At 61.3% G+C, this 114,467-nt stretch carries 103 protein-coding genes and 4 tRNA genes (1 of these 107 cut by a window edge); 69 read left to right on the top strand and 38 right to left on the bottom strand.

What is annotated here, in order from left to right; genetic code table 11:
* The first annotated feature begins 158 nt into the window (after window positions 1-158).
* From uppS to lpxB, 11 genes are all read left to right on the top strand, one after another.
* On the top strand, window positions 159-830 hold the full coding sequence (gene uppS, locus IEV88_RS05725; RefSeq protein WP_373291178.1) for a polyprenyl diphosphate synthase: 672 nt from the start codon (window positions 159-161) through the stop codon (window positions 828-830).
* On the top strand, window positions 814-1,671 hold the full coding sequence (locus IEV88_RS05720; protein WP_188160290.1) for a phosphatidate cytidylyltransferase: 858 nt from the start codon (window positions 814-816) through the stop codon (window positions 1,669-1,671). The genes uppS and IEV88_RS05720 overlap by 17 nt, the downstream gene beginning before the upstream one ends.
* Window positions 1,672-1,761: 90 nt before the next feature.
* The gene (gene dxr, locus IEV88_RS05715; protein WP_188160560.1) at window positions 1,762-2,961 is read left to right on the top strand and encodes a 1-deoxy-D-xylulose-5-phosphate reductoisomerase; all 1,200 of its coding nucleotides are present in this window, start codon (window positions 1,762-1,764) and stop codon (window positions 2,959-2,961) included.
* Window positions 2,962-2,992: 31 nt separating this feature from the next.
* Window positions 2,993-4,276: an RIP metalloprotease RseP gene (rseP, locus tag IEV88_RS05710; protein ID WP_188160289.1), complete on the top strand. Its 1,284-nt coding sequence runs from the start codon at window positions 2,993-2,995 to the stop codon at window positions 4,274-4,276.
* A 76-nt stretch (window positions 4,277-4,352) separates the two neighbouring features.
* Window positions 4,353-6,884 carry an outer membrane protein assembly factor BamA gene (gene bamA / locus IEV88_RS05705; RefSeq protein WP_229731413.1) on the top strand — a complete coding sequence of 844 codons (2,532 nt, stop codon included), beginning with the start codon at window positions 4,353-4,355 and terminating at the stop codon, window positions 6,882-6,884.
* A 64-nt stretch (window positions 6,885-6,948) separates the two neighbouring features.
* Window positions 6,949-7,578, top strand: coding sequence for an OmpH/Skp family outer membrane protein (locus IEV88_RS05700; RefSeq protein ID WP_188160288.1), 630 nt, complete (start codon window positions 6,949-6,951; stop codon window positions 7,576-7,578).
* Window positions 7,579-7,735: 157 nt separating this feature from the next.
* Entirely contained in the window at window positions 7,736-8,812 is a 1,077-nt protein-coding gene (lpxD, locus tag IEV88_RS05695) for a UDP-3-O-(3-hydroxymyristoyl)glucosamine N-acyltransferase (RefSeq protein WP_188160287.1), read from the top strand.
* Window positions 8,813-8,820: 8 nt separating this feature from the next.
* Window positions 8,821-9,291: a 3-hydroxyacyl-ACP dehydratase FabZ gene (gene fabZ / locus IEV88_RS05690; protein ID WP_188160286.1), complete on the top strand. Its 471-nt coding sequence runs from the start codon at window positions 8,821-8,823 to the stop codon at window positions 9,289-9,291.
* 54 nt (window positions 9,292-9,345) lie between these two features.
* Window positions 9,346-10,134 carry an acyl-ACP--UDP-N-acetylglucosamine O-acyltransferase gene (gene lpxA, locus IEV88_RS05685; RefSeq protein WP_188160285.1) on the top strand — a complete coding sequence of 263 codons (789 nt, stop codon included), beginning with the start codon at window positions 9,346-9,348 and terminating at the stop codon, window positions 10,132-10,134.
* 3 nt (window positions 10,135-10,137) lie between these two features.
* Window positions 10,138-11,007 (top strand): LpxI family protein, encoded by an 870-nt coding sequence (locus IEV88_RS05680; protein ID WP_188160284.1) that lies wholly within the window; start codon window positions 10,138-10,140, stop codon window positions 11,005-11,007.
* Window positions 10,985-12,187, top strand: a complete 1,203-nt coding sequence (gene lpxB / locus IEV88_RS05675) for a lipid-A-disaccharide synthase (RefSeq protein ID WP_188160283.1) — start codon at window positions 10,985-10,987, stop codon at window positions 12,185-12,187. The genes IEV88_RS05680 and lpxB overlap by 23 nt, the downstream gene beginning before the upstream one ends.
* Window positions 12,188-12,285: 98 nt before the next feature.
* Here the strand turns inward: lpxB and gltA are convergent, their stop codons facing one another.
* Together gltA and gltX are read right to left on the bottom strand one after the other, a co-directional pair.
* Window positions 12,286-13,590 carry a citrate synthase gene (gene gltA / locus IEV88_RS05670; RefSeq protein WP_188160282.1) on the bottom strand — a complete coding sequence of 435 codons (1,305 nt, stop codon included), beginning with the start codon at window positions 13,588-13,590 and terminating at the stop codon, window positions 12,286-12,288.
* 113 nt (window positions 13,591-13,703) lie between these two features.
* Entirely contained in the window at window positions 13,704-15,107 is a 1,404-nt protein-coding gene (gltX, locus tag IEV88_RS05665; RefSeq protein WP_188160281.1) for a glutamate--tRNA ligase, read from the bottom strand.
* Window positions 15,108-15,194: 87 nt separating this feature from the next.
* On the opposite strand from gltX, the gene IEV88_RS05660 reads away from it, so the two are divergent.
* Window positions 15,195-17,408 (top strand): ComEC/Rec2 family competence protein, encoded by a 2,214-nt coding sequence (locus IEV88_RS05660; RefSeq protein WP_188160280.1) that lies wholly within the window; start codon window positions 15,195-15,197, stop codon window positions 17,406-17,408.
* 20 nt (window positions 17,409-17,428) lie between these two features.
* Here IEV88_RS05660 and lexA read toward each other — a convergent pair whose 3' ends face one another.
* On the bottom strand, window positions 17,429-18,175 hold the full coding sequence (gene lexA, locus IEV88_RS05655; RefSeq protein WP_188160279.1) for a transcriptional repressor LexA: 747 nt from the start codon (window positions 18,173-18,175) through the stop codon (window positions 17,429-17,431).
* 213 nt (window positions 18,176-18,388) lie between these two features.
* Window positions 18,389-19,519, bottom strand: a complete 1,131-nt coding sequence (locus IEV88_RS05650; protein WP_188160278.1) for a helix-turn-helix domain-containing protein — start codon at window positions 19,517-19,519, stop codon at window positions 18,389-18,391.
* A gap of 183 nt (window positions 19,520-19,702) precedes the next feature.
* Between IEV88_RS05650 and IEV88_RS05645 the strand changes: the two genes are divergently transcribed.
* The 3 genes from IEV88_RS05645 to IEV88_RS05635 all read left to right on the top strand — a co-directional run bounded on the left by IEV88_RS05645 (window position 19,703) and on the right by IEV88_RS05635 (window position 22,141).
* Window positions 19,703-20,422 carry a hypothetical protein gene (locus IEV88_RS05645; RefSeq protein WP_188160277.1) on the top strand — a complete coding sequence of 240 codons (720 nt, stop codon included), beginning with the start codon at window positions 19,703-19,705 and terminating at the stop codon, window positions 20,420-20,422.
* On the top strand, window positions 20,419-21,099 hold the full coding sequence (locus tag IEV88_RS05640; RefSeq protein ID WP_188160276.1) for a hypothetical protein: 681 nt from the start codon (window positions 20,419-20,421) through the stop codon (window positions 21,097-21,099). Before IEV88_RS05645 ends, IEV88_RS05640 begins: the two co-directional genes overlap by 4 nt.
* Window positions 21,100-21,340: 241 nt before the next feature.
* Window positions 21,341-22,141, top strand: coding sequence for a sulfotransferase family 2 domain-containing protein (locus tag IEV88_RS05635; RefSeq protein ID WP_188160275.1), 801 nt, complete (start codon window positions 21,341-21,343; stop codon window positions 22,139-22,141).
* 447 nt (window positions 22,142-22,588) lie between these two features.
* On the opposite strand, the gene trpC is transcribed toward IEV88_RS05635, so the two are convergent.
* From trpC to IEV88_RS05620, 3 genes are read right to left on the bottom strand one after another with little or no spacing between them, the layout of a single operon-like run.
* Window positions 22,589-23,380, bottom strand: a complete 792-nt coding sequence (gene trpC, locus IEV88_RS05630; protein WP_188160274.1) for an indole-3-glycerol phosphate synthase TrpC — start codon at window positions 23,378-23,380, stop codon at window positions 22,589-22,591.
* Complete coding sequence (trpD, locus tag IEV88_RS05625) at window positions 23,377-24,399, bottom strand: anthranilate phosphoribosyltransferase (protein ID WP_188160273.1); 1,023 nt, start codon at window positions 24,397-24,399, stop codon at window positions 23,377-23,379. Before trpD ends, trpC begins: the two co-directional genes overlap by 4 nt.
* A gap of 11 nt (window positions 24,400-24,410) precedes the next feature.
* Window positions 24,411-25,001, bottom strand: a complete 591-nt coding sequence (locus IEV88_RS05620; protein WP_188160272.1) for an anthranilate synthase component II — start codon at window positions 24,999-25,001, stop codon at window positions 24,411-24,413.
* Between the two features lie 140 nt (window positions 25,002-25,141).
* Here IEV88_RS05620 and IEV88_RS05615 point away from each other — a divergent pair, with 140 nt between their 5' ends.
* A complete protein-coding gene (locus tag IEV88_RS05615; RefSeq protein ID WP_188160271.1) occupies window positions 25,142-26,152 on the top strand; it encodes a divergent polysaccharide deacetylase family protein in 1,011 nt (336 codons plus the stop codon).
* 99 nt (window positions 26,153-26,251) lie between these two features.
* Here IEV88_RS05615 and IEV88_RS05610 read toward each other — a convergent pair whose 3' ends face one another.
* From IEV88_RS05610 to IEV88_RS05600, 3 genes are all read right to left on the bottom strand, one after another.
* Window positions 26,252-27,361, bottom strand: coding sequence for a histidine kinase dimerization/phosphoacceptor domain -containing protein (locus IEV88_RS05610; protein WP_188160270.1), 1,110 nt, complete (start codon window positions 27,359-27,361; stop codon window positions 26,252-26,254).
* Window positions 27,362-27,435: 74 nt separating this feature from the next.
* Window positions 27,436-28,950, bottom strand: coding sequence for an anthranilate synthase component I (gene trpE / locus IEV88_RS05605; protein ID WP_188160269.1), 1,515 nt, complete (start codon window positions 28,948-28,950; stop codon window positions 27,436-27,438).
* 3 nt (window positions 28,951-28,953) lie between these two features.
* Window positions 28,954-30,846 carry a peptidylprolyl isomerase gene (locus tag IEV88_RS05600; protein ID WP_188160268.1) on the bottom strand — a complete coding sequence of 631 codons (1,893 nt, stop codon included), beginning with the start codon at window positions 30,844-30,846 and terminating at the stop codon, window positions 28,954-28,956.
* Window positions 30,847-30,991: 145 nt separating this feature from the next.
* Here IEV88_RS05600 and tpiA point away from each other — a divergent pair, with 145 nt between their 5' ends.
* The 5 genes from tpiA to IEV88_RS05575 all read left to right on the top strand — a co-directional run bounded on the left by tpiA (window position 30,992) and on the right by IEV88_RS05575 (window position 35,450).
* Entirely contained in the window at window positions 30,992-31,714 is a 723-nt protein-coding gene (tpiA, locus tag IEV88_RS05595; RefSeq protein WP_188160267.1) for a triose-phosphate isomerase, read from the top strand.
* A gap of 24 nt (window positions 31,715-31,738) precedes the next feature.
* Window positions 31,739-32,683, top strand: a complete 945-nt coding sequence (locus IEV88_RS05590) for an alpha/beta fold hydrolase (RefSeq protein WP_188160266.1) — start codon at window positions 31,739-31,741, stop codon at window positions 32,681-32,683.
* An 86-nt stretch (window positions 32,684-32,769) separates the two neighbouring features.
* The gene (gene secG / locus IEV88_RS05585) at window positions 32,770-33,273 is read left to right on the top strand and encodes a preprotein translocase subunit SecG (protein ID WP_206711358.1); all 504 of its coding nucleotides are present in this window, start codon (window positions 32,770-32,772) and stop codon (window positions 33,271-33,273) included.
* Between the two features lie 125 nt (window positions 33,274-33,398).
* A complete protein-coding gene (gene pyrG, locus IEV88_RS05580; protein ID WP_188160265.1) occupies window positions 33,399-35,033 on the top strand; it encodes a CTP synthase in 1,635 nt (544 codons plus the stop codon).
* A 3-nt stretch (window positions 35,034-35,036) separates the two neighbouring features.
* Window positions 35,037-35,450 carry a cupin domain-containing protein gene (locus IEV88_RS05575; protein ID WP_188160264.1) on the top strand — a complete coding sequence of 138 codons (414 nt, stop codon included), beginning with the start codon at window positions 35,037-35,039 and terminating at the stop codon, window positions 35,448-35,450.
* Window positions 35,451-35,453: 3 nt separating this feature from the next.
* Here IEV88_RS05575 and IEV88_RS05570 read toward each other — a convergent pair whose 3' ends face one another.
* Window positions 35,454-35,924 (bottom strand): hypothetical protein, encoded by a 471-nt coding sequence (locus IEV88_RS05570; RefSeq protein ID WP_188160263.1) that lies wholly within the window; start codon window positions 35,922-35,924, stop codon window positions 35,454-35,456.
* Between the two features lie 222 nt (window positions 35,925-36,146).
* Between IEV88_RS05570 and rpmF the strand changes: the two genes are divergently transcribed.
* From rpmF to lpdA, 15 genes are all read left to right on the top strand, one after another.
* On the top strand, window positions 36,147-36,329 hold the full coding sequence (gene rpmF, locus IEV88_RS05565; RefSeq protein WP_188160262.1) for a 50S ribosomal protein L32: 183 nt from the start codon (window positions 36,147-36,149) through the stop codon (window positions 36,327-36,329).
* A 212-nt stretch (window positions 36,330-36,541) separates the two neighbouring features.
* Window positions 36,542-37,306: a hypothetical protein gene (locus tag IEV88_RS05560; RefSeq protein WP_188160261.1), complete on the top strand. Its 765-nt coding sequence runs from the start codon at window positions 36,542-36,544 to the stop codon at window positions 37,304-37,306.
* 148 nt (window positions 37,307-37,454) lie between these two features.
* A complete protein-coding gene (gene eno, locus IEV88_RS05555) occupies window positions 37,455-38,732 on the top strand; it encodes a phosphopyruvate hydratase (protein WP_188160260.1) in 1,278 nt (425 codons plus the stop codon).
* The gene (locus tag IEV88_RS05550) at window positions 38,732-39,208 is read left to right on the top strand and encodes a GNAT family N-acetyltransferase (protein WP_188160259.1); all 477 of its coding nucleotides are present in this window, start codon (window positions 38,732-38,734) and stop codon (window positions 39,206-39,208) included. Before eno ends, IEV88_RS05550 begins: the two co-directional genes overlap by 1 nt.
* A 52-nt stretch (window positions 39,209-39,260) precedes the next feature.
* On the top strand, window positions 39,261-39,605 hold the full coding sequence (locus IEV88_RS05545; protein WP_188160258.1) for an FtsB family cell division protein: 345 nt from the start codon (window positions 39,261-39,263) through the stop codon (window positions 39,603-39,605).
* Window positions 39,606-39,740: 135 nt separating this feature from the next.
* Window positions 39,741-40,739, top strand: coding sequence for a pyruvate dehydrogenase (acetyl-transferring) E1 component subunit alpha (gene pdhA / locus IEV88_RS05540; protein ID WP_188160257.1), 999 nt, complete (start codon window positions 39,741-39,743; stop codon window positions 40,737-40,739).
* A gap of 222 nt (window positions 40,740-40,961) precedes the next feature.
* Complete coding sequence (locus IEV88_RS05535) at window positions 40,962-42,422, top strand: MFS transporter (protein WP_206711357.1); 1,461 nt, start codon at window positions 40,962-40,964, stop codon at window positions 42,420-42,422.
* A 175-nt stretch (window positions 42,423-42,597) separates the two neighbouring features.
* Complete coding sequence (locus IEV88_RS05530; RefSeq protein WP_188160255.1) at window positions 42,598-43,596, top strand: sensor histidine kinase; 999 nt, start codon at window positions 42,598-42,600, stop codon at window positions 43,594-43,596.
* Window positions 43,596-43,955, top strand: coding sequence for a response regulator (locus IEV88_RS05525; protein ID WP_188160254.1), 360 nt, complete (start codon window positions 43,596-43,598; stop codon window positions 43,953-43,955). Before IEV88_RS05530 ends, IEV88_RS05525 begins: the two co-directional genes overlap by 1 nt.
* 109 nt (window positions 43,956-44,064) lie before the next feature.
* Entirely contained in the window at window positions 44,065-44,868 is an 804-nt protein-coding gene (locus tag IEV88_RS05520; protein WP_188160253.1) for an SDR family oxidoreductase, read from the top strand.
* Window positions 44,868-45,713, top strand: coding sequence for an SDR family oxidoreductase (locus IEV88_RS05515; protein ID WP_188160252.1), 846 nt, complete (start codon window positions 44,868-44,870; stop codon window positions 45,711-45,713). The genes IEV88_RS05520 and IEV88_RS05515 overlap by 1 nt, the downstream gene beginning before the upstream one ends.
* 100 nt (window positions 45,714-45,813) lie before the next feature.
* Window positions 45,814-46,194 (top strand): hypothetical protein, encoded by a 381-nt coding sequence (locus IEV88_RS05510; RefSeq protein WP_188160251.1) that lies wholly within the window; start codon window positions 45,814-45,816, stop codon window positions 46,192-46,194.
* A 195-nt stretch (window positions 46,195-46,389) separates the two neighbouring features.
* Window positions 46,390-47,826 (top strand): pyruvate dehydrogenase complex E1 component subunit beta, encoded by a 1,437-nt coding sequence (locus IEV88_RS05505; protein WP_188160250.1) that lies wholly within the window; start codon window positions 46,390-46,392, stop codon window positions 47,824-47,826.
* Window positions 47,827-47,879: 53 nt separating this feature from the next.
* Window positions 47,880-49,277 carry a pyruvate dehydrogenase complex dihydrolipoamide acetyltransferase gene (locus IEV88_RS05500; RefSeq protein WP_188160249.1) on the top strand — a complete coding sequence of 466 codons (1,398 nt, stop codon included), beginning with the start codon at window positions 47,880-47,882 and terminating at the stop codon, window positions 49,275-49,277.
* Between the two features lie 77 nt (window positions 49,278-49,354).
* The gene (lpdA, locus tag IEV88_RS05495) at window positions 49,355-50,773 is read left to right on the top strand and encodes a dihydrolipoyl dehydrogenase (RefSeq protein WP_188160248.1); all 1,419 of its coding nucleotides are present in this window, start codon (window positions 49,355-49,357) and stop codon (window positions 50,771-50,773) included.
* A gap of 10 nt (window positions 50,774-50,783) precedes the next feature.
* Here lpdA and IEV88_RS05490 read toward each other — a convergent pair whose 3' ends face one another.
* Complete coding sequence (locus IEV88_RS05490; RefSeq protein ID WP_188160247.1) at window positions 50,784-51,395, bottom strand: class I SAM-dependent methyltransferase; 612 nt, start codon at window positions 51,393-51,395, stop codon at window positions 50,784-50,786.
* Window positions 51,396-51,489: 94 nt separating this feature from the next.
* On the opposite strand from IEV88_RS05490, the gene IEV88_RS05485 reads away from it, so the two are divergent.
* From IEV88_RS05485 to IEV88_RS05475, 3 genes are all read left to right on the top strand, one after another.
* On the top strand, window positions 51,490-51,789 hold the full coding sequence (locus IEV88_RS05485) for a hypothetical protein (RefSeq protein WP_188160246.1): 300 nt from the start codon (window positions 51,490-51,492) through the stop codon (window positions 51,787-51,789).
* A 150-nt stretch (window positions 51,790-51,939) separates the two neighbouring features.
* Entirely contained in the window at window positions 51,940-52,905 is a 966-nt protein-coding gene (lipA, locus tag IEV88_RS05480; RefSeq protein WP_188160245.1) for a lipoyl synthase, read from the top strand.
* Window positions 52,906-52,915: 10 nt separating this feature from the next.
* Window positions 52,916-53,386, top strand: a complete 471-nt coding sequence (locus tag IEV88_RS05475) for a type II toxin-antitoxin system RatA family toxin (RefSeq protein WP_188160244.1) — start codon at window positions 52,916-52,918, stop codon at window positions 53,384-53,386.
* On the opposite strand, the gene IEV88_RS05470 is transcribed toward IEV88_RS05475, so the two are convergent.
* Window positions 53,351-53,851, bottom strand: coding sequence for a CinA family protein (locus tag IEV88_RS05470; protein ID WP_188160243.1), 501 nt, complete (start codon window positions 53,849-53,851; stop codon window positions 53,351-53,353). The genes IEV88_RS05475 and IEV88_RS05470 overlap by 36 nt on opposite strands.
* Window positions 53,851-55,020 carry a bifunctional 2-C-methyl-D-erythritol 4-phosphate cytidylyltransferase/2-C-methyl-D-erythritol 2,4-cyclodiphosphate synthase gene (locus tag IEV88_RS05465; protein WP_188160242.1) on the bottom strand — a complete coding sequence of 390 codons (1,170 nt, stop codon included), beginning with the start codon at window positions 55,018-55,020 and terminating at the stop codon, window positions 53,851-53,853. The genes IEV88_RS05470 and IEV88_RS05465 overlap by 1 nt, the downstream gene beginning before the upstream one ends.
* Window positions 55,021-55,091: 71 nt before the next feature.
* Between IEV88_RS05465 and dusB the strand changes: the two genes are divergently transcribed.
* The 7 genes from dusB to hflX all read left to right on the top strand — a co-directional run bounded on the left by dusB (window position 55,092) and on the right by hflX (window position 64,537).
* On the top strand, window positions 55,092-56,129 hold the full coding sequence (gene dusB, locus IEV88_RS05460; protein ID WP_188160241.1) for a tRNA dihydrouridine synthase DusB: 1,038 nt from the start codon (window positions 55,092-55,094) through the stop codon (window positions 56,127-56,129).
* 121 nt (window positions 56,130-56,250) lie between these two features.
* The gene (locus IEV88_RS05455) at window positions 56,251-58,560 is read left to right on the top strand and encodes a sensor histidine kinase NtrY-like (protein WP_188160240.1); all 2,310 of its coding nucleotides are present in this window, start codon (window positions 56,251-56,253) and stop codon (window positions 58,558-58,560) included.
* The gene (ntrX, locus tag IEV88_RS05450) at window positions 58,560-59,954 is read left to right on the top strand and encodes a nitrogen assimilation response regulator NtrX (protein WP_188160239.1); all 1,395 of its coding nucleotides are present in this window, start codon (window positions 58,560-58,562) and stop codon (window positions 59,952-59,954) included. The genes IEV88_RS05455 and ntrX overlap by 1 nt, the downstream gene beginning before the upstream one ends.
* Window positions 59,955-60,000: 46 nt before the next feature.
* Window positions 60,001-61,374, top strand: a complete 1,374-nt coding sequence (gene trkA, locus IEV88_RS05445; protein WP_188160238.1) for a Trk system potassium transporter TrkA — start codon at window positions 60,001-60,003, stop codon at window positions 61,372-61,374.
* A 3-nt stretch (window positions 61,375-61,377) separates the two neighbouring features.
* On the top strand, window positions 61,378-62,790 hold the full coding sequence (locus IEV88_RS05440; protein WP_188160237.1) for a potassium transporter TrkG: 1,413 nt from the start codon (window positions 61,378-61,380) through the stop codon (window positions 62,788-62,790).
* A 109-nt stretch (window positions 62,791-62,899) separates the two neighbouring features.
* Window positions 62,900-63,145 (top strand): RNA chaperone Hfq, encoded by a 246-nt coding sequence (hfq, locus tag IEV88_RS05435; protein ID WP_155138788.1) that lies wholly within the window; start codon window positions 62,900-62,902, stop codon window positions 63,143-63,145.
* Between the two features lie 12 nt (window positions 63,146-63,157).
* Window positions 63,158-64,537, top strand: coding sequence for a GTPase HflX (gene hflX, locus IEV88_RS05430; protein ID WP_188160236.1), 1,380 nt, complete (start codon window positions 63,158-63,160; stop codon window positions 64,535-64,537).
* Window positions 64,538-64,539: 2 nt separating this feature from the next.
* Here hflX and mazG read toward each other — a convergent pair whose 3' ends face one another.
* The 3 genes from mazG to proB all read right to left on the bottom strand — a co-directional run bounded on the left by mazG (window position 64,540) and on the right by proB (window position 67,858).
* On the bottom strand, window positions 64,540-65,361 hold the full coding sequence (mazG, locus tag IEV88_RS05425) for a nucleoside triphosphate pyrophosphohydrolase (RefSeq protein WP_188160235.1): 822 nt from the start codon (window positions 65,359-65,361) through the stop codon (window positions 64,540-64,542).
* Window positions 65,362-65,426: 65 nt separating this feature from the next.
* Window positions 65,427-66,707, bottom strand: coding sequence for a glutamate-5-semialdehyde dehydrogenase (locus IEV88_RS05420; protein ID WP_229731412.1), 1,281 nt, complete (start codon window positions 66,705-66,707; stop codon window positions 65,427-65,429).
* 14 nt (window positions 66,708-66,721) lie between these two features.
* Window positions 66,722-67,858: a glutamate 5-kinase gene (gene proB / locus IEV88_RS05415; RefSeq protein ID WP_188160234.1), complete on the bottom strand. Its 1,137-nt coding sequence runs from the start codon at window positions 67,856-67,858 to the stop codon at window positions 66,722-66,724.
* Window positions 67,859-68,196: 338 nt separating this feature from the next.
* Here proB and IEV88_RS05410 point away from each other — a divergent pair, with 338 nt between their 5' ends.
* From IEV88_RS05410 to leuD, 5 genes are read left to right on the top strand one after another with little or no spacing between them, the layout of a single operon-like run.
* Window positions 68,197-69,774: a 2-isopropylmalate synthase gene (locus IEV88_RS05410; protein WP_188160233.1), complete on the top strand. Its 1,578-nt coding sequence runs from the start codon at window positions 68,197-68,199 to the stop codon at window positions 69,772-69,774.
* 34 nt (window positions 69,775-69,808) lie between these two features.
* On the top strand, window positions 69,809-70,735 hold the full coding sequence (locus IEV88_RS05405; RefSeq protein WP_188160232.1) for a branched-chain amino acid transaminase: 927 nt from the start codon (window positions 69,809-69,811) through the stop codon (window positions 70,733-70,735).
* A gap of 17 nt (window positions 70,736-70,752) precedes the next feature.
* Window positions 70,753-71,799, top strand: a complete 1,047-nt coding sequence (gene leuB / locus IEV88_RS05400; protein ID WP_188160231.1) for a 3-isopropylmalate dehydrogenase — start codon at window positions 70,753-70,755, stop codon at window positions 71,797-71,799.
* Window positions 71,796-73,220 carry a 3-isopropylmalate dehydratase large subunit gene (leuC, locus tag IEV88_RS05395; RefSeq protein WP_188160230.1) on the top strand — a complete coding sequence of 475 codons (1,425 nt, stop codon included), beginning with the start codon at window positions 71,796-71,798 and terminating at the stop codon, window positions 73,218-73,220. The genes leuB and leuC overlap by 4 nt, the downstream gene beginning before the upstream one ends.
* Window positions 73,220-73,822 carry a 3-isopropylmalate dehydratase small subunit gene (gene leuD, locus IEV88_RS05390; RefSeq protein ID WP_188160229.1) on the top strand — a complete coding sequence of 201 codons (603 nt, stop codon included), beginning with the start codon at window positions 73,220-73,222 and terminating at the stop codon, window positions 73,820-73,822. The genes leuC and leuD overlap by 1 nt, the downstream gene beginning before the upstream one ends.
* Window positions 73,823-73,838: 16 nt before the next feature.
* Here leuD and IEV88_RS05385 read toward each other — a convergent pair whose 3' ends face one another.
* Entirely contained in the window at window positions 73,839-75,431 is a 1,593-nt protein-coding gene (locus tag IEV88_RS05385) for an alkaline phosphatase family protein (RefSeq protein WP_188160228.1), read from the bottom strand.
* A gap of 119 nt (window positions 75,432-75,550) precedes the next feature.
* On the opposite strand from IEV88_RS05385, the gene IEV88_RS05380 reads away from it, so the two are divergent.
* Window positions 75,551-77,698: an outer membrane protein assembly factor BamB family protein gene (locus IEV88_RS05380; protein WP_188160227.1), complete on the top strand. Its 2,148-nt coding sequence runs from the start codon at window positions 75,551-75,553 to the stop codon at window positions 77,696-77,698.
* A 116-nt stretch (window positions 77,699-77,814) separates the two neighbouring features.
* Here the strand turns inward: IEV88_RS05380 and IEV88_RS05375 are convergent, their stop codons facing one another.
* The 6 genes from IEV88_RS05375 to IEV88_RS05350 are packed head-to-tail and all read right to left on the bottom strand — an operon-like array spanning window position 77,815 to window position 83,489.
* Window positions 77,815-78,690: an MBL fold metallo-hydrolase gene (locus tag IEV88_RS05375; RefSeq protein WP_188160226.1), complete on the bottom strand. Its 876-nt coding sequence runs from the start codon at window positions 78,688-78,690 to the stop codon at window positions 77,815-77,817.
* The gene (locus IEV88_RS05370; RefSeq protein ID WP_188160225.1) at window positions 78,687-79,475 is read right to left on the bottom strand and encodes a TatD family hydrolase; all 789 of its coding nucleotides are present in this window, start codon (window positions 79,473-79,475) and stop codon (window positions 78,687-78,689) included. Before IEV88_RS05370 ends, IEV88_RS05375 begins: the two co-directional genes overlap by 4 nt.
* A 3-nt stretch (window positions 79,476-79,478) precedes the next feature.
* Window positions 79,479-80,516 carry a DNA polymerase III subunit delta' gene (locus tag IEV88_RS05365; protein WP_188160224.1) on the bottom strand — a complete coding sequence of 346 codons (1,038 nt, stop codon included), beginning with the start codon at window positions 80,514-80,516 and terminating at the stop codon, window positions 79,479-79,481.
* 9 nt (window positions 80,517-80,525) lie between these two features.
* The gene (tmk, locus tag IEV88_RS05360) at window positions 80,526-81,197 is read right to left on the bottom strand and encodes a dTMP kinase (RefSeq protein WP_188160556.1); all 672 of its coding nucleotides are present in this window, start codon (window positions 81,195-81,197) and stop codon (window positions 80,526-80,528) included.
* On the bottom strand, window positions 81,194-82,405 hold the full coding sequence (locus IEV88_RS05355; protein WP_188160223.1) for a D-alanyl-D-alanine carboxypeptidase family protein: 1,212 nt from the start codon (window positions 82,403-82,405) through the stop codon (window positions 81,194-81,196). The genes tmk and IEV88_RS05355 overlap by 4 nt, the downstream gene beginning before the upstream one ends.
* 55 nt (window positions 82,406-82,460) lie before the next feature.
* The gene (locus IEV88_RS05350; RefSeq protein WP_188160222.1) at window positions 82,461-83,489 is read right to left on the bottom strand and encodes a septal ring lytic transglycosylase RlpA family protein; all 1,029 of its coding nucleotides are present in this window, start codon (window positions 83,487-83,489) and stop codon (window positions 82,461-82,463) included.
* 223 nt (window positions 83,490-83,712) lie between these two features.
* Here IEV88_RS05350 and IEV88_RS05345 point away from each other — a divergent pair.
* Together IEV88_RS05345 and IEV88_RS05340 are read left to right on the top strand one after the other, a co-directional pair.
* A tRNA-Ser gene (locus tag IEV88_RS05345) sits at window positions 83,713-83,802 on the top strand.
* 80 nt (window positions 83,803-83,882) lie between these two features.
* Complete coding sequence (locus IEV88_RS05340) at window positions 83,883-84,494, top strand: DUF6445 family protein (protein ID WP_188160221.1); 612 nt, start codon at window positions 83,883-83,885, stop codon at window positions 84,492-84,494.
* Between the two features lie 107 nt (window positions 84,495-84,601).
* On the opposite strand, the gene IEV88_RS05335 is transcribed toward IEV88_RS05340, so the two are convergent.
* Both IEV88_RS05335 and IEV88_RS05330 read right to left on the bottom strand, forming a co-directional pair.
* The gene (locus IEV88_RS05335) at window positions 84,602-85,528 is read right to left on the bottom strand and encodes a hypothetical protein (protein WP_188160220.1); all 927 of its coding nucleotides are present in this window, start codon (window positions 85,526-85,528) and stop codon (window positions 84,602-84,604) included.
* Window positions 85,529-85,672: 144 nt separating this feature from the next.
* Window positions 85,673-86,410, bottom strand: a complete 738-nt coding sequence (locus tag IEV88_RS05330) for a histidine phosphatase family protein (RefSeq protein WP_188160219.1) — start codon at window positions 86,408-86,410, stop codon at window positions 85,673-85,675.
* 209 nt (window positions 86,411-86,619) lie between these two features.
* Here IEV88_RS05330 and IEV88_RS15385 point away from each other — a divergent pair, with 209 nt between their 5' ends.
* Entirely contained in the window at window positions 86,620-88,308 is a 1,689-nt protein-coding gene (locus IEV88_RS15385; protein WP_188160218.1) for a D-alanyl-D-alanine carboxypeptidase family protein, read from the top strand.
* A gap of 104 nt (window positions 88,309-88,412) precedes the next feature.
* A complete protein-coding gene (locus IEV88_RS05320) occupies window positions 88,413-89,828 on the top strand; it encodes a hypothetical protein (protein ID WP_188160217.1) in 1,416 nt (471 codons plus the stop codon).
* A gap of 12 nt (window positions 89,829-89,840) precedes the next feature.
* On the opposite strand, the gene mfd is transcribed toward IEV88_RS05320, so the two are convergent.
* From mfd to IEV88_RS05305, 3 genes are all read right to left on the bottom strand, one after another.
* Window positions 89,841-93,335 (bottom strand): transcription-repair coupling factor, encoded by a 3,495-nt coding sequence (gene mfd, locus IEV88_RS05315; protein WP_188160216.1) that lies wholly within the window; start codon window positions 93,333-93,335, stop codon window positions 89,841-89,843.
* A 75-nt stretch (window positions 93,336-93,410) separates the two neighbouring features.
* Window positions 93,411-94,355, bottom strand: coding sequence for a dienelactone hydrolase family protein (locus tag IEV88_RS05310; protein ID WP_206711355.1), 945 nt, complete (start codon window positions 94,353-94,355; stop codon window positions 93,411-93,413).
* Complete coding sequence (locus IEV88_RS05305) at window positions 94,355-94,648, bottom strand: succinate dehydrogenase assembly factor 2 (RefSeq protein WP_188160215.1); 294 nt, start codon at window positions 94,646-94,648, stop codon at window positions 94,355-94,357. Before IEV88_RS05305 ends, IEV88_RS05310 begins: the two co-directional genes overlap by 1 nt.
* A gap of 83 nt (window positions 94,649-94,731) precedes the next feature.
* On the opposite strand from IEV88_RS05305, the gene recG reads away from it, so the two are divergent.
* Window positions 94,732-96,831: an ATP-dependent DNA helicase RecG gene (gene recG / locus IEV88_RS05300; protein WP_188160214.1), complete on the top strand. Its 2,100-nt coding sequence runs from the start codon at window positions 94,732-94,734 to the stop codon at window positions 96,829-96,831.
* Window positions 96,832-97,027: 196 nt separating this feature from the next.
* Here the strand turns inward: recG and IEV88_RS05295 are convergent, their stop codons facing one another.
* Window positions 97,028-97,834, bottom strand: coding sequence for a DUF502 domain-containing protein (locus tag IEV88_RS05295; protein WP_206711354.1), 807 nt, complete (start codon window positions 97,832-97,834; stop codon window positions 97,028-97,030).
* A 225-nt stretch (window positions 97,835-98,059) separates the two neighbouring features.
* On the opposite strand from IEV88_RS05295, the gene IEV88_RS05290 reads away from it, so the two are divergent.
* From IEV88_RS05290 to IEV88_RS05275, 4 genes are all read left to right on the top strand, one after another.
* On the top strand, window positions 98,060-99,247 hold the full coding sequence (locus tag IEV88_RS05290; RefSeq protein ID WP_188160213.1) for a DUF3089 domain-containing protein: 1,188 nt from the start codon (window positions 98,060-98,062) through the stop codon (window positions 99,245-99,247).
* 81 nt (window positions 99,248-99,328) lie between these two features.
* Window positions 99,329-100,771 (top strand): cryptochrome/photolyase family protein, encoded by a 1,443-nt coding sequence (locus tag IEV88_RS05285; protein WP_188160212.1) that lies wholly within the window; start codon window positions 99,329-99,331, stop codon window positions 100,769-100,771.
* A gap of 41 nt (window positions 100,772-100,812) precedes the next feature.
* On the top strand, window positions 100,813-102,090 hold the full coding sequence (locus tag IEV88_RS05280; protein ID WP_188160211.1) for an SAM-dependent methyltransferase: 1,278 nt from the start codon (window positions 100,813-100,815) through the stop codon (window positions 102,088-102,090).
* A gap of 63 nt (window positions 102,091-102,153) precedes the next feature.
* Window positions 102,154-102,387 carry a hypothetical protein gene (locus IEV88_RS05275; protein ID WP_188160583.1) on the top strand — a complete coding sequence of 78 codons (234 nt, stop codon included), beginning with the start codon at window positions 102,154-102,156 and terminating at the stop codon, window positions 102,385-102,387.
* On the opposite strand, the gene IEV88_RS05270 is transcribed toward IEV88_RS05275, so the two are convergent.
* Window positions 102,382-103,899 (bottom strand): cryptochrome/photolyase family protein, encoded by a 1,518-nt coding sequence (locus tag IEV88_RS05270; protein WP_188160210.1) that lies wholly within the window; start codon window positions 103,897-103,899, stop codon window positions 102,382-102,384. The genes IEV88_RS05275 and IEV88_RS05270 overlap by 6 nt on opposite strands.
* Window positions 103,900-104,009: 110 nt before the next feature.
* Here IEV88_RS05270 and IEV88_RS05265 point away from each other — a divergent pair, with 110 nt between their 5' ends.
* From IEV88_RS05265 to IEV88_RS05250, 4 genes are read left to right on the top strand one after another with little or no spacing between them, the layout of a single operon-like run.
* Window positions 104,010-105,011 carry a cysteine synthase A gene (locus tag IEV88_RS05265; protein WP_188160209.1) on the top strand — a complete coding sequence of 334 codons (1,002 nt, stop codon included), beginning with the start codon at window positions 104,010-104,012 and terminating at the stop codon, window positions 105,009-105,011.
* A gap of 1 nt (window position 105,012) precedes the next feature.
* The gene (locus IEV88_RS05260) at window positions 105,013-105,561 is read left to right on the top strand and encodes a GNAT family N-acetyltransferase (protein WP_188160208.1); all 549 of its coding nucleotides are present in this window, start codon (window positions 105,013-105,015) and stop codon (window positions 105,559-105,561) included.
* 1 nt (window position 105,562) lies between these two features.
* A complete protein-coding gene (gene metC / locus IEV88_RS05255) occupies window positions 105,563-106,750 on the top strand; it encodes a cystathionine beta-lyase (RefSeq protein WP_188160207.1) in 1,188 nt (395 codons plus the stop codon).
* Between the two features lie 15 nt (window positions 106,751-106,765).
* Window positions 106,766-107,095: a PEGA domain-containing protein gene (locus IEV88_RS05250; protein WP_188160206.1), complete on the top strand. Its 330-nt coding sequence runs from the start codon at window positions 106,766-106,768 to the stop codon at window positions 107,093-107,095.
* Here the strand turns inward: IEV88_RS05250 and IEV88_RS05245 are convergent.
* Window positions 107,092-107,700, bottom strand: a complete 609-nt coding sequence (locus tag IEV88_RS05245) for a hypothetical protein (protein WP_188160205.1) — start codon at window positions 107,698-107,700, stop codon at window positions 107,092-107,094. The genes IEV88_RS05250 and IEV88_RS05245 overlap by 4 nt on opposite strands.
* Window positions 107,701-107,976: 276 nt before the next feature.
* On the opposite strand from IEV88_RS05245, the gene IEV88_RS05240 reads away from it, so the two are divergent.
* The 4 genes from IEV88_RS05240 (at window position 107,977) to IEV88_RS05225 (ending at window position 109,646) form a co-directional block, all read left to right on the top strand.
* Window positions 107,977-108,053, top strand: a tRNA-Pro gene (locus IEV88_RS05240).
* Window positions 108,054-108,096: 43 nt separating this feature from the next.
* Window positions 108,097-108,405 (top strand): ETC complex I subunit, encoded by a 309-nt coding sequence (locus IEV88_RS05235; protein ID WP_188160204.1) that lies wholly within the window; start codon window positions 108,097-108,099, stop codon window positions 108,403-108,405.
* Window positions 108,406-108,470: 65 nt separating this feature from the next.
* A tRNA-Arg gene (locus IEV88_RS05230) sits at window positions 108,471-108,547 on the top strand.
* A gap of 289 nt (window positions 108,548-108,836) precedes the next feature.
* Complete coding sequence (locus IEV88_RS05225) at window positions 108,837-109,646, top strand: hypothetical protein (RefSeq protein WP_188160203.1); 810 nt, start codon at window positions 108,837-108,839, stop codon at window positions 109,644-109,646.
* Window positions 109,647-109,649: 3 nt separating this feature from the next.
* Here IEV88_RS05225 and IEV88_RS05220 read toward each other — a convergent pair whose 3' ends face one another.
* The 6 genes from IEV88_RS05220 to IEV88_RS05195 form a co-directional block, all read right to left on the bottom strand.
* On the bottom strand, window positions 109,650-110,192 hold the full coding sequence (locus IEV88_RS05220; protein ID WP_229731409.1) for a cold-shock protein: 543 nt from the start codon (window positions 110,190-110,192) through the stop codon (window positions 109,650-109,652).
* 152 nt (window positions 110,193-110,344) lie between these two features.
* On the bottom strand, window positions 110,345-110,785 hold the full coding sequence (locus IEV88_RS05215) for a YbjN domain-containing protein (protein WP_188160202.1): 441 nt from the start codon (window positions 110,783-110,785) through the stop codon (window positions 110,345-110,347).
* Window positions 110,786-110,919: 134 nt separating this feature from the next.
* Window positions 110,920-110,994: transfer RNA gene (locus IEV88_RS05210), tRNA-Glu, on the bottom strand.
* A gap of 99 nt (window positions 110,995-111,093) precedes the next feature.
* Window positions 111,094-112,914: a single-stranded-DNA-specific exonuclease RecJ gene (recJ, locus tag IEV88_RS05205; protein WP_188160201.1), complete on the bottom strand. Its 1,821-nt coding sequence runs from the start codon at window positions 112,912-112,914 to the stop codon at window positions 111,094-111,096.
* Window positions 112,915-112,965: 51 nt separating this feature from the next.
* On the bottom strand, window positions 112,966-113,931 hold the full coding sequence (glpX, locus tag IEV88_RS05200; protein ID WP_188160200.1) for a class II fructose-bisphosphatase: 966 nt from the start codon (window positions 113,929-113,931) through the stop codon (window positions 112,966-112,968).
* A 17-nt stretch (window positions 113,932-113,948) separates the two neighbouring features.
* On the bottom strand, window positions 113,949-114,467 hold the end of the coding sequence (locus tag IEV88_RS05195; RefSeq protein WP_188160199.1) for a homoserine dehydrogenase. Its footprint extends 789 nt past the window's final position; only the last 519 of its 1,308 coding nucleotides appear in the window; its start codon lies beyond the right edge, outside the window; its stop codon occupies window positions 113,949-113,951.

Here is a 114,467-nt window from a genome sequence, read left to right as displayed (position 1 = left end):
TCAGCAAGGCAGGCAAGATGGCCGGCGGTATCGCCGGCGCGCTGACGGGCAATGGCAGCGCTGCGCTGGCTGACCCGGTACGTGCCATCGCCGAGGCGCAAAGCGACCTGCCGAAACCTGCAGATCCTGACCGCCAGATCCGGCATGTGGCCATCATCATGGATGGTAATGGCCGCTGGGCCAAGGAACGCGGCCTGCCGCGCGTGGCCGGTCACCGCGAAGGCGTTGCCGCTGCCCGCCGTGCGATCGAAACCGCCCGCGAGCTGGGGCTGACTCATCTGACCCTCTACAGCTTCTCCACCGAGAACTGGCGCCGCCCCGAAACCGAGGTGCGCTCGCTGATGGAACTGATGAAGCAATTCATCGAGTCCGATCTCGACAAGATGGTGCGTGAGAATGTCCGCGTGCGCATCATCGGTGACAAGGAGACGCTGCCGGTCGATATTCGTACCCTTGTCGAGCGTGCCGAGCGTGAGACTGCGGGAAATGACGGCCATACGCTCCAGATCGCGTTCAATTACGGCGGGCGCGACGAGTTGCGCCGCGCTGTCAGCCTGATCGCCCGCAAGGTCGCCGAGGGCGTGATCAAGCCCGAGGAGATCACGGAGACCCATCTCAGCCGCGCGCTTGATACGTCCGGCATGCCGGATCCGGATCTGGTGATCCGTACCTCCGGCGAACACCGCGTCAGCAATTTCCTGCTGTGGCAGGCCGCTTACGCCGAATATGTCTTTCTCGATGCCTATTGGCCGGATTTCGACCGAACGTTGTTTCTCGACGCCGTGCGGCAGTATTATGGACGGGAGCGGCGCTATGGAGGCCGGGGATAAGAGCCCAGCCGCGCGACCTGCCGCCAAGACGGGGGGCGGGGTAAGCGAAATCCGCCAGCTGGCCCGGCGCATCATTGCCGGCGCGATCATGGCGCCGGTCGCGCTCGGTATCGTCTGGCTGGGTGACCGGCCATTCTCGGCGCTGATCGCCTTTCTCTGCATCATGCTTGTATTCGAATGGACCCGTCTCGTCGAGAAGGCGGAGTTCTCCAGCGGCTTCTACATCCTGTCCTTCACGGCCATCTCGTCGGTCTTTCTCGCGGCGAGCGGGCTTTACTTCTATGCCTATCTCTGTGCCCTGGCAGGCGGGATGTTTGCCGTGGCGATGGAGTATACGGCCAACCGTGCCTCGATGTGGCCGCTGATCGGCGTTTTCTATGTCATCATGCCCTGCGTCGCGCTGGTCTGGATCAGGGCAGAGCCGGCGGATGGCCGCTCCCTCGTCATCTTTCTGATGGCTGCCGTATGGTCGACGGATATCGGCGCGTATCTCATCGGCAAGGCGCTGGGCGGGCCGAAACTGGCGCCTCTGATTTCACCGGGGAAGACCTGGTCCGGCACGATCGGCGGCGTTCTCTGCGGCACGATCGTCTGTGCACTCATCGGCCTGTTCGGTATCGGTTCAGGCCCGGAATGGGTGCTGGCCCTGATCGGCGCGGGGCTCTCGGTCGCCACCATCATTGGCGATCTGGCCGAGTCGGCGTTCAAGCGCTATTTCGGCGTCAAGGATTCGGGTGGCTATATTCCGGGGCATGGCGGCATTCTCGACCGGCTCGACGGGATGATTTTCGCAACGGTGGCACTGGCAATCGTGCTGTTTGTGTATAGTCTGCTGGGATGAGGAAACGATTCCCGCACGAGCATCCCGAAAAGGCCATTCGTGAGCGCAACTGACCACGCATTTTCCGTGCAATCGACTGCCCCCGTCACCGTGCCGCGCGACCTGAAGCGGCGCGTGACGATCTTGGGGTCTACCGGGTCGGTGGGCACCAGCACGCTCGATCTGATCGACCATGCAAGCGCCCGGGGCGAGGCCGATATCACCGTCGTCGCGCTGACGGCCCACAGCAAGGTCGATATGCTGGCCGAGCAGGCGATCCGTTATCGCGCGGAATTCGTCGCCGTGGCCGATGAGACATACTACGAGGACCTGAAGCAGCGTCTTGCAGGCACCGGCATCGAGACCGGCGCGGGGATGAGCGGCCTGATCGAGGCGGCCAATCGTGACGCCGACTGGGTGATGGCTGCGATCGTCGGGGCAGGCGGGCTCGAGCCGACCCTCGCGGCGGCGCGGCGCGGCGCCGATATCGCCTTTGCCAACAAGGAATGCCTCGTCTGCGCCGGCGCGCTGTTCATGGATGCAATGGCGCAAGGCGGCGGCCAGCTGCTGCCGGTCGATTCAGAGCATAATGCCATCTTCCAGGTCTATGATTTCGACCGCCCGCATCGCATCACACGGCTGATCCTGACCGCCTCCGGCGGCCCATTCCGGACTTTTTCGCTTGCCGAGATGGCGTCGGTGACGCCGCAGCAGGCGGTCGCGCATCCGAACTGGACCATGGGTGCGAAAATCTCTGTCGATTCGGCGACGATGATGAACAAAGGGCTGGAACTGATTGAAGCGGCTCGGCTTTTCCCCACGCCACACAAGCAGATCGAGATCATCGTTCATCCGCAATCGGTGATCCACTCGATGGTCGAATATGTCGACGGCTCGGTCCTCGCACAACTCGGCTCGCCTGATATGCGCACGCCGATAGCCTGTGCGCTGGCCTGGCCAGACCGGCTTGATTCGCCCAGCCCCAAGCTGGACCTGATGGCGATGGGCGCGCTGGAATTCGAGGCGCCGGATCCCCAGCGGTTCCCGGCGCTGAGGCTTGCGCGCGAGGCGCTTGATGCGGATGGCTATTGCCCCGCCGTGCTCAATGCCGCCAATGAAGTGGCCGTGGCGGCCTTTCTGAATGGTCATCTTAAATTTCTGGACATCACCCGCGTCACAGAGCAAGTTTTGTCGACTTGTACAGCCCGGATCGGGGCCTCTGGCAGGGAGGGTCTTTCCCTTGAAACTCTTCTCGCGGCAGACAGGATGGCCCGCGCCGATGCGCGCGCCGCCGTTGCCAGCCTGAATTGATCCTTGACGATTAACGATTGAGCCCTGGGTTATGCAGCTAATACTGGAAAATCTGTTCACTTTCGGCATCACGATGATTTCCTTCATCGTGTTGTTGTCCTTCATCGTCTTCTTCCACGAGTTGGGTCACTTCCAGACCGCGCGCTGGTGCGGGGTGAAGATCGACGTGTTTTCCATCGGCTTCGGCAAGCCGCTGTTCAGCCGCAAGGACAGGCATGGCACGGAGTGGCGTGTCGCGATGCTGCCGCTTGGCGGGTTCGTCAAGTTCTTTGGCGATGCCGGACCGGCTTCGGACCCGTCCGAAAAGGTCCAGAACGCCGAGCGCGCGCGCGATAGCGACGAAAGCGGTGACGAGCCCAAGCCGATGATGACGCAGTTCCCGCCGGGCAGCGAAAAGGCGCGTCTGGCCGAAAACCTGACCGAGGAAGAGCGACGCGTCTGCTTCCATTTCAAGCCGCTCTGGCAGAAGGCCCTGATCGTGGCCGCCGGTCCATTTGCCAATTTTGTCCTCGCGGTCGTGATCCTGACCGGCCTGTTTATGATGGCTGGCGAAGTGCCTGTCTATGAAGCGCAGGTCGGCACGGTGCAGGAAGGCACGGCGGCCGAGGAAGCGGGGCTTCAGTCCGGCGACCGTATCGAGGCGATCAATGGCCGCAAGGTCAACAGTTTCCAGCAGATGTCTAACATCGTGAAGCTGTCGAGCGGCGAGCAGCTGGAGCTGGTCATCAATCGGGGCGGCGAGATCATGACCCTGACGGCGATGCCGATCCGGACCGAGACGTTGGATGCCTATGGCAACAAGGTTCGTGCCGGCATTCTTGGAATCGGGTCTGACCCCGATGCCTATCGCATGGTGCGATACGGGCCTTTCGGTGCGGTGAAGGCTGCAGTGGGACAGGTCTATGAGGTGCTGGCGGTGACCGTGCGCTTCCTTGGCCGGATCATCCTTGGCAAGGAGGGTATCGAGCAGCTTGGCGGCCCGGTAAAGATCGCCAAATATGCCGGCCAGTCTGCCATGGCCGGGTTCTCCGATGGCGGTGAAATGGAAGTTTCCCTCGTGCGCCGCCTGGAGGTCAGCTTTTTCAACTTCCTGAACATGGCCGCGATGATCTCGATCAGCGTCGGCTTCCTGAACCTTCTGCCCGTGCCGGTACTTGATGGCGGCCATCTCGTGTTTTACGGGTATGAGGCGGTCGCCGGTCGCCCTGTGAGCGAGGCGGTGCAGGCGGTCAGTTTCAAAATCGGGATTGTTATTTTGTTATCGTTAATGGTATTCGTTTCGTGGAATGACGTGACCCAGCTGTTCACCTCATAGATCGACGACTACAGAACTTAGTACTGGGCGGAGAGGGTATAGGATGAGTGCAGGGATGCATCGAGCACCTTTTATTGTGTTTTCGCGGCTACGGCGCGCGGTACTGAAATCTGTCAGCGTACTGCCGGTTTGCGCGGCGCTGATTATCTCAGGACAGGCTGCAGCGCAGACGCAACCGGTTCCGGATGCTCCCTCTGCCGCCGTTCAGCAGGAACAGCAGTCGGCTTTTGTCCGGCAGGTTATCATCCAGGGGAACCAGCGTATCGAGTCCGATACGGTGCGCTCCTATCTGACCATCGGCGCTGGCCAGGAGGTCGACCAGTTGAGCCTCGACACCGCGCTGAAAACCCTGTTCGGCACGGGGCTTTTCAAGGACGTGAATATCGCCCTTGTCGACAATGTGCTGGTCGTGGAGGTCGCGGAAAACCCGATCGTCAACCGGATCATCTATGAAGGCAACCGCCGCACCAAGGAAGACAAGTTCGAGGAAGAGGTGCAACTGGCGCCGCGCGTAATCTATACGCAGGCCAAGGTGCAATCCGACGTCCAGCGCATCATCGAGGTCTATCGCCGGTCGGGTCGCTTCGCCGCGACAGTGACGCCGAAGATCACGGAACTGCCACAAAACCGCGTCGATGTGATCTTCGAGATCGACGAAGGCCCGGTCACCGGCGTGTCCAAGATCAACTTCATCGGCAATGACGTGTATACGGATGCCGAGCTGCGCGATGTCGTGCTGACCGCCGAAAGCCGGTGGTGGAACATTTTCGAGAGCAATGACAATTACGACCCGGACCGCCTCGAATATGACCGCGAATTGCTCCGCAAGCATTACACCCAGAGCGGCTATGCCGACTTCCAGGTCGTTTCTGCCGTCGCCGAGCTGACGCCGGACCGCAAGGAATTCTTCATCACCTTCCAGGTCGAGGAAGGCCCCCAATATGAATTCGGCAATATCGATGTTCAGACCACGCTGGAAAGGGTCAATGAAGATCTGCTGCGCCGCACCGTGCCGATCCGCAGCGGGACGACCTTCAACAGTGAACTGATCGAAAGCGCGACCGAAGCAATAACCTATTCCACGGGTATCTCCGGCTATGCCTTCGTCGACGTGAATCCGCAACTGACCCGCAACACCGAAGCGCGGACGGTCGACGTTACCTTCCGGGTGAATGAAGGCCCGCGTGTCTATATCGAGCGGATCAATATCGGCGGGAACACGAACACGCTCGACAGGGTCATCCGCCGCGAGGTCAGTCTTGTCGAGGGGGATGCGTTCAACAAGATCCTCGTCGAGCGCTCCGAACGCCGGGTTCAGGGTCTTGGCTATTTCTCCGACGTCGAGATCAGTGAGTCTCCGGGCTCGGCGCCTGATCGCACCGTGCTTGATCTGAAGGTGACTGAGCAATCTACCGGGTCGTTCTCGGTCGGTGCTGGTGTATCCTCTACGGACGATTTCATCGCCAACATGTCGATCGAGCAGCGCAACCTGCTCGGCCGTGGCCAGCTTCTGCAGCTTGATCTGCGGGCCAGCGCGCGGACCCGCTCGGTACAGGTGAGTTTCCGGGAGCCCTACTTTCTCGACCGCAATCTTGCTGCCGGCTTCGATGTCTACAATACCCGCCTCGACTATGAAGAGGCCGGCTTCGTGCAGGACAGTCTCGGCGGTGGCCTCAATGTCGGCTTCCCGGTCTCCGAGTCCGCCCGCCTGAACCTGAACTACCTGCTGCGCCGCGATAACGTTCTGATCGAGTCCAGCTTTACCGGCTTTGTCGAAGACGAGGACGAAGCGGAATCGCTCGTCGTTCCGGGGGCAGATATTACGACTTCGCCATCCCAGGGTGGCTTCGCTGTCTCTGGTGACTACTGCGATTTCATTGCCAACCAGTTGCAGCCTACCTGCGAGTCTCAAGGCGACTTCCTTACCTCTGCGTTGGGCTACTCGCTGCAATTCAACCGTCTCGACAATCCGTACCGGCCGGCCAATGGCTGGCGTGCGAGCCTGTCCCAGACCTTCGCCGGTGTTGGCGGGGATGTGCAGTATCTGAAGACGCAATTCGCGTCGGCGCATTACAAATCGCTGCCCTATGACTTTGTCGGCTCGCTGAAGCTGAATGTCGGCTATGTCGACGGTTGGGGTGGTGACAAGATCCGTCTGACCGACCGCTTCTATCGCGGCGGCTCTACCTTCCGCGGCTTCGAGATCGCCGGTATCGGCCCCCGTCAGGTGAGTCCGCAGGGACAGCGTAATCGCGCGATCGGTGCCAAGGCTTTCGTGGTCGGCACGGCCGAGATGTTGCTGCCGCTTCCATTCCCGGAAGAGTACGGCATCCGTGCCTCGCTGTTCACCGATGTCGGCACGGCCGGTATCGTCGACGAGGACGACAAGCGTCTGAACGACGACATTGCCAATTACGTCGATTACAATGGCGATGGCATCTTCGACGAACCGATCCAGGACGACCTCTCGCTGCGCGCGTCTGCCGGTATCTCGATCGACTGGAATTCTCCGTTTGGTCCGGTCCGCATCGACATTGCCGAGGCTCTCCTGCGGGAAGATTATGACGAGACCGAATCCTTCCGTTTCAGTGCCGGTGGACAGTTCTAGGACCCCATGGCAAGGTTTTCGCTGCGGGGGCGATGTGATCAGTAACCAAACAACAGGCCAGACCATGTTTATAAAATCGAAATCATTTGTTGCCCTCGCTGCCGCGGCTGTCGTCGCAGCCGCCGCCGGCTTTAGCCAGATGATGCCGGCCGCCGAGGCCCAGTCCTCGGCCAATGCACCGGTCATCCTGATCGTCGACCAGGCGCGCCTGATCGGCCTGTCAAAGGCCGGCGAGTCGATTTCCAGCCAGATGGAAACGCTGCAGAACTCCGCCAACAGCGAGCTCGAGACAACAGTCAATGAGCTGGTGAAGGCCGCCGAGGAGCTTCAGGGCAAGCAGGATTCCATGACCGAGGAAGCGTTCACCGAGGAGGCTCGCAAGCTCGCTGTGCGCCGCCAGAACATCCCGGTCCTGCGAGAGGTCAAGGTTCGCGAACTCAACCTTGCGGAGCAGAAGGCGATTTCGCAGATCAACGAGGCGGCTGGCCCGATCCTCGAGGCGATTGTCAATGAACGGGGGGCAACCCTGCTGCTGGAGCGCGCCGACGTGCTGTACGCGGCAAAATCGACAGATATCACCGAGGAAGCGCTGAAGCGGCTCGACGCCAAGATCACGACGGTCAAGGTCGAAAAAGTCGACCTGCAGGAAGCAGCCCGCCAGGCACAGGCGGCGCAGCAAGCCCAGCAGCAATAGATCGCTCGGCCAAATCTTCCCGCGACGCCGGGAAGGGCGCTAAGAACATGAAAAGCCTGCCTTTTGGCAGGCTTTTTGTTTGTCGATACTCCCGGCACTGCCGGTTGACACAAACCGCGCAGGCGTCCATCAAAATTGCTGTAACAACGGATGATCCATGCCAGATTCACGCTTTTTCACCACTGCTGATCCCGTCGATCTCGTCCGCGCCGCGGCGCTCTGCGAAGGCGCAGTGGTCGAGGATAGCCGTATGGATCAGACGATCAGCCATGTTTGCGGCATCGAGGATGATGATCGCAATGGTGCGGCCATGTTCGTTCGTGACGCCAAACTGCTCGCGGGTATTGCGACCAATCCGCCGACAGCCTGCCTGCTGCCTGAGCGGCTGCTGGATGCGGCGCGCGAGGCGGGGCTTCACGAAAGGACCGGACTGATCGCCTGCGCCAATGTCAGGGCATCCTTTGCCCTGCTCGCCGGGGCGCTGCACGAGTCGATTTCCGAGACGTCAATCGTCCCGACGGGCACTGACGAAGCCACGATTGGCGCCGATTGCCGGATCCATCCTTCCGCCATTATCGGCGATGGCGCCGAGATTGGCGACGGCTGCACGATCGGGGCCAATTCGGTGATCGGAGCCGGAGTTATCCTGGGGAAAGGCTGCTGGATCGGGGCGCATGTCTCGATCACCCACGCCATCTTCGGCGAGCGCTGCCGGATCCTGGCAGGCGCCCGCATTGGCGAGCTTGGCTTCGGATTTGTCGTCCACGAAGGGCGGCAATTGCGCGTGCCGCAGCTTGGCCGCGTCATCCTCGGGGATGAAGTCGAGATCGGCGCGAACACCACGGTCGATCGCGGTGCCCTCGCTGACACGAAGATCGGTGACTATACCAAGATAGATAACCTTGCGCAGATCGCCCATAATGTCGTGATCGGGAAGAATTGCGCCCTTGCTGGCATGTGTGGCATTTCCGGCAGCTGCGTGATCGGAGACGGGGCCATGCTTGGTGGCCAGGTCGTGTTGAGCGACCATGTCACGATTGGCGCCGGGGCGACGATCTATGCGCGGTCGGCCCTGATGCGCGATGTGCCGCCGGGTGAGGCCTGGGCAGGAATGCCGGCCAAACCGGCCCGCCAATATTTCAAGGAAATCGCGACGTTGACGAAACTGGCGAAAACGGGCTCCAAAAAGACGGATCCCGTGAAAAACGTGCCAGAACAGACTGGCGAAGAATAGGAAAGATCATGTCGGATACGGACATCCAAGACTATCTCGAACCGCTTCAGGTTGCCGATATCATGAGGATATTGCCGCACCGTTATCCGATGCTGATGGTCGACCGCATCATCAACATCACGCGGGATAATGGCGGGACCGGCATCAAGAACGTTACGATAAACGAGCCGTTTTTCGAGGGGCATTTCCCGGCCAAGCCCGTTATGCCGGGTGTACTGATCATCGAGGCAATGGCGCAGACGGCAGCGGCCTATACCGCCCATGTCGAGAATCTCGATACGAGTGAACGTATCGTGCTGTTCATGGGTGTGGAGAAGGCGAAATTCCGCCGCCCCGTTGTGCCCGGCGACCAATTGCATATCCATGTCCGTGTCGCGCACAAGCGCCCGCCTGTCTGGAAGTTCGAGGGCAGGGTCGAGGTCGATGGCAAGGTTGTCTGCGAAGCCAGCTTTGCCGCGATGTTGACGGCACCCGTGTAAACGCCCACTGACTAATGCCGGGTCAGACCGGCCTGTTCCTGAAAGAATTCCTATATGGCGACCATTCACCAGACTGCGCTAGTCGATCCATCAGCGTCGATCGCCGACGATGTCGAGATCGGCCCGTTTTGCCAGGTCGGACCCAATGTGGTCCTCGACAAGGGCGTCAAGCTGCTCGGGAATGTCGTGCTCACGGGCAATACGCATCTGGGCGAGAATACCGTCGTTCACCCCTTTGCCGTGCTCGGCGGACCGCCGCAGCATCTCGGCTACAAGGGAGAGGACACAAAGCTCATCATCGGCAGAAACAACACCGTGCGCGAACACGTCACGATGAATCCCGGCACCGTGTCCGGTCGCGGCCAGACGGTCATCGGGGATAATTGCCTGTTCATGGCAGCGACCCATGTCGCCCATGACTGTATTGTCGGCAATAATGTCATCATGGCGAACAACGCCACGCTGGGCGGTCATGTCATCGTCAGCGACTTCGTTTTCATGGGCGGACTATCGGCCGTTCACCAATATTGCCGTGTGGGGATTTATTCCTTCGTCGGCGCCGCGGCGCTGGTGACAATGGACGTCATTCCGTACGGGTCGGTTATCGGCAATCACGCGCGGCTCGAAGGGCTGAACATTGTCGGCATGAAACGGCGCGGCACGTCCCGTCAGGTAATTCACGATATTCGTGCCGCCTATCGGCTGCTGTTTGCCCGTGAAGGGACCTTGCAGGAGCGTATCGAGGACGTGACCGCCATGTTCGCCCATTCGCAGGAAGTCATGACAATCATAGAGTTCATGAAGGCGGACTCTTCCCGCGCTCTGTGCACCCCGAAAGGCTAGCCGATGAAGCGCTGGACGAAACTCGGAATCATCGCGGGCGGCGGCAATTTGCCGATCAGGCTGGCGCGATCTTGCGAGACGACGGCCAGCCCCTATTACGTCATCCGCCTGAAAGGCTATACCGACGAAGCCCTCGATGCCTATGATGGCGAGGTCGTCTATATCGCCGAATTCGGCAAGCTCGTCCGGGTGCTGAAGGAACAGGGATGCGATGCGGTCGTGATGGCAGGTATTGTCTCCCGGCCGAACTTCGCGCAGTTGAAGCCTGACTGGCGCGCGGCAGCGCTGCTGCCCAAGGTCATAGCCGCGGCACGCCGTGGCGATGGGGCGCTGCTCAACACGCTGGTCGAACTGTTCGAGGCCGAAGGGTTCGTCGTCGTCGGCGCCGAGGAAGTGGCCGAGAATCTGTTCGCACCGGCCGGGACCATCGGTAAGCTGGCGCCATCCGACCGCGATCTCAATGATCTGGCCAAGGCTGCGCAGGTGGTAAAGGCGCTCGGACGTTTCGACATTGGCCAGGCGGCGGTCGTGCGCAATGGCCATGTGCTGGCGATCGAAGCGGCAGAGGGCACCGATGCCATGCTCAAGCGCTGCGCCTCCCTGCCGGAAGACATGCGCGGCTATGAACCTGACGAGGAGATCGGCCGTCGCGGCGTGTTGCTGAAGCGGCCGAAGCCCGGACAGGAATTGCGGGTCGACCTGCCGACCATCGGGATCGAGACCGTCCGCAATGCCGCCGCAGCGGGACTAGCCGGAATCGCGATCGAGGCGGAGGCAGGCTTGATCATCGACCGGGAAGAGGTCGCTGCCGCTGCCGATGAAAGCGGCCTCTTCGTGTACGGATTTACTGGTGAAGACCTGGAACCACGATGAGGGCCAAGTGATCACGCCCGACAGACCGCTGACGATCATGCTGGCCGCGGTTGAGCCGTCGGGCGACAGTCTTGGCGCGGCCCTTTATGCCGAACTGAAGCAGCGTGCGCCTGACGGAACACGGTTTTTTGGCTGTGGTGGCGAGCAGATGTCGAAGGCCGGGTTCGAGAGCGCTTTTCCGATCGATGCCTTTTCGGTTGTCGGGTTCACCGATGTGATCGGCGCCATCCCCGAAGGCATGAAGCGGGCAAGGGACCTTGCCGAGCTTGCCGCGAGGGAAAGGGCCGATATTGCGATCTTCATTGATGGCTGGACCTTCAGCCGCATTGGCGCCAAGCGCATGAAGCATTACGCGCCGGATACGCTGGTCGTGAAATACGCTGCGCCGCAAGTCTGGGCCTCGCGGCCGCAGCGGGTCGACTTCGTGAAGCAGTATTTCGACGCCGTGCTGACCCTGCTGCCGTTCGAGCCCGCCTATTTCGAGCGGGAGGGCGTGGCAGCGGAATTTGTCGGTAATCCGAATTTCGAGCGGGCCGCTCGCCAGGCGGGTGATCCGAAAGGCTGGCGGCAAGCCAACGGCCTTGTTGACGATCCGCTCCTGCTGGTTCTGCCCGGCAGCCGCCGGGGTGAAGTGACCCGGCTGGCCGATCCGTTCTGTGATGCCATCCGCCTGTTGCATGCGCAGATGCCGGACCTGAAATTCGTCATGACGCCGGTGCCCTCCGTAGAGCCATTGACGCGCGACTTGTTCGCCCCGGTCGAGGATCTGGTTCTGTACGCCTCGCCGGAGGACCGGTTCAGCGTGTTCCGGGCCGCCGATGCGGCAATGGCGGCATCAGGAACGGTTTCGACGGAACTTGCCATTGCCCGCACGCCGATGGTGGTCGCCTATCGCGTCGACGAGCTGACCTATTACTGGGCGCAGCGGGTGATGATATCGGATTATGTCTCTATCCTGAATATCGCCGCCCAGCGCGAGATCATCCCCGAGCTGCTGCAGAATGACTGTACGGGGGCGATGCTGGCCGAGGAAGTGACACGGGTGCTGACCCATGACGAAAGCCGCCAGCTGCAGCTGACGGCTTTCGATGATTTTCTGCCGAAGCTCGGTCTCAGTGACAAACCGGCGGCGGCACGCGCTGCCGAAGCAGTCCTGCGTCTCGCCGCCAGAAAGTCCTAGAGCATCTTGCGGGCGACCGGGCGTAAAAAGATGCTCTACGCCTTTGAAATAGATCGAATTTCTGCGTTCAAAATGATTCAATTTGAACGCCGGTTGATCTAGCGATCGTCGCGAGCGACGAAGCTGCGTTTGGCGGCGCCGGTATAGATCTGGCGCGGGCGGCCGATGCGCTGGTTCGGATCTTCCAGCATTTCCTGCCACTGGGCGATCCAGCCCACCGTCCGGGCGACGGCGAAAAGGACGGTAAACATGGACGTCGGGAAGCCCATCGCCTTCAGCGTGATGCCGGAATAGAAGTCGATATTGGGATAAAGCTTCTTCTCGATAAAGTATTCGTCCTCGAGCGCGATTCGCTCCAGTTCCATGGCCACTTCCAGCAGCGGATCGTCCTTGATGTCGAGAGCGTCGAGAACCTCGTGACAGGCCTTCTGCATGACCTTGGCGCGCGGATCGTAATTCTTGTAGACGCGGTGACCGAAGCCCATGAGGCGGAACGGGTCGGACTTGTCCTTCGCCTTCTCGATATATTCCGGGATGCGATCTTTTGTGCCGATCTCCTGCAGCATTTTGAGGGCGGCCTCATTGGCGCCGCCATGGGCCGGGCCCCACAGGCAGGCAATACCGGCAGCGATGCAGGCAAATGGATTGGCGCCGGAGGACCCGGCAAGACGCACGGTCGAGGTCGACGCGTTCTGCTCATGGTCCATATGCAGGATGAAGATCTTGTCGAGCGCGCTCGCCAGCGTCTTGTTGACCTCGTAATCCTCAGCCGGGACCGAGAAGCACATGCGCAGGAAGTTCTCGGTGTAGCTCAGTTCGTTGCGCGGCGTGACGAAAGGCTGGCCGACGCAATATTTATGCGCCATGGCGGCGATGGTCGGCATCTTCGCGATCATGCGGTGCGAGGCGATCTTGCGCTGCTCCGGATCGTGGATGTCGGTTGAGTCGTGATAGAAGGCGGACAGGGCGCCAACGACGCCGCACATGATCGCCATTGGATGGGCATCGCGGCGGAAGCCGTCATAGAACTGCTTGAAGTGCTCATGCACCATGGTGTGATAGGTGATGTCATCCTTGAAGCCGGCATACTGTCCTTCGTCTGGCAATTCACCGGACAGCAGCAGATAGGCGACCTCGATGAAGTCGGAATTCTCCGCCAGCTCGTCGATCGGATAGCCGCGATAGAGCAGGGTGCCTTCGTCGCCATCGATGAAGGTGATGTGCGATTCGCAGCTCGCCGTGGACGTGAAACCCGGGTCGAGTGTGAACATGCCGCTGTCTTTGTAGAACTTGCTGATGTCGACAACGTCCGGGCCGTGGGTGCCGCTGTAGACAGGTAGTGTCAATTCCTTGTCATTAATCTTGAAAATAACGTCGCCATTGGGCGTAAGATTGCTATCCATGGTCTACTCCGTTGTGCGATGCAAAATTCCTGGAATGTTGGCCGGATAATAGGGCCTGTTACAAATATATCCAGCCCGGTAATGAGATTTGACGCAGTTGCCTGAGACGTCCCCTAACCGGTGACCTGGTCCCTGATCCGGGCGAGGGACTCATCCCTGCCGAGAGCATAGAGAACCTGGCCAAGAGACGGCGAGGGATGGCCGGCCGTCAGGGCCGCGCGCAGTGGCGGTCCAACCTGACCGAAACCGACACCCTTTTCCTCGGCATAGTCCTTGAGTGCCTGCTCGAGCCTGTCTTCCTGCCAATCGCCGATGGCGTCAAGCCGCTCGGTGATCTCCTGAAGAGTCTCTGAAACACCCTCCTTTTTCAGGGGCTTGCCGGACTTTCCAGAGACATCAAGAGGGCGCTCTATGGTCACGAATCTGGCGACATCGGCGATGTCGGCGAAGGTTTGCATGCGCTCCTTCAGGAACGGCGCAGCGCGCTGCAAACGCAGCTTGAGGGCGTCCGTTACCGCGATGCCGGCGAGGAACGGCTCGGCAGCCGTGATCATCGCCGCATCGTCCATCTGGTGCAGATAGTGCGCGTTGACATGGTTCAGCTTGTCGGTGTCGAGCCGGGAGGGTGCCTTGTTGATGTCGGTGACATCGAACCACTCCTTTGCCTTTTCCATCGGGATGATCTCGTCATCGCCATGGGACCAGCCAAGGCGCAGGAGGTAGTTGCCCAGTCCCTCCGGCGTGTAGCCCAGGTCGCGATAGGCCTCGACGCCGAGGGCCCCGTGGCGTTTGGACAGCTTGGCGCCATCCTGGCCGTGGATCAGCGGCACATGCGCGAAGGCCGGGACATCCCAGTCCAGCGCCTGATAGAGCTGCTGCTGGCGCCCGGCATTGACGAGGTGGTCGTCGCCGCGGATCACATGGGTAATGTCCATGTCATGGTCGTCGACGACGACCGCGAGCATATAGGTCGGCGTGCCGTCCGAGCGCAGCATGACCATGTCGTCCATTGCCTCTGCCGGGAAACGGACATCGCCCTGGATCAGATCCTTGACCAGCGTTTCGCCGGTGCGTGGCGCCTTCAGCCGGATCGAATAGGGGCCCTCAGGAAAGCCGCCGGTCGCATCCCGCCACGGGCTCTCGAAGCGCCTGCCAGCGGACCTGGCGTCCTCGCGGGCCGCGTTCAGGTCATCACCGGCAAGCCAGCAGCGATAGGCGCGGCCCTGCTCGAGCAACTGATTGGCGATCTCGGCATGGCGCGGCGCGCGCTCGAACTGCGAGATCGGCTCTCCGTCCCAGTCGAGACCAAGCCATGACAGGCCGTCGAGAATGGCCGCTACAGCGCCTTCATTATGGCGGCTGCGGTCAGTGTCCTCGATGCGTAGCAGGAACCTGCCATTGCCGCCGGCAACCTTGCCCCGTGCATAAAGCCAGTTGAAAAGGGCTGTCCTGGCGCCGCCAATGTGCAAATATCCAGTCGGTGATGGCGCAAAGCGGGTAACGATCTGTCGGCTCATCGGTCTGTAACCTGTCCTTCCTGGATTGGTTGCGGGAGGGCGTTGCCTGGAATGCGTTGCCTGATATGTGGGGGCATTAACACGCTGATGGGGGCTAGAGCTACGGCGTTCATTCAGGAAACTCAAGCCGCCCGCCGGAAAAGAGGCAGGCGGGTCGCCTGGCAGGCTTTCGGCCAGCGTGTGCTGGCGCGTCTGGCAGGTATGATCCGGGCCGAGCGGACGAACCGGTTCCTCTGGGTGCCGGTCTTCCTGGCCGTGGGTATCGGCATTTATTTCTCCTTACCGGTTGAGCCGCCGTTCCGGCGCGTCCTCGCGGGCGGGGCGTGCCTTGTCGCGATCGCCTTGGGTTGGCGGTATTTGTACGCATGGCCTTCCGGTGCGGGGATAATTTTAATCGCCATCATCACGGTCACCGCCGGGTTCATGCTGGCGATGATCCGGACCCAAATGGTCGCTGCGCCAGTGCTGACGGTGGAGACCGGCTTTGTCGATATCGAAGGCTTGTTGCTCGAGGTCGAGGAGGGGCCTGACGGGCGGCGCATGATCATCGCGCCATCGCAGCTTGGTGACCTTGAGGCCGATGTGATGCCAGCGCGCGTGCGGCTCACCTGGCGCGGTGACGGCTTCGCGGCGGCGCCGGGAGATGTGATCGCGCTCAGGGGCAATCTGTCGCCGCCGCCCGCGCCGGTCGCGCCGGGGGCGTATGATTTTGCCCGCCAGCTCTATTTCGAACGCATCGGCGCGGTCGGATTCGCCGTGTCCACACCGCGAGTCTTGACGGCCGGCGAGCCTACAACGGGCCATCGTATCGAGTCGTTGCGGCTGGCGCTGGGACGCCGGATTACCGAGGCGATCGGACCGGATCGCCCTGCAGTCGCGGCGGTTTGCGTTGCGCTGGTCACTGGCAAACGCGATGCTGTGCCACCGCAGACCGAAGCGGCGCTGAGGGATGCAGGGCTTGCGCATCTGCTGGCGATCTCGGGGCTGCACATGGGACTGGCGGCCGGGCTGTTGTTCTTCGTCATCCGTTTCCTGCTGGTCCAGAGCGAATATCTGGCGCTGCATTACCCGGTCAAGAAATGGGCGGCAGCGGCGGCATTGCTGGGCGCAACGGCTTACCTGCTGATCTCGGGTGCAGCGTGGTCGACGCAGCGGGCCTACATCATGGCCGGGATTTTCTTTGTCGCCATCCTGATCGACCGGCGCGCGCTGTCGCTGCGCAATGTCGCGATTGCGGCAACGCTGATCCTGGTGCTACGGCCAGAAGCCTTGTTCCAGGCGGGCTTCCAGATGTCCTTTGCGGCGGTGACGGTGCTGATCGCCGCCTATGAGTGGTGGCAAAAGCGGCAATTGGACAAGCCATATGATCCGCTCGCGGAGAGTAAACTGGCCGGTCCTCTCGGGGGCGCATGGCGGTACACGGCGGGGCTGGCCATGACCAGCGTTCTGGCGGGCTGGGCGACGGGCCCGTTTGCGATCTTCCACTTCAACCGCATCGCTGCCTACGGCCTAGCCGGGAATCTTCTGGCGATGCCGATCATGGGCTTCGTCATCATGCCTGCCGCGATCATGGGGCTGGTGCTAATGCCGGTCGGACTCGACTGGATCGCGTGGCAGGTGATGGCCTTCGGCGTCGGTCTCGTTATCGACATCGCCACCATGGTTTCCGGCTGGCCGGGTGCACTGGTCCATGTCGCACAGATGAACCTTTCCGGCTTTCTGACCGTCATCGCCGGCGGGCTCGTGCTTTGCCTGATGAAGACCGCGCTGCGTTATGGCGGGCTTGTGATGGTTCTAGCGGGGTTCCTGCTGGGCGGGCATAGCCCGCAGCCGCATCTGCTGATCGCGCCTGATGCCGCCAACATCGCTTTCAGGCTGGATGGCGAAACCGTGCTGCTGAATCGCAACCGGGAACGGTTCGCTGCGGGGGTCTGGCTCACCAAGGCCGGACAGAGTGATGATCTGCGCGACGTGGCGACCGTACCGGAACTGGCGCGTGACGGCAGGGGCTCAGCCTGCGATCAAACCGGCTGTGTGCTGCGCATCGAGGACCAGACCATTGCCATCTCGGACACGCCGCTGACCCTTGCCGAGGATTGCGGCATGGCGCAGCTGGTCATCGCCCGCTATCCGGTTGCACAGGATCGCGCCGGCAGATGCCGTGCGCGCTTGATCGAAACTGGCCAGATCGCCCGTGACGGCACGCTGGCGATCACCATCGATCGCAACGGCCGCGTGACGTTGCGCACCAATCGCGCGGCCAGGGGGACAAGGCCATGGACCGCCGGCGGCGTCGGGTGATGCCCTGATCCGCCGCGACCTCAGTACTGGCGCAGCAGACCGACCAGCTTGCCCTGAACCTTGACCCGGTTCGGGCCGAAAATACGGGTCTCGTAGAGCGGGTTTGCCGCCTCAAGCGCGATCGATGCGCCTTTCTTGCGCAGGCGTTTCAGGGTCGCTTCCTCGTCATCGACAAGGGCAACGACGATGTCGCCGGACATGGCGTCATCTGCTCGCTGGATGAGCACGATATCGCCATCGTGGATACCGGCGTCGATCATGGAATCGCCCTGGACCTCAAGGGCGAAATGCTCGCCAGAACGCAGCATGGAACGGGGCACGGAAAACCGGTCCTGCTCGTGCTGAATGGCTTCGATCGGCGTGCCGGCAGCGATGCGCCCGAGCACGGAAATCTCTTCCACGCCATCATTGGCGGCCGGCGCGACCGAGGCGACATTGCCCGGCCTGGCGGCCGAGCCCCCTTTTGCGTTCATGGGTGCCTTCATCTGGCCGGCGGACCCCTCGATCACCTCCGGCGAGAAGCCACGGGCGCGGATATCGTGCTGGCTGACATCGTCAGGCAGGCGGAGGATCTCGAGTGCGCGCGCCCGGTGCGGCAGGCGGCGGATGAAGCCGCGCTCCTCCAGCGCCGTGATCAGGCGGTGAATGCCTGACTTGGATTTCAGGTCCAGCGCCTCCTTCATCTCGTCGAACGAGGGCGAGACCCCGCTCTCGCGGATACGCTGGTTGATGAAAACGAGCAGTTCGCGCTGCTTGGCGGTCAACATGGGCTTTCCTTTCCGTGCCGGGCCGCAGGAACAGGGCGCCGACTCACCGGTAGAACAAATCATATACGTTCTACTCATGTTCCAGACACGCGTCAATGGGGACAACAGAAAAGAGTCAAGCGAATCAACGCGGTTTGATCAATTCCGCTATCTTGCAGGGTGCAGGGCATCGGGGCTGCGGAGCACCGGACGCGAAACCGTCGATCAAATTGATTACAGCGGCGCGTTCTTGCCCGTCACGAAAGCGCGCGGTGTGGTGCCGGTTTCCTTCCTGAAGGCCTTGTAGAAGGTCGATCGGGAGTTGAAGCCGACGTCATGGGCAATCGCGAGGATTGATGATTTATCAGAGGTGAGAAGATGCTTTGCCCGCTCGATCCGCCAGTGGCTGACGAAATCGAAAAAAGTCGTGCCCATTCGCTCATTCAGTGTTTGCGATACGTGATGCGGGGCTGCGCGCACATAGCGCGACAATTGCTGCAGGGACAAATCCGGGTCCAGATAAAGCTGACCCTGGCTCATCGCCGCTTCAATCCGCCCGGCGATTGTGTCGGCGATCTCCGGCGACAGTGCCGAGCGTTCATACTTGCCTTTTGGTAGCTCATCCGATGCCTGCCCAGGCATATCCGCCACCGCTTCCTGCCTGCTGGCTGGCGCCGTCGCAAACACGATCAGAAACAGCAGAACGCCCGCGGCCAGAGCCAATGTTGCTTCATCGGCAAACAGCCGGCCGGGGCCGAGATTGTCGGAGACAATCGTGATTGCCGACAGGCACCACAGGACAACGATCATCACGGTCAGCCAGTCAATCCACCTCAGCTCCCGCTGGTAAAGATTGGAATACTGGTCTTTCAATCGCGCCCGGAAGGATCGCAGCTTCCTGATGACCATGGCGAGATAGCCGAAGGATGACAGGCACCAGAGCAGGACCAGGGTGAAGGTCAGAAATGCGAGCGCGGCCGGCATTACCCCTTCAGGCAGCGCGCCATCGACCAGCATTGTCGAGCGGGAGGCGGCGGGCAACAGCCAGTAGCCCAGCGCAATCCCCAGCCCCGCCAGCGGCATCGCGGCGTGCCGCCAGCTTGGCATGCCGGTTGACCTCTCGGCGGTGTGTTCGCTGACATACAGATAGATGGCGGGCGGCAAGGCCAGAAGCATGGGCAATACAAGAGGCAGATAGAATTCGTACAGACCCCGCGCGAAGGTAGCGATCAGGGGCAGGGCAGCAATGCCGGCAAGACAGGCCAGCACAGAGGCTAGGCGCAGGCGCACGCCTTTGTCGCTGCGCAGGGCAAGCAGGGTGCCCGCCGCGGCGATCGCGACATTTGCCGCCGATAGAGCAATCATTCCCTCGCTTTGCATGGCCATTTATACGACCGGTTTCCGGCGGGCATCAACCGGTCAGGCGTCGTGTATCCGCCGCGTTCCTGTCCGACCCGTCCGGGATGGACGACAGGACGCGGAAACATCGCCAGCGTTGCACTCATGGATGCCTCGACCGGGGCAGCTTCTTCATATCTGGACGCAGCGATGACCCTGATACCTGACGCAGTGACCGTTTTGCATGTTGGCCTCGGCACCCTTGCCGTTGCCGCAGGCGCGATTGCGCTCGCCGTGCGCAAGGGCGCGCCGATCCATATTGGCGCCGGTCGGGCTTTTGCCGTGACGATGGGCCTGGCGTCTCTGCTGGGCGCAATCCTGGGTCTGGCAAACCCCACGGAATATTACATCACCTTTCATGCGGGCATTCTCGGAACGACCCTGATCGCGAGCAGCTGGCTGTCGGCGCGACTGCGTGCCGCTCGCCCGGGATGGGCGACGCTGGCCGTGGCCGCCGCAAATCTCGCCAATTTCGCCGGGCTGGTCATCGCGGGCGTGATCGCGCTCGGGCAACCGGAAGCCATGCTGTTTGGCTTTGCCGCAACGGATTACTTTTTTCTGTCAGCCATGGCCGGCCTCGCGGTTATCGGCGATGCCAGCCTCGTGTTTCGCGGCGTGCTTGGCGACCGGCACCGGATCGCCCGGCATCTGTGGCGCATGTGTCTGGGCTTTTTCATTGCGGCCGGGTCGGCTTTCACGGGTCCGGGCGCCAGCGCCTTTCCCGAGGCGGTCCGCAGGTCCGGTGTTCTGGCGATGCCTGAACTGCTGATCTTGCTGGCTCTGCTGTTCTGGCTTGTCCGCACCTGGTGGAAGGGCGCGCCGCAATTGCCGGAGAAGGCCCCTGAGAAGGTTGCGGGGGAGGCACAATGAGCGGCGCATCACTTGTCGGAGACGCCCATTTCGCAGTTGGCTGCGCCGCGCTCATCGCCGGGTTCACGGCTTTTGCCGTGCGGAAAGGGTCGCCGGTCCACAAGGGCGCCGGGGCGATCTTTCTCGGCTCGATGCTGGCGCTGACCGCCAGCGGGCTCTGGATGAGCATCGCAAGGGAAATCCTGTTCACGGTATTTCTGTCGGCAATCGCGTTTCACGCGTTCGTTTCCGGGTGGGCCGCTGCCGCGGTCAACAGGCGTGTCGGCGGCACTATCACCTTTGGCTCAGCCATTTTCTCCGGCGCCATCGCCGCGGGCGCGATCTATGGTGGTCTGCGCGCCGCCGAGGCACCGGGCGGCGTTCTCAACGACCTTCCGCCTGCCGCCTTCTATAGTCTTGCAGCGATTGCGCTGCTGATGTTTTTCTTCGATATCCTGTTTGCGGTTTCCAAGACACCATCCGGGCAAAGACGATTGACGCGGCACGCATGGCGGATGGGCTTTTCCTTCTTTCTGGCCAGCAGCATCTTCTTCTTCGGCAATAATCACGTCCTGCCCGAGATGCTGCGCCATCCGGTTTTCCTGTCCGCGCCGGTCGCCGCGGTGCTCATCTGGACGATTTATTATGCGGTCAGGACGCGGCTGTCTCTTCGGCGGCCAGGTGACCCTGCGGCCTGAGACGGCTTTGCATAAAGGCGGGCAGGCGGGGGCGCGCAAACCGCCGCCACTCGGTGGGGTCGGCGTAAAAATTCCATGAGAGCGCTGACATGCCGATCGCCCGATCGATCTTCTTTTCGGCTATGGCTGGGACGCCATGGCGCGCCGGTCTATCGGTGAGGGCTGGCGCGCTCTCATGTTTACAAGGCTGGCCGGCTAAAGTAACTGTTTCACAAGGCAGTATTATCTCGGGGGTTTGTTCATGCTGATGTCCTTGTCGGAAAAGTTCGTGTTTCTCGGAAATCGCAAGGCGGCGTCGACCAGCCTGCAGGATTTCCTGACGAAACGGTGCGAGGTGATTTCCTCGACCAGCTGGAAGTTCGGGCCTCACCCGGTCACCGGCAACCCGACCAAGCACATGACTTATGAGGAATGGACCCAGATCTTTGCTGCCTTCTTCCGGAAGTTCTCTCTGGTGCCAGACAACTTCCTGGTCTTCGGTGTCATCCGCGACCCGGCCGAGCGGGTGCGCTCGTTCTACAGCTTCATCTCCGATATCCCCGACACCAATATGAAACGGAAATATGGCGAACTGACGCTGGATCAGTTCGTCGAGCTCTATCTGACCGATGGCTTCATGTATAATTACCGCAAGCTGTCGCAGGTCGAGTTTTTCGGCCAATCCAATTTCCTGATCCGGATGGAGCAGGCGAGCGAGGATCTTGACGCCCTGTACGAAGAGACGGGTTATGATTTTCGCGGGGCGATGCAGAAGGCGCGAAACCCGTCCCGGCCGCGCGAGCTGTCCCTGTCACCCGAGCTTAAAAAAGCGCTCGCGGACGCGCTGAAGCCGGAATACGACTTGTATGAGAAAGCCGGCAGGATGCTGACGCCGATCGAGCCTTCCGACGCTGTTGATATTTCCGCCGCGATCAAGTTCATGGCGCTGAAAACCAATCAATACGATATGGCGGCAACGCTGTTCAGCCGCGCCAAGGACAGTATCTGGACGGGGACGAGCACTGTCGACAAGTTGTTCGGCCATCCGGCGATCATTCCGTAGGGCTTGGTCTTCAGGTGGTTGCCCCTCACCGGCAGGCGAGGCCTGCGGTATTGAACAAACGATCCGTGGTCGCTGTTCTCCCGTCTGCACTGTCAAGGCACGGAACACCGTTCCGCCAGACGATGCGGTGAGAAGAAAGCGATCGATCCTGTGAATCAATCGTTCTTTGAACGCGCACCCCCCCGAATGCCGGCGGAAACCTGATACGCCGATCATCCGTGCAGGTCACACATCAGGGCCGGCGCCTCCACCCGGTCCTCACCGGGCTTGGGGGAAGTTATACGGCGGGATGGGGCGGCGGGGACAAGTTTCCCTCACCCAAAATCAGCAAGCTGATTTTGACCTCTCCCAGAGGGAGAGGTGAGGCATTGCACCTTTGTCGGGAGTTTTTCCCCACCTCTCCCTTGGGAGAGGTCGAAAGTCCGTCAGGACTTTCGGGTGAGGGGTTCATTCACCACCCAACAACGCCATCGTCGCAGCCGTCACATCCTCCTGCCGCATCAGGCTTTCGCCGACGAGGAAGCAGCGTATGTCCGATTTGGCGAGGCGCTGGAGGTCGGCGTTTTGCGTGATGCCGCTTTCGCCGATGAGGATCTTGCCGTCGGGCACCAGTTTCGCCAGCCGTTCGGACACGGACAATGACGTCTCGAAGGTCTTCAGATTGCGGTTGTTGATGCCGATCAGGGGCGAGGCGAGGTCGAGGGCGCGTTCGGTCTCCTCCTCGTCATGGACCTCGATCAGCACATCCATGTTCAGCGTGTGGGCGGCGTATTCCAGCTCGGCGGCCAGGGCGTCCGACAGGCACGCCATGATCAGCAGGATGCAGTCGGCGCCCCAGGCGCGGGCCTCGGCGACCTGATAGGTGTCGATCATGAAATCCTTGCGCAGGGCGGGCAGGGACGTCGCGGCGCGGGCGGCGCGCAGATAGTCCGGCGCGCCCTGGAAGCTCGGCCCGTCGGTGAGGACGGAGAGGCAGGTGGCGCCGCCGGCCTCGTATGCTTGCGCGAGCGCGGGCGGGTCGAAATCGGCGCGGATCAGGCCTTTTGACGGGCTTGCCTTCTTCACCTCCGCGATCAGGCCGAAGCCCGATTGCGCGGCGCGGGCCAGGGCCGGGGCGAAGGGGCGGATCGCCGGTGCGGCGGCAGCCTCTTCCTCTATCCGGGCGCGGGGTTTCAGCGCCTTTGCTGCGGCGACTTCGTCGCGCTTGTAGTCGATGATGCGGTCGAGAATGGTGGTCATGAATTGGTCCGTTGCACGAGGGCGGTCAGCTTTTCAAGGGCCTTGCCGTCATCGATCGCCTTTGCCGCATGCCTGACGCCATCCGATAGCATCACCGCCTTGCCGGCGACGACGAGGCCGGCGGCGGCGTTCAGCAGCACGATGTCGCGATAGGCGCTGTGCTCGCCCTTGAGCAGGCGGCGCAGGGCGGCGGCGTTCTCTTCCGGCGTGCCGCCGACAAGGGCAGCGGGGTCGGTGGTCTCGAGGCCTGCTTCCTCTGGCGTGACCTCGAAGGACGTGATCGAGCCGTCGCGGCCCAGCGCGGTGACATGGCTGGGGCCGGTAGTGGTCAGCTCGTCAAGCCCGTCAGAGCCGTGGACGACCCAGGCGGATTTTGCGCCGAGGGATTTGAGCACCTGTGCCATCGGCTCGGTCAGGGCCCTGTCATAGACGCCGAGCAGCTGGAAGTCAGCGCCCGCCGGGTTGGTCAGCGGGCCGAGCATGTTGAAAAGGGTGCGCATGCCCATCTCGGCGCGCACCGGTGCGACATGGCGCACGGCGGGGTGATGGCGCTGGGCGAACAGGAAGGTGACGCCGATATCTGTGAGGGCGGCTTTCACCGTGTCCATCTCGGCCATGATGTTGACGCCGAGGGCGGTGAGCACGTCGGACGAGCCGGATGCGGAGGAGACGGCCTTGTTGCCATGCTTGGCGACGGGCACGCCGCAGGCGGCGAGGACGAAGGCGACGGCGGTCGAGATATTATATGTGTTGGAGCCGTCGCCGCCGGTGCCACACGTGTCGATCGCGCCCGCAGGGCCTTCGAAGCGGTCGGCCTTGGCGCGCATGGCGGTTGCGGCGGCGGCGATTTCTTCCGGTGTCTCGCCGCGCACTTTCAGGGCGGTGAGGAAGGTCGCGATCTGCACCGGGCTGGCCTCGCCCGACAGCATGATGCCCATGGCGGCGGCGACGTCGTCGGCGTCGAGGACATGGCCGTCGGCGGCCATTTTCAGGATCGGGGCGAAAGCAGTAGCGGTCATGACGGTATATCTCAGGCGGCCTGTTTCTGGCCGGTCAGGGCGAGGAAATTACGAAACAGCGCAAGGCCATGTTCGGACGCGATGCTTTCCGGGTGGAACTGGACGCCATAGACCGGCTTGTTCCGGACACGGACGGCCATGATCTCGCCATCGTCATCGGCGCTCGCCAGCACTTCGAGCGTGTCCGGCACGGTGTCGGGCCGGATGACCAGCGAGTGATAGCGCGTCGCGGTGAAGGGCGAGGGGATGCCGTCGAACAGCGGATCGGCGTTGTGGCTGATGGTCGAGGTCTTGCCGTGCATCATGCGGCCCGCGCGGGAGATTGTGGCGCCGAAGGCCTGGCCGATCGACTGGTGGCCGAGGCAGACGCCCATCAGCGGCACGCCGCGCTCGGCGGCGGCGGTGACGGTCTCGACGCAGATGCCAGCCTCTGAAGGGCTGCACGGGCCGGGCGACAGGATGATCGCCTCGGGGCCCATGGCCAGCGCCTCGGCGGTCGAGAGCGCATCATTGCGGCGGACGACGATTTCGCGATCCAGTCCGCCGACCAGGTGGACCAGATTGTAGGTAAAACTGTCGTAGTTATCGATGAGCAGAATCATGTGAGCAGAATCATGTTGGTAGAATCATGGAAGTCTCCAGCCTCGCCACTTTACCTATGGCGCGACGCGATGCAACACAAGTCCATGATTTTACTAAGGGTCTGCCAAAAGGTGCCCAGGGAACAGGCCGCTGAACGGGTATGAAATTCTTCCCCGAAAAACAGACCGTCTCACGGCGCGTTATGCGCAGCGTCCAGATGGCGGTGCTGCTGGCGCTGGGCGTGCTGGTCGGCGGCACGATCGCCTATGCCATCGGCAGCGGCGTGGCGGTCGAGTCGCGGGAGATGGCGGCGAGCGCGGACGGGGATGCGGCGCCGGCCCTGCCGGGGGCGGCACGGGCCGCCTGGTTCGATACCGGCAGCGAGAGGCTGATGGCGACGCGGCGGGCTGTGCCGGCGGCGGTGGTAGCGGAGGAGAGGCCGAAGATCGTCATCATCATCGACGATATCGGCATGAACCGGCGGGCCTTCGACCGGCTGGTGCTGTTGCCCGAACCCATGACCTTCTCGATTCTGCCCTACGCCGCAGATGCGCAGCTTTATGCCGACCTTGCCAGGCGGACCGGCCATGACGTTATGCTGCACCTGCCCATGGCGCCCGCCGGCGCCGATGGGCCGTCAAGCGCCGGGCCGGACACGCTGCGCCTGGCCGACAGCCCGGCCGAACTGCGCCGCAAGCTGGCGCTGAACCTTGCCAAGTTTTCCGGCTATAGCGGGATCAATAATCACATGGGCTCCGGCCTGACCGCCGATCCGTTCCGCATGGAAATCGTCCTTGAGCGGATCGAGCGGGACGGCGTCTATTTCATCGACAGCGTGACGTCGGGGGCGACGGCGGTGGAGGCGGCGGCCGGGCAGACAGGCATGGCCTATATCCATCGCGATGTGTTTCTGGATTCCGATTATGAAGAAGTGACCGAGGAGACGGTCGCCGCGCAGCTGCGCCTGCTTGAAAGCGTCGCACGGAGCAAGGGTTACGCCATCGGCATCGGCCATCCGTATGATTCCACCGTGACGGCGTTGCAGGACTGGGCGGCGACGGCAGGCGCGCGCGGCTTTGAGGTGATCACGGCGAGTGCCCTGGTGGAGTGGCTGGAGACGCCTGTCAAAGAAGAGGCTGAGCCTGCGAGGGCGATAGTGCGGCTGCGCTGATCTGTTTCCGCTTTCTGTCAAACTACTTGCAAGGGTTATGTTTCTTGCTTGTGGCGGCTCCTGACGGAGAGCCGGCCAGTCACCTGACCGGGAAACGCTCTAGCGATCCGGCTGGAAGGTGATCGTCAGCTGATAGCCGTCATTGTTGATCAGCCATTCGGAAATTGCCTGCAATTGTTCCGCGGTGCCTTCGATAATACGTTTGCCCCAGCCGGTGCCTGAGGCCTGGGTCTCGGCATGGCTGGCGGCATTGCCGATGCCATTGTCCCTGAGGGTGAGCGTGCACGTGGCGGAGTCGCTGTTGTCCTTGTGCATCGAGAGAAAAATCCAGATCCGGCCATGCTTGTTTGCGGGAAAGGCGTATTTCAACGAGTTGGTGACAAACTCGTTGACGATCATGGCCACGGCGGCGGCCTGGGACGAGGTGAAGCGCGCCTCGTCACAATTCAGTTCCAGGGCGACGTTGTCGGGCGCGTTGCCTTCGAGCAGGGTGACGACCCTCCTCAAATAGCGCTGCATGTCAATATGCTTCAAATTGTTGAAACTCGATAGTTCCTCATTCAGCATCGCAACGATACTGATGCGATCACCAATGTCCGTCAGTGCCGCATGGGTTTCGCTCGATCCGTGGCGCTTGCGCAGATTGATCAGCGAGGAAATCGTCTGGAGCGAATTGCTGATCCGGTGAACGATCTCCTGCTGCAAGACCGTCTGGAATTTCAGTGTGCGGCGCAGTTCGAGCTGCTTCATGATCTGGTGCGCGAGAAGGCGCAAGACCTCCTTCTGGGTTTCGGTAAGGGTCTTCGGCTTCTCGTCGAGGATGCACAGCGTGCCCAGGGGCAGCCCGTTCTCGGTCCTCAATTGCGCTCCGGCATAAAAGCGGAAGCCCGATACGCCGCTGCATAAAGGGTTATCCGCCGTGCGCGTGTCATCGAGCGTGTCCTGGATTTCGACGAATTCGTGATCGAGGATGACATGCGAGCAAATCGAGGTATCAAGCGGGGTTTCGTCGATGCCGAACCCTGTCTCCGCCTTGAACCATTGTCTGTCTGCATCGATCAGGTTGATGACGGAGTATTTGGTGCCGCAGAGTTCCGAGGCGAGCTTGACGATGTCGTCGAAGTCTTTTTCGCGCGGCGTATCGAGAATATCGTAGCTGTACAGGGCCTCGAGCCTTTCGGCCTGCCTGGGATGTGAGGCTGCTTTCATGTCGGTTTCATTCCATCGGAAGGTCGCGAGAGTAAAAATTCCCCGAGAGCCGGATTCTCCATAAGAAATTTAGCTCACTGGCCTTTCGGCGCACAAGCCTCTTTGGCTGCCTGGATCAGCGCGCCGGCCTTGTTGCGGCATTCGCGGATTTCCATCTCCGGCATCGAGTCTGCGACGATCCCGGCGCCGGCCTGGACATACATCTTGCCGTCCTTGATCACGGCGGTCCTGAGCGCGATGCAGGTGTCGACATTGCCGTTGGCGGAGAAATAGCCGATGCAGCCGGCGTAAGGCCCGCGCGAGATTTTTTCCAGTTCGGTGATGATTTCCATGGCGCGGATCTTCGGCGCGCCGGAGACGGTTCCGGCCGGGAATCCTGCCATCAGGGCATCGACAGCGTCGTAGTCCGGCGACAGCTGGCCGGTGACGTTGGAGACGATGTGCATGACATGGGAATAGCGCTCGACGGTGAACTGGTCCGTGACCTGAACGCTGCCGATCTTTGCGGCGCGGCCGACATCGTTGCGGCCAAGATCAAGCAGCATCAGATGCTCGGCGCATTCCTTGGGGTCTGCGAGGAGTTCGGCTTCGAGCGCGCGGTCCTCATCCTGCGTTGCGCCGCGGGGCCTTGTGCCGGCGATGGGGCGGATCGTGACTTCATTGTCGCGCACGCGCACGAGGATTTCCGGGCTGGAGCCCACCAGCGTGCATTCGTCAAAATCGAGGAAGAACAGGAAGGGCGACGGGTTCAGCCGACGCAGGGTGCGGTACAGCTCGAAGGGCGGCGCGGTGAAGTCGGCGGCATAGCGCTGGGACAGGACGACCTGGAAGATATCGCCGGCATTGATATACTCCTTGGCGATATCGACCATCTGCGTATAGCGCTCGTCTGTCGTGTTGGAGACGAAGTCCGGCGCTGGATAGCCGTCCGTGTGGAGACTGTCTGTCGGGACCGGGCGGCGCAGGTCTTCCATGACATCGGCGAGACGTTCGGACGCGCGCGAATAGGCGGCGCGGGCATTGATGCCGCCTTGCGGGCGCACCGGCGTGATGAAGGTGATTTCCTGCTTCACATTGTCGAAGACGGCGAGGATGGTCGGGCGGATGAAGATCGCATCGGGCAGGCCGATGCCATTATCCTCCGGCTGCGGCAGGCGCTCGATCTGGCGGATCGTGTCATAGCCGAAAAAGCCGAACACGCCGGCAAACATTGGCGGCAGTTTCGCGGCCATTTCTTCCGGCAGGTCGATATGGGAGGCGTCGAGCAGGGCGCGCAGGCTGTCGAGAACCGGGCCTTTCGCTGGCTTGAAGGCGGACGGGTCAGACGCGGCCTCGTCGTTGATCTCGACGGTATCGCCCCCGGCGCGCCAGATCAGGTCCGGCTTCAGGCCGATGATCGAATAGCGGCCGAGCTGGTCGCCCCCCTCGACTGATTCAAGCAGGAAGGCATTCTTCCGCCCGCCGACGAGTTTCAGGTAAGCAGAGACTGGCGTGTCGAGATCGCTGACCGCCTTGCGGCACAGGACTTGCGCCTTGCCATCGCGATAGGCTCCCTCGAAGGCGCTGAATTCCGGCGTGACGGCGTACACTGTCTATTCCGTGCCGAAGCTGAACAGGCGATCCATTTCAGCCGGATTGCGGGTGACGGTCAGCTCGTTCTGCAGTTCGGCGAGATAGGCCTGTTGCAGCTCGACGGCGATTTGCTGGCCGGTCGCTTCCTTGTAGAGCTCAATCAGCTGTTCCTGCTGCGGCATCGCCGGGAAGGTCGCATCGCGGACGATACCGGCATAGGCGGTCACCTCGTCATCGGCCCAGGCGCTGACGAGATTGCCGAGATCGGCATCGAACAGCGTCGAGACGAAAGGCTGCGGCAGGTTCTGCGGGTTGGCTTGGGAGGAGACGCGGGTGTCGGTCACGGTCGCCCCGGCAGCCTGCGCGGCATCGGTCAGGCTAGCGCCGCCGGATACCGCGTTGCGCAGGCTGGCGAGTGTCGCCTCGGTCTGGATGCGGCGGCGCTCCTTCATATAGGCGGAGCGGACGGCAGCGCGGACATCCTCGAAGGGCTGCAATTGCGGCGCGCGAACCTGATCGACGGAAACGGTGAAATAGCCGGTGTCGTCGGCAAGATCGATCACCTGGCTCTCGTCGCCTTCCTGCAGCAGGAAGGCTTCGTTGAGAATCTCGACCGGCAGGTCTTCGAGCGTGGCATTGTCCGGCGTGAACAGGTTGCGATCAACCGGGCCATAGGTGACGACATCGACATTGGGCAGGTCAGCGACAGCTTCCTGAAGGGTCGCGCCCTGATCGCGGGCAAGCTCGATCGTCTCGACAGCCTCGAACAGGCGGCGGGACGTCTCGTTCTCCGTCAGTTCGGCTTCAAGCGCGTCGCGCTCTTCGGCAAACACGGCTTCCTGTCCCGGCGTGATTTCCATCACTTCGGCGACGGTGTAACCAAGCAGGCCATCAAGAGGGCCAATCGGTTCGCCCAGATCGGTCTCGGAAAAGATCGCGTTGGCAAGCGTCGGATCGCTGAGATCATCCTTGCGCACGCCTTCATAGGTGACCCGCTCCAGCGGGAAGCCCTGCTCTTCGGCCAGTTGCTCGAAGCGTGTGCCACCGGCGAGGCGGGAGAATGCCGCCTGGGCCTCTTCGGCCGTTTGATAGGTCAGTTGACGGATCGTGCGCGTTTCCGGCGTCGACAGCAGTGCCTTGCGCGAGTCGAAAAGCTGGCGCAACTCATCCTCGGAGCGCTCCAATCCCTGGGCGAAGTCGCTGTTGCGCAGGATCACGGCGCTGAAAGTGCGATATTCCGGCGCCATGTAATCATCCGAATTGGCTTCGTAATAGCCGCGCAGCTCTTCCTCGGTCGGGGCGGTGATCGCCTCTGCCGGCGTGGTGAGGGAAACGAAGCTGACCTGCCGGGTTTCGCCCTGGCGTTTCAACTGGAGGTCCAGCCATGCCGTCGGCGCCGGGGTGGTGACACCGATCGACCCGAGCAGGTGATCGCGCAGGATCTCGAACGCGATCTCCTCGCGGAACTGCTCGAGGGTCAGCCGGTTATTCTGAAGAATGGCGATCAGCACTTCCTGATCGAACTCGCCGGAATTCGGGTTCTCGAAGGCGGGTTCGGACCGCAGATAGTCGCCGACCATTTCATTGGTGGCGGTCAGGTTCAGACGCGCGGCTTCCTGCTGGATGACGGAGCGGGCGGTGAGGGTCTGGATCGTCGCATCGAGCAGGCCCGCAGCGACGGCTTCGTCATTGGTCAGGCTCTCGCCCGTCTGGCGCCGGTAATAATCGACCTGCCGGGTAAACTCGTCGCGCACATCCGTCGTTTCGAATTTCTCGTCGCCGACGGTGAGGGCGGAACGCTGGGTGAAGTTGCGCAGTTCCGGCACGCCAACAAAGGCAAAGGCCAGAATCACCAGCACGATAAGGAAGGGGCCGGCGAACCCGGTAACCGCATTTCTGACCGTCGTAAGCATGAAGTCTGCTCCTGCACATTTCTTGACTGTAGGTGTGGCTTGCAGCGATAAGCCATCGCGCCCGATATTGGCAAGTGTTATGGGCTTTCAGCGGCGTTTATTCGCCCAGCCCGAGTGAAACTGAAAAACCGGACAAGGGGGCCTCATGGACGACATTCGCAAGCTGATCGTCGGCAACTGGAAAATGCACGGGCTGAAATCGGCGCTCGATGAAGTCGACAGGCTGGCCGAGCTGTGTAGCCGCGGAGAGCCAAAGGCGGATATCCTGATCTGCCCGCCGGCAACGCTGCTGTCGGAGATGGCCGGGCCATGCCGCGATGCGGGATTTTTCGTCGGCGGTCAGACCTGCCACCACCGGCTGAAGGGTGCCTATACCGGCGAGATCAGCGCGGAGATGCTGAAGGATGCCGGCGCGACCCATGTCATCCTCGGCCATTCGGAGCGCCGCCTCTACAATGGCGAGACCAATGAGCAGGTGAAGGCCAAGGCCGAAGCCGCGCTGTCGGTCGGGCTGATCCCGATCATCTGCATCGGCGAGACGCGCACAGAGCGTGATTCCGGCCAGGCCGTGGCGGTCGTGTCGCAGTTTCTCGCCGGCTCGATCCCGGACGAAATTGACGATTTTATCATCTCCTATGAGCCCTTATGGGCTATCGGCACCGGGCTGGTCCCGACGCCGGGCGAGATTGCCGAGATCCACATGGCGATCCGCCAGCGGGTCGGCGGGGATATTCCGATCCTCTACGGCGGCTCGGTGAAGCCGGACAATGCGGGACGCATCCTGTCCATTGCCAATGTCAACGGTGCGCTGGTCGGCGGGGCAAGCCTGAAAGCCGACGACTTCTACGGGATCATCAAATCGGCCTGAGGCCGGTATTCAGGGACGCGCCGGATGCTGCTGATTCTGCTCATTATTCTGCTTATCGTGGTGCTGGTCCATGCGCGCATCTATGTGCGCGAGACAGAACGGGCCATGCCGCCAGCTGGTTCCTTTCGCGTGATCGACGGCATCAAGCTGCACTATGTCGATGCCGGACCACAAGACGGCCCCGGGGCGCCGGTCGTGCTGATCCACGGTGTCAGTTCCAACCTGCTCGACATGAAGCTCGCCCTCGGTGACCGGCTGGCGCAGGAGCGCCGGGTGATCATGATCGACCGTCCCGGCTATGGCTATTCGGAGCGCCCCGTGGGCGCGGTCGATATGGGACGGCAGGCCAGGATCATCGATGCGCTGCTGGCAGAGCTTGGCGTCGAGAAACCGGTCATCATCGCCCACAGCTATGGCGGGGCGCTGGCCTTGCGCCATACGCTGGCCTTCCCTGATCGAGCACGGGCGCTGATCCTTCTGGCGCCGGTCAGCCATCGCTGGCCGGGCGGGGTCGACTGGCACAATCACGCAGCGACCATGCCGGGCATCGGACCGCTGTTCAGCCACACGGTGCCGGCGCTGTATGGCCGGCTTGCCGGCAGGAAGGCGGTCGAAGGGGCGTTCTGGCCGCAAGCACAGCCGGCGGGATATTATGAGCAGGCAGGTATGGCACTGATCTTCCGGCCAATGGCGTTCCGCTCGACCGGCGAGGACCTCGTCGGGCTGTATGATGAGATAACCAAGATGGAGCCGCACTACGGGTCGATCCGCCAGCCAGTGCATATGATCGCTGGCACCCATGACACGACGGTGCTCTCGACGATCCATTGCTTCGGCCTGAAGGCAAAGCTTGCCGATACGAGCCTGCAATTCCTCGACAATACAGGCCATACGATCCACCATTCCTGCAGCGGCGAGGTCGAAAAGCTGCTCGCGGCCATCGACGGCGACGTTGACGCGACGCGCTGACGACGCTATCGCCCTCTTTTGCTGCAGGTTTTGACCTTGGCATGGCCGGTGCCATTGTCTATATGCAGCGCTCACGGAAAAATTGAGTGCCCGTCCGAGCGGGCATGGCGAGAAAAGTTACCCGCATGGAAACGATCATCCTCATCATATATTGCTTCATCGTGATTGCGCTTGTCGGCGTCGTGCTGATGCAGCGCTCCGAAGGCGGCGCACTCGGCATGGGCGGCGGTGGCGGTGGCGTCATGTCCGGCCGTGGCGCGGCGAGCGCCCTGACGCGCACGACCAGCCTTCTCGCGGCGGCCTATATGGGAATATGCCTGTTCCTCGCGGTGATTGCCAAGGAGGAGAATCCGAACCAGGATTTCAACGAGATACTCGGCAATGATCCGGCGGCACCGAGCCGACAGCTGACGCCGGGAGAGGTCAGCGGCGACGACCTTCTGGAAGGCTTCGGCACCACCGAGCCGGCGGAAGAGCCTGCCACGCAAGAGCCCGCGCCGGAGGAGGCCGCTGCTCCCGTCGAGACAGCACCGGCGTCGGATGAGCCAGCAGGCGACGCGACCGGCGACGAGACACCCGAACAGCCATAAATCACAACGGGCATTTTTACCGGACGACACTGCCGCGCCGCCCGCCAACGGCGCGGCAAAGTTTTTTGTCCACAGGTGAGAATGCCCCTTTGACCTGTGCGTAAACAGTCGTAAGAGGGACTTCCATGACGCGGTATATTTTCATTACGGGCGGCGTGGTTTCCTCCCTCGGCAAAGGTGTTGCAGCGGCGGCGCTCGGCGCGCTGTTGCAGGCACGTGGTTACAAGGTCCGGCTCAGGAAGCTCGACCCCTATCTCAATGTCGATCCGGGCACGATGAGCCCGTACCAGCATGGCGAAGTGTTCGTCACCGATGACGGGGCGGAGACCGATCTCGATCTCGGTCATTATGAGCGCTTCACCGGTGTTTCCGCGTCGAAGAACGACAATGTCACGACCGGGCAGATCTATTCCTCGATCCTCGAAAAGGAGCGCCGCGGCGACTATCTCGGCGCGACGGTCCAGGTCATTCCGCATGTCACCGACGCGATCAAGGAATTCGTGCTGTCGGACCATGGCGGGGCTGACTTCGTATTATGCGAGATCGGCGGCACGGTCGGCGATATCGAGGGTCTGCCCTTCTTCGAGGCGATCCGTCAGCTCGGAAACGAATTGCCGCGCGGGCAGGCGGTCTACATTCACCTGACGCTGATGCCATTTATCCCCTCTGCCGGGGAAATGAAGACCAAGCCGACCCAGCACTCGGTCAAGGAATTGCGCTCGATCGGTATCCAACCGGATATCCTGCTGATCCGCGCCGACCGCGATATTCCCGAAAGCGAGAAGCGCAAGGTGGCGCTGTTCTGTAACGTGCGCCAGAGCGCGGTTGTGCAGGCGATGGATTGCCGCACGATCTATGAGGTGCCGCTCGCCTATCATGGCGAAGGGTTCGATACCGAAGTGCTCAGTGCCTTCGGCATCACGGACGCGCCGGAGCCAAAGCTCGACAAGTGGCGCGAGATCGTGCGCCGGACGACCTCGCCGGAAGGCGGCGAGGTGAACATCGCCATCGTCGGCAAGTATACCGTGCTGAAGGATGCCTATAAATCGCTGATCGAGGCGCTGGCCCATGGCGGCATCGCCAATAATGTCCGTGTCGGCATCGAATGGGTCGACAGCGCCGTCTTCGAGAAGGAAGAAGAAGCCCTGTCGCGGCTCGAGAATGTCCACGGCATCCTCGTGCCGGGCGGCTTTGGCGAGCGCGGCTCACGCGGCAAGATCATGGCGGCGCAATTCGCGCGGGAGCGCAATGTGCCCTATTTCGGCATCTGCTTCGGCATGCAGATGGCGGTGCTGGAAGCGGCCCGCAACCTGCTCGGCATCGCCGGTGCCTCGTCGTCGGAATTCGAGGGGCAGGGTCCCTCCATCGTCGGGCTGATGACCGAATGGCAGAAGGATGGCCTTAAGCAGGAACGAGACGCGAATTCCGATCTCGGCGGCACGATGCGCCTCGGTGCCTATGAAGCGCATCTGAAGGCTGGCAGCAAGGTGCGCGAGATTTACGGGTCAGACACGATCCAGGAGCGCCATCGCCACCGCTATGAGGTCGATATCAAGATCGCCGATGCGCTCGCCGAACATGGCATTGTCTTCTCTGGTACGTCCGCCGATGGCCGCCTGCCGGAAATCATGGAAAACACGACCCATCCGTGGTTCATCGGGGTGCAGTATCACCCCGAGCTGAAGTCACGGCCGTTCGATCCGCACCCGTTGTTCGCGTCGTTTATCGAGGCGGCGCTGATCCGCTCACGGCTGGTCTAGGTCATGGAAGAATCCCCCGGTAAGCAGGAGATAAAGGCTTACCGGCTCGGCGAATCCTATGCCCATCTCTGCGATGACGGATCGGTGCTGCCGATCGCGGTCGGGCCGGAATTCTGGCAGTCACAGATCGGCGCCTTGCCGCCAGGTCGGCTGATCAGTATGTTTCACAGCGCACAGGACTGGACCGTCTGGGAAATGCATCCACAGGGGGATGAATGGATCCTGCAAGTATCAGGGTCGATGACCCTGATACTGGACATGCCGGGCGGGGAGACCAGTGTAACGCTGGGCCAGGGCGAGTTTACCGTCGTGCCGAAAGGCATCTGGCACACCGCCGATGTCATCGAGCCGGGAGAGGCGCTGTTCGTGACGGCGGGTGAGGGGACGAGCCACCGGCCAAGGGATAGGGCCCGCTAAATTCTAGACGCTATTGCGGCCGGCAGCGCCAGGAGAGACGGTCGTCAGGCCGAGATCGAGCTGGTCGATGGCGTAGCGCCGGAACGGGGCCTTCTGGTCATCCGTCAGCAGGTCATAGGATGTCCCGGTTGGCGCAGCAGGGCCCTTGCGGGCCTGCCATTCACGGCGGCGTTCTGCGCGATAGCTGTCACGGTCGGCGCCGGCAGCCCCGCGATACTGGTCGGCGCGGGCGGCAAAGATGCGCTCGCGCTGGGCTTCGGACAGATCGTTCTGGAAGAAATCGGCGGCCAGCAGGTCGACCATCGAGCGCTGTGAGGCGTCAAGGGCCGGCCACATCTGCTCGACCTTGCCCACGGGCAGGGCGCCTGGTGCCTGGGCGCTTGCCATTTCCTGGGCATTGACTTGCCCCGAAAAGGAAAAGACGCTGACGAAACCGATGACCAGTCCAAGGGACAAAGGACGACGCAATATCATTACTACACAACTCCTGATACTGAGCTCAGGCTAGCAGGCAGGAATTGAAAGCCGTTGAACCGAAACCCTGCAATTTGACCCTTTCGCGTTAACCATCAGGCCGGTTCGAAGTAATAAATCGGGCGCGCCAAATGCGGGCTTGCATTGTCGCCAAGGGTGCGGTAATCACGCGCGCTCAGTTCAATCGCGCCACGGCGCCGAGACAATTTTGAAGAGAAACTCATGGCAGTACCCAAGAGCAAGATTACCCGGTCGCGCCGCGGCATGCGCCGTTCGCACGACAAGCTGGCAGCGCCGGCTTTCATTGAAGACAAGAAAAGCGGAAATCTGCGCCGTAACCACCATATCGACCTGAAGTCCGGCCTTTATAATGGCCGCCAGGTCCTCGAGCCGACGGACGAATAGGTCGTCTGGACGCGTCCGCGTCCGGCCATTCCCGGCTTTGGCAAATCGAGCCCGGTCACGATATCGTGGCCGGGCTGATTGTATTTGTGCCCTTTTTTCGCCTTTTTAGAGGTTATCCTTATTTCTGACCAAAAAGGGAATTAACCCTTTCGACGGACCTATGGTTAATGCGCCCGGGCCGGACACAAAAAAATATTCACAGGCAGGCAGGTATGGTTTTCCCGAACAGTCACTTTTCTACGCCGCTCAGGATCGCGATCGGCGCCATTATCGCGGTCGTCGGATTATCGGCCTGCGAGACATCCAGCCTCTATGAGAACCGCTATGCGCGGTATTACGATGCCTGCGACCAGCGCGCCGGCATCTGTTACGCCAATTGCAGTGATTTCCCGGAAGGCGAGTCCAAGACCGAATGCCAGAGCGCGTGTACATCGCAGGTAGACCAGTGCTTCGCCGATATCTCCGCCCGTATCCAGGCTGACAACGACCAGCGCTATGCCTATACGCCGACACCCTACTACGGGGCCTACGGCTATTACCGTCCGGGCTATGGTTATTCCTACGGGCCTTACAACGCGCCCTATGGCTATTACGCCAATCGCAGCCGGACCTATCCCTATTTCTACAGCTACAGCGATTATGGCTATTACGACCCGCGCTATAATGATTACTACAATCGCCGGTATTACGGTTACGATCGCGGCCGCGGTGACGGCAGGGGCGATGGCGGCTATGATCAGGGCGGGACCGACCAGCCGGATTATGACGATCGCAATGACAGCGGTGACCGTTTCTATGATGGCCGCGTCGTCAAGCCCGGCGTCGCCGCGCGGCAGTCGGAGATCGATGCCCGCCAGCGCCCGCAACCGAGCCAGCAAAACCGCACCTTCGATGCGCCGACCGCGCCCGAGCCGCGCAGCAGTACGCCACCGCAAAAAGTGACCAAGCCCGGCACCCGTCCGAAAAACGACGACTGAGCCGACCCGGCTTTCCAGCCAAGAAACGCCGCTCCCGTGATAAGGAGCGGTGTTATTTTTATGCCGGGTGGTTGCGTATTTTCACCACCCGCGTCAAGAACATGCCTGACGTTGAACCCTTCGCGCGACCATCATCAGGAGAGACAGCATGACCGCTATCATTGACATTATTGGCCGGGAAATTCTCGACAGCCGCGGTAATCCTACCGTCGAGGTCGATGTGGTGCTGGAAGACGGCTCCATGGGCCGTGCTGCCGTTCCGTCGGGCGCCTCCACCGGCGCCCACGAAGCCCATGAGCTGCGCGATGGCGACAAGGGCCGTTATATGGGCAAGGGCGTGATCAAGGCGGTCGATGCCGTCAATGGCGAGATCATGGAAGCGCTGGTCGGTGCCGATGCGACCGATCAGGTGCTGATCGATGAGGCGCTGATCGAGCTGGACGGAACTGAGAACAAGTCGCGCCTTGGCGCCAATGCGATCCTTGGCGTTTCGCTGGCCGTCGCCAAGGCCGGTGCCGAAGCGACCAACCAGCCGCTTTATCGCTATGTCGGCGGCACGGCGGCTCGCGTCCTACCGGCGCCGATGATGAACATTATCAATGGCGGCGAGCATGCCGACAACCCGATCGACATCCAGGAATTCATGATCATGCCGCTCGGCGTCGAGACATTCTCCGACGCGCTACGTGCCGGCGCGGAAATTTTCCATACGCTGAAGAAAGAGCTGTCGGCTGCCGGTCACGGTACCAATGTGGGCGACGAAGGCGGCTTCGCCCCGAACCTGTCCTCGACCAATGAGGCGCTCGACTTCATCATGACCTCGATCGAGAAGGCCGGTTACAAGCCGGGCGAGGAGGTCTACATCGCTCTCGATGCCGCCTCGACCGAGTTCTATGCCGACGGAAAATACGAGTTGAAGGGCGAGGGCAAGTCGCTGTCGTCCGTGCAGATGGCACACTATCTCGCCGATCTCGTCGGCAACTACCCGATCGTCTCCATTGAGGATGGCATGGCCGAAGACGACTGGGATGGCTGGAAGGCGCTGACGGACCTGGTCGGCGACAAGTGCCAGCTGGTCGGCGACGATCTGTTCGTGACCAACACCAAGCGTCTGGCGACCGGCATCGAGAAGGGCTCGGCCAACTCGATCCTGATCAAGGTCAACCAGATCGGGACACTGACGGAAACGCTGAACGCCGTGAACATGGCGCACCGTGCGGGGTTCACCGCCGTCATGTCGCACCGCTCCGGTGAGACCGAGGACAACACGATTGCCGACCTCGCCGTCGCGACCAATTGCGGGCAGATCAAGACCGGCTCGCTGTCGCGGTCCGACCGGCTGTCGAAATACAACCAGCTTCTGCGCATCGAGGAAGAGCTGGGCCCGGTGGCCATCTATAATGGCCGCGCGGTCCTGAAGAAGTAATGCAGGCCGATCTGCCGGCGGGGTTAGTGCTCCGCCGGGCAACCGACGGCGACAGCGACATCGTCAAGGCGCTGGTCTGGCAGGTCCTGCGCGAATATGGCATGGAGCCGGACCCGGCCCATGCCGATCGCGGTCTCGACCATATCGATAGCGCCTTCGATGGCGGCGGTCTGTGGCTGTTGCTGGAGGGCGATGCGCTTATCGGTACGGTCGGACTATCGGCCAATTCCGAAACTGTCTGTGAGCTGACGAAAATGTTCCTCACACCGTCCGCCCGTGGCAAGGGCCTCGGCCGGGCCTTGCTTGTCGCCGCTCTCGATGAGGCGCGCGCGCGAGGCTATCGCACCGTAGAGCTGGAGACAGACACAAGTCTGAAGGAGGCCGTGCAGCTCTACCGCCGGTATGGTTTCGAGGAGGTAGCGCAGCCCAATTCGGTCCAGCGCTGCAATATGGTCATGCACTTAACGCTTCAGTAACCCTGTTTGCCCCATTCATGGGCGGTCGAGTTGACGGCTTTCCCGGGGTGCCATGTTCAGTTTCCGCCGCTTCTTTTTTGATGCGTTCCTGCCCGCGTTCTGCGTGATCGGCATCGCCTATAATTTCCTCATCGCCCTGAATGGCGAGGAGGGCGTGCGCGCCCATACGCTGGTGCGCGAGGAGTTGACGGAAAAGCAGCAGGAATTGCACGAGCTTGCGGCGCATCGCGAATGGCTGGCCCGCAAGGCCGACATGCTGTCGGTCAAGACCCTCGACGATGACATGCTGGATGAAAGCGCAAGGCGTGTTCTCGGCTATGCCGCCGAAGGCGAATATGTGATGCCGGCAGCCGAATTCGACCATCTCATCAAGCGGCTGGAGCAGCAAAGCCGCTGATCCAATTAGTATTTTTCGGGTCATCGCCTGGGACGAAAAGTCTGGCAAAAATAGCGATTACGCCTTTCGCTCCGGGGGAAAGATGCGCTATATCCCGACATGAGTAGAACAACCGACCAAAAGGTGACCCGTTTTATGGCCCCTGCCGACGCCAGCTCGCCGAAGAGCAACTACAACGCCACCAAGGACGAACTCCTTAAGTATTACAAGGACATGCTGCTGATCCGCCGCTTCGAGGAGAAGGCCGGCCAGCTTTACGGCATGGGCCATATTGGCGGCTTCTGCCACCTCTATATTGGCCAGGAAGCCGTTGTCGTCGGCATGGAAGCGCTCAAGAAAGAGGGCGACCAGGTCATCACCGGCTATCGTGACCACGGCCACATGCTCGCTTGCGGCATGGACCCGAAGGGCGTGATGGCGGAGCTGACCGGCCGCGAGGGCGGCTATTCCAAGGGCAAGGGCGGCTCCATGCACATGTTCTCCACGGAGAAGAAATTCTATGGCGGCCATGGTATCGTCGGCGCACAGATCCCGCTCGGCACCGGCCTCGCCTTCGCCAACCGCTACAACGGCAATGACAGCGTATCGCTGACCTATTTCGGCGATGGCGCCGCCAACCAGGGCCAGGTCTTCGAGGCGATGAACATGGCGCAGCTATGGAGGCTGCCGGTCGTCTTCATCATTGAGAACAACCAGTATGCCATGGGCACGTCGATCAAGCGCTCGCACGCAGAAACCCATCTCTATCGCCGCGGCGCCTCGTTCGGGATTCCGGGCACGGAAGTCGACGGCATGGATGTTCTGGCCGTACGCGAGGCAGGCCGCGAGGCCATGGAGCACGCGCGGACCGGCAAAGGCCCGTATATTCTGGAAATGAAGACCTATCGCTATCGCGGGCACTCCATGTCCGATCCGGCGAAATACCGTACACGTGACGAGGTCGACGATATCCGCACCAATTCCGACCCGATCAAGAAGTGCGAGAACTATATCATGAGCGGCAAGCACGCCTCCGAAGACGAGTTGAAAGAGATCGACAAGGCGATCAAGCAGGTGGTCAAGGAAGCGGCTGACTTCTCGCTGGAGAGCCCGGAGCCCGATCCGAAAGAGCTGTTCACGGATATTCTGGCGTAGCCGCCGATAACGGCGTTCCCTGTTAAACAGAGGCGCTGTCGTCGTGGGGCAGACTCTCACCGTATTGACCCAAAGGTTTCTGTCGATGGCAGGCAGGGAATGAGTCCGAAGACCCTGACTTTCCACCATCCAGTCGCTTTCTGGACCGGCTGCATCTTGATCGCTTCGGGCGTCATCGCCCATGTTCCCATGTTCGTCCATTCCGCCTCCATGGGCTATCGTATGGCCGGCATGGAAATGAGTATGACGATGCATGTCGGCATGGCTTTGATTCCGGTCGGGCTCATCATGGCGTTTTACGGAATGATGCCCCGGTTGGCGCTGTTGCGCGCGGATAATGAGGTAGACCTTCACTTCCATGCGGCCGACAGGGGTGGCCTGACCTGGGCGCACTGGACACTTGTCTTTGCGCTCTTCGTCGCGGTCGCCGTGGATGTGATGAAACCGGCGACGCTCGGTTTCGTGATGCCGGGCATGACGCTCGAATACAGGATTTCGCAGCACGCCGCCGGCACGCTGGCGCTGGTCGCGCTGACCGGCACCGCGCTCGGCTCGATCATCTGGGGGCGCATCGCCGACCTGCTGGGGCGGCGCTCGGCTATCCTGCTGTCGGCGCTGATGTTCATCGGCACGGCGATATGCGGGGCCATGCCGAGCTTTACCTGGAACCTCATCATGTGTTTCCTGATGGGTCTGTCGGCAGGCGGATTGCTCCCCATCGCGTTCACCCTAATGGCGGAAATGGTTCCGGCTGCCCATCGCGGCTGGCTGCTGGTGGCGCTGGGCGGTATCGGCACCTCGGCCGGATATTTGCTGGCTTCCGGCGCCGCCGCCGTGCTGGAGCCGATGTTCAGTTGGCGGATTTTGTGGATGCTCGGCCTGCCGACCGGCCTGATGATCATCCTCCTGAACCGCTATATTCCCGAATCGCCGCGCTTTCTTGCCAGTGTCGGCCTGCGCCGCCAGGCGAGGGCCGTGCTCGACAGATACAATGCGGTCGTCGACTCCCCGGACGATGCGGGACTCCCGCCCGAGATGGAGAGCCGCGGCGGCTTCTGGCAATTGATGACGGGCGGATATGGCGCGATCACTCTTGGCTTGATCGGCTCAGGGCTTGCCTGGGGGCTGGTGAATTTTGGCTTTCTCCTGTGGCTGCCGACCAATCTGCGCGAAATGGGCATGGACGCCGCCGCCGCGAACGGCCTGCTGGCCAAATCCGGCATGCTTGCCCTGCCGGGCATCGTTGCGGTTGCCTGGCTCTATCACGCATGGAGCAGTATCAGGACGCTGGTCCTGTTCGTGGGGCTCACGGCCGCGAGCCTTTTCCTGTTCTTCGTGATCGGGCTGACGGGGAGCCTGACGCAGGGCTTCGTTATCGCCGGCACCGCCTGCCTGCTCATCAGCGCCAGCGGCGTCATCGCCATGCTTATACCTTATGCGGCGGAAATTTATCCCGTGCATCTACGTGGTACCGGGGCGGGCATCGTCGCAGCAAGTTCCAAGGCGGGCGGCATTCTCGGCGCCGGGGTCGGCGTGGTGGGCTTTTTCGAGAATATCGCCTTTTCGGCCTTATGGATCGCGGTGCCGCTTATCGGCTTTGCTCTGCTGCTACTGCGCAGCGGGACCGAGACACGAGGCTTCACGCTCGAAGCTATCCATAGCCAGATAGCCAGACGGCGATAAGCAAATTGCCCGTACGGCGAGCGGCTTTTTCATCCTCCGGCACGCCGCACCAAGCCGGAATATGGAAATATAATCCAAAACCCTTTAAAGTGTGACGAACCGTTACACGCGCAAGGTGTTCGCGTTCGAGATGCGGTCAGGTCTGAGTGTTTTGCTGGCCGCAACAGGGGCATGTATGAAAGATCCAGCCGAAGAGCAGATGTGTGCTGTCCTCTTGCGCGGCATTGCGAATGTCAGCGGAGATATGATCGCCGCGATCGACACTGACTTTGGCTTTACGTTCTTCAACGAGGCATATCGCAGGGAATATGCGCACCTCTGGAAACTCGACATCGAGACCGGTACCAATCTGCTTGCCGGCATGGCGCAATGGCCGGAGGAGCGCGAAAAGGCGCGTGACGTCTGGCAGAGGGCTCTCGACGGCGACGCCTATACAGCCACGATGGAGTTCGGCCCGTCAGCGGCAGAAATGCGCTATTATGCGCTGCGCTTCGCCCCGATCATGGATGGCGACTCGATCACCGGTGCTGTGCATATTATCAGCGACATCACCGCCCAGGTTAGGGCGGAAAATCACCGTGAAATCCTGATCCGGGAGCTCAATCACCGGGTCAAGAATACGCTCGCCATGGTGCAGGTAATGGCGCGCCAGAGCTTTCGTGGCTCACAGCATTTGCAGGAACGCGAACGGTTCGAGGCGAGGTTGAGCAATCTCGCCTCGGCGCATGACATGCTGACCAACACCCATTGGGAATACACCTCACTCGACCAGGTCATATCCTCGACCATGGCGGGTGCCGGTGTCGATACGAACCGGGTCACCGCCGAAGGAGATCATGACCTCATTCTTGGCCCAGAACAGGCGGTGTCGATGTCCATGGCGTTGCATGAACTGGCGACGAATGCGCTCAAATATGGCGCGCTTTCGACTGAAACCGGACGGGTGTCGATCACCTGGACGGTCAACGGGGATGACGATCAGGCCTATGACATTGTCTGGCAGGAGGAAGGCGGACCATCCGTCAGTGAGCCGGACCGCGCTGGCTTCGGAACGACCATGGTACGCAAGGCCCTGGCCAATGATTTGCAGGGCGATGTCGAACTCGTCTACGCACCGGACGGTGTGATCTGCCGGATTTCCGGACCACTCTCGGCGCTGCAGCAGAGCAGCTGATGGCACCGCTGGACGGAAAGAAAATCCTGTTGGTGGAAGATGAATACCTCATCGCCCTGATGGCTGAGGACATGCTCACGACGCTGGGGGCGAAGGTGGTCGGCTCGGTGGCAACCGTCGAGGCAGCCCTGACGCTGATGAAGGACACCGAGATCGATTGTGCCGTGCTCGATGTGAATCTCAAGAACGGTACCAGTGACGCCATTGCGGCGAAGCTCGCGCAGGACGGGATCCCCTATATCTTCGCGACAGGTCACGGTCATGCCGATAATGAGGCGATCGTCCTGCCCAAGCCCTATACCGAGGCCAATCTCGGGCGAGCGATCAACGAGGCGTTGACCCGGTCGCGCCCGAAATAGGCTGTCGCCGTGGCGGTCACGCCTGCGGACTGCCCTTGCTTGTTGACGGCGGCGGCGCTCCTCCCGACACTTCCGCCTGAAACGGGAGACTGCTCTCAAGGGAGATGGCATGAGCGAACGCAACGATACCTACAAAGAGAATATGATGGCCGGGAAAGTCTGCTTCATGTCCGGGGCGACCAGCGGCATCAACCGGCAGATCGCTGTCCGGTTCGCGATGGAAGGCGCCAAGGTCTTCGTCATCTCGCGGTCGCAGGACAAGGTCGATGACACGGTCGCGGAACTGAAGGGCCTGGGTGGAGAGGCAGCAGGCGCGGCGGTCGATGTGCGCAACTGGGACGCGGTCGAGGCGGCGGTGAAATCCTGCGTCGAGACCTTCGGCGAGATCGACATGGTGCTGGCCGGCCAGGCGGGCAATTTCCCGGCAGGCGCGGCGCAGATGTCGGCCAATGCCTTCAAGTCGGTCGTCGATATCGATCTGCTCGGGTCGTTCAACATTTTCCGGGCAACGGTGCACCACGTCCGGAAGCCCGGTGCCAGCCTTATCGCGATTACCGCGCCGCAGGCGACCCATCCATGGCTCTACCAATCCCATGTCTGCGCGGCCAAGGCCGGCGTCAACATGCTGGTGAAGTGTCTCGCCATGGAGTGGGGCGCGAGCGGTATTCGCGTCAATGCGATCTCGCCGGGGCCGATTGCCGATACTGAAGGCATGCGCCGGCTCGCCGGGTCGCCTGAGGCGGCCGAGAAATACAAGGCGGCGCTGGCGTTGAAGGATTTCGGCTCAAAGGACAATATCGCCGATGCGGCCCTGTGGCTGTGTTCGTCGGCGGCGTCCTATGTCACCGGCACGATCCTCGAGGTCGAGGGCGGAACGTCGCTCGGCGACGCCTCCGGTTCGCTGAAACTGTAATGACCGATTGCAGGGCCGTCCTCGTCACCGGTGCCGGCAGCGGCATCGGCAGGGCCATCGCCCTGCATCTGGCCGGGCAGGGCTTCACCGTGTTTGCTGTCGGACGTACCGCGGCGACCCTCGCGGATCTGACAGGAGAGGGTGGCGAGCGCATTATTCCGGTGACCATGGATGTCACCGACGAGGGCTCGGTCGCCGGGGCCATGACGCAGATCGCCAGTCACCTTGACGGTGGAAGCCTTTATGCCGTGGTCAACAATGCCGGGATCTCTGTCACCGGGCCGATCGAGCGTGTGCCCGATGCCGACTGGCGGGCTCAGTTCGATACCAATGTCTTCGGCATGATGAATGTCACCCGGGCGGTGCTGCCGCAGATGCGCGCGGCGGGTGAGGGACGGGTCGTCAACATTTCCTCGGTAACCGGTCGGTTGGCGCCGCCCTTCATGGGCGTCTATGCCGCCTCCAAGCACGCCGTCGAAGGGTTGAGCGATGCGTTGCGCCGGGAGGTGAAACAGTTCGGGATCAAGGTAAGCGTGATCAGGCCGGGATTCGTGAATACCGGCTTCGGCGACCAGGAACAGGCAGGGCTGGAGCCGTACATGCAAGAGGGCGAGCCCTATCGCGACTCATTGATTAAATTCTCCAGATGGCACCATGACAAGGGCCACAAGGCCGCGCCGCCGCCCCATTGCGTCGCTGTCGAAGTCGAGCGGGCGCTGACGGACAAGAGCCCGCGGACCCGCTATAGCGCCCCGCGAAAGGCGCTCTGGCTGATCGCCGCGCGGAATTTTCTCCCGGCACCACTCGTCGATGCCGTCACTGCACGCATCACGGGAATTTCCTAGGTTTTTCAGCTTTTTATGGGCGCTTGCTTGCTGATATGGCATAATCGATGCAGAGCATAGGCGCTGCAGGGGTTGTGGTGAAAGTTTCGGGAGAAGTCCGATGAAGAAAGTCTATATCGCGCTGGTCGTGTTCGTCGGCGCGTCCATGTACATGCTGGGCCAGGCCCAGGTCAGCGCCGGCATCCTTGCCGGTCAGCAGGTGACGCCGAGCGTGACCTATGAATTCATTGAGTGCCAGCGCCCGCAGATATCCAATGCGCCGATCTATGATCGTGACAGCTATCTCAAGGCGATCGACGATTACAATGCGCTTGTTGCGCAGGTGAATACCTACCAGACCTGTATCCGGCGTGAAGCTGAATCCGATATCAGAATTCAGACTGAGGTCATCCGCTCCGCCTACGAAAACGAGTCGGAGCTCATCCGCCTCAACCTCGCCGAGATGCGCGACAGCCTGAACGGCTGGGCTGACGGGGAATAATGTGAAAAGAGTCGCAATAACAGGGGCCTAGCCCTTCGCACTGCAACATAAGTTTTGGCCCGTATTTGGCTTTTCGCCGCTGCGTTCCGCTTGCACAAATTCACCAAACTGGTATCAGGGCTTCCGTAAAACGGAAGCCCTTTTCGTTACCGGTGAAAACGCCATTCGCAGCGCGATAGAACAGAAAGAGCCGATATGCCCATACCGCTTCTGATGCCCGCCCTCTCTCCGACAATGGAGGAAGGGACACTCGCCAAATGGCTGGTCAAGGAAGGGGACACGGTCTCCTCAGGCGATATCGTCGCCGAGATCGAAACCGACAAGGCGACGATGGAAGTCGAGGCGGTCGACGAAGGCACAATCGGCAAGATCCTCGTTCAGGAAGGCACCGAGAACGTCAAGGTGAATCAGCCAATCGCGGTGATTCTCGAGGAAGGCGAAAGCGCTGACGATATCGACATGGACGCCCTCGGCGGCGGCGCGGCCCCTGCCAAGCAGGAAAGCAAAACCGGCGCCGACGATGAAGACGCGAGCGATGAAGACGAGGGCGACGATGCAGCGGCAGAGCCTGCAGAAGCAGGCGATGTGCCGGCCCGTCCTGATTTCACGTCCGGTGACGACATCGAGATCCCCGAAGGCACGAAGATGATCGAGACGGTCGTGCGTGACGCGCTGCGGGATGCTATGGCCGAAGAGATGCGCCGCGACGAAAACGTCTTCGTCATGGGCGAGGAAGTCGCCGAATATCAGGGCGCCTACAAGGTGACCCGCGAATTGCTGCAGGAATTCGGCGAGCGCCGCGTCGTCGACACCCCGATCACCGAATATGGCTTTGCCGGTCTCGGCGTCGGTGCCGCCTTTGCCGGGCTGAAGCCGATCGTCGAGTTCATGACCTGGAACTTCGCCATGCAGGCGATCGACCACATCATCAACTCCGCCGCGAAGACGCGCTATATGTCAGGCGGCCAGATGGGCTGCCCGATCGTGTTCCGCGGCCCGAATGCTGCCGCTGCCCGCGTTGCCGCCCAGCACTCCCAGGATTACTCGCCATGGTATGCCAGCGTGCCGGGCCTGATCGTCATCGCGCCGTATTCGGCTTCTGATGCCAAGGGCCTGCTGAAGGCCGCGATTCGCGACCCGAATCCGGTCGTCTTCCTCGAGCACGAGCTGCTGTATGGCGACAAGGGCGACGTGCCGGACATGGAAGACTTCATTTTGCCGATCGGCAAGGCGAAGGTCGTGCGCGAGGGCACGGATGTCACCATTTCCTCCCATTCGCGCGGCGTGATGTTCGCGCTTGCCGCCGCTGACATGCTGGCCGAGGAGGGCATCTCCGCTGAAGTCATCGACCTGCGTACACTGCGCCCGCTCGACCACCACACGGTCGTCAAATCGGTGAAGAAGACCAACCGTCTCGTCACTGTCGAGGAGGCCTGGGCACCGATGGGTGTCGGGGCCGAGGTCGCCTGGCGTGTCGTGCAGGAAGCCTTCGACTATCTCGATGCGCCGCCCGCCCGCGTGACCCAGGAAGATGCGCCGCTGCCTTACGCGGCCAATCTGGAGGCGCTGAGCTTGCCGAACGCCGACAAGGTCGTTACCGCCGTCAAGAAAGTAATGTATCTGGATAAGTAGGAATATCAGTCCTTTAGACGGTTTTCCTCAAAACAATAACGGAGCACAAATCAATGCCGGTTCCCATTCTAATGCCCGCCTTGTCGCCCACGATGGAAGAGGGCACGCTTGCCAAATGGCTGGTCAAGGAAGGGGACACGGTCTCTTCCGGTGACGTGATTGCCGAGATCGAGACTGACAAGGCGACGATGGAAGTCGAAGCTGTCGACGAAGGCACGATCGGCAAGATCCTGATTGCCGAGGGATCAGAAGGCGTGAAGGTCAATGAGACCATTGCCATTCTGCTGGAAGAAGGCGAAAGCGTCGACGATATCGACGAGGCGGCGATGAAGAACGGCGCTGCGTCCGGCGGCGGCGACAAGACCGATACGAAACAGGCCGACAAGAAAGAGGATGGCTCCAAGCCCGAGCCCTTGAAGGAAGAAGCGAGCGCTGCGACGCCGTCCACCGCGCCGGCAAAACCCTCACAGGATTCCGGCCCCTCACAGGATTCCGGCAAGGACGCGCCGAAACCGAACGGCCGCATCCACGCTTCGCCGCTGGCCAAGCGCATGGCCAGGAATGAAGGTATCGAGCTGACGGCGCTGAAAGGCACCGGACCCCATGGCCGGATCGTCAAGCGCGACATCGAACAGGCGATGAAGGACGGCACCGGCAAGGCCGGAGCGGCTGCTGCTGCGTCCAAATCCTCCGGCGCACCCTATCAGCCGCCGGCAGCCGGGATCGACGAACGCCTTTATCCGGCGGACAGTTATGAGGCGATCAAGAATGACGGCATGCGCAAGACCATCGCCAAGCGCCTGTCGCAGAGCTTCAACGGCGAGGTCCCGCATTTCCCGCTGAATATCGACATCGATCTCGACACGCTGCTGGAAGCCCGCGAGCGCATCAACGCGATGTCGCCGCCAAAAGGCGAGGAGGGCTTCTACAAGGTCTCCGTCAACGATTTCGTGATCAAGGCCTCCGCCATGGCGCTGAAGAAGGTGCCGGCCGCCAACGCGACCTATACCGACGACGCGATCCTGCGGCACAAGCATGCCGATGTCGGCGTCGCCGTCGCGATCGATGGTGGCCTGATCACGCCGATCATCTGGAAGGCGGAAACCAAGGGCCTGCTTCAGATTTCCGCCGAGGTGCGCGACCTTGCAGGCCGTGCCCGCCAGAAGAAGCTGAAGCCCGAGGAATATATGGGCGGCACCTTTGCCGTCTCCAATCTTGGCATGTTCGGCATCAAATCGTTCTCGTCCATCGTGTCGCAGCCGCACGGTGCGATCATGTCGGTCGGCGCGGCGGAAGAGCGGGCGGTCGTGCGCAAGGGCCAGATCATTATCGCCAACCAGATGACCGTGACCCTGACATGCGACCACCGCGTGGTCGATGGCGCGGTCGGTGCGGAATACCTCTCGGTCTTCAAGAAGATGATCGAAGAGCCGACCTCCATGCTTCTGTAGGAAGCGACCCCTCCCGGACCTGCGCGACCTCGCGCGGGCAAACCTGAACAGCTAGAGCCGGACAAAGGTGAAGAATTATGGCCGATAAATCATTCGATCTCGTCGTCATCGGGTCAGGGCCGGGTGGCTATGTCGCTGCGATCCGCGCGGCCCAGCTGGGCATGAAGACCGCGATCATCGAACGCGACAAGCTCGGCGGCGTGTGTCTCAACTGGGGTTGTATCCCGACCAAGGCGCTGCTGCGGACCTCCGAGGTCTACACGACTATGAAACATGCCGAGGAATTCGGCCTGAAGGCGGAAAAGATTTCCTTCGACATCGACGCCATCGTCAAACGCTCGCGCGGGGTCGCGGGCCGGATGGAAAAAGGTATCGGCTTTCTGATGAAGAAGAACAAGGTCGAGACGATCATGGGCGAGGCCAGGCTGAAAGGCGGCAACGGCGCGACGCCGTCGGTCGTGGTCAAGACCGACAAGGGCGAGGAGAAAATCACCGCCAAGCATGTCATCATTGCTACCGGTGCCAGGGCCCGCACGATCCCGGCGGCCGGGCTGGAACCGGATGGCAAATTCATCTGGGCCTCGAAAGAGGCGATGGTGCCCGACATGATGCCGAAATCCATGCTGGTCATCGGCTCCGGCGCGATCGGCATCGAGTTCGCATCGTTCTACAATGCCATGGGTGCCGAGGTGACCGTGGTCGAGATGGTCGACCGTATCCTTCCGGCCGAAGACAAGGAAATCTCCGACTTTGCCCTCAAAGCCTTCAAGAAGCAGGGGATGAACATCATCACCTCCGCCTCCGTCGAGAAACTCGACAAGGGCAAGGACAGCGTCAAGGCGACGATCAAGGGCAAGGACGGCAAGACCCAGGAGATCGAGGTTGAGCGCGTCGTGCTCGCTATCGGCATTACCGGCAATACGGAGAATCTCGGGCTCGAGGAGATCGGCGTAAAGGTCGAACGCGGCCATATCGTGGTGAACGAGTGGCTGGAGACCGGCGTGAAGGGTGTCTACGCCATCGGCGATGTCGTCGGCGCGCCCTGGCTCGCGCATAAGGCGTCCCATGAAGGCGTCATCTGCGTGGAGAAGATCGCCGGCAAGAAGGACGTCCATCCCCTTGATGTGGATATGATTCCGGGCTGTACCTATTGCCAGCCGCAGATCGCCTCTATCGGTCTGACCGAGGCCGAGGCCAAGGAAAAAGGCTACAAGGTCAAGGTCGGCCGCTTCCCGTTCCAGGGTAATGGCAAGGCCGTGGCGCTGGGCGAGCCGGAAGGCCTCGTCAAGACCGTGTTCGACGAGAAAACCGGCGAGCTGCTCGGCGCGCATATGATCGGCGCCGAGGTGACCGAGCTGATCCAGGGCTTCGGCATCGCCAAGACGCTGGAGGCGACGGAAGAGGACTTGTTCCATACCATCTTCCCGCACCCGACCCTTTCGGAAATGATGCATGAGAGCGTGCTCGACGCCTACGGCAAGGTGATCCACACCTGATCTGTTTCGATCAGCCCGCCTTTCGCGCGATCAGGATGGTCGCCCCGCCACAATCGTCCCGGTCGCGGTCGAGCGAGACGATTTCCATGTCGCTGCTGGTGAGTAGTTGCCGATAGTCTGCTTCCGGCAGGCTGGCATGATAGACTGGCTCGCCTTCGATAGTGCCCGTCGCTTCGGCCTCTGTATCCGGGCCGATGGTGATCATCAGCGCACCGCTGGCGGTGACATGGCGGGCGAGGACAGGCAGGCATCGGCGCTGCTCTTCCGGCGACAGGTGGAAAAAGCTGTGCCAGGCGATAACGGCGTCGAACGTCCTCTGGAGGTCGAAATCGCGCATGTCGGCATGGACCCAGGCAGCGGAGGGAAATCGGGCCGCTGCTATATCCAGCATCGGCCGGGCATAGTCGATCCCGGTAACGTCATATCCCTTGCCGACGAGATAGCCCGCTATGGGCCGTCCGGTGCCGCAGCCGATATCGAGAATGCTGCCGCGAGCCGGGATGATGGCGCATAGCCGGTCGAGCCAGGGTTTCTCGAACAGGGTTTTGCTGCGCGACCTGTCAAACCCCGCGGCGTGGCGCTCATAGACATTGCGTGTGTGATCGTCGTGATTTCCGGTCATTTCCCTCCAGCCATAACTGCAGCCATGCGTAGACATGGCCGCCAATGCTGCCTATCTATCTGGATAACAGCATTATTTCATCTGGAGGAAAAACATGGCTGATTTCAATGGCACGTGGAATGTCATCATCAATACGCCCATGGGCAAGCAGGAAGGCACGCTCGTTCTCAATCAAGACGGCAGCGAACTGACCGGCACCATGTCTGCCCAGGGCGACACGGCCCAAGTCAAGAATGGAACGGTCGAAGGCGAGACCGCCAAGTGGCAGGTCGACGTGACCAAGCCGATGCCGCTGACCCTCAACTTCACCGGTGAGAAGGCCGGCGACAACCTCAATGGCAAGGTCGCCCTCGGCGCTTTTGGCAATGCCGATTTCGAAGGCACGCCGGCGTAAGCCTTCCCGAATTTTATGGTTTTGAGGAGGGCCGGTGGTTCAACCGGCCCTTTTTCATGTGGTTTTGCCGCGCCGATCACGAATGGGTGTAGCGCGATATTCGGTCCCGGGGGGCTGTTAAAACCCTGCAAGCATTGCTAAATCCCGTTCATGGTTACATTGATCGACATGACGGTGCCCGGCGCTCCTGAGAAGCCGAAGCTGCGCCACCCGGAGAAGCAGAAGAACCCCGATGCACCGGTGCTGCGCAAGCCGGACTGGATCCGGGTGAAGGCGCCTGTATCGCAAGGGTTCAAGGAGACGCGCGAGATCGTGCGCTCCAAGGGCCTTGTCACGGTGTGCGAAGAGGCGGCCTGTCCGAATATCGGCGAGTGCTGGGAGAAGAAGCACGCGACCATGATGATCATGGGCGATACCTGCACCCGCGCCTGCGCGTTCTGCAATATCCGCACCGGCATGCCAGCGGCGCTTGACGAGAAAGAGCCGGAGAATGTCGCGCTCGCAGTCGAGGAAATGGGGCTCAACCACGTCGTCATCACGTCGGTCGACCGAGATGACCTAGCCGATGGCGGGGCGGAGCATTTTGAGAGGGTGATCAGGGCGATCCGTGCACGGGCACCGGGCACGACGATCGAGATCCTGACGCCGGACTTCCTGCGCAAACCGGGCGCGGCGGAGCGCGTGATCGATGCGCAACCGGACGTGTTCAACCACAATCTCGAAACCGTGCCGCGGCTGTATCGCGCCGTTCGTCCGGGCTCGCGGTATTTCCATTCGCTGCGCCTGCTGGAAAAGGTCAAGGAGCGCGACCCGCAGCAATTCACCAAGTCAGGCATCATGGTCGGCCTCGGCGAGAGCCGCGACGAGGTGATGCAGGTGATGGACGACATGCGTTCCGCCGGGATCGATTTCATTACCATCGGCCAGTATTTGCAGCCGACGCGCAAGCACGCCGCCGTCGACCGGTTCGTCACGCCGCAGGAGTTCAAGTCCTATGAGAGCATTGCGCGCGCCAAGGGCTTCCTGATGGTGTCGGCAACGCCACTGACACGTTCGTCCTATCACGCCGATGCCGATTTCGCGAAACTGCGCGCCGCGCGTCAGGCGAAGCAATAGGTCCGCCGATATGCCGAGCCATCACGACAGACGCAAGGTTCCCTATAGCCCTGACCAGATGTTCGACCTGGTCGCTGACGTCGAGGACTATCCGGAGTTCATCCCGTGGTGCGAAGGCATCCGCCTGCGCAGTGATAACGCCGAAAACGGGCAGGGCGAGCTGATCGCCGACATGATCGTCCGGTACAAGATATTCCGTGAACGGTTCCGGTCGAAGGTCAATCTTGACCGTGAGAACCATTCCATCACGGTCGACTATATCGAAGGACCGTTCAGGAAGCTTGTGAATATCTGGCATTTCGAGCCGCAAGAAAATGGCGGCTGTATCGTCGATTTCAGGATCGAGTTCGAGTTCAAGAACATTCTGCTGCAGACCGCGGCGATGCAGGTATTCGACAAGGCGTTCAAATACATGTCCGACGCCTTCATCAGCCGCGCGGCGGAACTATATCCGGGCAAGAGCCTGAAGCAAGAGGTCTAGGGCCGTCTCAACCGTCCGTTCCCTGACAAAATGGCGAGAGCCTTTCGGGAAGATACGTTTCTCGACCGTAACGCGATCGGGCGCCGCGACGCCGAACCAGACGAGGCCGACAGGCTTTTCGTCCGTGCCGCCGCCCGGACCTGCTACGCCCGTTACCGAAACCGAAAGCCGGGCGCGGCCCTGAAAGGCGGTGAGAGCGCCGGCCGCCATTTCCCGCGCCGTTTGCGCGCTGACCGCGCCGTGCGCGCAGAGCGTCGCCGGGGATACGCCGAGCAGCATCTGTTTTGCTTCGTTCGAGTACGTCATGATCCCGCCTTCAACGACCGCCGATGACCCGGCGATATCTGTCAGGCAGCCGGCGATCAGGCCGCCGGTGCACGATTCTGCCGTAGCAAGATGAATGCCTCTGGCGCTTGCAGACGCAATCACTTTTTCAGCAAGCCGGATGGCTTTCGTTGTCGCCATTACAATCTCTCCGGCAGGCGGACGGTCGCCGTAGCCATGGCGGCGAGGCCTTCCTCGCGGCCAGTGAAACCGAGCCGTTCCGTTGTCGTCGCCTTGACCGAGATCCTGTCCGGCGCGAGTCCCATTATCCTCGCAAGGGCCATACGCATCGCGTCACGATGCGGGCCGATTTTCGGCTTTTCGCAGATCAGCGTGATGTCGCAATGGGTGATGCTCCCGCCGCGGGCAACGACTTCGTTGACGGCCTTTTTCAGGAACACTTGCGATGCGGCGCCTTTCCATTGCGGGTCGGAAGGCGGGAAATGGTCGCCGATATCGCCGAGGCCAATAGCCCCGAACAGGGCATCGGTCAGCGCATGCATGCCGGCGTCCGCATCGGAATGGCCTTTCAGCTTTGCCGTATGCGGAATTTTGACGCCGCACAGGATGACATGGTCGCCCGGCTCGAAGGCGTGCACGTCATAGCCGTGGCCAGTACGGAATTCATAAGTGGTTTCCATGAGCAGTCGTTCCACGATGGCGAAATCCTCCGGCCGCGTAATCTTCATGTTGCGTAGCGAGCCGGGGACGAGTTTCACGGCGATCCCGGCCAGTTCGGCAAGGGCGGCGTCGTCGGTAACCTCTCTTTCGGCAAATTTCTCATGCGCTGCGAGCAGGCGGTCAAAGGCAAAAGCCTGCGGCGTCTGCGCGGCCCAGAGGCCAGTTCGGTCGACGGTTCTGGCGATCACGTCTGCATCGCCGCCGGCTTTCAGCGTGTCGCTCACGGGCAGGGCGGCGAGAGCCCCGTCCACAGTATCCAGCGCCGCCATCAGCCTGTCGAGCGTGTCGTCGTCGATGCCCGGACGCGCGGCATCATGGACCAGCACATGGGTGAAACCCTGACCGGCGAGCGTCTTCAGGCCGTTGTGAACCGATGCCTGCCGGGCCGCGCCGCCGGTGCAGGGTGATCGCAATCTGGCGCTTGCAAAGCCAATGGTGGCGGCGTCGTACAAGGCGCCAGCGCCATCGGCGATGACACAAAGAACCGTGTCGATATCGTCCCGCGCCAGAAATCGCTCGAGTGACCAGGCGAGGACCGGTCGGCCCGCAATCGACTGGTATTGTTTCGGCGTCGGTGACCCGGCGCGAACGCCCTTGCCGGCGGCAACGATGATGGCGGCTGTTTTCATGACCATTCTCTAGACCGCTTCGACGCCAAAATCATCCTTGCGATTTGTGCCTCGCGCGATAAAAACGGCCAATGATCTCAATCGGCCCCGTCACCACGCGGAACAATGTCTTTCTCGCGCCCATGTCGGGCGTCTCCGACCTGCCATTCCGGCAGGCCGCGTGGGAATGCGGGGCCGGGCTCGTCGTCTCCGAAATGGTCGCGAGCGAGGAACTTGTCCGGGCTCGGCCCGACGTCGTCCTGCGCACCGCTGGCGATAAGGCGATCCACCCCAGCGTGATCCAGCTTGCCGGCCGCGAGGCGGAATGGATGGCCGAGGGTGCCCGCATCGCGGAGGGCCTCGGCGCCGATGTCATCGACATCAATATGGGCTGCCCGGCGCGGCAGGTGACCGGTGCGCTGTCAGGCTCTGCCCTGATGCGCAATGCCGACCATGCGCTGGAGCTGATCGCGGCGACGGTCAAGGCGGTTTCCGTGCCGGTGACCCTGAAGATGCGCCTTGGCTGGGACCATGACAGCCTGAACGCGCCGGAGATCGCCGCGCGGGCCGAGGCCGCTGGGGTCAAACTGATCACCGTGCATGGCCGCACGCGCTGCCAGTTCTACAAGGGCGAGGCCGACTGGGATGCCGTCCGCGCAACGGTCGAGGCGGTCAGCCTGCCGGTGATCGTCAATGGCGATATCCGGTCGCTGGCCGATGCGCGCGCGGCTCTCAAGGCGTCCGGCGCCGGTGGCGTGATGATCGGCCGGGCGGCCGAAGGCCAGCCCTGGCTGCCGGGTATGATCGCCGATGCCCTTGCCGGCGGCGAGGGGCGGGCGCCGTCACTTGAGTGGCAGGCGGCCATCGCCCTGCGTCACTATCGGGCAACTGTCGAATTGTATACCGATGGCCATGGCGGCGGGGCGGAAATGGGCCAGCGGCTCGGTGTCCGCATGGCGCGCAAGCATGTCGCTGCGTATGTCGACCGGCTCGCCCGGCCGCTGGAGCCTGGCCAACGCCGCCACTTCCGGGCAAGCCTGTGCAGTTCGCACGATCCCGTGGAAGTTGCGGAAAAGCTCGAGCAACTGTTCCTTGACGATATTTCTCGGCTCGGACCCCTTGCGGCCTGACCCGAACTGCGCTTTTTCGGTCACATTATTGTTGATTTTTTACAACATTGGGCGCAGCATCCCTTAGTTACTTTGTCACGCTCATTGCTTTGACCCGGCAGGAAGAAAGAGTTTTCAGCCGATGGCCGACAGGCGCAATTTACTGCAGGAATTACGGACGGACCTGCGCCGGTTGACGCAGATTTTCCCGACCAACTGGGTCACGATCGGCCTGATCGGGGCGGCGCTGGTCATTTTCCTGATCACCATGATCTCGTTTACGACCCTGATCGAAGGCCTGCCAACCATGCTGGCGGTCATGTTCGCCGCCTGCGTCGTTCTGGTCGGGCTGCTGTCGCTGCGAGTGTTCGGCAGGCTGTATGGGGTTTGGCGCGACCGGCGGACCGCAAAGGCGGGCTCGCGGCTTCACCTGCGTCTCGTCGCGCTTCTGTCGACGGTCGCGATCCTGCCGACGATCATCGCCTTCATGTTCTCGGCGTTCATCCTGTCGACCGTCTCGGACGAGTTCTTCGTCGACAGGATCGACTATGCGGCGGATACGGCCCGCGGGGTCGCGAACAGCTATTTCGGTTCGGTCGCCGACAAGATGGGTAATGAAATGGCGCGGGTCGCGGTCGACCTGACGATTCTGGAGCAAAGCGGGCGGGGGATCGAGGTCAATCCTATCGGGTTTCGGCAATATCTTTACGGTCAGGCGATCTTGCGCGACTGGGCGGCGATCTATCTGGTTGACGGCAACAAGCAGATCATCGCCCGCGTCGAAACGGTGCCGGGCGTCGACTACCGGTTGCCGGATGCGCAGACTTTCCAGCAGGTCGATGTGGCGAACGATGTTTCCGGCCGGTTCAATTTCGTGCCGCAGAACCCGGACAAGCTCGATCTCTATCGCGGCACGCTGAAGATCCGCGCCTATGATGGCGGTTATCTCATCGCCTATCTCGGCGAGAGCCCGATCATGACCAATGAGCTGCTGAAAGTACGCGAGTTCCGTGACAGCACGGCCTCCTTCAAGTCGCGGCTCAGTGACCTGAGAGAGATGTTTGGCATCGGTTACGCGCTGTTGGCGCTAATCATTCTGCTTGGCGCGGTGTGGAGCGGCATGATGGTGGCAACGGCGATCGTCTCGCCGATCGGCCGCCTCGGCACAGCGGCGGAAAAGATTTCCCAGGGCGATCTCGGTCAGCAGGTCGATATCCGGAAAGGCGATGGCGAACTCGGTGATTTCGCGGCAACCTTCAACCGGATGTCGCTGCAATTGCAGACGCAACGCGATGACCTGATCGAGGCCAACCGCCAGTCCGATGACAGGCGCCAGTTTACCGAGGCGGTCCTCTCTGGCGTGTCCGCCGGGGTGCTCGGCGTATCAGCTGAAGGGCGCCTGACGATTGCCAATCGCACGGCGACGGAACTGCTTCAGGTCAGCTCCGGCAAGATCAAGGGCATGCAGTTGAAGGATGTCTCGACCGAGCTGGCCAAGCTGTTCATGGAAGCCGAAGAGGGCGGTGATGAGGTCAGCGGGCAGGTCGAGATCGCGCGCGGTTCGCAGACGCGTATCCTGAACGTCCGCATCGGGAACACATCCTCCGGTGAGACGCTGACATACGTCATCACTTTCGATGATATCACCGAGCTGATCTCGGCCCAGCGGAATGCCGCGTGGGGCGATGTCGCGCGGCGGATCGCGCATGAGATCAAGAATCCGCTGACGCCGATCCAGCTTTCGGCCGAGCGCTTGCGTCGCAAATATCGTGACGAGATTACGTCCAGCCCCGAAGTGTTCGAGCGCTGTACGGAGACGATCATTCGCCATGTCGGCGATATTGGCCGGATGGTGAATGAGTTCTCGTCCTTTGCCCGTATGCCGGAACCGGTGATGTCAAAGGAGAATATCAAGGAAATCGTGCGCAATGCCGTCTTCCCGTTCCAGGTCGCCCATGGCGACATCGATTTCGAGACGTCCTTCCCCAAGAGTGCGGTCACGGCCTATTGCGACGGACGGTTGCTTGTTCAGGCGTGTACGAACCTTGTCAAGAATGCCGTCGAGGCGATCGAGGAGCGCCAGCAGAAAGGCGTTGATCCATCCCATGGCCACATCCGGATATCTGTTGCACGGGAGGCGAGATTTGTGACGATCAGCGTGGTCGACAATGGCGTCGGCCTGCCGCAGCAGGTCAGCCACCGCCTGACGGAGCCCTATATGACGACGCGCAAGAAGGGGACCGGTCTTGGCCTTGCCATCGTCCGCAAAGTCATCGAGGAACATGGTGGCACGCTGACCTTCGAGAATGATACGAGCCTTGGCGAGACCGGGGCCCGCATGACGATGACGCTGCCCCGCGAGACGCCCGACGGCAGCGAGAAGACTGACGATACCGCACACGATATGGGTAGCGACCCGGAAGATACTGAACAGGTTCAGGAGCAGGTTTAATGGCAATAGACGTTTTGGTGGTCGATGATGAACAGGACATTCGCGAGTTAATCTCGGGAATTCTGGAGGATGAGGGGTATTCGCCACGGACGGCGGGCGATAGCGATTCCGTCTTCCGTGCACTGACAAGCCGTGTGCCCGCGCTGGTCATTCTCGATATCTGGCTGCAGGGCTCTCGCCTCGACGGGCTGGAAATCCTCGAGGAGCTGAAGAAGCTGCATCCGAGCCTGCCCATCCTGATTATCTCGGGCCACGGCAATATCGAAACGGCGGTCGCGGCAATCAAACGCGGCGCGTATGACTTCATCGAGAAGCCCTTCAATTCCGACAAGCTGCTGCTGACCGTGCAGCGCGCCCTCGAGACAGCACGTCTGCGCCGGGAGAACACGCATCTGCGCAGCCGCACGAGTGAACTCGGCCTGATCGGCAAATCGACCCTGATGACGCAGTTGCGGTCATTGATCGAACGGATTGCCGATTCCCGCTCTCGCGTGCTGATCTGCGGGCCTGACGGGTCCGGTAAGGAAATCATTGCACGGACCATCCATGCCCAGTCGAACCGTGCCGACCTGCCGTTTGTGGTCGCAGGCTCAGCCTCCATCTCTCCTGAAAAAATGGAAGAGGAGCTTTTCGGTATCGAAGGCAGCGACGGCAAGCCGGCCAAGGTCGGCTTGATGGAAGAGGCCCATGGCGGGACGCTGCTGTTCGACGAGATCGGCGATATGCCGCTGGAAACGCAGGGCAAGGTCTTGCGTGTCCTTGTCGATCAGCGCTTTACCCGTGTCGGCGGCCATTCGCCGGTCGAGGTTGACGTGCGCATCGTCACGACGACAGCCAAGGACCTGCTCGCCGAGGCCGAGAATGGCAAGTTCCGCTCCGATCTCTATCATCGTCTGAACGTGGTCTCGATCACGGCACCATCGCTGGCAGCGCGGCGAGAGGATATTCAGCAGCTGGCGGAGTATTTCATCAGTGCCATCTCGCGCCAGGGCGGTATCCAGAAGCGTACGCTGTCACAGGAAGCACTTGCCGCTCTGCAGGCATATCACTGGCCGGGCAACGTCCGCCAGCTGCGCAACGTGATCGAGCAGACGCTGATCCTGATGGGCCGGGGCGGCGAAGCGGAGATCACCGTCGACAAGCTGCCGCTCGATATCGTCAATTCCGGGCCGAGCCTGCCGACAAGCGATAACCTGCAACAGATCATCGCCCTACCGCTGCGCGAAGCGCGGGAGAAGTTCGAGCGCGAATACCTGCTGGCACAGATCAACCGGTTCGGGGGCAATATCTCCCGCACGGCGAGCTTCATCTGCATGGAGCGTTCTGCGCTACACAGGAAGCTGAAGGCGCTGGGGATTACACCCCATGTTCGCCCCGACACGCCGGCGCAATAGCCATGCCAACGCTGCGAGAAACACTTCACAGGAACAGGACTGGTTTATGAGAGTCATCGTTTGCGGAGCAGGCCGTGTCGGCTACGGGATCGCGACACGACTGGCGCGGGAAAAGTTCAACGTCACGATCATCGATCAGAACAAGGAACTTGTGCGCGGCGTCACGGAGCGTCTCGATGTGCGCGGCGTCGTCGGCAACGGGTCCTATCCAGACACGCTGGTCGAGGCCGGTGCCAAGGAAGCGGACATGCTGATCGCCGTGACCCATTCCGACGAAGTCAATATCGTCGCCTGCCAGATCGCCCATACGCTGTTCGACGTGCCGACGAAGATCGCGCGGATCCGGTCGCAGAGCTATCTCGATCCCAAATATGCCGACATGTTCTCACGGACCAATATTCCGATCGATGTGATCATTTCGCCGGAGGAGGAAGTCGCCGAGGCCGTTCTGCAACGCTTGTCGACACCGGGCGCGTTCGAGATCAAGCCCTTTGCCGATGGGCGCATCTGGGCCCTGGGCGTGCGCCTCGCGCCGGAATGCCCGATCCTCAATACCCCGCTGCGCCAGGTCGCCGAATTGTTTCCCGACCTCAGGATCACGATTGTCGGGGTCAAGCGAAAGACGAAGATATTCAGACCGCATGCGGACGATCAGCTACAGGAAGGCGATGATATCTATTTCGTTGCCGACCGCACCAAGGTCGACCGGGCACTCCAGATTCTCGGCCAGAGCGCGGCGCAGGCCCGCCGCGTCATCATCATCGGCGGCGGCAATATCGGCTACCACGTGGCCCGGTCACTGGAGAGGCTCGGCTCGATGAAAATACGCCTGATCGAGAGCGATCCCGAGAGGGCCGCCGTGGTTGCGGAGAAACTGGAACGCACGGTCGTGCTCAACGGCAATGGCCTCGACTCGGAAATCCTCAGAGAGGCGGGGGCTGAAGACGCCGAAACAGTGGTCTCCCTGACGAACTCCGACCAGGTCAATATCTTGAGCGCGCTCGTTGCCAAGCGGGAAGGGACCCGCCGCGCCATGGTGCTGATCAACGAGCCCGATTACGGGCCGCTCGCGCAGTCGGTCGGTGTCGACCGCTATATCGATCCGCGGGCAACGACGGTATCGACGATCCTCCAGCATGTCAGGCGCGGGCGGATCAAGGGCGTCTTCTCCCTGCTCGATGGCCAGGCCGAGCTGATCGACGCAATTGCACTGGAAACGTCGAGCCTCGTCGGCGAACCGCTGCGTACGGTGGCGCTGCCCTCCGGTGTCGTCATCGGGGCGATCATGCGCGATGACGAGGTCATCCTGCCCAATGCCGACACCAGCATCAATGCAGGCGACCGCGTAGTGCTTCTGGCGCTGCGCGATCACGTCAAGGACGTCGAACAGATGTTCCGCGTCAGCCTGGAATACTTCTAGGACATGAATGCGCTCGCGCTTCTTTGGTGGATCGGCGCCGCGATCGCGGTGCTGGCCGTGGCGATGGTGATCCCGGCCCTCAGTTGCATCGCGAGCGGCGACTACGCCGGCCTGTCGGTCTTCGCCCTGTCGCTGATCATGTGCGGCACGATTGGCGGCGGGTTGATGCTGATCAGCCGCAACCGGGTCGAGACCAGCCATTCAAAGGCTGGCATCCGCGAGATCACCCTGTTCCTAATTATCTGGTGGGGTCTGATCCCGTTCCTCGGCGGATTACCCTTCCTTCTGTCCGGCTTTTCCCTGGGCGATGCGTGGTTCGAAGCCGTGTCCGCTGTCACGACTACCGGCGCATGGCTGTCGCAGGAGACGGCGCGGGCCGACTATGCCCGGATGCTGTGGCGCGCGGAACTGCAATGGCTCGGCGGGCTCGTCTCGATTTCATCTGCGGCGGCGGTGTTCATCCGGCCGCAATTCATCGGTATCGATGTCGTCAACACGCCTTTTGCCCGCGGCGAGCAGGAATCCTTTCTGCGGGCCTTCCGCAAGGCGGTATCGGTCTTCCTGCCGATCTATTCGCTGATCGCGCTCGTGATCTTCGTCCTGTTCGTGGTGTCCGGGGCGCCGCCAAGCTCGGCGGTGATCATGGCGCTGTCCTTCACCGCTTCCGGCGGGTTCGTGCCGGAGACAGACGGATTTGCAGCCTATGGTGCGTTTGTACCCGTCGCCGGGCTGGTCGCGATGATCCTCGGCGGGGTCAGTTTCATTTCGGTGGCGCGGGTGCTGGCGCCCTATGACACGTCGCTGAGGTTTCGCGATGACCGGGAAACGCCTGTTTTTCTGGCGCTGGTGGTCGCCATCACGTTCATCTTTGCCCTCTCGGCCGGGACCGGCATTACCGGGATCACCGACCAGCTGCTCAATGCGGCCTCGCTCCTGTCGACCAATGGCATCCTGACCGGCGATCATCCGGCGCTGACGCCGGTACTGGTCACCGCGATCATCGGCGGTGCCTCGATCTCAGCCGCCGGCGGGATCAAGCTGGTGCGCTGGCTCGTCACCTTCGAGCGGGCGGGAGAGGAAATCTGGAAGCTGATCCATCCAAGCGGTGTGCTGGGCAAGGCGCGGGCGGTGAACGAGCTTGGCGTCTGGGTGCATTTCGTTGCCTTCACCATGATCCTCAGCGTGCTCGTACTGGTCATCACCATTTACGGGACGCCGCTGGAGCTGAGCGTGACCACCGCCGTCTCCGTGATCAGCAATGCCGGACCGATGATCGCAGCGGCGCCGGGCGGCATCACCGATTACAATACCTTCGATCCGATGTTGCGCGTGCTGCTTGCAATCGGCATGATTGTCGGCAGGATCGAGATGGTCGTTGCCCTGTCCGTTCTCAACCGCGCCTTCTGGCGGGGATGATTTTTCGGGAGCGGGGCGCGAAACCACTTGAAAGCAAAACCGGTCTGGGCGAGACTGATTTTGTGCAGTGCAAAAATGCTGGTCCGACACGCGACAGAGACTTATAAAAATGAGCGATAAAAAACAAAACCTTCAGGATGTATTCCTAAACCAGCTTCGCAAGACAAAGACGCCGGTCACCATCTTTCTGGTCAACGGGGTCAAGCTGCAGGGCATTGTCACCTGGTTTGACAATTTCTGCGTTCTGCTGAAAAGAGACGGTCATGCGCAGCTTGTTTACAAGCATGCGATTTCAACCATTATGCCGTCTGCCCCCGTGAAGATGTTCGAGGACGACGAGCTCGAGACTGAGTAGACACCCCGTCACTTGACCAGAACCAGTACCATTGTCATCCATCCGGTCCTCAAAGAGACCGATTACCGCCTGCGTCAGCCTGAAGAGCTGCTGCAGGAAGCGGTCGGCCTTGCCGCGGCCATCTATCTCAATGTCGTGCACCAGGAGAAAGTCGTCATCAACCGGCCCAAGTCCGCCACGTTGTTCGGGCAGGGCAAGGTCGACGAAGTGATGGCCATGCGCGAGCGCTATGACCCGAAACCCGAACTGATCATCATCGACGCCGATCTGTCGCCGGTGCAGCACCGCAATCTCGAAAAGGCCTGGGATGCGAAGGTGCTGGACCGGACGGCGCTGATCCTCGAAATCTTCGGCGAGCGGGCCCAGACCAAGGAAGGCCGGTTGCAGGTTGACCTCGCGCACCTGACCTATCAGCGCTCGCGCCTCGTGCGGTCATGGACCCACCTCGAGCGCCAGCGCGGCGGCGCCGGGTTCCTCGGCGGTCCGGGCGAACGGCAGATCGAGAGCGATCGCCGCCAACTCGCCGACAAGATCGACAAGCTGAAAGAGCGGATCGAGGAAGTGCGCCGCACGCGCACCCTGCAGCGGGCCGGGCGCAAACGGGCGCCGCATCCGGTCGTCGCACTGGTCGGCTATACCAATGCCGGCAAATCAACGCTTTTCAACCGGCTGACCGACGCCCATGTGGTGGCGGAGGACCTGTTGTTTGCGACGCTCGACCCGACCATGCGGGCGGTCGACCTGCCGGGCGCGACGCGGGTCATCTTCTCCGATACGGTCGGCTTCATCTCCAACCTGCCGACCCAGCTTGTCGCGGCCTTCAGGGCAACTCTTGAGGAAGTACTTGAAGCGGATGTGATCCTGCATGTGCGTGATGCCCATCACAGGGAGACCGAGGCACAGCGGGCCGATGTTCTGACGGTTCTGCGCGAGCTCGGGATCGAGGGCGACAACACCGACCGGCTCGTGATCGAGGTCTGGAACAAGATCGACCTGATGGACAAGGCCCAGATGGACGAGACGCTGGAACTGAGCGCGGTGAAATCGACCAAGGCCCAAGGCACGCTGGCAAATCCGTTCATCGTACCGGTCTCGGCGCTGACAGGCACCGGCATGAATGCGCTCTATGCCGAGATCGACCGGGTGCTGACCCGCGATCACCATATCTATCACGCCGTGCTGGAGCCATCCGACGGCGCGGCCATTGCCTGGCTGCATGCCCATGGCGAGGTGATGGAGCAGGGTGAGTCAGGCGGCAAGGCCCTGATCGCAACGAAACTCTCGGAAAAAGCCGCGGGCCAGTTCATGAAGCAGTTTCGGTCGCAGCTGTTTTCAGAGGGCCGGGCCAGCTCACGAATACCGCCGGCAGCGCGTGGCGGATACGAGCCCTGACGTCAATCGCTGGCTTTGGCGCGCTGCCAATAGCCTTCAAGCTCATCGAGCGAGTGCTGGTCAAAGCCTCGCCCCGATGCGTCGACACTATCCTCAACCGCGGAAAAGCGCTGTGTGAACTTGGCATTTGCCCGGCGCAATGCCTTTTCAGGATCAACTTTAAGATGGCGGGACAAGTTAGCCAGCGTAAACAAGATATCGCCGAACTCATCCTCGATCGCATCAGCGCCCTTGTGGCTGCGCGCTTCGGTTAGTTCGCCGATTTCTTCCGATAGCTTGTCGAGCACCTGGCCGGCCTCAGGCCAGTCGAAGCCGACCCGGGCGGCACGCTTTTGCAGTTTCACGGCACGGACAAGGGCCGGCAGGCCGACCGGCACATCGTCGAGGATACGGGTCTTGTCCTGCCCTTTTTCGGCGCGCTCCGCCGCCTTGATGTCTTCCCATGCCTGCAGCACGCCGTCGGCATCGCGGCCCTCGGCAAGCTCGCTGCCGTCCTGCACGAAGACATGGGGGTGGCGGCGCACCATCTTGTCGCAAATCGACTGGATGACGTCGGCAAAGGTGAATTTGCCGTCTTCGAAAGCCATCTGGCTGTGGAAAACGACCTGCAACAGCAGATCGCCCAGTTCGTCCTGAAGGTCGCCAAGGTCGTCGCGCTCGATGGCGTCGACGACTTCATAGGCTTCCTCGATCGTATATTTTGCGATGGAGCGGTAATCCTGCTCCAGATCCCACGGACAGCCGCCCTCTGGATTGCGCAGATCGCGCATGATCCGGAGCAGGGCCGTGATGTCGCGACGGTCTGTCGGGGGCTGAAAACTCATCGGGGCGTCTCAAGGGTGGCTGCGTCAGCCACCCTTATGCCCGAGACTCGGCGCCGATTGCCAGATCAACTCCGTGTCTGGCCGGTCCCGCGCACGACATATTTGAACGTTGTCAGTTGCTCGACGCCGACCGGGCCACGGGCGTGAATGCGGCCCGTGGCGATGCCGATCTCGGCGCCCATGCCGAACTCGCCGCCATCGGCGAACTGGGTCGAGGCATTATGCATGACGATCGCACTGTCGACGCCCTGAATGAAGCGGTCGGCGGTCGCCTGGTCCTCGGTGATGATGCTTTCGGTATGACCTGAAGAATGGGCGGCTATGTGTTTGATGGCACCCTCGACACCGTCGACCACACCAACCGTGATGACAGGGGCAAGATATTCAGTCACCCAGTCTTCGGTTTCGGCCGGTGTGACCCGGTCATCGAGGGAGCGGGAGGCATCGTCACCGCGCAGGGCGCAGCCCGCTTCGGTGAGGGACGTGGTCAGGGCAGGCACGGCCTTCTCGGCAATGGCCTTGTCGATCAGCAGCTTTTCAGCCGCGCCGCAGACACCGGTACGGCGCATCTTGGCGTTGACGATAATCTTCGCGGCCTTTTCCAGGTCGGCGGCCTTGTCGACATAGACATGGACGAGGCCGTCGAGATGGCCGATGACCGGGATCCGCGCCTCATCCTGGACGCGGGCGACGAGGGATTTGCCGCCGCGCGGAATGATGACGTCGAGATTGCCGCCGAGGCCCGACAACATCGCGCCGACAGCGGCGCGGTCGGTCGTGTTGACATAGCTCACGGCAGCGGCGGGAAGGCCGGCCTCTTCCAGACCATCGGCAAGACAGCGATGCAGCGCGACGGAGGAGTTGATGCTTTCAGAGCCACCGCGCAGGATGACGGCGTTGCCCGATTTCAGACAGAGGGCACCGGCATCGACCGTGACGTTCGGGCGGCTTTCATAGACGACACCGATGACGCCGAGAGGCGTGCGCACCCGCTCTATTTTCAGGCCGTTCGGACGATCCCACCCAGCGATGACGTCGCCAACCGGGTCTTTCAACGCAGCGATCTGTTCGAGGCTGTCACGGATGCCGGCAAGGCGCTCGGGTGTCAATTCGAGCCGGTCCAGCATCGCGCCGGTCAGACCTTTATCCCTGGCGGCGGCCATGTCCTTGGCGTTGGCTTCGAGAATAGCGTCTTCGCGCTCGCCGATCAGGCGTGCGGCGGCCAGAATCGCTCTATTCTTGTTGTCGGTAGACGATTGGGACAGCACACCGAAAGCCTTGCGGGCCTCGGCACCCATTTCGTGCATCATCTCATCTACATTGTCTAACTCAGGCTTCTGTAACATCTTTTACCTCTTTTCTAATCATCAAACACGAGGTCCTGATAGTGGACCACGGCGGCGCGGCCCTTATAGCCGACGCGCTCTGCGATATCTGCGGTCTTGGCCCCGGCCAGCAATTGTATCTCTGACGCGCTGTAGCCGGTGAGGCCCTTGGCGATCTCGTCGCCCCTCAAATTGGCGATGCTGACCGCATCACCCTTCTCGAACTGCCCGTCAACGCGGCTGATGCCTGCGGCAAGCAAGTTGGCGCCGTCGCGAATGGCTTTTTCGGCGCCCTCGTCGATGTAGATAGTGCCCTTCGACTGAAAATGCGACCCGATCCAGATCCGGCGGGCAGATTCATCGGTTGCCTCGGCCTTGAACAGGGTGGCCTGGCCACCACCGAGCAGACGGGTGATCGGGCCGATATCTTCCTTGGTGCGCCCCTTGGCGATGATGGTCGAGACGCCCGCCTGCATCGCAATTTCAGCGGCGAGGATCTTGGTGCGCATGCCGCCAGTGCCGGCGCCCTTGCGGGCTGTGCCACCCGCCATGGCGCGGATATCGTCGCTGATTTCGGTGACGACGGGAATGAATTCCGCGTCCGGGTTCATGCGCGGATCGCCCGTATAAAGCCCGTCAATATCCGACAACAGGATCAACGCATCGGAATCCGACATCTGGGCCACGTAAGCGGCCAGCCGGTCATTGTCGCCGTAGCGGCCCTCCCGCGTGGTGATCGAATCGTTTTCGTTCACCACCGGTACGCTGCCCAGTTCGAGGAGGGTGTCGAGCGTGTCGCGCGCGTTGAGATAGCTGACGCGGTCGTCGGTCACATCAAGGGTTAGAAGAACCTGCGAAATCACTGTTTGATAACCGGCAAAGGCGTTTTCGTAGGCATTGATGATGTGTACCTGACCGGCGGCGGCGGCGGCATGTTTCTCATTCTTGTTCATCACCGAGCCGATACCGAGACGGCGGCGCCCGAGCGCGACCGCACCGGAGGAGACGATGATGACTTCCTTTCCGGATTTGCGCAGTAAGGCAATGTCCTTGACCAGATTATACAGCCAGCCGGCATGCAGGTTACCGTTTTCGTCAATCAGCAGGGCGGAGCCCACCTTGATGACGATCCGCTTGGCATTCTTGATCGTGTCAGCAGCTTGATTGCTCATAACTCTCTCTAATTCGTCCAGTTTGCCATTTTACCCTTGTGTCGGCCCGCCAATACAGCTAGTTTCTGCTAAATCCACAAGGAATTTTGACCGTTATGCAATACCGCAGGCCTTATCAGAGACGAAACGCGAAAGCTATCGCGATAGCCCGCAAAGCGGATGTCCGCGGGCGGTTTCTGTCTGTGCTTCTCGCCGGTGTTTCGGGCATTGGCCTCGTACTTCTTCTTAGGGGATGGGCGATGTAGACGATCCGCTGAAGGATGTCGACACCGCCCCGTTTCACCAGAAACGGGGTTTTTTTTAACGCAAATGGCAAGCAAAGCGACATTGAGTGAAAGATGGAACAGGTTCGGATTTTTGATACGACATTGAGGGACGGCGAACAGGCACCGGGGTTCTCCATGGACCTAGATCAAAAGGTGCGCATGGCAAAGGCGCTGCTCGAGCTCAAGGTCGATGTCATCGAGGCCGGATTTCCCGTCGCCTCGCCGGGCGATTTCGCGGCGGTGAAGGCAATCGCTACCGAGGCGGCTGACATGCATGACACGTTCATCTGCGGCCTCGCGCGGGCGAACGAGAAGGATATCAACGCCGTGGCCGAATCCATCGCGCCGGCTGCGAGAAAGCGCATCCACACTTTCATCGCGACGAGCCCCATCCACCGCGAACACAAGCTGCGTATGAGCAAGCAAGAGGTGCTCGAAAAGGCCGTCGCCGCTGTGCGGCAGGCAAAAGACATGGCCGATGAGGTCGAGTTCTCCGCCGAAGACGCGATCCGCACCGAGCGGGACTATCTGGTGCAGGTCTTCGGCGCAGCGATCGAGGCAGGAGCCACCACCATCAACGTGCCCGACACGGTCGGCTACACGACCCCGCAGGAGATCGAGGACCTGTTCCGCTATCTCATCGCCAACACGCCGGGCGCGGAGAAGGCTGTCTTCTCGGCCCATTGCCATGACGATCTGGGCATGGCGGTCGCCAATTCACTCGCTGCCGTGCGTGGCGGAGCGCGGCAGGTCGAATGTGCTCTGAACGGTATCGGCGAGCGCGCCGGCAATTGCGCACTGGAAGAGGTGGTGATGGCGATCAACACCCGCGCCGATTTTTTCCAGCTGACGACGCAAATCGACACGACGAAACTCTACAACGCCAGCCGCCTGCTGTCGCGCCTGACCGGGCAGGACGTGCCGCGCAACAAGGCGATTGTCGGTGACAACGCCTTTGCCCATGAAAGCGGCATCCACCAGGACGGGATGCTGAAGAACCTGCAGACCTATGAGATCATGCGGCCGGCCGATGTCGGCGCACCGACATCGCTGCTGGTGTTGGGCAAACATTCCGGTCGCAATGCGCTTGCCGACCGGGCGCGGGAACTCGGCCACAATCTGTCGGGCGAGCGGCTGAACGAGGTGTTCGAGGCGTTCAAGCAGCTCGCCGACTCCAAGAAGAACGTCACCAATGACGATCTGAAGTCGCTGATCCTCGGCCACGCCATGAATGCCAGCGGCCCGTGGCGCGTCGCCGGGCTGAAGACCGGGGCCGAGCGCGACGGCCATGCGACGGCCCATGTCACCCTGACCCACCAGAACGGCACCGTTCATACCCATGAGGCCCGGGGCAATGGCCCGCTCGATGCGGCATTCTCCTCGATCAAGGAAATTGTCGGTCTCGACGTGCATCTGGAGGATTTCTCGGTGAAATCCATCGGCACCGGCATCGACGCCCAGGGCTGGGCCGATGTGCACCTGCTCGACAACTCGTCGGAGAACGAGATGGTCGTTGGCGGTGAGGACAGTGTCGACCGGCGCCCGCGCATCCATGGCTCCGGCGTGCATACCGATATCGTGTTCGCCAGCGTCATCGCCTATCTTGACGCAATGAACAGGATTGTGCGTAACCGTGCGCAGCAATCCTGAAGATAATCGCGACAAGCTTGAAAGGCACTGACCCATGGCAATCCAGGAAGTCGACAAGATCTGGCACAATGGCAAACTCGTCCCATGGAAAGAGGCGACGACCCATGTGATGACCCACGCGCTGCTCTATGGAACCTGCGCCTTCGAGGGCATCCGCGCCTACAAGACCGACCACAAGGGCACCTGCATCTTCCGCAACAAGGCGCATATCGATCGGCTGTTCTATTCGGCGAAGGTCTATTACATCGATATTCCCTTCACCCGGCAGGAAATCCTCGACGCTGCGGCGGAGACGGTGCGCGCCAACGGGCTTGAGTCCGCCTATATCCGCATCAACGCCAATCTCGGCTATGGCGAGGTCGGCCCGTATTCGCTCGATTGCCCGACGGATGTGTCGATCGTAGCGTTCCCGTGGGGACGCTATCTCGGCGACGAGGCAATGGCCAAGGGCATCAAGGTCGGTGTCTCGTCCTGGCGGCGCTCGGCGCCGGGCACGATCCCGGCGGGCGTGAAGGCGGCCGGCAACTACCTGTCGTCGCGGCTCATCACCATCGAGGCGAAGAAGCGCGGCTATACCGAGGGTATAGGCCTGGCCCATGACGGCACTGTGTCCGAAGGCGCCGGCGAGAACCTGTTCGTCGTCAGGAACGGCCGGATCATAACCCCGCCCTTTGCAGCCTCGATCCTCGGCGGTATCACCCGCGACAGCGTGATCACGCTCGCCAGCAAGCTGGGTTATGAAGTCGTGGAACAAAATCTCCCGCGCGAGATGCTGTATGCGGCCGATGAAATCTTCCTGACCGGTACGGCAGCGGAAGTGACCAAGGTCGCCTCTGTCGACGATCACGAGGTGGGCGACGGACATTATCCGATTGCGGACAAGATTCAGAAGACCTTCTTCGGTCTCTTCACCGGGGAGACGGAAGATGAATGGGGCTGGCTGGAGCCCATCGAAAAGTAAGAAAAGTAGAGGAAGCAATGACAAGACGGATCGTGCGGATGGCCGGTGACGGCATCGGCCCTGAAATCATGACGGCGGCGGGCAGGGTGCTCGACGCGGCAGCGGAAAAATTCAGGCTCGATCTGTCTTTTCAGGATTGCCTTTTTGGCGGTGTGGCGGTCGACGAGACCGGCACACCGTTTCCGGCAGACACTGAATCGGCCTGCAAGGCTGCCGATGCCGTTCTGCTGGGGGCCGTTGGCGGGCCGCAATATGACAGCCTGCCGCCAGAGCAACGCCCCGAAAAGGGCCTGCTCGCCATGCGCAAGGCGCTGGGTGTCTATGCCAATATCCGCCCGGTACGGAATATTCCGGCACTTGCCGGACGGACGGCATTTCGCGATGGCCATCTCGATGGCGTCGATATCGTCGTCATTCGCGAGCTGACTGGCGGTATCTATTTCGGGGCCAAAGATCGCGGTGACGACTGGGCCACTGACGAGTGCCGGTACACGACGTCCGAGATCGAGCGTATCGTGCGGCGGGCAGGGGATATGGCCCGTCAGCGCAAAGGACGGGTGACATCCGTTGATAAGTCCAACGTGCTGATGACCTCCAAGCTGTGGCGCGAGGTGACGACACGCGTGATGGCTGAGGAATATCCTGACGTGACGCTCGATCACATGCTGGTCGATGCCATGGCGATGAAACTGATTTCCTCGCCGGCCGATTTCGATGTGATCGTTACCGAGAACATGTTCGGCGATATCCTGACCGACGAGGCCTCGATGCTCGTGGGCTCCATCGGCGTCTTGCCCTCCGCCTCGATGGGCGATGACGGGCCCGGCGTGTTCGAGCCGATCCATGGCTCAGCGCCGGATATTGCCGGGCAGGGCAAGGCCAACCCCATCGGCATGATTGCCTCCATTGCCATGATGCTGGAGACCGGGCTGGGCGAGCCGGAGACCGCTGCCGCGATCACAGCGGCCATTGATGCGGCGATCGAGGCGGGGGATGTCACCGGCGATCTCGGCGGCGCGCTGTCGACCGATGCAGCTGCCGATGCCATCGCGCGGAGAGTGTGATGACTGGCAAGACGCTCTATGACAAGATTTACGACGCACACATTGTTGCTGACAGGGGCGGTGCCGACGCGCTTCTCTATATCGATCGCCAGCTGGTGCACGAAGTGACCAGCCCGCAGGCGTTCGAGGGTTTGCGCCTTGCGGGGCGGCGGATGCGCCGTACCGATGCAACGCTCGCCATGCTCGATCACAACGTGCCGACGACGCCGCGCACGGAGCCGATCACTGATCCGATGTCGAAACAGCAGGTCGAGGCGCTGATGGCGAATGCGGAGGAGTTCGGCGTTCAGCTCTATGACATGCTCGATGTGCGCCAGGGTATCGTCCATGTGGTCGGACCGGAACAGGGGTTTACCCAGCCAGGCCTGACCATGGTGTGCGGCGACAGCCATACCTCGACCCATGGCGCCTTCGGCACGCTGGCCTTTGGTATCGGCACGTCGGAAGTAGAGCATGTGATGGCGACGCAGACGCTGGTCGTCAAGCGCGCCAGGAACATGCGCGTATTGGTCGAGGGCGACTTGCCGCCGGGTATCACGGCCAAGGACATGGCGTTGGCGATCATTGGCAGGGTCGGCACGGCTGGCGGCACGGGCTGCGTCATCGAATATGCCGGCGAGGCCGTCCGTTCCCTGAGCATGGAAGGGCGCATGACGCTATGCAATATGGCGATTGAATCGGGCGCCCGCGCAGGATTGGTCGCGCCGGACGAGAAAACATTCGACTATATCAAGGGCCGCCCCTTCGCGCCAAAAGGCGGCCAGTGGGATGTTGCCGTCGACCACTGGAAAACGCTCTATACGGACGAGGATGCCGAATTCGATATCGACATCACGATGAACGCCGCCGAAATCGAGCCGCAGGTGACCTGGGGCACCAGCCCGGAAGACGTGCTGCCGATCAGCGCCGTCGTGCCGGACCCTGCCAGTATCGAAGACAAGGCAAAGCAGGCGGCGGCGGAAAAATCGCTCGATTATATGGGCCTGCGTCCCGGCATGAAGATTGCCGATGTCAGTGTCGATCATGTCTTCATCGGGTCGTGCACCAATGCGCGGATCGAGGATTTGCGTGCCGCCGCCGAGGTGCTGCGCGGGCGGACGATCGCGCCGACGATCAAGCTGGCGATGGTCGTGCCGGGCTCGGGGCTCGTGCGCGATCAGGCCGAGGCAGAGGGCCTCGACGAGATATTCATCAATGCCGGGTTTGAATGGCGCGAACCGGGCTGTTCCATGTGCCTCGGCATGAACCCGGACAAGGTGCCGGCGCAAGGGCGCTGTGCCTCGACCTCAAACCGGAACTTCGTCGGACGGCAAGGACCGGGCGCGCGCACCCATCTCGTCTCTCCAGCCATGGCCGCCGCAGCTGCAATCACTGGACACTTTACCGACGTGCGCGATCTAATGGCGAAGGAGCCTGCCTGATGGAACCGTTCACGATACTGACGGCTGTCGCGACGCCGTTCTACCGCTCCAATGTCGATACGGATGTGATCATCCCGGCAGAACATCTGAAAACGATTTCCCGCACCGGCCTTGGCAAATATTGTTTCGAGACAGTGCGCTATGACGAGAACGGCAATTTGCGCAATTCATCGCCTTTCGACAGGCCGCCCTATGACAAGAGCAAGGTGCTGATTGCCGGACCGAATTTTGGCTGCGGCTCGTCGCGTGAACATGCCGTCTGGGCGCTGATGGATCTCGGCTATCGTTGCGTCATCGCGCCGGGCTTTGCCGATATCTTTTTCGGCAACGCGATCAAGAACGGCCTGTTGCTGATCACCCTGCCGGAAAGCGATATTCAGGAACTGCTGAAGAAAGCGACAGGCCGACAGTTCACCGTCGATCTGGAAGCACAGACAGTAGTGGCACCGGATGGCACGGTGACGGACTTCGAGATCGACGCATACCGCAAGGAGCGTCTCCTCGGCGGACTCGATGAGATCGCCCTGACGCTGCAGGATGCGGATGCCATCACAGCCTTCGAGGAGCGGGACAAGATGGCCCGCCCCTGGTTGTACGCGTAGAGCGCCAGGCGCCCTTTTACTCAGCAGACGCCGCTTCTGCCCGCTGGTTCAGGCCGAGGGCGTAGTCGATAACGTGGAAGATGTAGTTCTGCTCCACCGTGCCATCAAACAGATAGGCCTGCGGACCGCTGGCGTAGATTGTCACGTCCTGGCCGCCATGGGTCTCGGAATAGCTCGGGATGAGGGCCTGCTGCTGGTAATCGAGACCTTGAGCCTCCTCGTCGGATACGTCCGGACGCTCGAGATGGTCGTCTTCGTCATGGCCGATCAGAATGGAGCCCGGGCCATTGGCATAGCCGAGCGTCGTGTAAGGCTTGCCGTCACCAGCCGGATAGGGCTCGGTGGAGGGGGAGCCGTCATCCTCTGTAGAGACCACGACGCCGAGCATCGGATTGCCGCGTTTCGGATAGCCCGCGAAGGTCAGGGTGTGGCCATGGTCGGAAGTGACGATGACCAGCGTATCCTGCAGGTCGACCATTTCCAGAGCGGCGGCGACCGCCTCGTCAAAGGCAACAGTGTCGCTCAGGGCACGCGAAGCATTGCCGCCATGGTGGGCATGATCGACGCGGCCGCCTTCGACCATCAGGAAATATCCATCTTCGTCAGACGACAGGAGGTCGATGGCCTTTTCCGTCATCTCCGCGAGAGAGGGCTCGTCATCGGCGCTGCGGTCGGCATCATATTGCATGTGGGAGGGCTCGAAAAGGCCGAGGACCTTGCCGGACGCTGCCTCAAGGCCTGCCTTGTTCCAGACGAAAGTGCCGCCATTGGCCTCCCATTCCGCGGTCAGGTCGCGGCCGTCAGTGCGGCGGCCAGTGCGGTCTGCATATTCCGGGTCAGCCATTTCCTTCGGCATGAAATTGCTGCGACCGCCACCGAGCGCGACGTCGATACCGTCACCATAGGGGAAGGAGAGAAGCTGGCTCGCTATGTCAGGGCAGGCTTCTGCGCCTTCCGGCAGGTCGGCGTCGCTCTCCCAGTCGCGGCTGGCGGAGTGTGAATAAACGGTCGCGGGCGTCGCGTGGGTGAGGCGGGCGGTCGAGACGACGCCAACGGCCATGCCGGCCTGCTCGGCCAGTTCGCCCGCTGTCATCACCGGGTTGGCGAGCCCGCCTGCGCAATCACCGACCATGGCCTCGTCGCTGATGGAAATGACACCGGCCTTGGTCTTGACGCCGGTGAGCATGGCAGTGGCCGTGCCGGCACTGTCCGACACCTGCTGATTGGTGTTGTAGGTCTTTGACATCGCCACATGCGACAAGGTCTCAAAGGCGAGTACGTTTTCCTCGCCGGACATGCCTTTTTGCTGGCCGGCAAAGATGCGGGCAGCGGTTACCGTGGTCGTGTCCATGCCATCGGCAATGAACAGGATGACGTTCTTCGCCGGGCGATCGATCGGGCGTCTGGCAAGATTCTCTTTCAGCGTTTCCTGTCCGGCCTGGTACCATTCATTGTCGGCGACCCGCACCGGGATGGAAGTGACAGGTTTCGGGGCGGCCGGGGCCTCACGGGCCATCGTCGCGGCGGCTGGCGTGCCAGGGGCTGCGGTCTGCATCTGGGCGCAACCGGCGATGAGGGCGGTCAGGCAAACGGTGGTGATCAAGCGCATAAAAATTCTCCTTTGTGTGCCTGATATCCATGTTTTGTGACATTTCGTCAAAGGGCCGGCTTGCGCCAAGCCGGAAACAGGCAACAATGCTCGTAATAATAGAGCCGGGAGGGACGGCCATGAGAAGATTTGTCATAGCCGCGACTGTTTTGTCACTCGCGGGGTGCGGTGGGCCAAAGGACGATCAGCCGGCAGCGACAGCACCCCGGCTCGCAGATGTATCCGAATGGCTCTATGGCGGCGGATACGATCAGCAGAAATATGCGCCCTTCGAGGAGATCAACCGCGATACCGTCAGCCAGTTGCAGGTCGCCTGGACCTATGACACAGGCGAGGACGGACAGGCGGGGACGATGCATTCGACGCCGCTCGCTGTCGGCGGGATGATCTATGTCGCCGGACCGGAAGGGGGCATCCATGCGCTCGATCCTGTTACCGGTGAACCCAATTGGGTTTTCAAATTTCCGTATCCTGAGGAGACAAATACGTGGTTCAAGGGCGCGCCGCGCGGGCTGATGTACTGGAGCGATGGCGACATTTCCCGGGTGTTTGGTATCGCCGGGCGCTATGTGTTTTCGGTCGATGCGAAATCCGGTGAACTGGACGCGGCGTTCGGGCAGGGCGGGGCGATCAATCTTGCCGAAGGGCTGGGCCGCGACCCAGCCATGGTCGATGCGGAGCTGGGCACGCCGGGCGTCATCCATGGCAACACCATGGTTCTGGGCACGCGGATGGGCGAGCAATTGCCGACGGCGCCGGGTCATATCCGGGCGTATGATGTGCGCACTGGTGAGATGAAATGGATCTTCCATACGATCCCGCAGCCGGGCGAATATGGCTATGAGACGTGGCCGGAGGATGCGTGGATGTATGCCGGCGGTGTTAATAACTGGGCCGGCATGGCGCTGGATGAGGGGCGGGGTATTGTCTATCTCGGCACAGGTTCTGCTGCATCTGATTTCTATGGTGCGGACCGCCATGGCGACAATCTGTTTGCCAATTCTATCCTCGCGCTGGATATCGAGACCGGCAAGCGGATCTGGCACCGGCAGCTCGTGAAGCATGATTTGTGGGACCGGGATATTCCGGCACCGCCGACGCTCGCCACACTGACGATTGATGGCAGGACCGTCGATGCGCTGATCCAGATCACCAAGACCGGCCATATCTGGGTGCTGGATAGGGAGACTGGTGAGGCGCTGTTTCCGCTGGAGGAGGTAGCGGTACCGCCATCCAGCCTGCCGGGCGAACAGGTCGTCAGTCCTCAGATGGTGCCAGCATTGCCAAGGCCGTTTGCGCGACAGGATTTCGTTGTGACGGACCGGACGCCAGAGGCGCGCGCGGCCGTCGAAGCGCAAATTGCCGGGTTCGATGCGCATCATCCGTTCAGCCCGCCGAGCCTTGCCGGGCAGGCGATCTTTCCGGGCATGGATGGCGGCGGTGAATGGGGCGGCGGCGCGTTCGATCCGGAGACGGGCTATTTCTATGTCAATGCCAATGAGGTGCCGTGGATCCTGAAGATGAAGGAGAACCCTGATCGCGCAGAGCTGGGCCGGGCGTCGGACTTGTACGGCGCGATGTGCGCGACCTGCCATGGCATGGACAAGGCCAGGACGGGGGAGTTTCCGTCGCTGGAGGGCCTCGATGCGCGTTACGCGCTGGCGGACGTCGAGGAGATCATTTCCAGCGGCTATGGCCGGATGCCGGGCTTTGCCGCCGCGCTGGAGCCTGTTGCGATTTCGGCGCTGGCCGCGCATGTGCTGACCGGCGAGGACGCGCCAATCCACAGCGACATGGTCCGTGACCAACCCTTCGATACGCGCTTTGTCATCGACGGGTACAACAAGCTGCTCGACCCGGATGGCTATCCGGCCAATGCGCCGCCATGGGGCACGCTGACGGCGATCGACCTGTCGACTGGCGAGCATGTCTGGCGCAAGCCGCTGGGCCAGTATCCGGAGCTTGCCGCTGACGGCATGGGCGATACCGGCAGCGAGAATTATGGCGGACCGGTCGTGACAGCTGGCGGGCTGGTCTTCATCGGCGCAACGGTCAAGGACAGGAGATTCAGGGCGTTCGACAAGATGACCGGTGAGTTGCTGTGGTCGCATAAGCTGCCGCAGAGCGGCGTCGGCACACCAGCGGTCTATGAAGCCGATGGCCGCCAGTTCGTAGTCACGCCGGCCGGTGGCGCACGACGCGGCGAGCGCGGCGCGAGCTATGTCGCTTTTGCCTTGCCCGAGCGTGCGGAAGAGGCTGCGCAATAAGCGCCAGATGGTCTGAGATAGCTTGGAATTGGCCTGATCCGTTTCGCGCACAATTTATATTGTCGAAAATTGTTTGTAGCGGTTCAGACCGGTAGCGGGTAGTGCTGCCGGGCCCGCTATTCCTGCAGAGTCAACAACATGCCGTCATAGGCTGGTTCCACATGCTCCGGCAGCTCATTGCACAGTGCGCCGTAGTCCATGTCGAGATGCATGTTGGTCAGCACGCCGCGACGCGCTTTGACACGTGCCAGCCAGTCCAGCGATTGTTCCAGATGCGAATGACTCGGATGCGGCTTTCTTTGCAGCGCATCGACGATCCACAGGCCGACCCGGTCGAGCAGCTCGAAGGTTTCGTCCGGCAGCGCGTTCGTGTCGCTCGAATATGCGATGCCACGCCCGTCGAGATTTGACAGGTCGAGATCGTGCTCGCCAAACAGAAAGCCCAGGGAGTCGATCCGGCCGTGATGCTGCAGGAACGGTACCACGGCAATGCTGCCCGATGGTCCGTTAACGATTGCGCGCTCGCCGCAGGCCGGCATGTCGATGAGCTCGAGGATTGGCGGATAGCTGCTGCCGGGCTTCTGGTGAAAGCAATAGCGAAAGCGATCGACGATCTCGGGCGACAGAGACTGATCGATATAGGTTGGCACGCGCTGGCGCATGGACAGCGCCATGGCCCGCAGATCGTCGATGCCGTGAGATTGGTCGGCATGATCATGGGTGAAAAAGACCGCATCGAGCCGCGCGGCCTGCGCCATTAACAATTGCCGGGCCAGATCCGGTGAGGTGTCGACCAGCACGGTCGTTAACATTTCAGGCTCGGACCAGCCGGCTTCCGGGTGTTCTTTCTGCACCAGTATCGAGCAGCGCATGCGGCGGTTCTTCGGCTCTGACGGATCGAGTTGACCCCACTGCCCCTTGCCACCCGGGCCGCCGGGACGTGGAATGCCGCCGGACGAGCCGCAGCCGAGAATGATGGCACGCAGGGTCAAACCCCCTGCTCCTTCCCGGCCTTTGAAAACAGACGGAAAAAATTGTCCGTGGTTACCCTGGCGATTTCTTCCGTATCAACACCTTTTATCTCGGCGAGCTTTTCGGCGATATGCGGCACAAAGGCAGGCTCGTTACGCTGACCGCGATGCGGGACCGGTGCGAGATATGGACAGTCCGTTTCGATCAGTAGCCGATCCATCGGCACCATCTCGGCAATGGCGCGGACATCGTCGGCTTTCTTGAAGGTGATTATGCCCGAGAAAGAGACATAGCCGCCAAGCGCCAGCGCGCGCTCAGCCAGGTCCGGGCCGCTGGTGTAGCAATGCATGAGCGGGACAAACGGCTTGGCCGAATGCTCGCCGCTGATGATGTCGCCGGTCACGTCATCGGCGTCGCGGGTGTGAATAATCAGTGGCAGACCTGTTTCCTGCGCCGCGTGGACATGGGCGCGAAACACCGGCTCCTGTGCGTCGCGGTCGGAATATTCGTAATAGAAATCCATGCCGCACTCGCCGATGCCGACGGCCCGTGGATGCTGTGCCAGCTCGATCAACCGTTCGGCAGTCAGGTCTGCATAATCCTTGGCATGATGCGGATGGACGCCGACGGAGTGCCAGATATTGGCGTGGGAATCGGAAATTTCAGTTATGGCCGGCAAGGAATCGAGACGGTCTGAAATCGTCAGCATGTGACTTACCCTTGCCTCGGCGGCTCGGGCCAGAACGTCGGCAAGATCGTCCTCGTATCTCTCGCCATGCAAATTGACGTGGCTGTCGACGAACATGCCTCAGTCCCCTTTCAGCTGTTTCTTCATGATCGCGCCCATACCGAGAACTATCTGTGTACGGTTCGTATTCAGTGCCTCGGAGCGTGCAATCAGGTTGGAAATTTCTTCCCATGCCGCCGCAATGCTGCCCGGCGACCGCCCCTGGAAAACGGCCAACTGTGGCCGCAATGGCTCACCGGTGGCGATCGCGGTCGCCGCGGTCGAGAGCTGGCGCAACAGAATTGCCTTGAAGCTCTCCCACATCGGCTCGGCCGATTTCAGGGCCATGCGATCAGCAAGAGCCGCGAGGCCGCGCCCGTCAAGCGCGCCCTTGATGAAACTCTCCGCCGCGGCGAGGGCATCCGCCCCCTCGCCTGCGGCCAGCTGCAGCGCAAAGCCGGGCCGCCCGGCGGCGGCGGTCGCAAGAGCGAGGGCCTTGTCGCCGGTGGCTGTACCCTCCGCTTCCAGAAATGCGGCGACGTCGTGGTCGTCCAATGGTTTGAGTGTCAGTACACGACAGCGGGAGCGGATGGTCGGCAGCAACCGGCCGGGGGCGCTGGTCAACAGGATAACGAGCGCCTTTGCCGGCGGCTCTTCCAGCACCTTCAGCAGCGCGTTGGCGGCGTTGCGGTTAAGATCGTCGGCGCTGTCGATAATGGCGACACGATAGCCGCTGCCGGAGGTGCGGCCCATGAAGGAAATCAACTGGCGGATCGTATCGACGGTGATCTCGCCTGCGAGCCGGTCTTTCTTGTCGTCCCATTGCCGTTCGGCGATGAACAGATCGGGGTGGGCCTTCTGGCCGACCAGATGCGCCGACTTGCTCTGGGCTGTCGCAAGATATTCCCCGTTACTGAGGCTTTGGCGGTCCAGAAAGGCGCGGGCCAGCCGATAGGCCAGCGTCGCCTTGCCGACATTCTGCGGGCCTGCGAGCATCCAGCCATTCGACAGCGCCCCCTCGTCCAGCAGCTGGCGCAGGCGCGCCTCGGCGGCCTGGTGCCCGGCAAGGGTCTGGCGCTGTTCCGGTGGCGGATAGGGATGCTCGTCTGGTTCTGCCATGGCGCTGATCTAACCGGGAATACCGCGTGATTGCAAAGCCTTGTGCAGAGCGAGTGTGACACTATCGATGGGCAGCGCCGCATCTATCAGGATGCAGCGGTCCGGCTCATCAGTCGCGATCTGTCTGAAAACGTCGCGGACAGCCGCGTGGTATTCGGGGCCCTTGCGCTCGAACCGGTCCTCGCTCGCCTGCCCGCCCTCCCCATGCCCGGAATTGTCATGCCCGGCATTGCGCTTGCCGGCGCGGCCAAGACCGATGGCTGGGTCGAGATCGAACAGGAAAGTCACATCCGGCACCGTCTCGCCGACGACGCTGCGCTCGATCGCGAGAATGTCGGCCATGGGCAGCTTGCCGCCACCACCCTGATAGGCGCGCGTGGAGTCCATGAACCGGTCGCAGAGGACGATCTTGCCTTCCGCCAACGCCGGGCGGATCAGGCGTTCCAAATGGTCAGATCGGGCGGCATTCATGATCAGGCATTCCGATACCGGCGACCATGCAGCAGTGTCGCCTGAAACGAGGAGATTGCGGAGGGTCTCGGCATTGTCAGTACCGCCCGGCTCCCGTGTCGCGACCACCTCGTGACCGGCCTGTTCCAGCCACTCTTTCAGGCGCTGGATCTGCGTGCTTTTGCCGGAGCCCTCCAAGCCGTCAAATGTGATGAAAAGCCCGGCCATCAGGACGGCTCGTTCTCGCGGGCGCTTGGCGGCGTGAAAAGGGCCTTCAGGCCGATCCCCATCTTGCCGGCAATGCCGATGCCATCGACGCGCTCTGCCGTGTAAAGAGGGTATTCCCTTGGCGGCTCGCCGGGAATCTCAAGCCGCAACAGACCGACCTGCGTTTCCGCGCGAACCGGCGCCTTGACCGGCCCTTCGTAAAGCAGTGTCGCCTCGGCGCCCTGGAGGATGCGGTTGTGACGGGTGAAGACGACATTATTCTTGATCTTGAGCGGAACGGTTTCCTGCTTGCCAAGAAAGACATCAGCCTCGCCGACGATATCTCCGCTGGTGAAGTATCGACGGGTCGTGAACTCCGAAAAGGCAAGCCCCATCACGCGGCGGCTTTCGCGGGTGCGCATGGCGTCACTTTCCAGCCCGTGCAGCACTACGATACGACGTACGCCGTCCCGGATGGCTGAACCAGCGACGCCATAACCGGATTCATCCGTATGCCCTGTCTTCAGTCCGTCTGCCCCGGCGAAGGCACCGACAAGCGGGTTGCGGTTCGATTGGGTTATATTGGACCACGTGAATTCCGGAAGGTCGAAGATCGTGTCGTAATATTCCGGATAGTCCCGTATAATCTTCGCCGACAGCCTGGCGAGATCGGACATGCTCATAAGCTGATCGGGGTCAGGCAGGCCGGACGGGTTGGCAAAGGTCGATTGGGTCAGACCCCATTCTTCAGCCTTAGCATTCATGATGTCGGCAAAGGCTTCGACACTGCCAAGTTCGCTTTCGCGCGTGACATTGCCCATGACCGGCGAGGATATGTTCTCCGCGACGACAACGCAGGCGTCGTTGCCGGACAGCACGATGATCCCCTTCAACAGGTCAATGACCGGAATGGTGGTATCGACGAGAACGAACATTTTCGAGCCGCCCGTCTGCCAGGCCTTCCGGCTTACATAAAAGGGTGTGTCCGGAGAGAGTTCGCCCTTTTCAAGCATGTCCATCAGGATCGCCACCGTCATCAGCTTGCTCATGGATGCAGGGGGCACGGGGGTCTGCGCGTTTTTCTCGAACAACACCGTCCCGGTTTCGTAATCCATGATAATCGCCTGCTGGGCAGAGGTCGTCAAATATTGCTCCTGCTGGGCAGCCGCGCCGCCCGCAATTGTCAGAAACGCAATGATGCCGAGCAGCGCTGCTCTTGCAAACGCAACCATAGTCCGTCCGGATTTCGCTTAAATGTTGTCGGTCGGCAAAACTATAGGGTGCTTGTCATGGCGCCACAATACGCGCATCGCCAAAACCGCTGTGCCGGGCGACTTTCAGCGCCGTTTCCGCGTCCGACTGGCTGAGATAGGGCCCGAGGCGCACCAGTGTCAGCGGCATGCCGGTGGAGGTGACAATGTCTTCACGATGGACGGGAATGGTCCTGCCAAAGCGGGACGCGGCCTGCTCTGCATTGTGGCGCGAGGAAAATGCGCCGATTTGGACGACCCACACATCACTTGCCGGATCGCCACCGACGACGTCCAGAACCTCGTTGAAGTCGGGCAGGCTGACAGGTTCCTCTTCGAAGTAACTGCCTGATCCGCTGACGACTTCCTCCCTCACCTGGCGCTCGGTAGCGCGGACGGAGGTGCGCACGGCCTCAAGGGCTTCGCTGTCGATCTGGCCGGCATTGCTGATCGCTTCGGTCGACTTGATCTCGGGACCGCTGGCAATGCGGGTGTGAACCGTGTCGAGATCATTCGCGGCAGTGAGGACAGCCTCCGTCGGCATGGCATAGGTGCCGTCGGCGTAGGATTCGGGCTGGCCGAGAGCGGTAATGGCCTGATCGAGACTGGCCGGGCCGAGATAGCGCACCCTTACTTCGGCCAACCCGTCATCCTTGAAGCCCAACGCAATCGCTGCCTCTCGTGACATGTCGATGAGACGTCCATGGGCGAAAGGCCCGCGATCATTCAGGCGGACATTGATGGTATTACCATTCTTGACGTTGGTGACCTGCACGATCGACGGCAACGGCAGCGTGGGATGCGCCGCGGTGAGCCGGTTCATGTCAAAGATCTCGCCATTGGCGGTCTTGCGCCCGTGAAATTTCGGTCCGTACCAAGAGGCGATGCCGGTGCGGTCATAGCCGGGGTCTTCCGACGGATAATACCAGATGCCGGCGACCTTGTAGGGATTGCCGATCTTCTTGTGCGGGTTTGCCTGGGCGGCGGGCGGCACCACGATGCTGCCCGGCGCATCCTTTTTCTTCCCGCCTGCGCAGGCGGCCAGGGCCAGGATGATAATGGCCATGGACAGGATCCTGAGGAAATTTGAAACCGAAACGGCCTTCGCGATCATGGCAAACACCCCTGCAAGCTCTTCATTGTCGTATCAGCGGCAAGATCGGGCAAGGGCATTACTGAAGTATTAACCATGGCTGCCGCAAGGCTCACAAAGCAGTTGAACAGCGCGCGCGCCCGGTGTTAGACAGGCCGGACTTTCGGGGGTTGGCGTGCAGCCTTGCCCCTGCCCCGGATGGGTGGCTGAGTGGTCGAAAGCGGCGGTCTTGAAAACCGTTGAGCGTTCACGCGTTCCGTGGGTTCGAATCCCACCCCATCCGCCACTCGCCCGCTCTTGCTGGCAAAACGGTCGTGTTGACAAGTCGCCGCTGTCGGCTACCAACAAATGCCGGAGGCTCGCACAATGCATCTGACGCACATGATCATCGACGATTTCCTGCCCGACCCGCACGGGATGCGAGAACAGGCGCTGTCGATGCAATTCCCGGCACGTCCTGAAGGCGCCTATTACCCCGGGCGCAATGCCGGCGCGAGACTGCCCTTGCAGGGCATCGAGCGGCTGATCAGCGACATCACTCATGAGCCGCTGGCCCCAGCGCAGCATTATTCCCACGCCGTGCCGCGCATCGCTCTGGGGGGAGACGATGGCAAGGTCAGTGTCCACGCCGATTTCTGTCACTGGTCGATGATTCTTTACCTGACCCTCGATGAACATTGTCAGGACGGAACCCATTTCTTCCGCCACAGGAAGACCGGCTGGGAACGCGCGCCGGTTTTCCCCGGAGAGGCCGAGCGTGCCGGGTTCGCCTCACCCGATGAAGCGATGAAGTCGGTGCTCGCCCAATCCGGCGATCGGACCGGCTGGGACGAGATCATGATGATACCGATGAAATTCAATCGGGCGGTCCTGTTCAGGGGCTATATGTGGCACGATGCCGGCAAGTCCTTCGGTACGACGCCGGAAAACGGCCGGTTGATCGTGCCGCTGTTCTTCGAGAACACGCAGACCGGATAGGTCCGCTGGTCGCCGCGATGGCTGCAACGTGATCTGCTTTCCCTAGCGACCAGATTGGCAATCCCGCACACTGTCCCCGGCGCAGGATGGTCCTCTGTCGAGGACGATCAAAAATCGTAGGATTGGTTGAGGCGCTGCATGAACATCGGTGTGGAAGACGGCGTCATCGATATCTGCCAGCTATTGCTCCGGCCGGCCGTGGCGGTGAAGGATTCAAGGTTGATGGCATAACCGTCGATCTCGATACGGGCGCGCAGATTGGCTGTATTCCCGCTACCCGGCACGCTGGTCATGATGGTCAATCTGTCGTTAGTCGGCGACTTTCGGACGATCGCGCCGGAATTCAGGAAAACGTTGTATGTCTGCCCGTTATCGTCGTTGCGCAGCTTGCCGCGCATCGTGCCACGACGGATCATGACATCCGGTTCTTCCTTGAGCCCGTTAGGCAGCATGATTTCCATCGTCAGGTTGAAGCTTGTGGCTTCGCTGGACTGGAGCGCAACGGCAAGAGGGCGTGACCGGACGGCGGGGGTGGATCCCGACGAAAGCACGGCTTCCTGAAACAGGCTGTCTCTCATGGCGGAGCCTTCAAGGTCCCCGACATACCCTGCAAACCGGGCCTGGACCCCTGCCGATGCTTCGCTCTCGTTTATGATGGTAGGCATGTCCGGCGCGTCGAGCGGCCGTCCGATATCGGACGGCGCCACCGTCATCACGGCTGCAAGGACGCCGAAGCCCTGGGCAAAAGCGCCCTGGAGGGTCACCGGCTGGAAGTAATAGACCGCCCCTGCGCCAATCGCCATGAGGATGAGAATGACCACGTAGAGCGGCAGTGAGCCAATCCCGATCATCACGGAAACATAGGAAAACCAGCGGCTCACGGTGAACAGAGCGGACCCACCGTCACTTTGCTGCATGTCGGCCATGATTGCGAAGACAATGCCAAGGGCACCGGCGAGACCAAATCCGATCATGTCCGCGAAATTGTATTCACCGGGTAGTTTGCGGACACCCTTGCGTTCGCCGTAACTCATGATTCACTCCCAAGAGAACCCCATCACCATCTTAAACTAACATGAGAAATGAGAAAGAGTAAACGGCGCTTGAGGTGTCACAGAGCGGCGCTCCATGCGCTCTCAGTCCCTGGCCCTCAGCCCCTCTCCGTCACCCCCCGGCCGTCAACCCTTGGCCCATGGGCGCGAGCCGCCGAAATCGATGCCGAAGAGATGTTCCAGACTGGTCCGCGGCAGGCCGGATTTTACGTAATCATAGGGTGTGATGTTAACGGCCTTGATGAGAATTCGCCGGATCGTGCGGTCCTCTCCTTCCGGGATCACGTCGATATCGAGCACATTGATGCAGGCAAGATCCTGCTCAAAATGCGCGATCCCCGCGAGCCCGGCGCCGCTGGCATGACCGAGCAGCAGGCGGTTAACCCCTTCATGGGCAACGAGAAGCGCTGTTTTCCAGTTCTGGTGCAGCACGAGGCTTTCAAATCCCGCCACGACACGCTCATAGGCATCGGCGAAGCGCTCGCCGCCGGGCAGGAATTCGGCCTCCGGCTCTGTCGCTTCATCGAAGGAAAAAGCCAGCCGCGCGGCCAGTTCTTCGCGGCTGTCGGTACGAAACACGCCGCCTCGCAACTCCTGGAATGCAGACGCTTCCGCCGGTTGGATATTCGGGCAACTAGCATTCGCCGCGAGGACGAGTTCGCTCGTCTGGCGGGTGCGGGGCAACGCCGAGTGGAAAACATGGTCGAAGCTGACGCCATGCAGGGCCTGCCCCGCCGCCTCCGCTTGCGCACGGCCTTCATCCGTCAGTTGTACGGTGGTAAAATCAGCAAGGCCGGGCTGGAAATAGTCCACATGGCCATGGCGCATGAGATAGAGGCGGCGTCGTCCGGTCGATAGGGTCATAACGCTTCTATGCCCATGCCCGGTGCCATTGTACAATACTCGAATTGACGCGTTGATGAGTCGTTGATTCAGGGCAACGGGTGGCGGATTTTCATGTTTCGCTGCTTGAATCCGTCCCGGAGGCATTGAAATTGCTCTGGCGAATATGCCCTGTTGCCGTATGATGGATATTGTTTGGGGCAGGGTTAACGGGCACTGTGGGCGAGTAGATGTTTAAGCAGCCAATCAGCTTGTCGATGATCTTGGGCGTTGTGGGCCTTCTTTATGCCTGCACATTCTGGCTGATGGTCACGATCAATGCCGATCATGCCGAGAGCCGCTTTGTTACTCTTGTCGACAGCGGGGCTGGCAGCCGTGCGATTGGCCACGGCGAACAGGTCATTGCCATCCGCGCCAGCGAAGGCATTGATGCAGAGGAACTGGTCGAGATCAAGCAGACGCTGGCTGGCCTTCAAGCCGGTGAAGGCAATTATCCCAGAGCGATCAAGCTGTACCAGGACGTTCTGGCCTCGCGCAAGGCCGGCTCTCTGCCCGTCACCGAGCGGGCGATCATCCGGGACGAGGTCGCACATCTGAGCCTGGCAGCCGGCCAGCCACAGGATGCCGCCGTCATCTACAGCGCCTTCCTTGAAGCCGCAGGCGACGAAGCTGCGCGGCAGGTGCCGGCGGATCCGGACTCCCTCGAGGCATTTTACGCCGGCAAGGTCCGTGCAGCAATGCCGGTCTTTGCCGAGGCGCTGGCGCCGATCCACGATGGCGAAGTTCTGACCGGCGATGAAGACGTGCGCCTTGCAGCTGCCGCGGCAATGACAGATCTCGGCGGGTATTACGCCATGCAGGAAAATGGCGATTACGCCGCGGCGGGGCTGCTGTCCGCTGGCTATCAGACGAGGCTTGCGCTTCTCGGCGCTGCCAGCCAGGACACGCTGCAGACCGCCCTGCTCCTCGGACCGGTGTACCAGAAGATCGGCCGCTACAAGGATACCGAGACGCTCTATCTTACCGCCTTCCATGCGCAGGAGCAGGCACGCGGCTCCAACAGCCCTGAACTGACACTCTATATCCGCCTGCTTGCCGACGTCTACAAAAGCCAGAACCGGCTGACCGAAGCCGAAGCCCTGAACACACATATCAGGCGGCTGTTCTCGGATGCCTTCGGCGCGCGCCGCTACCTGTCGAACCAGGTTCGCGACCGCCGCATGGATATCAACCGGCCTGTCTCGCTCAACTTTCCGCTGACGGAGGATTACAAGCCGACAGATCTCGTTGCCGCCGTCGATTACGCCGTGCCCTTGAGCAAATCGCCGGGGCTGGAAGAGATGTCGATACGGCTGGCGGAGCTCGTTACCGATGAGGCGACGACGGCGATGCCGTCGCAACTGAACACCCTGTTCGCCCATTGTTCTATCGAGGGGGAAAGACTGACCCTGCGCTCCGGATACCGATCCTACCAGACGCAGGTCTATCTCTATGACCGCAATACCAATGGGACGGTGACCGATCCCGGTACGTCGGAGCACCAGCTGGGGCTTGCCGCCGATATCGACGTCAATGGCCGCCTGATGCGCTCCACCGATCGGGCCTATCAATGCTTCGAGGAAAACGCGTGGCGCTTCGGGTTCATCCTGTCCTACCCGCCCGGCAATGACTATCTGCCAGGCCCGGATACCTACGAGCCGTGGCACTGGCGCTATGTCGGCAAGCAGACGGCCCTGCTCTATCGCGAGGCCGGACCAATCAACAAGCCGCAGGAATTCCTCGCTGCCCTGCCCTGCTACGAAGAGCGCGCCATGGCCGGTATCTGGTCGATCGCGTCGGAGGAAGATGTCTGCCTGGCGCAGATGGCAGGCGCGCCGGGCGGCGCCTCAGCTTCCAGCAGGAGCCAAAAAGCCCCATAACCTCAAATGGTTAACGAATTACTGCTTGCCGCGACCGCTCTCATGCTGCATGATTCGCTTGTGGGAATGACCGGCATTGGTCGCAAGTGGTTGAGCGGGAAAACATGGCACAGTCGGATGCTGCGCAGGACTATCAGGCACACATTCTCTACGCGCCAATCGCGCTGTACGATGCCTGTCCGTTCGAAGATGGTCCGGTCGAGGATCGCGGCATCGATGCCCTGCTGAACAGCCGGACCTATCTCGTCCACCAGGAAGGCGACGTGCCTGAAGGCGCCATGATGATCGACGTCATCGTCGCCGATTGCCGGGCCTTGCAGCCGGATATGGGTGCCGTATCCGCACGGTTCACGGCGCTGCGCCGCGCTCACCCGGAAAGCATCTTCCTGATCCTGATCGAGCCTGAACTGGCCTGGGATATCCGCCTTTGGCTGAAGCGCTACGGCACGCTGTGCCCGCTTGGCGAGCGCGCCGACCTCGTCACCTCGCGGCTCGATCGCCTGCTGGAAAACCTCGCCCTTGCCGACGAATGCGGTGAGCGGCTGAAGACCCTGTCGGCGCTGAACCGCACCGCCGTCAGCGGCAGTATCCTGAACACGTCGTCCAAACCGATGCGAGTCCTTGTTTCCGGCGCGCCGTCGCCGGTGACGTTGCGGGCGATGAAATCCCTCTCCTCCGGCGATTACCAAGTGACTGCCGCGATGAGCGTGCCCCAGACCATGCGCTATCTCGAAGCGCAGGCTTTCGATTGTCTCGTCATCCTGCCCGGCGACCGCACGGCGACCTATACAGGACTCGTGAAAATGCTCCGCCGGAATGACCGCTCGCGCTCCCTGCCGATCCTCGTCATTCCGGAGCGGGCCGATGCGGCCACCGCCGGATGCCGCTTCATGGCGCAGGGCGCTGACACGGTCCTGTCGGCGATCGATACGGAGAAAGCGCTGACGACCGAGGTTACAGCCTTTGCCCGGCGCAACCGGCTGACAGCGAGCATGAAGCAGTTCCTGCGCAAGGCCGCCTCGACCGACGGCAAGGGACTGAACCTCGTTTGCGACCTGCCGTTCTTCGAAAACCATCTCGACCGCCAGTGCCATCGCGCAACGGAGACCGGCAAGCCGCTCTGCGTATCAGCGTTCAAGCTGAAATATTCGTCCGGCCGAATCCTGAGCTCGAAGGGTTTCCGTCAAGCGCTGAAATACGTCCAGATGATGATGCGCGATACCGACCTGATCACGGCAGTGCGCAATGATGTGTTCCTCATCTCCCAGCCTGGGCTCGGCACGGTCGAGGCAACCCGCCGCCAGCAGAACATCGCTGCCGTCCTGCAGGAGATCATTCTCGAGGACGCCCCCGGCGCCGGCGGCGATGCACTGGTGCTCGAAGCAAGCACGGTGCAATACCGTCCGGCGGAAATGGCTGACGGCATCATCGCCCGCGCCTTTCAAACGCTCAACATCGTCCCACCGCGGCAGACGCCGCCGCCGCAGGTCGAGAAACCTCGCCTGAAGATTGTCAGGTAAGAGTCTGTCCGATCACGGGTTTTCCACGATATCTATCAGCAGGCCGAGGACGCGTTTGCAGCCCTTGAGACGGGCCTTCTCGTCCGGCCATTCCTGCTTGAAGACGAGTTTCTGATCGGGACGCAGCTTCACGTCATAGGGTGACGAGGCGATGAACTCCACCAGCCCCGGCAGGTTCGGGAAATTGTCGCGGAAGGTCACGACGGCGCCTTTCGGCCCGGCATCGATCTTGGCGACACAGGCCAGCCGGCAGAGTGCCTTGATGGCGACGATATCCAGCAGGTGCTCGACCTCGCGCGGCAGCGAGCCGAAGCGGTCGATCAGTTCGGCACCGAAGGCCTCGATCTGGTCCGGCTCAGCGATGTCCGACAGGCGCCGATAGAGGGACATGCGCACATCGAGGTCCTGGACATAGTGGTCGGGGATCAGGACTGCCGTGCCGATATTGATTTGCGGTGACCAGGTCTCCTCGGCTTCGCTGCCGCCCTCCTTCAGGCTGGCGACCGCCTCCTCCAGCATGTGCTGGTAGAGCTCGACGCCAACTTCCTTGACATTGCCCGACTGTTCCTCGCCGAGCAGATTGCCGGCGCCGCGAATGTCGAGGTCGTGGCTTGCCAGCGTGAAGCCCGCGCCCAGCGTGTCGAGGGATTGCAGCACTTTCAGTCGGCGCTCGGCGCCGGCGGTCATCTTCTTGCGCGGGCTGGTCGTCAGATAGGCATAGGCCCGTGCCTTGGACCGCCCGACCCGGCCCCTGATCTGGTAGAGCTGGGCGAGACCGAACATGTCCGCCCGCCAGACGATCAGCGTGTTGGCCGTCGGCACGTCGATGCCGGATTCGATAATCGTGGTCGCGACCAGCACGTCGAACTTGCCCTCATAGAAGGCGTTCATGATGTCTTCCAGCTCGCTTGCGGCCATCTGGCCATGGGCGAGCTTGAACTTCACCTCCGGCACTTGTTCGGTCAGAAACTCCGAGATGGTGGACAGGTCGGACACGCGCGGGGCAACGAAGAAGCTCTGGCCGCCGCGATAGTGCTCGCGCAGCAGCGTTTCGCGGGCGACGACGCCATCGAACGGGCCGATGGAGGTGCGGATCGCCAGGCGGTCGACCGGCGGCGTCGCGATCAGCGACAGGTCGCGAATGCCCGACATCGACAGTTGCAGCGTGCGCGGGATCGGCGTTGCCGTCAGGGTCAGCACATGGGTGTCTGAGCGGTACTCTTTCAGGCGCTCCTTGTGCCTGACGCCGAAATGCTGCTCCTCGTCGACGATCATGAGGCTGAGATCGCGGAACTTGATCGTCTTGGACAACAGCGCATGGGTGCCGATGACGATATCCACCGTGCCATCGGTCAGACCGGCGCGGGTCGCGCTCGCCTCCTTGGCCGAGACCATGCGCGAGAGCTGGCGGACATTGACCGGGAAGCCGGCAAAGCGCTCGACGAAATTGCGAAAATGCTGGCGCACCAGCAGCGTGGTCGGCGCGACGACCGCGACCTGGCGTCCCGCCATCGCCGCGATGAACGCGGCGCGCAGGGCGACCTCGGTCTTGCCGAAGCCGACATCGCCGCAGACGAGTCGGTCCATCGGCGTGCCCGCTTCCATGTCTTCGAGCACGTCAGTGATCGCCTGCAGCTGGTCGTCGGTTTCGACATAGGGGAAGCGTGCACAGAACTCGTCATAGGGGCCCTGCTGGGGTTGCAACACTTCGGCCTTCTTCATCTTGCGCTGGGCAGCGATCTTGATCAGCTCCGCCGCCATCATGCGGATGCGCTCTTTCATCCGCGCCTTGCGGCTCTGCCAGCTGGCCCCACCGAGACGGTCGAGCTGGCCGTTCGGATCGTCCGACCCGAAGCGCGAGAGCAGTTCGATATTCTCGACCGGCAGGAACAGCTTGTCGCCGCCGGCATAGACAAGATGAAGGCAGTCATGCGGTGCGCCTGAAACGTCGAGCGTTTTCAGACCCTCATAGCGGGCGACGCCGTGATCGACATGCACGACGAGATCGCCCGGCGACAGGGTCGAGGCCTCGGTGAGGAAATTGTCGGCCCGCTTCTTCTTGCCCCGGCGCACGAGGCGGTCGCCAAGGATGTCCTGCTCGGCGATGATCGCGATGCCGGGCAGCTCGAACCCACGTTCGACCGGCAAGGTGACGACGCCGACGGCATCCTTGCCGCTTTGCGCCGCGTCGGCCCAGCGTTCGAACCGGCGCAGGCCCGACAGGCCGTGATCTTTCATCACCGTCAGCATGCGCTCGGCAGAGCCGTCGCTCCACCCGGCGATCAGCACGCGCTTGCCGGCTTTTTGCAGCGCCTTGATATGCTCGCCGACCGTATTGAAGATATTGATGTTTCCGGCGCTGCGCTCGGCCGCGAAGCTGCGGCCCTGGCGGGCGCCGAAATCGAAGGCGCGGATATGGTCTGCCGGGGCGAAAGGCGAGAGCGGCCGGAACGGCAGCTGCTCAAGCGTCTTCTTCAGGTCCTCAGCCGAGAGATAGAGGTCGCCATAGGGCACGGGGTAATAGGCGGGCGTTGCAAACTCGCCCTTGCCTGCCGCGCTCGTATCTTCCTTTCGGGCCTTGTAGTAGTCGCAGATTTGGTCGTGACGCTCGCCGGCGGCATCGAAGCCGAGATGGTCGAGGAAGACGAGCCCCTCGCCAATGAAGTCGAACAGGGTTGAGGTCTCTTCGTAGTACAGCGGCAGCCAATGCTCCATCCCGGCATGTTTGCGCCCGGCGGAGATCGCTTCGTACAGCGGGTTATTGGTCGCCGCGCCGAACATGGTCCGGAAGCTGCGGCGGAAACGGGCGATCGTGTCCTCGGTCAGCAGCACTTCCGACGCAGCGGTGAGGGTCATCTCGAGCCGCTGGGCGGTGGTGCGCTGGTTCTCCGCATCGAAGGCGCGGATCGACTCCAGCGTATCGCCGAAGAAATCCAGTCGCAGCGGCTCTTCCGCGCCTGGCGGAAAAATGTCGATCAGGCCACCGCGCACGGCGAACTCGCCGGCCTCGCGCACGGTCGAGGAGCGGGAATAGCCATTGGCCAGCAGGAAGCCGGTCAGGCTGTCGATATCAACAACCGATCCCGGCTTGGCCGAGAAACTGGCGCTTTCGATCAGGCCGCGCGGCGGTGTGCGCAGCAGCGCGGCATTGACCGAGGTGACGATGACTAACGGCGTCCTGCCGTCATGATGGGTCAGCGCCGAGAGTACCGCCATGCGCTGCGCCGTGATGTCGGCCGAGGGCGAGACGCGGTCATAGGGCAGGCAATCCCAGGCCGGAAAGCTCATCACCGGCACGTCACTGGCAAAATAGGCGATGGCGGAGGCGGTCGCTGCCGCCCTGCCCGCATCGCGCGCGATATGGGTGACGATGCCGCCCCGGGTCTGTGCTGCATGCGCGATCGCCAAAGCATCCGCCCCTTCGGGCGCGCCATGAACGGTCAGCATCGCGTCGTCGCGCCATGCCTTGTCGGCGGAAATCTCTTTGGTCAGGGACTGCAGGGCCATAGTCGCTCACGGCAAAAACGCGGTCGCCCGGATTGGCGCCGCGTGTCGAAAAGGTGACCTAGCGTTGACTGCGGTTCAGGGCAAGGGCGCGGGGTCAGCCTCCGGCAACAGGATGCGCTGGAGATGGGCAATGACCTCGTCCTTTTTGGCGCGAGTGACAGAGCCCTCCTCGTCAATCAGGTCCTTGGTCAGCACTGCGTGCGGGAAGTTGTTTCCGTTGGGGTTCTTGTGTTCGTCCTCAAGCTCTATCCGGATCAACCGGTCCGTGCCCACCAACTCTTCCAGCGCGTCGAACCGCGCCTTGCGACAGACCGGATCGCCCTTGAACCGAAGTGCCATGACCGGTACGTCTGCCCTGTCTCGCAGGGCCTGTTGTTCTTCCTTGCTCAGATGCAGCGCTGCATGGGCGCGATTGGACAGGCCCAGCGGCAGAGATGGTTCCGAGGAGACCGGTGCGATGACGCCTTTCTCCAGCGCCAGCGACAGGGCGAAATTACCGGTCATGCACAAGCCTATCGCGCCAATACCGGGGCCACCGCATTCCTCATGCATCTTTGCCGCCAAGGCCCGCAGCCAGACGGTAACCGGGCTCGAATCGTTTTTCGCAAAGAGATGGATTTCTCTGGAAATGCAGGCGCGCAGTCCGTTGCCTGCCAAAGAAGTGCGCATCGGCGTTTCAAGGGTGTCGGCATAAAGGTCGGGTGCATAGACAGTGAAGCCGGCATCCCGGATCCATTCAGCCAGCCGCCAGAACTCCGGCACCATGCCGGGCATTTCATGCATCAGGAGGACGCCGGGCCCTTCGCCAGCCTTGTAGACGGGATGGCTGAACCCTGAGTTTTCAAACAGAAACCTGTCCGTAAACGGCTGATATTGCTCGATGCGAGGTGATGCCTCATGCGTTTGAGCATTGGCAGGCTGGTTCATCAGTCCGCTGCCGACCGCAAGCCCTGTGGCGATGGCCTGACGCCGGGTGACAGGCGCGCCGCTGTCCCCCGGCCCAGATGGCGATCTTGCCATCAGCTCTGGCTTTCCGCCGCGATGCTGTCGGCAACCGGGAAGGCCTGCAACATGGTCATGACCTCGCCCTCGAAATTTGCCGGGACGGGCACACGGCCGATGATCCAGGCGTAGAGATCCTGGTCGGGCACATCGAGCAGGCCCTCGAATTCTCTCACCTGCGCATCGGTCATGGTGGCGAGGTTCTGCTTCGCAAATCGGCCGATGACGATATCGGCTTCCTTGAAGCCACGGTGCATGGCGCGGTAGAGCAGTTGCTTTCGGTGCGGGTCTGTCAGCTGTGTATCGGTCATGACGCCTATGTAGTCCGTTCGGTTGAAAAGGTCATCTCCGCAATCCCCTTGGCGAGCGGGGCAAATTATCGCTATTTGTTCTCATGCGTCCCGAAAGCCTCAATCCCCTGTTTGCCGATGTGACGAGCCTCGCCGGTGTCGGGCCCAAAGTCGCGGCCCTGATCGGCAAGGTGGCGGGCCCGCGCGTCATCGACGTGATGCTGACGCTCCCGTCCGGCGTCATCGACCGGTCCTATCGCCCGCAGATCATGACCGCCGACGAAGGCCGGCTGGTCACTCTTACGGTCAGCGTCGACAAGCATGCACCGCCACCCAAGGGCCGGCAGCGCCTCCCCTATAAGGTGCTGTGCTCCGATGAGACCGGCTATGTCACGCTGGTCTTCTTCCATGCCCGTCCGGACTATCTCATGCGGGTGCTGCCCGAAGGGGAAAAGCGCATCGTCTCCGGCCGGGTCGAGCGCTATGGTGCCGCGCTGCAGATGACCCATCCGGATTACATCGTCGAGCCCGGCAAGGCCGACGAGATGCCCCTGATCGAGCCGGTCTATCCGCTGACCGAGGGGCTGGCGGCAAAGACCATGCGCAAGGCGGCGCAGGAAGCGGCCGGGCGGGCGCCCGCCCTGCCCGACTGGATGCGCGGGGACATCATGACCACCGAGAAATGGCCCGGCTGGCAGGAAGCGATCAGGGCCGCCCATGCGCCGGCAAGCGATCTCGATCTCAACCCGCAATCGATCACGCGCCAACGGCTCGCCTATGATGAATTGCTGGCGAACCAGCTCGCCCTCGCGCTGATCCGCCGCCAGCGCCGCAAGACTGCCGGCAGGTCGCGCAAGGGCGACGGGCATTTGCGCAACGAGGTCGCCAAGGCGCTGCCCTTCCGCCTGACGGGCGACCAGACAAGGGCGCTCGACGATATTCTCTCTGATATGGCCGCGTCCCATCGCATGGTGCGGCTACTTCAGGGCGATGTCGGCTCAGGCAAGACGGTGGTCGCGCTGATGGCGATGCTGGCAGCGATCGAGACCGGGTCGCAGGCGGTGATGATGGCACCGACGGAAATCCTTGCGCGCCAGCATTTCGCATCGATCGAGCCTTTGCTGAAGGAGACCAATATCACGGTCGAGATGCTCACCGGCCGTGACAAGGGACAACAGCGAGCCGCCAAACTCTCAGGACTTGCAAAGGGTTATATCAATATCCTCATAGGCACCCATGCGGTATTCTCCCAAGATGTGCTCTATGACGACCTGGGTCTGGTCATCATCGACGAGCAGCACCGCTTCGGCGTGCACCAGCGCGTCGCGCTGCAGGACAAGGGGCGCCGCGCAGATGTTCTGGTGATGACGGCAACGCCGATCCCGCGCACGCTCGCCCTGACCACCTATGGCGATATGGAGGTCAGCCAGATCAAGGAGAAGCCGCCGGGGCGCAAGCCGGTCGACACCCGCGCCGTGCCGCTGGACAAGGTCGACCAGGTTATCGGCGCTGTTTCCCGCGCGGTCGAGAAAGGCGAGCAGGTCTATTGGGTCTGCCCGCTGGTCGAGACCTCCGACATGATCGACCTGACCTCGGTCGAGGCCCGCTTTGGCGACCTGTTACAGCATCTCGGAGACCGGGTCGGGCTTGTCCACGGCAAGATGAAGTCGGAAGAAAAGGATGCTGTGGTCGAAGCATTCTATAATGGCACTATCCGGGTGCTGGTCGCGACGACCGTGATCGAAGTCGGGGTGAACGCGCCGGCGGCCACGATCATGGTGATCGAACATGCCGAACGGTTCGGCCTCGCCCAATTGCACCAGTTGCGCGGTCGGGTCGGGCGCGGCGACAAGGCATCCACCTGCCTCCTCCTGTACAAGGCGGGCGAAAGCGGCCAGCTTGGCGACACGGCGAAGGCCCGGCTGAATATTCTGAGGGAGACCGAAGACGGGTTCCTGATTGCCGAGGAAGACCTGCGTTTGCGCGGTGCCGGCGACGCTCTTGGGTCGGCCCAGTCCGGCTTTCCGGTTTTCCGTCTTGCCGATGTCGGCGCCCATTCACGCTTGCTCGATATGGCATGGGATGATGCCAGCCTGGTGGTCGAGGAAGACCCCGACCTGAAGACCCCGCGCGGCGAGGCCCTGCGTCACCTGCTTTACCTGTTCAGTCGCGATGACGCGGTCAAGCTGTTGCGCTCGGGGTAAACTGCGAAAATGCAAGCCATGGTCCGCGCAAAATGGTCCACGCAGGAAAGACACGCTCGGCCGTGGTCTGGTCTACAGCGGCGCTCAAGCAGCCTGGGTCCGGATGGATACATATACCCGGCTCGAAGACCCTCGAGACGATCAACTTTCCAACAGTCGGACGATCCCGACTGGACAACCTATTGAAAGCCCACATCTAGTCCTTGCCGTCTTTCTTGCCTTTACGGCCGATATTGAAGGGCAGGCCGCGCTTGGATTTTTCGCTTTCGCCGGACGCTTTTGCCGCCGCCTCTTCCAGCTGTTCGATATAATCGTCGGGATCATAGCCCGGCGTCACGAGGCCTGCGGAGAAGATCAGCTTGGCGCCATCCTCCACGCTCATGTCGAGAATCCTGAGGTCTTTCTGGGGCACGAACAACAGGAAGCCCGATGTCGGGTTCGGCGTTGTCGGGATGAACACGCTGACCATGTCATCACTGGCGTCGCGCAGCTTGTAGGAGACCTCGCCTTTGGTCTTGGTCACGACGAAGGCCAGCGCCCAGAGGCCGGGACGGGGATACTCCAGAACCGCAACTTCCTTGAACGACCGTTCCGACTGCTGCAGCGCCATCTCGAACACGTTCTTGAAGAAGCCATAAAGATTACGCACGCCGGGAATCGAATCGACCAGCCGCTCGCCGAAGCTGATCAGCGACCGGCCGATGAAATTCTTCGCCAGGGCGCCCAGAAGGATGAGCGCAATCATCGCCATGATCAGGCCGAAGCCCGGCAGATATTCGAGGAACTGGGTCGGGGTGAATTGGCTGGGCAGAAAGCCGCGTACCGTCTCGTCGAGGCTCGCGACAGGCCCGGTGATGAACAGCCAGATCAGCCAGAAGGTGATGCCGATCGGGGCAGCGACAACGATGCCGGTAAGGAAGTTATTGCGCATGCGCGCAAAGAAGCCGGGCTTCTGCGTTTTCAGCAGGATCGAGCCGTCATCTTTCTTCTTGTTGTCGGGCAATGGACTGTCCCCTCACGTTGCCTTGCTGCTGGTCAGACGGCGCGACGCCTGACTTTTGTCGCATAGTGTCGTTCCTATATAATGATTTTCCCGCCTTATCTGAGCCTTTTTGCGGCAGCCGGAGTAAATTCCTGTAATGTATGAAGAATTTTTCTATCTTTGCGACGTTGACTTGTTGGGTATGACGAAGGCCGGTATCCTTGCCTGCGGCTAAAGAGAGTTTGAATGACGCTTCGCTGGATTATCAGTTCGGTATCCCTCGCCTTCGTCGTGGTCATCGGTCTCGCGGCCTTTGCCCTGCAGGAAAACCTTATCCTGTTTCTGCTCAACCCGAAGACGCCCTACGAGACCTATGCGCCGCCCCCTGCGCCGGATTACTCGGTTGATGACAATTGGGCGATGCTGCCGACCGGGTCCGCGACCGACGGCGACGAGAAGGCCGCTGCATTTTATATTCACAGCACGACCTATGCGAGCCGCGAAGAGTGGAATGCGCCGGTAGACGACAGCGTCGCCGGCAATTTGACGATGAAGACGGCTTTGCCGAATGAGGCCGGCCCGTTTGCCGGGGTCGGCGACATCTATGCTCCCTATTACCGGCAGGCGACGTTGTATGCGTTCTTTACCTTCAAGCATCCCGGTCGCGAGTCGCGAAAGCTGGCTTATGACGATGTCGCACGGGCCTTCGAGAGTTTCATGACGCGCATTGGGCCGGAGCGTCCGATCTTTATCGTCGGCTACGGACAGGGCGGACTGCATGCCCAGCGCCTCCTGATGGATTATTTTCAGGATGACGAGGCCCTGCGCCGCCGGCTGATCGCGGCGTACCTCATTAATCAGGCCACGCCACTTGATCTGTTCAATTATGCCCTTGCCAACACGTCCGCCTGCGAGCGGCCTGATGACGTCCGCTGCGTTATTTCCTGGACCGCCTATTCGAGACGGCTGGAGAACGAGATGTGGCGTACGCGTAATCGCGAGCTCGGCTGGGACAGCAACGGCGATCTGCAGGCACCGGAAGATCGCGAGCTGCTTTGTACCAACCCTCTCAGCTGGCGGCCGGGGGATCGTGAGGTCAGCCGGGAGCGGCATCTCGGCGCAGCGTCGGCGACCGGCATGCCCTTCGGCGAGCAACCGGTCCTGGTCGAAAGAGCCGTGTCGGCGACGTGCCAGGATGGCATTGTCGTTGTGCCGATGCCGTCAGCCGGCTGGCTGAAACACCCGCGCTGGTTCGGCCGCCAATGGGCGCCGCTCAATTTCAACCTGTTCTACGAGGATATACGCCAGAATGCACGGGCGCGTCTGGCGGCGCTGCAGGAAATCAGGGCCGAGGAGGCGACCATGGCGCCGCCCATGATGGCGCCCGTCGAGCTCGAAGTCTCGCCGATCAACAAGGTGCCGGACGTCGAATAACGATCCGGTGTGGTCATACTGGCCTCCCTCTCACGTCGGTCTATTTCACCGGGTTGAGTTTGAATTTTTCACCGGGGATCAATGTCTTCCACCTCTCCAGTCCTCTTCTGGTTCCGTCAGGACCTGCGCCTCGACGACAATCCCGCCTTGCGCGCGGCGATCGATACCGGCCAGCCGGTCGTTCCCGTCTTCGTCCTCGATGACGTAACGCCGGGCGATATGGCCTATGGCAGCGCGTCACGCTGGTGGCTGCATAAATCTCTGGACAGTCTCGGCGAGCAGCTAAAAAGCGCCGGGTCGACGCTGGTCCTGCGTCGCGGGGATGCCAAGGAGATCATCCCCAAGCTGGTGCAGGAGATCGGCGCCAGCCAGGTCTTCTGGAACCGGCGCTACGCCAAGTGGCAGGTCGAGGCGGACAAGGCGTTGAAGAAGTCCCTTGAAGACGACGAAATCAGGGTGACGAGTTGCAATGGCCGCCTGCTCTATGAGCCATGGGATATCGAAACCAAATCCGGCGGCCCCTATCGTGTTTTCACCCCGTTCTGGAAAGCGCTGAAATCACAAGGCAACGTGCGCGACACAGTGACCGCTATCCGCAAGATCGACGGTCCGTCCCGCTATCCCGCCACCGACACGCTGTCCGACTGGGCCCTGCTGCCGACTAAGCCGAACTGGGCCAAGGGTTTCGAAGAGGTCTGGGAGCCTGGTGAAAAAGGTGCCATGTCCGCCCTGCGGAATTTCCTCGATGGTCCTGTCGACAGCTACAAGGATGACCGCAACCGGCCGGACAGGAACGGCACGAGCCGCCTCTCCCCGCATCTGCATTTCGGCGAGATCAGCCCGGTCCAGATCTGGCATCTGGTGCGCAACAAAATCAGCGCTGGCGAAGTGCCGGATTCACAGGGCGACGTGTTCCTGTCCGAAATTGCCTGGCGCGAATTCTCCTACTCGCTGATCTATTTCAATCCGGAGATGCACAAGAAGGAGCTGATGGAGAAGTTTCGCGACTTCCCGTGGGAGCACAGCGAGAAAAAACTGGAAGCCTGGAAAAAGGGACAGACCGGCTATCCCATCGTCGATGCCGGGATGCGCCAGCTATGGCGCGAGGGCTGGATGCATAATCGCATCCGCATGGTGGTCGGGTCGTTTCTGGTCAAGCACCTGCTGCTCGACTGGCGCGACGGCATGATGTGGTTCTGGGACACGCTGGTCGATGCAGACGAGGCGAACAACACCGCCTCGTGGCAATGGATCGCCGGCTGTGGCGCTGATGCCGCCCCCTATTTCCGCATCTTCAATCCGATGACACAGGGCGAAAGATTTGATCCGGACGGTGACTACGTTCGTAAGTATGTGGAGGAACTCAGAGACCTGCCGGCAAAGCACATCCACACGCCATGGGACGCGCCGAAAGACGTGCTGAAAAAGGCCGGTGTCGAGTTGGGCAGGACCTATCCGGAGCCAATGGTCGACCACAAGCAGGCGCGGCAGAATGCCCTCGATGCTTATCAAAGTATAAAATAGTCCCTAGAGTGCGACGCTAACCAAGAGGAAGACAGGAAGCCATGACATTCGAGACCGCAGCGCCGGAAATCAACCGGGCCCCGGATGCCAGTGACGGCGCGACGATCATCACGCCGCAGACGCGCGAGACCGCCTTGCGCGGCACGCCGCTTTTCTTCCGCCTGATGGCAAATGTCTTCGACAGGCTAAGCTACGGCAGCATTGTCTGCCATCTTCCAGATGGACGCGTGGTCAAGTTCGATTCCGGTAACCACTCCGAAGAGACGGCGACATTCCTGATCCGCAATTACGCGGTCGCTAGACGATCCCTGCTCGGCGGGGCCATCGGCTTTTACGAAAGCTATGAGGCGGACCAGTGGGACTCGCCGGACCTCGCCCAGACGCTGTACGTCATGGCGCAGAATGTCGATGGCATGCAACAGGAGCTGGCGGCCAACCCCGTGGTACGGACGGTCAACAATGTTCTGCATGCGGTCAACAAGAATACCAAGGAAGGCTCCAAGCGCAATATCATGGCCCATTATGATCTGGGCAATGCGTTCTACGAGAAGTGGCTCGATCCTAGCATGACCTATTCCTCTGCTCTCTATGCAGAGCCCGGCCAGCCGCTCGATCAGGCGCAGACGGAAAAATATGCTTCCCTTGCCCGCAGGATAGATCTGAAGGCGGGCGAAACGGTGCTTGAGATCGGGTCGGGCTGGGGTGGCTTTGCCGAGTTCGCAGCCCGCGAGGTCGGCGCGCGGGTTACCGGCGTGACCATCTCCCCCGAGCAATACAATTACGCCTGCGAGCGGATGCAGCGTGCAGGACTGAACGACAAGGTCGAAATCCGGTTGCAGGATTATCGCGACGTGCAAGGGTCCTTCGACAAGATCGCCTCGATCGAGATGTTCGAGGCTGTCGGCAAGGAATACTGGCCGACCTATTTCGGCAAGGTGCGCGAAAACCTCAAGTCGGGGGGGCTGGCCGGCCTGCAGGTGATAACCATCGCCGATCATCTGTATCCGTATTATGAGAAAGCCGCAGACTTCATCCAGCGCTATGTCTTCCCGGGCGGCATGCTGCCAAGCCCGCAGATCATGGCCGACCAGAGCCGCAGGGCAGGCTTGTCGCTGGTCGATACCCACTCCTTCGGTCAGGACTATGCCCAGACGCTGAAGACCTGGCATGAAAGCTTCCTGCATGCCTGGGACGACATACAGGCGATCGGCTTCGACGAGCGTTTCAAGAAATTGTGGCGCTATTACCTTGCCTATTGCGAGGCCGGCTTTCGCGCCGGTACCACGGATGTGAGTCACTATACGCTCGCCCGCGCCTGAGGGGGCCTGCCGCGGTCGTGAACCGTTAGGCGTTCTGCCTGTTTGCCTTGCAAGGAGGCAGCCATGCAGAAGCATATGGAAGCACAGGCAAGGCAAGCAGGCCCAAGGCCCGCAAACGATCACGATGGTACCGGCCCTGAACCGCCGCAGGATCCGGATGCCTATCCCGGCCGGGATGTGCGCCAGGGCGAGATCATCATCAATACGCCATTGCGACGGCGGCTTTTCTTTGGCGGCCTGATCGCCATTCCCGTCTTCGTCATCGTCATTGCCGCGATCAGCATCGCCACATCATAGCGCGTCGAGGAATTTCCTCGCGGAATCGCGTATCGCCGTCATCTCGTCCTCCTCCTTGCGATCAAGGTTCTTGAAGACGAGGCCCATGCGGCCATTTTTGCGCAGCTTCTTCTCGTTGCGGTCGAGAAAGTCCCAGTACAGATAGTTGAACGGACAGGCGTCATCGCCGGTCTTTTGCGAAACGGCATAGCGGCACGATTTGCAGTAATTCGACATGCGGTTGATATAGGCGCCGGAGGCGGCATAGGGTTTGGAGCCCATCATGCCGCCGTCGGCGAAGATGGCCATTCCATGCGTGTTGGGCAATTGAACCCACTCATAGGCATCGGCATAGACGATCAGGTACCATTCGTTGATTTCCTGAGGCTTTATGCCGGCCAGAAGCGCGAAATTTCCGGTCACCATCAGGCGCTGGATATGGTGAGCGTAGGCGTGCTCTTGCGTGTTGCGCACGGCCTCGGAGATGCAGTGCATGTCCGTGTCGCCGGTCCAGTAGAACGCCGGCAGGCTGCGCTGTGAATTCAGATAGTTCGTCTCCGCATAATCGGGCATTTTCAGCCAGTAGAGACCGCGCACATATTCGCGCCAGCCGATGATCTGGCGAATGAACCCCTCGACGGCGTTGAGCGGGGCATGACCCTCCCTGAAGGCCTCCTCCGCCGCCTCGCAGATTTCCATCGGCAGCAGGAGCCCTGCATTGAGATAGGCCGAAACGAGCGAGTGGTTGAGATAATCCTCGCCCGTCGCCATTGCGTCCTGGTAGGCACCGAAATCCGGCAGGCAGGTTTCAATGAAACTGTCGAGTTCGCGCAACGCCTGGTCCCGGGTAACGCCGTAGCGGAAATCGGCGAGCGAGCCGAAATGATCGCCGAAGCGGTTCTCGACCAGGGTGAGCACCTCTTTCGTCACACTGTCATGCTGCACTGTCTTGCGCGCCGGCGACTTGTAGCCCTTGGGCAGGCTCTTGCGGTTTTCGGTGTCGAAGTTCCACTCCCCGCCTTCCGGGTCATTTCCATCCATAAGGAGACCGGTCTTGCGCCGCATCTCGCGGTAGAAGAATTCCATGCGCAGGGTCTTCCGGTCTCCGGCCCAGTCGCGGAATTCCCTCAGTGTCGAAACGAAGCGGTCATCCTCCCTGATCTCTACCGGCAGGCCCAGCTTCTCCGCCCAGTGCTTGATATCGCAGGCAAGCCGCCATTCGCCGCATTCCGTTGTGATGATGCCGTCGGCGTCGAACTCTTTCAGCGCCCGTGTCACCTCACCGAAAAGCGAGCCGGTATTGCCCGCATCATCGAGCCTAACATAGCGCACGGCGTGACCGGCCTCTTCCAGCTGGCGCGCGAAATGCCGCATGGCAGAGAACAGGAAGGCGATCTTCTGCTTGTGATGGCGCACATAAGTCGCCTCGTCCCAGACCTCCGCCATCACGATCAGGTCACCCTTCTCCACATCGGACAGGCTGGAAATTCTCGTATTGAGCTGATCCCCCAGGATCAGGCGCAGTTTAGCCATTTGGTTAGCCCTCCTGCGCACCAACATAGAATTACTCGATAATTCGGCGAGCATGTCTGCTTGAAGCAGCGGGTGACGAGGTCTAGTTTCAGCGGACAGGAGTAAGACAGATGACAATTCTCGACTCGGTGCTCGGCGCCATCGGCAACACCCCGCTCATCAAGCTGAAACGTGCCTCTGAAGAGACGGGCTGCAGCATTCTCGGCAAGGCGGAATTTCTCAACCCCGGCCAGTCAGTGAAGGATCGCGCGGCACTCGGCATCATCCGCGACGCGGAAGCCAGGGGCTTGCTCAAGCCCGGCGGCATGGTGGTCGAGGGCACGGCCGGCAATACCGGCATCGGGCTTTGCATGGTCGGTGCAGCATTGGGCTACAAGGTCAGGATCGTCATGCCGCGGACCCAGAGCGAGGAGAAGAAACAGGCCGTGCGGCTTCTCGGCGGCGAGTTGATCGAAGTCGATGCCGTGCCCTATGCCGACCAGAACAATTATGTCCATTATTCCCGCAGGCTGGCAGAGGACGCGGCAAAGACCCACCCGCAAGGGGCGATCTGGGCCAACCAGTTCGATAATGTCGCCAATCGGGAAATCCACCGGAAGACTACCGGCGAGGAAATCTGGGCACAGACGGACGGCAAGGTCGACGGTTTCACCTGTGCCGTCGGGTCCGGCGGCACGCTTGGCGGTGTCAGCCAGGCACTGAAGGCCCATAAAAAGGACGTGAAAATTGCCCTGACCGACCCGTTCGGTGCCAAGCTCTATAGCTGGGTGAAAAACGGCGAGCTGGAGAGCGAAGGCGGGTCGATCACCGAGGGAATCGGCCAGGGCCGCGTCACCGCAAACCTCGAAGGCGTCGAGATTGACGAAGCCTATCGCGCAAGCGATGAGGAAGCGCTCGGCATCCTCTATCGCCTGATAGAGGAAGAAGGCATGTGCCTTGGCGGGTCTGCCGGCATCAATATTGCCGGTGCGGTGAAACTCGCCAGGGACATGGGCCCCGGTCACACCATCGTCACCGTGCTGTGCGACTATGGCAACCGCTATCAATCCACGCTATACAATCCGGACTATCTGAAGTCGAAAGGCCTGCCGACGCCGCCCTGGACGAGATAAAGTGGACGCAATCAGCACCAATACCGAGACACTCAGTGTCCAGATCACCTATCTGAAACAGCAGCGGCGTCCGGCCCGTCAGGCACCGCCGCGGCCACCGTGTATCACGGCATTGATGCGGGCCGAGGCGCCGCCGGTTCATTTCTATCGGTACCTGTTCAACCGTGTGGGCGAGCCCCACAAATGGGTCAGCCGCCGCTATATGTTGGACGACATGCTGGCGTCGATCATTCATGACCCGGACGTCTATATCTATGTGCCCTACTACAAGGGTGTGCCCTGCGGCTTCAGCGAGATCGACGCGCGCCCGTCGGAGCACCCAAAGGGCAAGGTCGAGATCAAGTTTCTCGGGCTGATGCCGGAGGTTCACCGGCTCGGTATCGGCCGCTGGTTCTTTCACAATGTCGTCGACCTTGCCTGGTCGCTCGATCCGACTGAAGTGCTGATCGAGACGTGTACCGCCGATCACCCCGCCGCCCTGCCCCTGTACCAGAAATTCGGTTTCACGCCCTACGATATCGGGCGCGGTGTCATCGAGTGGCGGGGCTGAGATGAGCGATGGCAAGAAAAAGACTGAAGCAACGAGGCTCGCCTCCAGCGGCAGGCCACATCAGCGACCTTCGCATCCGGTGACTTATCCGCCGGAGCGCGCCTCGACCATATTGTTTCCGACCTATGAGGATTTTACCGCGACCGAGCGCGAGTTTTTCTATGGCCGCTTCGGCACGCGCACGCACAGGGCTTTCGAGGCGTCGATTGCTGACCTGGAGGGGGCCGCGCATGTCTATCTCACGCCATCCGGCCTCGCCGCTGTAACGCTTTGCCTGCTAGCCTTCGCTGAGCCCGGCAGCCATATCCTTGTCACCGACAGCGCCTATGATCCGGTACGGGGATATTGCGACCGTTTCCTGAAACGGATGCGGGTCGAGACGGAATATTACGACCCGCATATTGCCGGCGGCATCGCCGGCCTCGTTCGTGACAACACCGCTGCGATCCTTGCCGAAAGCCCCGGCTCCCTGACATTCGAGATTCAGGACATTCCGGCCATTGCGGCGGCGGCGGCGAATGCCGGGGTGCCCTTGCTTGTCGACAACACCTGGGCGGCCAGCGTCTATTTCAAGCCGCTCGCTCATGGTGCCACCGTCAGCATCCAGGCGGCGACGAAATATATCGGCGGCCACTCCGATTGCCTGCTCGGGACGATCGCCGTGAACGATCCGTCAGCGGAGCGAAAGATCGGCAATTGCCTGCGCCAGATCGGCTCGAACGCCTCCGCCGATGATGTCTGGCTTGCGCATCGCGGGCTTCGGACATTGTCGGCAAGGCTGCCGGTACACGAGGCCAACGGCATCGCTCTTGCCAACTGGCTGGAGGCCCGGGAGGAGGTCGTCTGCGTCATGCACCCGGCGCTGGAAAGCCATCCGGACCATGCGCTGTGGCAGCGTGACTTCACCGGCGCGACAGGCCTGTTCGGGTTCGAGTTGCCGCCCTGTTCCGAGGTGCAGCTCGCCGCCTTCTGCAACGCGCTGGAACATTTCGGCATGGGCTATAGCTGGGGTGGGTTCGAGAGCCTCTGCATCCCCGTGCCGGTACACAAATACCGGACGGTTTTGCCGCGCCCTGCGCCGGGTTCCGAGAGAGGCCCGTTGATGCGTATTCACGCTGGCCTAGAATCCGCCGATGACCTTATACTCGATCTGGAACGGGCGTTCGCGGCATTTGCCGCCGCCGGATAGAAAGGGATGTTCCTTATGCGGTTAATGTTAGGACTGATGCTTGCCGGTCTGGCTGTGTCGTCGTGCAGCACGCCAGCGCCAGCCAAAAAGGCTGAAAAGACCTATCCCTATCTGTTGGTCGATTCCGTTCCCAGCGGTGCAACGCTGACCTTTACCGGCGGCACAACCTGCGAGACGCCCTGCCCGGTCAACGTGACCTTCCAGATGAAGATGACGGTGGCCAAGGCGGGCTACAAGCCGGTCACCTACACGCTTTACGGCAACAATCCCGGCGAACTTGTCGTGGAGCTAGAACTGGTCGCACCGACGACAAGCGTCGAGGAAGGCGCGCTGCCCGACCTCTAGAGGCTTACGACGCCGTTTTCGAACAACAGCAGATAAAAGATGGCACCCCAGCACAGCAATTCGAGCAGCTGCGCCAGCAGATAGGACTTGCTGTCGAAAACGATCCTCGCCCCCGGATCGAGATCTTGCTGCCGGCCAGCGGTATAAATCAACTTGTCCCGGTAATGGCTCGCCCGTGAGACATAGGCATAGGTTGGCCGTTGAAAGATTTTGACCAGGATCACCAGCGGGCCGAGCACCAGCAGAAAGCCGGCCTGAAAGAACAGGTCCGGGAGGCTGCGCATATTCGCGTCGACGGCCGCGCCGTGATCCCGGCTCGCCGCAAGGATGCGGTTGTCGGCGTGCAGCTGGTACTTGAGGAACAGGGCACCCAATCCCAGCCAGAGCGCCAGAGCCAACGGCGTGATGCCTGCTTCGCCCGCCCCGGGGAGGTGATCCTTGATCAGCCCCGTGGCCTGCAGAAGGATCGGCCAATCGCGAAATTCCAGTGGCAGCCAGGTTTGGGCCAGCAGTAGCGCCGCCAACGGCAACAACCAGACGAGCAGCGTGGTGAAAAGATTGACGAGCGACAGAAAAAACGCTGTGGCGATGCGAACCAGAAGCATCGATAGAAAATCCCCATTCCTCGCAGGCTTCCCCCTCTCGCGGTCATTCCTGCTTCCCAATTGACAGAAAACCACAGATTATGCCGCAATGCACCATCTGGTGATATTTTATTTCATCTCGATTCTCGGCTGCCGATTGACGAGTGGCCGGCGACCAAAGCCGGATCGCGTTTTGTTTTGCTTGAAATCCGGGGATAATCCCTTTAGGCAGTGATCGTTCTGGCGCTCGCCGTCCCTGGCGGGGCAAGAGCAGTCAAGATATTGATTTCGTTGAGACGGGGCGTAGCGCAGCCTGGTAGCGCATCTGTTTTGGGAACAGAGGGTCGCAAGTTCGAATCTTGCCGCCCCGACCATCGAAACCAATATGGCGGGTCACTGCACGATAAAGAGGGTTTTATGTTCGCGCGCATCTATCAACCGGCAAAGACCGCCATGCAGTCCGGCAAGGGCAAGACCAGGAGCTGGGTGCTGGAATTCGAGCAAAGCGCTGCGCGCCGGGTCGATCCGCTGATGGGCTGGATATCGTCCGATGACATGAAATCCAATCAGGTCCGGCTGAAATTCGACAGCAAGGAAGCAGCCGTTGCCTATGCGACGGAACATGGGATACCGCACAAGGTTTCGGAGTCGCATGGCGGCAAGCCGGTCATCAAGGCCTATTCCGACAATTTCAGCGCCCGCCGCCGCAAACCCTGGACCCACTGAGTCCCGGATTTTTCGTCCTTCGCGCTGGCCAAGCATGTCTGGTATGCGCCATAAGGATTTTCAATGGCCCCGTAGCTCAGCTGGATAGAGCGCCTGACTTCTAATCAGATGGTCGCACGTTCGAATCGTGCCGGGGTCACCACTCCCTCCCCCTTTGAAATACCGACTTCTCGCCGATCCGGATCTGGCTCCTGATCCACTGTCTCCCATACGGAAGTACTTGCATGGCGCAATGTTCGTGCCGGGCAAATCAGCGTAGACTAGCGTTCATGTGGCGATACATCCTTCCTGCCGTTCTGTGCATGTCGCTGGCCCTGCAAGGTCAGGTGCTGGCCCAGCGCGTCGATTTTCCGCAAAATGCTGAACCCCGAGCCGATGGCGTTGGGTGGAAATGTTCTCAGGGTTTTCGCCGTCAGGGCAATAGCTGTGAAATGATCGATGTCCCGGTCAATGCATCCCTGTCGATCGACGGGCGTGGCTGGCGCTGCGAGAGCGGTTATCAGAGAGACGGCTATGAATGCAGCGAGATTGCAGTGCCGGCCAATGCAGACCTGCGTCTGCAGGGCAATAGCTGGTATTGTCTGAAAGGGTTCGAGCGGAATGGCGAGGTCTGCGCCCAGGTCATCGTTCCGGCCAATGCAGAACTCACCTGGGGCGGCACCGACTGGCATTGCCTTGATGGCTATCAGCGGGCTGGCGGTCGATGCGCGCCGTCAGGCTTGTCTGCCGCCGGCGGCAGCGAGACGGACTGTACACGCGGCTTGCGTTTCGAGGATGGTCGCTGCCGCGGCTTTGTCATCCCGGAAAACGCAACGTATACGAATAAAGGGGATGACTGGACCTGCATGCAAGGCTATGTGCAGAAAGACGGGCAATGTATCCGGCTATCCGATGCAGAGCGACAGGCGCAGGATCGCGCGGGTGAAATCGAAGCCGCAATTGATGGCATCGAGATCACCCTGCCCGCCGGGCGCACTGTTACCATTGGCGATATCCGGAAGAGCTGCACCGTGGTTGCAGGCGCTGGCACCTATGGCCGCTTCATGTGCAATACGGACGATCTGACCCTGATCGAGACGGGGTGTTATGTTCGCAACGATCAGGATGCCAACGCGCCGATCGCCTGCCCGTCCTATCGCCTGCTTGCGTTCGTCGAGCGCTGTAGCGTCAGCACGCGGGGAAGCCGGACACGGATGATCCAGTGCCCGAGCCCTGACTATCTGGCACGGATCGAGGAATAGACGTCAGTTGCCGCTATCGAGCCTGACTTCTGCTGCGAGCAGGCCTTTCGGTCCCTTGCCGTAGGAAACCAGCACGCGCTGTCCCGGCTGAAGCTCCGACAGGTTTGACCGGCGCAGCGTTTCCATATGAACGAAGATATCCTCAGTGCCCGGTCCCTGCGTCAGGAAACCATACCCTTTTGCCCTGTTGAACCATTTCACTTCGGCCGTCTTCAACTGACCTGCTGGCTCTACAGGCAGGGCGTACTCCTCGGACGGCAGGACCGGTGCGGCTGTGCTTTCATCAATCTTGATGACACGCAATGCCTGCAGTCCCTTCGGCCGACGGACTGCCTCGCAGATCACCGTCGACCCCTCAGGCGCGGCGCTGCGGCCTGTTTGCTTGAGACAGGAAGAATGAAGAAGGATGTCGCCATCTGACTGATCGGACATGATGAAGCCATAGCCCTTCACCGTATCGAACCATTTGACGATACCGGTGATTTGGAAGGACTCCTCGTCAGCGTCTGCGTCCGTCTCGTCGGCTCCCAGATCCTGATTCATCATATGTCTCTCGTCTCTCATTCCCTGCTGCAGAGCATAATCGCATTCGTAAAGCATGTCATCTTCATGACAATGCTTTTTAGCCGATAAAGCAGGAAAATAAGGAGACTTCTCGCTGAAGTTGCAGAATACGCCGATACTTGTACAAGTGTATGTTATACAGTCACTTGATTGCTGACATCATTCAGGAATTTCTCGACCAGAGAAATGAAGACATCAAAATCAGACGTAACATTACCAAGCGATACCCCACCCGACGCGTTGCGGTCCATCTGGATAACGACATCGCCGTCGCGATCGATGAAGGCGCGACCGAACTTCACACTGTAATTATAGTTGTTGAGAAATTCCTCGCTGACATTGTCAGACCCGTTTTGAAGATAGGTCAGGTACGACACGTCTCCGTCGGCGCCGTTAATCGCGATGAGGACGGTCATCCCCTGATAATTCACGGCCAGCATCGACTCGCTGATCGAATGGACCGGATAACCCTGTGCTTCCAGAACGTCACTGATCTCGGATGGTGTGATGGCGTGGGCAAAAGGCGCTGCGAAGAACAGCCCGATGGAAAGCGCGATACCAGCCAGTTTCTTCATGAGATCCTCTCCACGTTGACGCAAACGCCCGACGGTGCCCTCGACGGATTCAAGGCGTTAATGAAACCTTATCAAACTGTAAGGAGGACGCAAGCCCGGATCAGGCCTCTGGCAAAGGGAAAGTGAAGGAGGAATGGCAGTCCCTAGGGGAATCGAACCCCTCTTTCCAGGTTGAAAACCTGGCGTCCTAACCGATAGACGAAGGGACCGCACTATCAGCGCCTTGCGGCGAGAGCGTGTGTATATGAAAGCACGCGGAAATTCGCAAGACCTGATTTGCCTTCAGGTGCACTTTTTTCGCGAAAATTTCAGGTCTCCGCCAGCGCGATATCTTCGATATGAATCTGCGCTGCATCGCCGCCGCGCCATGCATCTTCGCGGATTTTTCCGGCAATGCTGATGATCCGATTCCCGGCATTCAGCAGCACGTCGCCCATGGGCTCATCGACACAGCGAAAGGCGATGGCCCGGGCCGTACGGCCCATGGAATCGGCCAGCGTACAGGCGATGTGCTTGCCACCTTTGATGTCGCCATATCGCACCCTCACCCGCTCGAAGACGAAGCGCGGCTCGGGATTGCCGGTGCCGAAAGGGCCGGCGCCGGCCAGCGAATCGGCGAAGGTCTTGCGCACGACGGCCAGACTGGCGATCGAATCGATCTTCACGGCAGCGCGGGCACGCGATTGTGCAATGTCATCGGCAAGGCGCTCTTTCAGGAAGGCCGTGAACGCGCCGAGCTTGTCCTTCTCGATGGTCAGGCCCGCGGCCATGGCGTGCCCGCCGCCCCCGAGCAGCAGCCCTTCGCGATAGGCCGCAGCGATGGCGCTGCCAAGATCAACGCCCGGCAGCGACCGGCCGGAGCCCTTCCCGGTATCGCCATCAAAGCCGATGGTGATGGCCGGGCAGTCATAGCGCTCCTTCAGGCGCCCGGCGACGATACCGATGACGCCCGGGTGCCAGCCATCGCCGGCGGTCACGACGAGGTTCGGCCTGTCGTTCAATCGCTGTACCTCGACCTGGTTGATCGCCTCTTCGAGAACGCTGCTCTCGATGTCCTGGCGGACTGCGTTCAATCCATGAAGTCTTTCGGCCAACTGTACTGTTTTTGCTGGATCATTCAGCGTCATCATCGACAACGCTTCACGGGCATGTCCGATACGCCCGGCGGCATTGATGCGGGGTCCCAGAACAAAACCCAGATGATAGGCGCTGGCGGCGCCACTGGCACCCGCCGCGCTCGCCAGATGGAACAGCCCGGGATAGGCCGCAGGCGCCGTCACCCCCTCGCCGAAGGTGCCCATGACCTTCAACCCCTGGGCAACCAGCACGCGGGTCAGGCCGGTCAGCGGCATCACATCGCACATCAGGCCGAGGGAGACGAGATCGAGCCATTCCAGGAGCTTGGGTTCAGAACGGTCAGTGAAATATCCGTCCCGGCGCAGGGCGCGGTTGAGCGCGACGAGCACCATGAAGACCACGCCTGCTGCCGAAAGATTGCCGAGCCCCGAGATATCGTCGGGACGGTTCGGATTGACCGTTGCAGCTGCTGGCGGGGCCGGCAGGGTCATCTGGTGGTGGTCGGTCACGACGATATCGAGGCCGTCAAGCTGAGCCTGCTCGATGATGTCATGGGCCATGGCGCCGCAATCGACGGTGATGCACAGGCTAGCACCCTTCTCTCTCAAGCCCGCAAAGGCCTGGGCACTCGGCCCATAGCCTTCCGTCAGCCGGTCCGGGATATGGACGAAATGGTCGATCCCGAGCGCCGTGAAATAACGCACCAGCAGTGCCGCCGAGGTCGTGCCGTCGACATCGTAATCCCCGAAGATGCCGATCGTCTCGCCAGACTTGATGGCAGTGACGATGCGGGCGACTGCCTTGTCCATATCGGCCATGCAGGACGGGTCCGGCATGCAGTCGCGCAGGGAGGGGTTGAGGAAAGCGGATGCCTCCTCCGGCACAATACCGCGCGCAGACAGGGTTTCGGCCAGCGTCCGGTCGATGCCGAGCTGCTGGACCATGGTCAGCACGTCGCGCTCTGATATTTCGCGCATCACCCAGCGTTTCCCGCAGACCGAGCGTTCCACGAGAGCCGGTGGTGATGGAGGGATGGGTGCCGTCAGGCTCATACCGCAATCCTGACGGCGATTCGCACCGCCGTCACCGGCTTGTTTTGAACATCAGCGATCTGGCCGCTGGGATGTCGCATCGATATAGCGCACCGTGCCGGTCTTGGAGCGCATGACGAGCGTTGAGGTATGAACGCGCCGACCCTCCCAGCGTACCCCTTTCAGCATCGTTCCGTCAGTCACGCCGGTTGCGGCGAACATGACGTCGCCGGAGGCAAGGTCCATCAGGTCGTATTTGCGCTCGAGATCCGTGATCCCGGCCCGCTCCGCCCGGGCGCGCTCATCGTCATTGCGGAACAGAAGCCGCCCCTGCATCTGACCGCCTACGCATCTGAGGGCTGCCGCTGCCAGCACGCCCTCCGGTGCGCCACCCGATCCGACATAGAGATCGATGCCGGTGCGCGGCTCGGTGGTGTGAAAGATACCGGCGACGTCGCCATCGGAAATCAGGAAGACCCGTGCATTCATCTTGCGGGCGGCCTCGATGATGTGATCGTGCCGCGGCCGGTCGAGAACGCAAAGCGTGATTTCCGACGGATCGACTCCCTTGGCTCTGGCGAGTGCGGCGATGTTGTCCTCGGTCGGGGCATCGAGATCGATCACGCCCTGGGGATAGCCTGGGCCACAGGCGATCTTCTGCATGTAGACGTCCGGTGAATGCAGCAGCGTGCCGCCCTGCGCCATGGCAACGACAGCGAGGGAGTTCGCCATCGCCTTGGCCGTCAGCGTCGTGCCTTCCAGCGGATCGAGCGCAATATCGACCTTGGGTCCGCCGCGCCCGACCTTTTCGCCGATAAACAGCATCGGCGCTTCATCCCGTTCGCCTTCGCCGATGACAACGGTGCCATCGATGGCGAGCTGGTTCAACGCATTGCGAAGGGCTGTAACAGCGGCCTGGTCGGCCCCTTCCTTGTCGCCGCGCCCGATCATGGTCGAGGCAGCGATTGCCGCCGCTTCGGTACACCGGCCAAGTTCGATCGTCAGGATACGATCAAGATATCCTGCTTCATCCGCCATGCGATTTCTCCGTCATTCTATTGAAAGTCCTCAATACGAATAACGGATGGCACTCCGGATACAAATGATTTTTCACTGATTTCGCGGGCAACGCTGTACATTTTCGACGCTGACGTGGAATGAGTCGTCAGAACGAGCGTAGCGCTGTCTGCGGGCTGGTGCTTCTTCAGCGCTGCTTCGACAGATGGCTGCAGCAGGCTGTCGATTGAGATATCGTTCCTCGCCAGCGTATCGGTGATCGCGGCGATGGCACCGGGTACGTCTTTCAGCGTGATGCGCAGATAGAACCTGCCCGTCTGGCGCTCCGGGTCGATCACCTTCAGGTCGCGCAGTCGGTCTGCCGGCGCATTAAACACCGGACCGCCGCCGCCACGGGCAATGGTAACGATATCAGCGGCGACGGCAGCCGCTGTCGGTCCGGCACCGGCGCCCGGCCCTGAAATCTGTATGCGGCCTATAGGATCACCTTCGAAGACAAGCACGTTATCCGGCCCCGCGGCGCGGGCGATAGGGTCTTCCTCGTCGACCAGCGCCGG

Source organism: Aquisalinus flavus, from assembly GCF_014640095.1.
Classification (GTDB): Bacteria; Pseudomonadota; Alphaproteobacteria; order Caulobacterales; family Parvularculaceae; genus Aquisalinus; species Aquisalinus flavus.
This window is presented reverse-complemented; position numbering and strand designations above follow the sequence as displayed.

Bases quoted from the DNA above. Each gene is read 5' to 3' on its own strand.
- IEV88_RS05470 (WP_188160243.1), bottom strand. From the start codon at position 53,851: ATGGCGACAACGAAAGCCATCCGGCTTGCTGAAAAAGTGATTGCGTCT.
- IEV88_RS05680 (WP_188160284.1), top strand. From the start codon at position 10,138: ATGAAGCGCTGGACGAAACTCGGAATCATCGCGGGCGGCGGCAATTTG.
- trpC (WP_188160274.1), bottom strand. From the start codon at position 23,380: ATGACCACCATTCTCGACCGCATCATCGACTACAAGCGCGACGAAGTC.
- IEV88_RS05465 (WP_188160242.1), bottom strand. From the start codon at position 55,020: ATGAAAACAGCCGCCATCATCGTTGCCGCCGGCAAGGGCGTTCGCGCC.
- IEV88_RS05225 (WP_188160203.1), top strand. From the start codon at position 108,837: ATGATCGATGTCCCGGTCAATGCATCCCTGTCGATCGACGGGCGTGGC.
- IEV88_RS05610 (WP_188160270.1), bottom strand. From the start codon at position 27,361: ATGAAAGCAGCCTCACATCCCAGGCAGGCCGAAAGGCTCGAGGCCCTG.
- IEV88_RS05275 (WP_188160583.1), top strand. From the start codon at position 102,154: ATGCAGAAGCATATGGAAGCACAGGCAAGGCAAGCAGGCCCAAGGCCC.
- IEV88_RS05660 (WP_188160280.1), top strand. From the start codon at position 15,195: ATGGGGGCTAGAGCTACGGCGTTCATTCAGGAAACTCAAGCCGCCCGC.
- IEV88_RS05420 (WP_229731412.1), bottom strand. From the start codon at position 66,707: ATGTTACAGAAGCCTGAGTTAGACAATGTAGATGAGATGATGCACGAA.
- IEV88_RS05640 (WP_188160276.1), top strand. From the start codon at position 20,419: ATGAGCGGCGCATCACTTGTCGGAGACGCCCATTTCGCAGTTGGCTGC.
- ntrX (WP_188160239.1), top strand. From the start codon at position 58,560: ATGGCAATAGACGTTTTGGTGGTCGATGATGAACAGGACATTCGCGAG.
- IEV88_RS05335 (WP_188160220.1), bottom strand. From the start codon at position 85,528: ATGAGTTACGGCGAACGCAAGGGTGTCCGCAAACTACCCGGTGAATAC.
- IEV88_RS05340 (WP_188160221.1), top strand. From the start codon at position 83,883: ATGCATCTGACGCACATGATCATCGACGATTTCCTGCCCGACCCGCAC.
- IEV88_RS05575 (WP_188160264.1), top strand. From the start codon at position 35,037: ATGGAAGAATCCCCCGGTAAGCAGGAGATAAAGGCTTACCGGCTCGGC.
- IEV88_RS05455 (WP_188160240.1), top strand. From the start codon at position 56,251: ATGGCCGACAGGCGCAATTTACTGCAGGAATTACGGACGGACCTGCGC.
- IEV88_RS05365 (WP_188160224.1), bottom strand. From the start codon at position 80,516: ATGGCAGAACCAGACGAGCATCCCTATCCGCCACCGGAACAGCGCCAG.
- IEV88_RS05235 (WP_188160204.1), top strand. From the start codon at position 108,097: ATGTTCGCGCGCATCTATCAACCGGCAAAGACCGCCATGCAGTCCGGC.
- IEV88_RS05385 (WP_188160228.1), bottom strand. From the start codon at position 75,431: ATGCGCTTGATCACCACCGTTTGCCTGACCGCCCTCATCGCCGGTTGC.
- IEV88_RS05220 (WP_229731409.1), bottom strand. From the start codon at position 110,192: ATGATGAATCAGGATCTGGGAGCCGACGAGACGGACGCAGACGCTGAC.
- IEV88_RS05410 (WP_188160233.1), top strand. From the start codon at position 68,197: ATGGAACAGGTTCGGATTTTTGATACGACATTGAGGGACGGCGAACAG.
- glpX (WP_188160200.1), bottom strand. From the start codon at position 113,931: ATGGCGGATGAAGCAGGATATCTTGATCGTATCCTGACGATCGAACTT.
- IEV88_RS05505 (WP_188160250.1), top strand. From the start codon at position 46,390: ATGCCCATACCGCTTCTGATGCCCGCCCTCTCTCCGACAATGGAGGAA.
- IEV88_RS05280 (WP_188160211.1), top strand. From the start codon at position 100,813: ATGACATTCGAGACCGCAGCGCCGGAAATCAACCGGGCCCCGGATGCC.
- lexA (WP_188160279.1), bottom strand. From the start codon at position 18,175: ATGTTGACCGCCAAGCAGCGCGAACTGCTCGTTTTCATCAACCAGCGT.
- IEV88_RS05620 (WP_188160272.1), bottom strand. From the start codon at position 25,001: ATGATTCTGCTCATCGATAACTACGACAGTTTTACCTACAATCTGGTC.
- mfd (WP_188160216.1), bottom strand. From the start codon at position 93,335: ATGGCCCTGCAGTCCCTGACCAAAGAGATTTCCGCCGACAAGGCATGG.
- eno (WP_188160260.1), top strand. From the start codon at position 37,455: ATGACCGCTATCATTGACATTATTGGCCGGGAAATTCTCGACAGCCGC.
- recJ (WP_188160201.1), bottom strand. From the start codon at position 112,914: ATGAGCCTGACGGCACCCATCCCTCCATCACCACCGGCTCTCGTGGAA.
- rseP (WP_188160289.1), top strand. From the start codon at position 2,993: ATGCAGCTAATACTGGAAAATCTGTTCACTTTCGGCATCACGATGATT.
- lpdA (WP_188160248.1), top strand. From the start codon at position 49,355: ATGGCCGATAAATCATTCGATCTCGTCGTCATCGGGTCAGGGCCGGGT.
- IEV88_RS05500 (WP_188160249.1), top strand. From the start codon at position 47,880: ATGCCGGTTCCCATTCTAATGCCCGCCTTGTCGCCCACGATGGAAGAG.
- pyrG (WP_188160265.1), top strand. From the start codon at position 33,399: ATGACGCGGTATATTTTCATTACGGGCGGCGTGGTTTCCTCCCTCGGC.
- IEV88_RS05355 (WP_188160223.1), bottom strand. From the start codon at position 82,405: ATGGTTGCGTTTGCAAGAGCAGCGCTGCTCGGCATCATTGCGTTTCTG.
- IEV88_RS05510 (WP_188160251.1), top strand. From the start codon at position 45,814: ATGAAGAAAGTCTATATCGCGCTGGTCGTGTTCGTCGGCGCGTCCATG.
- IEV88_RS05530 (WP_188160255.1), top strand. From the start codon at position 42,598: ATGAAAGATCCAGCCGAAGAGCAGATGTGTGCTGTCCTCTTGCGCGGC.
- IEV88_RS05405 (WP_188160232.1), top strand. From the start codon at position 69,809: ATGGCAATCCAGGAAGTCGACAAGATCTGGCACAATGGCAAACTCGTC.
- hfq (WP_155138788.1), top strand. From the start codon at position 62,900: ATGAGCGATAAAAAACAAAACCTTCAGGATGTATTCCTAAACCAGCTT.
- trpD (WP_188160273.1), bottom strand. From the start codon at position 24,399: ATGACCGCTACTGCTTTCGCCCCGATCCTGAAAATGGCCGCCGACGGC.
- lpxA (WP_188160285.1), top strand. From the start codon at position 9,346: ATGGCGACCATTCACCAGACTGCGCTAGTCGATCCATCAGCGTCGATC.
- IEV88_RS05520 (WP_188160253.1), top strand. From the start codon at position 44,065: ATGAGCGAACGCAACGATACCTACAAAGAGAATATGATGGCCGGGAAA.
- IEV88_RS05245 (WP_188160205.1), bottom strand. From the start codon at position 107,700: ATGCTTCTGGTTCGCATCGCCACAGCGTTTTTTCTGTCGCTCGTCAAT.
- metC (WP_188160207.1), top strand. From the start codon at position 105,563: ATGAGCGATGGCAAGAAAAAGACTGAAGCAACGAGGCTCGCCTCCAGC.
- IEV88_RS05600 (WP_188160268.1), bottom strand. From the start codon at position 30,846: ATGCTTACGACGGTCAGAAATGCGGTTACCGGGTTCGCCGGCCCCTTC.
- IEV88_RS05265 (WP_188160209.1), top strand. From the start codon at position 104,010: ATGACAATTCTCGACTCGGTGCTCGGCGCCATCGGCAACACCCCGCTC.
- leuD (WP_188160229.1), top strand. From the start codon at position 73,220: ATGGAACCGTTCACGATACTGACGGCTGTCGCGACGCCGTTCTACCGC.
- pdhA (WP_188160257.1), top strand. From the start codon at position 39,741: ATGGCCCCTGCCGACGCCAGCTCGCCGAAGAGCAACTACAACGCCACC.
- IEV88_RS05570 (WP_188160263.1), bottom strand. From the start codon at position 35,924: ATGATATTGCGTCGTCCTTTGTCCCTTGGACTGGTCATCGGTTTCGTC.
- IEV88_RS05250 (WP_188160206.1), top strand. From the start codon at position 106,766: ATGCGGTTAATGTTAGGACTGATGCTTGCCGGTCTGGCTGTGTCGTCG.
- IEV88_RS05310 (WP_206711355.1), bottom strand. From the start codon at position 94,355: ATGGCAAGATCGCCATCTGGGCCGGGGGACAGCGGCGCGCCTGTCACC.
- IEV88_RS05380 (WP_188160227.1), top strand. From the start codon at position 75,551: ATGAGAAGATTTGTCATAGCCGCGACTGTTTTGTCACTCGCGGGGTGC.
- fabZ (WP_188160286.1), top strand. From the start codon at position 8,821: ATGTCGGATACGGACATCCAAGACTATCTCGAACCGCTTCAGGTTGCC.
- proB (WP_188160234.1), bottom strand. From the start codon at position 67,858: ATGAGCAATCAAGCTGCTGACACGATCAAGAATGCCAAGCGGATCGTC.
- rpmF (WP_188160262.1), top strand. From the start codon at position 36,147: ATGGCAGTACCCAAGAGCAAGATTACCCGGTCGCGCCGCGGCATGCGC.
- recG (WP_188160214.1), top strand. From the start codon at position 94,732: ATGCGTCCCGAAAGCCTCAATCCCCTGTTTGCCGATGTGACGAGCCTC.
- IEV88_RS05350 (WP_188160222.1), bottom strand. From the start codon at position 83,489: ATGGCCATTATCATCCTGGCCCTGGCCGCCTGCGCAGGCGGGAAGAAA.
- IEV88_RS05645 (WP_188160277.1), top strand. From the start codon at position 19,703: ATGACCCTGATACCTGACGCAGTGACCGTTTTGCATGTTGGCCTCGGC.
- gltX (WP_188160281.1), bottom strand. From the start codon at position 15,107: ATGAGCCGACAGATCGTTACCCGCTTTGCGCCATCACCGACTGGATAT.
- gltA (WP_188160282.1), bottom strand. From the start codon at position 13,590: ATGGATAGCAATCTTACGCCCAATGGCGACGTTATTTTCAAGATTAAT.
- IEV88_RS05615 (WP_188160271.1), top strand. From the start codon at position 25,142: ATGAAATTCTTCCCCGAAAAACAGACCGTCTCACGGCGCGTTATGCGC.
- IEV88_RS05305 (WP_188160215.1), bottom strand. From the start codon at position 94,648: ATGACCGATACACAGCTGACAGACCCGCACCGAAAGCAACTGCTCTAC.
- IEV88_RS05270 (WP_188160210.1), bottom strand. From the start codon at position 103,899: ATGGCTAAACTGCGCCTGATCCTGGGGGATCAGCTCAATACGAGAATT.
- IEV88_RS05515 (WP_188160252.1), top strand. From the start codon at position 44,868: ATGACCGATTGCAGGGCCGTCCTCGTCACCGGTGCCGGCAGCGGCATC.
- mazG (WP_188160235.1), bottom strand. From the start codon at position 65,361: ATGAGTTTTCAGCCCCCGACAGACCGTCGCGACATCACGGCCCTGCTC.
- tpiA (WP_188160267.1), top strand. From the start codon at position 30,992: ATGGACGACATTCGCAAGCTGATCGTCGGCAACTGGAAAATGCACGGG.
- IEV88_RS05650 (WP_188160278.1), bottom strand. From the start codon at position 19,519: ATGATTGCTCTATCGGCGGCAAATGTCGCGATCGCCGCGGCGGGCACC.
- IEV88_RS05330 (WP_188160219.1), bottom strand. From the start codon at position 86,410: ATGACCCTATCGACCGGACGACGCCGCCTCTATCTCATGCGCCATGGC.
- trkA (WP_188160238.1), top strand. From the start codon at position 60,001: ATGAGAGTCATCGTTTGCGGAGCAGGCCGTGTCGGCTACGGGATCGCG.
- lpxD (WP_188160287.1), top strand. From the start codon at position 7,736: ATGCCAGATTCACGCTTTTTCACCACTGCTGATCCCGTCGATCTCGTC.
- IEV88_RS05370 (WP_188160225.1), bottom strand. From the start codon at position 79,475: ATGTTCGTCGACAGCCACGTCAATTTGCATGGCGAGAGATACGAGGAC.
- IEV88_RS05320 (WP_188160217.1), top strand. From the start codon at position 88,413: ATGGCACAGTCGGATGCTGCGCAGGACTATCAGGCACACATTCTCTAC.
- IEV88_RS05550 (WP_188160259.1), top strand. From the start codon at position 38,732: ATGCAGGCCGATCTGCCGGCGGGGTTAGTGCTCCGCCGGGCAACCGAC.
- IEV88_RS05635 (WP_188160275.1), top strand. From the start codon at position 21,341: ATGCTGATGTCCTTGTCGGAAAAGTTCGTGTTTCTCGGAAATCGCAAG.
- leuB (WP_188160231.1), top strand. From the start codon at position 70,753: ATGACAAGACGGATCGTGCGGATGGCCGGTGACGGCATCGGCCCTGAA.
- IEV88_RS05475 (WP_188160244.1), top strand. From the start codon at position 52,916: ATGCCGAGCCATCACGACAGACGCAAGGTTCCCTATAGCCCTGACCAG.
- IEV88_RS05590 (WP_188160266.1), top strand. From the start codon at position 31,739: ATGCTGCTGATTCTGCTCATTATTCTGCTTATCGTGGTGCTGGTCCAT.
- IEV88_RS05560 (WP_188160261.1), top strand. From the start codon at position 36,542: ATGGTTTTCCCGAACAGTCACTTTTCTACGCCGCTCAGGATCGCGATC.
- IEV88_RS05720 (WP_188160290.1), top strand. From the start codon at position 814: ATGGAGGCCGGGGATAAGAGCCCAGCCGCGCGACCTGCCGCCAAGACG.
- IEV88_RS05290 (WP_188160213.1), top strand. From the start codon at position 98,060: ATGACGCTTCGCTGGATTATCAGTTCGGTATCCCTCGCCTTCGTCGTG.
- IEV88_RS05535 (WP_206711357.1), top strand. From the start codon at position 40,962: ATGGCCGGCATGGAAATGAGTATGACGATGCATGTCGGCATGGCTTTG.
- IEV88_RS05485 (WP_188160246.1), top strand. From the start codon at position 51,490: ATGGCTGATTTCAATGGCACGTGGAATGTCATCATCAATACGCCCATG.
- IEV88_RS15385 (WP_188160218.1), top strand. From the start codon at position 86,620: ATGTTTAAGCAGCCAATCAGCTTGTCGATGATCTTGGGCGTTGTGGGC.
- IEV88_RS05525 (WP_188160254.1), top strand. From the start codon at position 43,596: ATGGCACCGCTGGACGGAAAGAAAATCCTGTTGGTGGAAGATGAATAC.
- IEV88_RS05440 (WP_188160237.1), top strand. From the start codon at position 61,378: ATGAATGCGCTCGCGCTTCTTTGGTGGATCGGCGCCGCGATCGCGGTG.
- IEV88_RS05545 (WP_188160258.1), top strand. From the start codon at position 39,261: ATGTTCAGTTTCCGCCGCTTCTTTTTTGATGCGTTCCTGCCCGCGTTC.
- IEV88_RS05285 (WP_188160212.1), top strand. From the start codon at position 99,329: ATGTCTTCCACCTCTCCAGTCCTCTTCTGGTTCCGTCAGGACCTGCGC.
- dusB (WP_188160241.1), top strand. From the start codon at position 55,092: ATGATCTCAATCGGCCCCGTCACCACGCGGAACAATGTCTTTCTCGCG.
- IEV88_RS05490 (WP_188160247.1), bottom strand. From the start codon at position 51,395: ATGACCGGAAATCACGACGATCACACACGCAATGTCTATGAGCGCCAC.
- IEV88_RS05700 (WP_188160288.1), top strand. From the start codon at position 6,949: ATGTTTATAAAATCGAAATCATTTGTTGCCCTCGCTGCCGCGGCTGTC.
- IEV88_RS05215 (WP_188160202.1), bottom strand. From the start codon at position 110,785: ATGAAGAAACTGGCTGGTATCGCGCTTTCCATCGGGCTGTTCTTCGCA.
- lipA (WP_188160245.1), top strand. From the start codon at position 51,940: ATGGTTACATTGATCGACATGACGGTGCCCGGCGCTCCTGAGAAGCCG.
- uppS (WP_373291178.1), top strand. From the start codon at position 159: ATGGATGGTAATGGCCGCTGGGCCAAGGAACGCGGCCTGCCGCGCGTG.